Source organism: Bacillus cereus group sp. RP37 (genome assembly GCF_040459695.1).
Classification (GTDB): Bacteria; Bacillota; Bacilli; order Bacillales; family Bacillaceae_G; genus Bacillus_A.
Genome location: NZ_JARVHP010000001.1, coordinates 5,135,001 through 5,232,500, shown reverse-complemented (window position 1 = coordinate 5,232,500; position 97,500 = coordinate 5,135,001). Strand labels below are relative to the sequence as shown.

The window sequence follows — 97,500 nt, the reverse complement described above, 5'->3', positions numbered from 1 at the left end:
CCCAAGAGTCCACATCGACGGGGAGGTTTGGCACCTCGATGTCGGCTCATCGCATCCTGGGGCTGTAGTCGGTCCCAAGGGTTGGGCTGTTCGCCCATTAAAGCGGTACGCGAGCTGGGTTCAGAACGTCGTGAGACAGTTCGGTCCCTATCCGTCGTGGGCGTAGGAAATTTGAGAGGAGCTGTCCTTAGTACGAGAGGACCGGGATGGACGCACCGCTGGTGTACCAGTTGTTCTGCCAAGGGCATAGCTGGGTAGCTATGTGCGGAAGGGATAAGTGCTGAAAGCATCTAAGCATGAAGCCCCCCTCAAGATGAGATTTCCCATAGCGTAAGCTAGTAAGATCCCTGAAAGATGATCAGGTTGATAGGTTCGAGGTGGAAGCATGGTGACATGTGGAGCTGACGAATACTAATAGATCGAGGACTTAACCATATAATATGAAGCAAATGTTATCTAGTTTTGAAGGAATATATAATTTTCTTCTTGATATTTCGAAAGAAATGTTTATAATGATAAAAGTCTGGTAATGATGGCAGAGAGGTCACACCCGTTCCCATACCGAACACGGAAGTTAAGCTCTCTAGCGCCGATGGTAGTTGGGACCTTGTCCCTGTGAGAGTAGGACGTTGCCAGGCTATTATTATTCCGCAGTAGCTCAGTGGTAGAGCTATCGGCTGTTAACCGATCGGTCGTAGGTTCGAGTCCTACCTGCGGAGCCATTATGCTTCCATAGCTCAGCTGGTAGAGCACTTCCATGGTAAGGAAGAGGTCACCGGTTCAAGCCCGGTTGGAAGCTTGGGAAGAGTTTTAAAATTTTTGGCCCGTTGGTCAAGTGGTTAAGACACCGCCCTTTCACGGCGGTAACACGGGTTCGAATCCCGTACGGGTCACCACTTTTGGAGGATTAGCTCAGCTGGGAGAGCACCTGCCTTACAAGCAGGGGGTCGGCGGTTCGATCCCGTCATCCTCCACCATATATATTTTAAATGTCGGAGGGGTAGCGAAGTGGCTAAACGCGGCGGACTGTAAATCCGCTCCTTCGGGTTCGGCAGTTCGAATCTGCCCCCCTCCACCATTTTCTTTAAAATAACCTGAGAGGGTTTATTTTTTTGAAAAGATAACCATACTAGTAAATATTAATGGGCTATAGCCAAGCGGTAAGGCAACGGACTTTGACTCCGTCATGCGCTGGTTCGAATCCAGCTAGCCCAGCCATTTACGAGCCATTAGCTCAGTTGGTAGAGCATCTGACTTTTAATCAGAGGGTCGAAGGTTCGAATCCTTCATGGCTCACCATTTTCGCGGAAGTAGTTCAGTGGTAGAATACAACCTTGCCAAGGTTGGGGTCGCGGGTTCGAATCCCGTCTTCCGCTTAATTACTAAGGGGCCTTAGCTCAGCTGGGAGAGCGCCTGCCTTGCACGCAGGAGGTCAGCGGTTCGATCCCGCTAGGCTCCATCTAAATAAAAAGCTTACATCATATGATGTAAGCTTTTTTTGTATTTAAAAAGACAACTTTCATACTTGTCGTTTAAAATGAAGAAAATGTAAAAAGAAAGGATGGGGATAATTGTGAAAGTTGTTATTGCATCTGATTCATATAAAGAAAGCTTAAAAGCTATAGAAGTATGTGAAGCTATTGAAAGAGGTTTTGGAGCGATTTTCCCTAAAGCAGAGTATGTAAAAATACCAATTGGGGATGGGGGAGAAGGAACGGTTGATTCGCTTGTGGATGCTACAGGTGGAAGAATGATATCACTTCAAGTGACAGGGCCGCTTAGAGAACGTGTACAAGCCTTTTACGGTATGTCTAAAGATAAAAAGACAGCGTTTATTGAAATGGCAGCAGCATCAGGATTACAACATGTTCCGGTTAAAAAGCGAAACCCACTTATTACAACGACTAAAGGAACAGGAGAACTTATACTACATGCGCTAGACGAAGGAGCTGAGCACATTATTTTAGGACTTGGAGGAAGTGCTACAAATGATGGCGGAGCAGGTATGTTGTCAGCTTTAGGAGTCAGGTTTATAAATGAAGAAGGGGAAGTAATAGAGCCATCTGGAGGCACGTTACATTCGATTGTCGCTATTGATTTTTCGCGAATGGATTCACGCTTAACGCATATAAAGATAGAAGCAGCATGTGATGTAGATAATCCGTTAGTTGGGATAAGGGGAGCATCTTTCGTATTTGGCAGACAAAAGGGTGCGAACGCAGAGATGATGAAAGAGCTGGATGAGAATGTAAAGCATTATGCGAATATCCTTAACCAATCTTTATCTTGCGACGTATCTAAAATACCTGGTGCAGGAGCCGCAGGAGGAATGGGAGCAGCTGTTATTGCAGTGTTAAAGGGAAACTTGCGGAGAGGAATTGAAATTGTATTAGATTATACAAATTTTGATAAGCATATAGAAGGTGCAGATTTAATTATAACTGGCGAAGGGAGAATAGATGAACAAACAGCATATGGAAAGGCCCCTGTAGGTGTTGCGGAGCGTGCAAAGCCTTTTCGTATTCCGGTGATTGCTATTGGAGGATCTGTATCTCCGAATTATCCGGCTGTTCATGAAAAAGGAATTGATGCAGTATTTAGTATTACAGCGAGTCCGATGACATTAGAAGAGGCATATAAAGTAGCAGAAGAGAATATTGAAATGACAGCAAAGAATATTGCAGCATTGTGGAAAATAGCATCAGAAAAACACTTCTAAATGTAGGAGTGTTTTTTATTATTATTTAATAATAATGATGAAAATTGTTTCATTAGGTTAACTTTATACATAGAATAGTCTTAAAATTTGGATTTTAAAGCGAGTATAAGTGAATAATTTGTATATCCATACAGAAAAATGTCGAGTTGAGTCAGACTATATAAAAGATTTAAAATATTTAGTGAAGGCACAAAAGGGGGATACTATCTATGAAAAAAGAAATCTCAGTTATTGGAGTTCCAATGGACTTAGGGCAGATGCGTCGTGGAGTTGATATGGGGCCGAGCGCAATCCGTTATGCAGGTGTAATTGAAAGAATTGAAGAAATTGGATATGACGTTAAAGATATGGGAGATATATGTATAGAGAGAGAAAAAGAAGTAGATGTAAATACAAGTTTAAGAAACCTTACACAAGTTGCAACTGTATGTAACGAATTAGCAAGTAAGGTGGATCATATTATAGAAGAAGGACGTTTTCCACTTGTATTAGGTGGCGACCATAGTATTGCTATTGGTACATTAGCTGGTGTTGCGAAACATTATAAAAATTTAGGTGTTATTTGGTATGATGCACATGGCGACTTAAATACAGAAGAAACTTCACCATCTGGAAATATTCATGGCATGTCACTCGCAGCAAGTTTAGGGTATGGGCATCCTTCACTTGTAGATTTATACGGGGCATATCCAAAGGTGAAAAAAGAGAATGTTGTAATTATCGGTGCACGTGCATTAGATGAAGGCGAAAAAGACTTTATTCGCAATGAAGGTATTAAAGTATTCTCTATGCACGAGATTGATCGTATGGGTATGACGGCTGTTATGGAAGAAACAATCGCGTATTTATCTCATACTGATGGTGTGCATTTATCATTAGATTTAGATGGTCTTGACCCTCATGATGCACCAGGAGTTGGAACACCTGTAATTGGTGGCCTATCTTATCGTGAAAGCCATTTAGCAATGGAAATGTTGGCGGAAGCTGATATTGTTACATCTGCTGAGTTTGTAGAGGTAAATACGATTTTAGATGAGCGAAATAGAACGGCAACAACAGCGGTTGCTTTAATGGGTTCTTTATTCGGTGAAAAACTAAAATAAATGTAAGAAAAGCAACTGAGAAGTTGCTTTTTTTATTTGAAAATAAGCGTATAATAATGATTTATATTATACTGTACGATAAGAATGTTTGACATCTTACCAATTTAGGCTAAAGGGGGTTGTTTGTAATTGTTGTTTGTTTCAAGTATGGTATAATTAACTAGTTGTTGGAAATACATACAGATAGAGCATAAAACAATATTTCAATATATGGATAGAATTGCTCGTAAGTAGGAGGAAGGGTTAGCATGCCTTTTGAAGATACGACCATTTTGAAATATCTTAGTACGGTATTAGATATTGCCGTTGTATGGTTTATTATATATAAGCTAATTCTCATAATCCGTGGGACGAAAGCTGTTCAACTTTTAAAAGGGATTACAGTTATTATTGTCGTTCGGATGATCAGTATTTTCCTTGAATTGCATACGCTATATTGGCTAACGGAACAAGTATTAACGTGGGGATTTTTAGCCGTTATTATTATTTTCCAGCCAGAATTGCGGAGAGCACTTGAGCAGCTAGGACGCGGGAGTTTATTTTCGCGTGTTGGAACTCATGAGGATGATGAACCTGAAATCGTTGCAACAGCGATAGCGAAAGCAACGGAATATATGGGAAAACGTAGAATTGGTGCATTAATTACTTTGTCAAAAGAGACCGGTATGGGTGATTATGTGGAAACGGGTATTCCACTAAATGCAAACGTATCATCGGAATTACTTATTAATATTTTCATTCCTAATACACCTCTTCACGATGGGGCAGTAATTATGCAAGGAAGTACCATTAAAGCAGCAGCGTGTTATCTTCCGTTATCGGAAAGTCCATTTATCTCTAAGGAGTTAGGAACTAGGCATCGTGCTGCAATGGGAGTTAGTGAAGTCACTGATAGTATTACTGTAGTTGTGTCGGAAGAAACTGGCCAAATTTCTTTAACGAAAAATGGTAAGTTGCATCGTGATTTGAAGGCAGAACAACTGAAAGATATGTTGTTGGCTGAATTTAGTGGAAACGAAAAAACGACTTCTTCGTCTTTATGGAATTGGAGGAGAAAGCGTCATGGATAAGTTAATGGAGAATCATTGGTTTTTAAAAGGGATCTCATTACTATTGGCGTGTATGCTTTTTATGTCAGCGACTTTAACTGAAAAAAATACGACATCGGGGATACTACCTTTCGCAAATGATGCGAAAGAAACATTAACTAATTATGAAATTAATCTTAAGTATGATGAAGAGAAATATATTGTAAGTGGTATTCCGTCAGAGGGTGTTAAGGTGAAGTTAGAGGGCCCAAAAGCAGCAGTTGCTACGGCAAAAGCAAAAAAACAATTTGATATACCAGTTGATTTGAGAGATAGCGAAAAAGGAACGTATGAAGTTTCTTTGAAAACGAACGGGCTTCCAGATGATGTGAAAGGAACAGTTCAGCCATCAATAATTAAAATTACTCTTCATGAAAAAGCGAGAAAATATGTTCATGTAGACTTAAAATTATCAAATGAAGATCAGATGCCTGCGGGTGCTACTCTTGAAAAATCAAATATTAAACCGGATACTGTTGAGGTAGTTGGGACGAAAGAAGAAATTGAAAGTATTTCATCTGCTAAGGCGTATATTGATTTAAAGGGTGTTAATAAAACTGTTACAAAAACAGCCGAGGTTACATTATACAATAAAGAAGGAAAACGTTTAAATGTAAGAACGAGTCCATCTAAAATTAGTGTAACATTGAATGTGGCGACGCAAGCTACAGCCAATAATACTGAAAAAACTGTTCCTGTAACGTATACGAAAAAGGGGAGTTTACCAGAAGGATTGGCCGTTACAAATATTAGCGTTGAGCCGAGAGAAGTAACGATAGCAGGTCCAAAAGATATCTTGGATAATATACAATCGATAGAGGGGGTCGAAGTAGATCTTAGTCAATTGACAGAGTCTACAACATTCGATACCTCTGTTTTATTGCCAAAGGGTGTAACAAGTGCAAAACCGAATCAAGTGAAGGTTTCGGTAGGAGTGCAAAAAACAAAACAAACGAAAACAAGAACGATTGATGGTATATCGATTCAAAAAAATGGACTTTCTAAAGATGTTACGGCCCAGCTACTTTCGCCGCAAGATGGGAAGATAAGCGTTGATATTTCAGGAGAAACAAGTATAGTAGATAAAATAACAGCTGCTCAAATAACAGCAGCAATTAATTTGCAAAATGTGTCTCCGGGGACGAAGGATGTTTCTATTCAAGTGAGTGGTCCTGGTAATATTTCAATAGAGCCAAAACAAAAAAGTGCTAAAGTCACAATTGTGAAGAAAGAAAATCCAGATAAAGAAGTACAGGGTAACGGTGAAAAACCAGATTCAAATAATAACCAAGATAATCAAACTGAAAAACCAAAAAATCCTGAACCTAAACCTGATCCGGAAAAGGAACAGGAACAAAATAAAGAAAAAGAAACTAATCAAGAGCCAACAGTAGATAATCAAAAAGAGCCAGAAAAAGGAGCGAATCATAATGGGTAAATATTTTGGTACAGATGGAGTACGCGGGGTTGCGAACCAGGAGTTAACACCTGAATTAGCGTTCAAAATTGGACGTTTTGGTGGTTATGTATTAACAAAAGATACAGATCGTCCAAAAGTAATTATCGGCCGTGATACACGTATATCAGGACATATGTTAGAAGGAGCTTTAGTAGCAGGCCTATTATCAACTGGAGCAGAAGTAATGCGCCTTGGTGTTATTTCTACACCAGGTGTTGCTTATTTAACAAAAGCGTTAGATGCACAAGCAGGTGTTATGATTTCTGCATCTCATAATCCAGTACAAGATAACGGAATTAAATTCTTCGGTTCAGACGGTTTTAAATTAACTGATGAGCAAGAAGTAGAAATCGAAGCTTTATTAGACAAAGAAGTCGATGAATTACCACGTCCAACAGGTACTAACCTAGGACAAGTGAGTGATTATTTTGAAGGCGGACAAAAATATTTACAATACATTAAACAAACTGTAGAGGAAGATTTCTCTGGTTTACATATCGCTTTAGATTGTGCGCATGGTGCTACGTCTTCTTTAGCTCCGTACTTATTTGCTGATTTAGAAGCTGATATTTCAACAATGGGAACTTCACCAAACGGTATGAACATTAACGATGGAGTAGGTTCTACACATCCGGAAGTATTAGCTGAATTAGTAAAAGAAAAAGGTGCTGATATCGGTCTTGCCTTTGATGGTGATGGTGATCGTTTAATCGCTGTAGATGAAAAAGGAAACATCGTTGATGGCGATCAAATTATGTTTATTTGTGCGAAGTACATGAAAGAAACTGGTCAACTAAAGCATAATACAGTCGTTTCAACTGTTATGAGTAACTTAGGTTTCTACAAAGCACTAGAAGCTAACAATATCACAAGTGATAAAACAGCAGTTGGCGATCGCTATGTAATGGAAGAGATGAAGCGTGGTGGATATAACCTGGGTGGAGAACAATCAGGTCATATTATCTTACTTGATTACATTACAACTGGTGATGGAATGTTAAGTGCACTTCAACTTGTAAACATCATGAAAATGACGAAAAAACCACTATCTGAGCTTGCAGGTGAGATGATCAAATTCCCACAATTACTAGTAAACGTTCGTGTAACAGATAAAAAACTAGCATTAGAAAACGAAAAAATTAAAGAAATTATTCGTGTTGTAGAGGAAGAAATGAACGGTGATGGCCGCATTCTTGTTCGTCCATCTGGAACAGAGCCACTTATTCGTGTAATGGCAGAAGCACCAACACAAGAAGTTTGTGACGCATATGTACATCGCATTGTAGAAGTTGTGAAAGCTGAAGTTGGCGCTGAATAATTCGATAAATTTATTGAAAAGGAGCACAATAAGTGCTCCTTTTTCATATGTTTTATAGACGATGAAAAAAATTTCATTGACGGTTTATCCATGTTTGTTATAAGATGGTCTTGTTCTTTTTCTCAAAGGAAATATTGTAAATTATAGAAGCGCCAGAACTACAAGTAGTGTAGTTGACGAGGTGGAGTTTATCGAGATTTCGGCGGATGACTCTCGGTTGTTCATCACAACCGCAAGCTTTTACTTAAATCATTAAGGTGACTTAGTGGACAAAGGTGAAAGTGTGATGAGAGAAAAGGAACGGATGAAAACTAGCTGTATAAGTATATACGGACTTAAACCCAATCGAGAGGAAGGTGAAAGCCGTTACAAGCTTACAGGGCTAGCAATATGTAATCCGTTTTTTAGTATAAATAAAAATGGTATCGGACTATGTCGTTACATGTTCGCAGAGCAATGTAAGCATTTGTAACGGCGACTAAACATGTGTGGAATCGTAGGATTTATTGGAGAGCAAGATGCAAAGGAAATTTTATTAAAAGGTTTAGAAAAGCTAGAATATCGTGGATATGATTCAGCAGGTATTGCAGTACAAGCAGAGAACGGTGTTGTTGTATACAAAGAAAAAGGTCGTATTGCAAAACTCCGCGAAATCGTAGATGAGAACGTAGCAGCAAGCGTGGGAATCGGTCACACACGCTGGGCTACACATGGTGTTCCAAGCAAAGTAAACGCGCATCCGCATCAAAGTACATCAAAACGCTTTACGCTAGTTCATAATGGTGTAATTGAAAACTATGAGTTAGTGAAAAAGGAATATTTACAAGATGTAACGTTCGTAAGTGAAACAGATACAGAGGTTATCGTACAGCTTATGGAACAACAAGTGAGCACAGGACTAAGTGTAGAAGAAGCGTTCCGTAATACGCTATCTCTTTTACATGGCTCTTATGCAATCGGATTACTTGATGCTGAAAATCCAAACATGATTTATGTTGCTAAAAACAAAAGCCCGCTATTAGTAGGTGTTGGTGACAACTTTAATGTTGTGGCGAGCGACGCTATGGCGATGTTACAAGTTACAGATCAATTTATCGAATTAATGGATAAAGAAATCGTAATTGTAACGAAAGAAAGTATTACAATTAAAAACTTACAAGGTGAAACGATTGAACGTGCACCGTTTACAGCGGAATTAGACGCAAGTGATATTGAAAAAGGAACGTATCCTCATTTCATGCTTAAAGAAATCGACGAGCAACCACTTGTAATCCGTAATATTATTCAAAAGTACCAAGATGAAAATGGCGAGATTGAATTGAATGAAGATATCCGTAACGCAATTTTAGATAGTGATCGCATTTACATCATTGCATGTGGAACAAGTTATCATGCAGGTCTTGTTGGAAAACAATTTATCGAGAAGTTTGCAAAAATGCCAGTTGAAGTGCATGTAGCAAGTGAATTCTCTTATAACATGCCATTATTAACAGAAAGACCATTCTTCATTTACATTTCACAAAGTGGTGAAACAGCTGATAGCCGTGCAGTACTTGTACAAACAAATGAAATGGGTCATAAAGCATTAACAATTACAAACGTACCTGGTTCTACGCTTTCTCGTGAAGCTGATTATACACTTCCGTTATACGCGGGACCAGAAATTGCAGTGGCATCAACGAAAGCTTACACAGCACAGCTTGCAGTACTTTCAATTTTAGCAGCTGATATTGCTAAAGCAAAAGGTGAAGTTCTTGATTTTGACTTAACACACGAACTAGGACTTGTAGCAAACGCAATGGTAGTACTTTGTGATCAAAAAGAAGAAATGGACGCATTAGCAAAGAAATTTTTAGCAACAACTCGTAACTGTTTCTTCATCGGACGTAGCGTAGACTTCTACGTAGGATTAGAAGGTGCGTTAAAGCTAAAAGAAATCTCTTACATCCAAGCAGAAGGATTTGCTGGAGGAGAGTTAAAACACGGTACAATCGCCTTAATCGAAAATGGCACACCAGTTATCGCACTTGCTACACAAAAGCACGTAAACCTTGGAATTCGTGGTAACGTGAAAGAAGTAGTAGCACGCGGAGCTAATCCATGTATCATCTCAATGAAAGGCTTAGAAATGGAAGGTGACAGCTTCGTATTACCAGCTGTACACGAAACACTAGCACCACTAGTAGCAGTTATTCCATTACAACTTATCTCATACTACGCAGCACTTCATCGCGAGTGTGACGTTGATAAGCCACGTAACTTAGCTAAGTCTGTTACGGTTGAGTAGGAGATTGGTAGGTTAATAAATAAATGAATCGGTACCCCTTTAGATATTGTATCTAAAGGGGTATTTTTGTATTGAAAAAGAACATCTAAAATTGGTAAGTGGCTAGCACCCTACTAATGAAGGTTTTACTTTATTGGAGTTGGAATAGAACTACTTTGATTTATTTGAATTTTCAGCTATCATTTTAAGTATGTGTGAACAATTCTCTTTATTATAAAGAGAAGAGACGATAGATTCATGGTCATTACAAGGGGGGCTTATTAATGAAAGTGAAAGCAAAAACATATTTAAGTATAGAAGAGATTATTTCATCACCGGTCGTATCCAGTGCAAATATAAGTGATGATGGAAAAAACGTAGCATTTGTAAAAAAGACAGCTAACTGGGATGACAATACGTATAGAAATCATGTATGGATATATGAGAAAGATAAAGGGCAGGGTTATCCACTAACAAATGGGGATATAGATAGTACACATCCATTATGGTCTCCAGATTCTAAGACTATTGCATACCTTAGCCCAGGCAGTGACGGAGCTAATACAAATCAGATCTTTGTTAAATCAATAGATGGTTGTAGTGAGGTTCAAATGACTGATGAGGAAGAAGGTGTCAGTACATTTAAATGGAATCCCACGGGTAAAGGTTTTTATTATGTTGCACAGTCAAAAGAATGTGAGAAAATAAAGAAGCATAAGGAACGATATGGAGATTTCCACCATGTAGGTAAGGAACATCGGAATAATTGTTTATACTACGTTGAAATAGAAAAAGTGATACAAAATGATAAAGGGGAACGGAAGGTTAGCAGTGTTTATCAACTAACGGACGGTAAGGAGTTTTATATACATAACTTTGATATTTCAAATGATGGGAAAAAGGTTGTATGTATGGCTACACCAAGCCTAAACGATTATATGAATGGTGAGCTCTACATATTAGATGTTGAAGCTGGAGAACTACAAAAAATGAATATGGATAAGTTGTTAGGAGCAAGCGTCTGCTTTTCTCCCGAGGGCGATAAAATATGTTACGCAGCAAGCATAAGAGAGAAGGATTACTATAGGAATTATATACAAGATAGTACATTAGAGATATATGATATGAATACGGGAGAGGTAATTCAACCTCTAACAAATTTTGATAGTACGGTTATGCCATTACAGTGGACGGCTAAAGGGATTTTAATTAGGTGGCAGGATAAAACAAATTACCGTATTGGATTGCTATGTGAGGATGGAACTGTGGAAATGTTAAGCGAAACAGTAGAAGGATTTATAATGGATGCCTCTATAACAAGGGATGGAAATCATATAACATATACTAAGGCTATAACAAATGAAACCTTTGAAATCTATTTGGATGATAAAAAAATAACAAATGAAAATAGCTTTTTCAAAGGCAGGCTTAAAAGTAACAGGGAAATCATCTCATGGAGAAGTAGTGATGGTCTTGAAATAGAAGGTGTTTTATCAACCCCAGTAGAGTTTGAGGCAAATAAAAAACATCCCTTATTAGTAGTAATCCATGGTGGTCCGAATTGGGCGTCCTTTCCGATATTTTCAGACTGCTTCAATGAGAAATATCCGATTGAACAGTTTGTTGAAAAAGGCTTTATCGTTTTAGAACCAAACTATAGAGGAAGTTCTGGTTATGGTAATGAATTTTTAAAAGCAAACTATAGAAAACAAGGATTTGCTGATTATGATGATATTATATCTGGAGTGGATGAACTAGTTGAAAAAGGGATTGTAGATAAAGATAGAGTAGGAGTTATGGGATGGAGTAACGGAGGATATATATCAGCTTTCTGTTCTACATTTAGTAGTAGATTTAAAGCTATTTCAGTTGGAGGTGGAATTACTAACTTGAGTACCCATTATGTAAATACAGATATCCCTTACTTTATTAGAATGTATTTAGGAAATACTCCATGGAATGATCCAGAGATATATAAGAAGACATCACCAATGACATATATTAAATCAGCTTGTACGCCCACCTTAATTCAACATGGCGAAAAGGATGCAAGAATTCCAATTACAAATGCATATGAACTACATCAAGGATTAAAGGATATGGAAGTTGATACAGAATTAATTATATTTAAAGGAATGGCATATAGCTCGGATCAGCCAGGAATGAGAGTAGCTATTATGAGGCAGAACTTGATGTGGTTTTCACACTATATTCTTGGGGATAGTATGGAAGATTTTAGTACTATATAATAGATAAGCGCACAGGGATTTTTCATTTTGCAATCGGGTCAGATTGTTGAAAAAGAGACTTAATAAATTATATAATTTATTGTAAATATAAACGGTGTTCGAACAATTATTGAAACGATTTATTATAAAGCATATACTTAAACAATTGTAAGCAAATGCAATACGGAGGATTAATATGACAGAGAATAAAAATGAGTTATCTGCAGAACAACGCGAAGAACTATTAAAAGTATTACAAGCCCGTTTTGAGAAAAACATGAACCGCCATGAAGGTCTTGAATGGGCTAAAGTTGAAGCGAAGCTGGCTACTAATACTGAAAAACTATGGTCAATTAATGAAATGGAAGTAACTGGCGGTGAGCCGGATGTTGTTGGTTATGATGAGGAGAAGGACGAGTATACTTTCTATGATTGTTCAAAGGAGAGTCCTAAAGGTCGCAGAAGTCTTTGTTATGATCTTGAAGCATTAGAGTCAAGAAAAAAACATAAACCAGAAAATAATGTTATTGATGTGGCAACTGCTATGGGCATTGAATTATTAACGGAAGAACAATATCGAGAGTTGCACCAGCTCGGGAATTTCGACATGAAATCATCAAGCTGGGTACAAACACCTTCAGATATTCGAGAACTCGGCGGTGCTCTATTTTGCGATTATCGCTTCGGACACGTTTTCGTGTATCACAATGGAGCAGATTCATACTATGCTGCTAGAGGATTTCGTGGTTCGCTAAAGGTCTAAATTTGGAAAAAGTAAGAGTATGTTTTAATTAATCTTTTTGAAACATGCTCTTTTTTATAATTGTTATTTAGAGTTATTCATATTGGTTTGATTAACCTAGTTAAGAACTGTAATACTATGTAAAATTAATTAATATCTAGCATATTAGTAAAATCATACCTAGAGGTGTAGCAAAAAAGGATTTCTAAAAATAGGAATTCTTTTTTATTTGTTGTCAGGATTTTTAAAGAATTTAGAGATTTCATAGAAAACAAACGGGATATCGAGTAAAATGTTAAGTATTGTTTTCGACATTCAAAAGGGTATTTTAAAGGTTTTTTTCGCTAATTTTTATAAGTCTATTAAAGGAGGAAGATATATCTAAAATAGCGAGATATATCAAATTAAACATGAGTATTACATTTCATAAAAAGGTAGTAGCATTAACAGCAGGATTAACGGTATTATCTTCATCTGTGGTATCGTTCGCAGAGGAACAACAATCAGTAAATAACTATCAATCTATAAGTGCCCTGGAACAAGGTGAAACAGGTCAACTTCAGGTATCAGACGAACAAGCTTTAAAAAGCATTGAAGAAAGTTTTCAAGGAGTAGATGGACGTGGTGGAGGTACTGTCGATAATAAGAAAGTGGACAGTCTTCAAGGTTCAGAAGGTATGTATGAAGAAACAGGTACATTAACGGTTCCTAACAATTCAAATAGAACAAAACGTAGTCTTTCTTTTTCAGCACCTAAAGTTTCTAGTACTATAAATGGCGTTCCATTTACTGAATGGATTGTTCCGACTGGTAATGAGAATATTCGTCCTCAAAACCACATGATTCCAAAGTATATTACAATTCACGAGACTGACAATAAAAGTGTAGGAGCAGGAGCTAAAAACCACGCTCAATACTTATATAACCAAGCAGTAGGACAAACAGATCGAGCTGCATCATGGCACTTTACAGTAGATGATAAAGAGATTTATCAACACTTACCATTAAACGAAAACGGATGGCACGCAGGAGACGGTGATGGACCAGGTAATAGAGAATCTATTGCCATTGAAATTGCAGTTAACAGTGATGGTGACTATAATAAGGCAGTAGATAACGCTAAGAAACTTGCAGCTTATTTAATGAAAGAAACAGGTGTACCATTAAATAATGTCGTAAAACATCAAAAATGGAGTGGTAAAAACTGTCCTGCTATTATGATTAACAGTGGACAATGGGTTCCATTCGTAAATGGTGTTGAAGGGTATTATAATAAATTTTATCAACCAACAGACGATATAACAGGAGGTTGGTATGAGCCAGCTATTCGTGATTTGAATAGAAGAGGTATTATGGTCGGAGAAGGAAACGGTATTTTTGCGCCTAATAGATCTGTAACAAGAGCTGAGTTTGCTCAATTAATCTCTAATTCTCTAAGTCTTCCAGCTGGAGATGCAACGTTTAAAGATTTAAATGATGTACATCCAACTTTACGAGATGGTATTAAACGTACTGCAAGTGCAGGCATCATTTCTGGTAGAGGAGACGGTAATTTTGACCCTAACACACCTATTACAAGAGAAGAAGCTGCAGTTATTGTAAATAAAGCTTTACAGTATAAAAAAATAAATGGACCATTGGCAAACTTACCATTTGCAGATAAAGATCAAATTATCTATAAAGAAGCAGTACAAAGATTATACGGTTTGGGTATTGTAAAAGGTATGGGAGATAATCTGTATGTGCCTAAAGGAACGACGACTCGTGGTGAAACAGCAGCATTCATTTTAAACATGCTTCAAGTAATTGAAACTGGTAGTGTTCAAAAAGGAATTGGTACAGTTGAAATTAATGGAATTGGGGTAAATGTTCGCAGCGGAGCAGGTGCTAGCTACTCTGTTGTTAGAAAAGCAAGCAAAGGTGAAAAAGCTACAGTATACGAAGAAAAGAATGGCTGGCTAAGAATTGGTACAGATGAGTGGGTTTATAATGAGCCTAGTTACATGGTATATAAGAAGGATAAAAATTAAACCGTTAAGACGAAAGTTATATATTAGGTATTCCAATTAAAAACAGGCGATGGGCAGTATTTTTCCCATTGCCTGTTTTTCTGTTGTATTTTCTTTTATATTATTTAAAATGTTTTGTCATATTGCTATAATAAAAATAGAGATATATGAAAAGGAGACAAGGATTCAATATGTGTACGAACTTGTAATGATTAGAAATTAGATAGATGAATTTTTCTCTCATAAGTGAGGGGTTATTTAGCTATCTGTAAATCATTCAAGGACTGCATATTTGGCTTGTACATCCCCTTTGTAAGGATAGATACCTATGTGGGGAAATTTATATCTCTTATATAAAATATGCGTCCTTTAAAATTGGAGGAGTATATGATGAATCAATTAAAACATAAAGTAGCAATTGTTACAGGTGTAAGTCGTTTAGATGGTATAGGCGCAGCGATTTGTAAAGAGTTAGCTGAAGCAGGATACGATATATTTTTTACGTATTGGACAGCTTACGATAAAGAGATGCCTTGGGGCGTCGATCAAAGTGAACAAATACAATTAAAAAAAGAGTTACTAAAAAACGGTGTGAAAGTATCGAGCATGGAGTTAGATTTAACTCGGAATGATGCACCGAAAGAGCTTATAAATAAAGTTACTGAACAACTAGGATACCCTCATATATTAATTAATAATGCAGCGTATTCTACAAATAATGATTTCTCTAATTTGACTGCTGAAGAATTGGATAAGCATTACATGGTAAATATTCGTGCGGCTACATTGTTAAGTAGCCAATTTGCCCGAGGATTTGATAAGAAATCTGGTGGTAGAATTGTGAATATGACTTCAGGTCAATTTCAAGGGCCTATGGCTGGAGAACTGGCGTATGCAACAACGAAGGGAGCTATTGACGCTCTTACTAGTACGTTGTCAGCGGAAGTAGCCCATTTAGGAATAACAGTGAATGCAATTAATCCAGGTCCAACTAGTACAGGGTGGATGACTGAAGAGATAAAGCAAGGATTAAAACCAATGTTTCCTTTCGGCAGAATTGGTGAGCCAAAGGATGCAGCGAGGCTTATTAAGTTTTTAGTAAGTGAAGAAGCAAAATGGATTACAGGACAAGTTATTCATTCAGAAGGCGGATTTAAAAGATAAAGTGAAACTTTAATTAGTGGGGGGTTTTTTCATCCCCCACTGATTATTAGCCTTCACCAATCGGACTTTTAAGGGCAGTTGATCCCCCACCTAACTTCTTTGCTCCCGCTGAATTTTGAGGCGAGGGTCTTACCGCCCGTTAATGCGGGATAAAAAGAAGGTATCTCATTTTGGTGAGATACCTTCTTTTTTAATCTTTCTTCAATCTTCGTGCAACACCATTCCCTAAAGACTGTAACCCTTGAACGAGGATAATTAAAATAAAGACGGTTGCATACATTACTTCAGGTTCGTAGCGTAAGTGTCCGAATCGATATGCTAAGTCCCCTAGCCCGCCAGCCCCTACAAGTCCAGCCATTGCTGTTGCACCGATTAAGCCGATTGTTGCAATTGTTAAGCCAAGTACAAGGGAGGGACGAGCTTCTTTCACCATAACGTGCCAAATAATTTTTATAGTAGAAATGCCCATTGCTTGGTAAGCTTCAATAACACCACGGTCCACCTCTAATAAAGCTGTCTCCATTAATCGTGCAATGTAAGGTGCTGTGAATACGACAAGTGGTACAATGACACCTTGCACGCCAATGGATGTTCCCATTAGAAACTTTGTAAAAGGTAAAATGAAGAATAATAGAATGATAAATGGAAGAGAGCGAATGATATTAATAATTGTATTAAGAATCGGATAAATGATTTTATTTTCGTGCTGCCCACCAGGTCTCGTTAAAACAAGTGTGACGCCAAGTGGTAATGCAATAAGGATAGAGATGAATAGTGAAATAGATGTCATTTGAAATGTTTGAATGGTTGCTTCCCATATGACTTTACCCCATTCATCCAAAAAGGACTTGTTTCCCATAATCTGTTCTACCTCCTTCTACGACGATCCCTTGTTCTTGTAAAAATGATAAAGCGCGGTCTACTTCATTTTTTTCACCCTGCATATGAATGACCAGTTTCCCATATGCTTCATGTTTTAACTGTGTAATGTTACCGGATAAAATATTTGGATACACTTGAAAACGTTTTGTAGCAATAGCTAACGCTGGTTCGCCAGAAGAAGTTCCTATAAATGAAAGTGTTACGATTTCTCCGGTTCTTTGTAGTTCTTTTTGTACCTCTTCTGGAATTCTAGCTGCAAATGCACTATTTACGAATTTCTTCGTTGTTATATGTTGTGGGTTGGTGAAAATATCTTTCACAGTTCCACTTTCGATTACTGCTCCATGTTCCATAACAGCAACTCGGTCACATATACGCTGGATGACATTCATTTCATGTGTAATTAATAAAATTGTGATCCCGATTTCTTCATTGATTTTTAATAATAAGTCAAGGATAGAATCAGTTGTTTCCGGATCTAAAGCGCTTGTTGCTTCGTCGCTTAATAACACTTCAGGTTCGTGTGATAGTGCGCGTGCAATGGCAACACGCTGCTTTTGGCCACCAGAAAGTTCACTCGGATAGGCATCTTTTCGATTGAAAAGATCGACAATACGTAAGTATTTTTCTACCCTTTTTTCAATTTCTACTTTGGGAATGCCAGCAAGGCGTAAAGGTAATGCGATATTTTCATAAACTGTCACGGTTTTAAGTAAATTGAATCCTTGAAAGATCATTCCGATTTTTTGTCGCGCTTTTGCGAGTTCTTTTGCTGATAAAGTTGTTAAGTCTTGGTTGTTTACAATGATATTTCCTGTCGTTGGCTTTTCTAATAAATTTACACATCGAATTAATGTACTTTTACCAGCACCACTATATCCAATGATTCCAAATACTTCGCCCTTTTTTACTTGAAGGGAGGTAGGTTTAAGAGCTTCCACATTCCCTTTTTTTGTTGTGAATACTTTGGATACATTTTTTAATTCAATCATTATCGTCAGCTCCTACCAAGACGGTAAAACAGAACCATCAAATTTTTTCTTGATAAATTCTTTCACTTCTTTAGATTGATAAGCTTTCTTTAATTTATTTACAACAGCATCATCTTTATTTTCAGTACGAACAACGACCCAGTTCACATATGGTGAATCTTTTCCTTCACGGAAGATAGAATCTTTCGCAGGGCTTAATTTTGCACCTAATGCAAAGTTTGTATTAATCGCAGCTGCTTTTACTTCACTTAGTTGTGTCGGTAATTGAGATGCCTCTAATTCAACAATCTTTAAGTTTTTTGGATTTTCAATTACATCTTTCGCAGTCGCTTTTTCTGTAGCCTTTGGATCTACTTTTAAAACACCGGCTTTTTCAAATAGCTTTAAAGCTCGAAGTTCATTTGTTGGATCATTTGGTACAGCAATTGCGTCGCCCTCTTTTAAATCCTTTACATCTTTTAAGCTTTTCGAATATACACCCATAGGGAATGTTACTGTTGAAAATACTTCAGTTAATTTCATATTACGTTCAGCTTTAAATACGTCTAAATATGATTTCGTTTGATAGCTATTTACATCGAGGCTTTTTTCATCTAGGGATACGTTTGGTGCTACATAATCATTAAATACTTTTACATCAATTTCGAGACCGTCTTTTGCGGCAACTTCTTTTACCTTTTCAAAAATTTGTTCATGCGGACCGCCTGTTACACCGACAGTAATCTTTTTCTCATCTAACGCTTTTACTTCTTTATCTGAACCCCCACTACATGCGCCTAATAATAATACCGCTCCACTTACAATGCTCAATAATACTTTTTTCATCTATAGTTCCCCCTTCATATACGTTCCAAAATAAAAGGCACCTCTCAAAAATAAGAGAGGTGCCGAATAGACAAAATAGGTTCCTCTCTTATCTTCCAAAACGAAAACTCGTTTTGCAGGAATTAGCACCTTAGCTTATACGTCATAAGCTCGGTTGCCGGGCATCATCGGGCCAGTCCCTCCGCCACTCTTGATAAGAGTATGTGTATGTAGTTTTTTTAATATGGTACTAATAGTAAATCTTACAAAAAGAATTGTCAATGTTATTTTCTGAATATATTTTATTTTAAGGTAATCGAAACATTTCCTTTTTTATGCCCTTTTTCTACATATATATGAGCTTCAGCAATTTCTTCTAATCGGTAAGTTCTATCAATAACAGGCTTTAAATGTTCTGCTTCAGTTAGTTTTTTTAGTAGAATCATATCTTCTTTACTTACTTTTGCCATCATTCCATTCACAGATACATATTTCCCATTAGGTGTTAATGCCTTTTCACAAAGGGATTTTTTATGTTTTCCAACTGCATCAAATATAATATTGTAGCGTTCACCCCGCTTAGTAAAATCTTCTTTTGTATAATCAATTATTTTATCAGCTCCTAAAGATTGCACGAGTTCAAAATTTGAATGACTACAAACAGCCGTAACGGTCGCACCAAAATATTTAGCAAGTTGTACGGCAGCTGTTCCTACTGATCCAGAGGCACCATATATGAGCACTTGTTGCCCTTTTTTTATACGGCCCTTTCTCAGGAAATGTAATGCTGAAGTTCCGCCAAAAGAAATAACTGCCGCTTCTTCATACGTCACATTGGTAGGTTTTAATGCTATTAATCCACTTTCATGTACACATGTGTATTCGGCATAACCACCAAGGTTTAGTTCTGTTAATGCAAAAATTGGATCTCCTTTTTTAAATTGGGTTACATCTGTTCCAATTTCCTCAATTTCTCCAGCTAATTCTACGCCGAGTATAGGTTTTCTCGGTTTTCTGAAACCTAATATGATCCGCATAGGAATCCAAAATAAGAGGGGACTATTAAAGCCGCGTATTCTACAATCTCCAGTCGATACACTTGTTGCATGAATTTTAATTAATACTTCGTTCTTTTTAGGTGTAGGTTTCTCTATATTTTGAAGCTGGAGAACGTTAGGTGGTCCATATTTTGTGCAAATCATTGCTTTCATAATAACCTCCCGAATTTCGTTGTTTTTATTTACATCATATTTAAACCTTTCATCAAACATGTTGTTATTTAGAGTTGAATTTAAATAAGGACATTGGAAATCATATAGATTTAAAAGATAAAAAAGTGGTATTATTTGGTAAAGGGGGATTTTTATGAAGAAAATTATAGTAGCTTCTAGTTTATTACTTACAATTGGTTTAGGGGTAGGGTGTAGTAGTGATAAAGTATCGAAGACGGGTGAACCCAAAACGGCATCAGTAAAGAAAGAGAAGGATTTAGCCGCAAAAGATGTTTTTAATAAGGCGTATGAGAACTTAAAAAATGAAGAGTATGTAACGGTGATGCAGGATATGGACATAAAGGCTGATGGACAAGAACTGAGTATAATGAAGGCTAAAATACAAATAGAGCTGAAAACAAAGAGTTCTCGTGCTGAAATGAATGTTTCGGGTACGGATATTATCATTTATGGTGTAAATGATAAAATTGTTGGTCAAGTGAAGAATCCTAATACAGGTGAAGTTATATCTATACCAGAAGAGAAATTAAATATTAGTGGGATGAATGCAGCCAAGAGTGTGAAAGAGAATGTAGAAATCCCACCAGAAATTGTACAAAAAATGAAGATGGAAAAAAGTGGAGACAAATATAAATTAAAGGTCAGGTTAAAAGGAAAAGATGCAGAGAGTATTTTAGGTAGTATAGGTGAAACGCAGAAGAAAGCATTAGAAGCACAAAATGCAAAGGTAGAAGAGATAGATGCAGAATATATGATCACAAAAGATTTTAAATATGAATCATTAAAATTGGATATAGTTGTGAGTAGAAATAGTAAGGAGAAAGCAAAAATTATGACGGATATAAAATATACATCATATGAAAAATTTGATCCCATACAGTTGCCAGTAACGAATTAATTGATTTGAAGAGAGATGCCTAAAAGAGCAAGGGTATCTCTCTTTTTTCGTTACTAACATATTTTCTTCTTAGAAAAATATGTACAATATGTAGTGAAAGAAATTCAAACAAGGAGAGTGTCATTTGAAAAAAAGAAAGATAGTAGTTGTCATTGTAGCGTATACCGTTTTGTTAGCGGCGTCTGTACATACGTATAAAAAACAACTCGATCATCCTATGATGAGTGATGTCGGTAAATTGCTCCCGACAAAGATTAAACGTGTTGAAAGTGCTACGGATGAGCACTCGTTAATAAAATTAGTGCAAGATGCAAAAGTTTCAGGAGAGAAAATTTCGATTGCGGGTATGCAGCATAGTCAAGGCGGTCAGACGTATTATCCGAACGGTACGATGCTTGATATGAAAGGGTATAATAAAATATTAGAATTCGATGCGGAGAAGAAGAGGATTAGGGTGCAAGGCGGTGTCACCTGGAATGACATTCAAAAGAAAATCAATCCATATGGTCTTGCGGTTCAAGTGATGCAATCTCAAAATATTTTTACTGTTGGTGGTTCATTAAGTGTAAATGTACATGGGCGTGATATTCGTCATGAAGCATTGATTGATACGGTCGAATCCTTTCGACTATTAATGGCAGATGGTACTGTACGCAATGTAAGCAGAAAAGAGAATACGGAGTTATTTCCATATGTCATTGGTGGTTACGGGTTATTTGGTGTTATTTTAGATGTGACGTTAAAGTTAACGGATGATGAATTATATGAAACGCACACAAGAATGCTAGATTATAAAGAATACGCATCTTATTTCAAAGAAAAAGTGAAAAAAGATGAAAATGTTCGTATGCACTTAGCGCGTATTTCTGTTGCTCCAAACTCATTTTTAAAAGAGATGTATGTGACAGATTATACAGTGGCACAAAATCAAAATATGAGGGAAGAGTACAGTGAATTAAAGGAAGAAAATATTATAGCTGCACCGAAATTTTTGCTTGGGTTATCGCGTTATAGCGACTGGGGAAAGAATACGTTTTGGGATATACAAAGAAATTATTTTGAACGTACAGATGGAAAGTATGAGACGCGAAATAATGTTATGAGGTCAGATAGTGCTTTTATGGAATATGAAAATCCGAATAGGACAGAAGTGTTACAAGAATACTTTGTGCCCGTAGATTCTTTCACAAAATACATAGATGATTTACGTAACACATTAACTAAAGAAGAGCTGAATTTGCTCAACATTACGATTCGTTACGTGGAAAAGAATGAAAATGCAGTTTTATCCTATGCGAAAGATGATATGTTTGCACTAGTTCTTTTAATTAATCAGGGACGCTCTGAGAGAGAGATAAAGAAAACAGAAGGTGTCATTCGGAAGATGATCGATGTTACTTTAAAGCATAATGGTAGTTATTATTTACCGTATTATTCTTACCCAACGAAAGAACAGCTAAAGAAAGCATATCCTCGTATAGAAGAATTTCTTCAGAAGAAGAAGGAAGTAGATCCAGAAGAGAGATTTGTGAATTTATTTTATAGGGAGTATACGAAATGACATATAGAAGATTTGTAGCCTCACAAAGTATCATTATGATGGCGGGAAGTATGGTATTTCCCTTTTATATATTATTGCTTCGGAATGTTGGAAATAGTTTCTCACAGTTTGGTTGGGCGTATGGCTTATTTGCTTTAACTTCAGCACTTGTATATCCGTTAGTAGGAAAGATGTCTGATCGAGTAGGCGATCAAAAATTATTAATTATATATGCTTGGTCTATGGCGATATTAATGCTTTGTTTTCCGATCGCCACGGAAGTCTGGCATGTATACATTCTTCAAATTCTAATGGGTATTTTAGGGGCTGTGCAGCGTAATACGGAGAAGACATCGTTAGCACGAAAGGTTGTGCAAGAAAATGCTGGTTATGAGATTGGAAAATATCATGTGTGGACATCGATTGGAGGAGCAGTAGCAATTATTGCAACGGGATATTTAGTAGATTTCTTTACGATTGGTACCATTTTTTATATTGCATCTATCTTATATGTAGTGAGCGGAGTTGTATTAAGTAGTAAAAAAATATAAACATTCCCATTTTTACCTGTATACCCTTTATTTGTTATACTAAAGGGGAAAACAAAAGAAAAGGGGACATTGCCTTTGATGAAATTTTTAATTTTAGCTATTCTCACTTTGTTTTTAATTCCATGGACAAGAAGCGGTAGTAAACTGCGAGCAGTGGATAAGAAAGAGGCTGGGAAGGTTGTAAGGGGTAAGAAATCATCTATTTTAGTTATTCCTATTTTATTTTGGATAGGTATTGCAATCTATGAATATCTTTGGCTAATTGATGATCGAGCAGATTCGATTCTTACTCATTATTCTGTTGCAGTAGCAATTTTAATTGGGCTTGTTTTATTTTCACAAGAGAAGATAGGGAAATTAGAAGGGACATTAAAAGGACTTCTAATGTTTGTTTTACTCGCAAGTTACGGTTATTTTGGTTATTTACACGATATAGTAATCACGCAAACGAAGTATGATTCTGTTGTTAAAGTAGAGAAAGATATTTCAGAGCCATTTACTGAAAATGATCAGCCGTTTACAGTGCCGCCAAAGACAGCGGAGAATAAGATGAAAAAAGTATTTGGGGATATTCCGAAAGTAGCTTATTTTGAGCTGGGAGAATTAACACCACAAATGGTAAATGGTGAGGCTTTATATGTAGCACCGATTGAAGTTTCAGGATTTTTTAAAGCACGTAAGGCTGAGACAATTCCAGGGTATGTAACGATGTCAGGTACGAATCCTGATGCGGAAGCGAAGCTGCACCTCGGTTATAAAATGAAATATGTGCCGAGCATGTTTTTTGGTAATAAATTAGAACGTGTCGTTCGAAAAGCAGAACCGGATTTAATTTTTAAAGGGAAGCCTAAATTCGAAGTTGATGATCAAGGGAAACCGTATTATACAATGACGTATGGTGAATTTATTTCAGGAAGATCTGGATTTGAGGTAGAGGGTGTTGTAGTAGTAGATGCACAAACAGGTGAAGTGAAAAGATACGATAAAGGAAAAGCGCCTAAATTTGTTGATGGTGTGTTAAATCACGAGACCGCATCTACATTAAATACGTATTTTGGTAAATATATTCATGGATTTTGGAATACAAAATTCTCGCAAACGGATATGAAGATTCCGACTGAGTGGGGAACGAAAGAAGGAGTTACACCAATCTTCGGTAAGGATGGAACGCTATATTACTTTACTGATTTCACCTCTCCGAAAGAAGGAGTAGATTCTGCGTTAGGTTACTCGCTTATCGATGCGCGTACAGGTAAGTTGTATTACTATAACGGAAAAGAAGTAAAGGGAATTATGGATGGTTCAGCTGCTTCGGAAGTAGTGGATAATTCTTTTAAGAGAGAGAAATGGCACGGAACGATGCCGGTTATTTATAACGTGTATGGTAAACCTTCTTGGATTGTACCTGTTATTGATGACGGAGGATTAGTACGTGCTCACACGGTTATCTATGCTTCTAATGCGAAAATATTTGCAACAGGTTCGACACAAAAAGAAGCGCTTGAGAATTATAAAAATGCGTTGAGTGGAAGTGGAGATTCATTTAGACCGACTTCAAGTGGTAAAGAAGCACAAAAAGAAGGTACTGTACAACGTGTATATAAAGAAAAATCAGGTGAAAATACGATTGTGTACGTACTATTAGAAAATGAGCAAAAAGTATTTATGGTACCAGCGAAGAAATTCCCATATGCAATGTTTACAGAAGTAGGGGATCCAATCCAAATCACATATTTAGACACAGGAGAAACAATGGCATCTGTATCTAAATTTGCAAATAGTAATTTGAAAAAGTAAAGCGATAGAAATTCTATCGCTTTTTTTTACAGTATAAAACAGGAAAATGCACTATACTTGACGTATGTTTATGTTGTAACTATAATTGTTACGATTTAGTATGTATCGGAAAGGGTGAATTGAAAAAGTGAATGAAGTTAATCACGAAATATATAAACCTGTAAAGATGAACAGGTTATGGATGATTCTTGTACTAGGGACACTTACGGCGATCGGGCCATTATCTATTGATATGTATTTGCCTTCGTTACCGAAATTAACAGATGATTTACAAACGGGTGCATCCCTTGCGCAGCTTACATTGACAGCTTGTTTGCTTGGGCTATCAGTAGGACAGTTGTTTGTCGGTTCAATTAGTGATATTTACGGAAGGCGCAAACCTCTTATTATTGCTCTTATTATTTATGTTGCTTCTTCGTTACTTTGTGCTATTGCGCCATCTATTTGGAGTTTAGTGTTATTACGCTTCTTACAAGGAGCTTCAGGGTCAGCTGGGATTGTTATATCACGTGCAATGGTACGTGACATGTATTCAGGTTCTGAAATGACGAAGTTTTTCTCACTGCTCATGTTAGTAAACGGAGCGGCGCCTATTTTGGCACCGATTATTGGAGGACAATTGCTACAATTTACAACATGGCGCGGTGTCTTCATCGTTCTTGGAGCAATTAGTGTATTTATGTTAATATCAGCTACTTTCGTATTACGTGAAACATTACCTCCTGAAGAAAGAGAAACAGGTGGTTTGTCAGGGACATTGGCGACGTACGGAAAACTGTTAAAGGATCGTCTGTTTATGGGATATGCATTGTCACAAGGGTTAGTAACGGCGGCAATGTTTGCGTACATTTCGGGATCACCATTTGTGTTGCAGAACATATACGGAGCATCACCACAGCAATTTAGCTTATTCTTTGCGATTAATGGTATCGGTATTATTATTGCTAGTCAGGTTACGGGCCGTTTAGCGGGGAAAGTGAATGAGAAGACATTATTTGTTTCCGGTATTATTATTGCAGCTGTTGGTGGTTTATCTTTACTATTAACAATCGTACTAGGAATAGGTTTAATTGGTGTTTTATGTTCCTTATTCCTTGTCGTGTCAAGCGTGGGGGTTGTATCAACAACTGGGTTCTCATTAGCGATGAGAAATCAGAAACAAGCTGCAGGAACAGCATCAGCTTTATTAGGCTTATTACAGTTTATTTCAGGAGCACTTGTTGCACCGCTAGTAGGTATTGGTGGAAGCAACACCGCATTACCGATGGGAGTTGTTATAGCGCTTTGTGAAATTGGTGCTGTATTATGTTATCTATTTATGGCCAGAAGAAGTGAGAAGCAGTTTGAACTGCAACAAAGACAAAATTTAGAGGCTTAATAAAAAAGAGCTGATTCAAATATTTTTTGAATCAGCTCTTTTTTCATTTTTTGAAATAACGCATACAGTTTCGTAAGGTGATGCAAAAGTTATTTGCTTGAACTACTCACCACTTAACGTCCTTACGGACTGTTTGAAGTGGGAGATTCCTAAGTACAGAAGCCTAGTGGCTTCTAATTCATTAGGCTATCCCCGTAGTTCCTACGGTTAGAAGCCTTAAAGCTTCATTTTTAAGATTGATACTTGCGTTAATATCTCTGTCGTGATGACTATTGCACTCAGGACAATCCCATTCACGAAGATTTAGATTCTTAACGTCTTTATTTTGATACCCACAACAAGAACATAATTGGCTTGAAGCAAATGTTTTGGATACCGGAATGACTTGTTTTCCATACCATTTTGCCTTGTATTCTAGCAACGTTCTAAATTGTGACCAAGATACTTCACTAATCGCTTTTGCTAACTTATGATTTTTTAACATATTCGATACTTGTAAATCTTCTATACCGATAACATCGTGGTTTTTGATGATTTCAGTTGAGATTTTGTCCAAGTAATCTTTTCTAGCATTAGCTATGTATTCATGAATTCTAGCTACCCTTACTCGTTGTTTATTCCAGCGAGAAGATCCTTTCATTCTTCTAGAAAGAACACGCTGTGCTTTTGCCAACTTCTCTTCCAATGAGCGAAAAAATTTAGGGTTTTTATAGGTTGTTCCATCTGACAAAATGGCGAAATCTTTTAACCCTACATCCATTCCAATATAAGAATGTGTTTTCGGAAGTTCTTGCACTTCTGTTTTAACTAACAAGGACACAAAGTATTTACCAGAAGGGTTCCGTCTAACCGTAGCATTTAAAATACGTCCCTTTACTTCACGACTTTTGGCAAATCGAACAAGACCTAGTTTCGGCAATTTCATTTTGTTTCCCACAACAACAATGTTTTCATTTGTTTGTTTTGTGGTATAAGATTGTACGTTGTTCTTTTTAGATTTGAAACGCGGGGCACTGTTTTGTTTTTTAAAAAAGCGTGTGTAAGCATCCGCAAGGTTGCGAACAGACGATTGAATAGCAATACTATCCACTTCTTTTAGCCAAACAAACTCTTTCTTCATGGCAGGAAGTTTGGCAGAGCATGTACCATATGTCAAACCCTTTCCTGTTTCTTTGTATGCATTATCCCATAGAGATAGGAAGTGATTGAATACAAAACGAGAACAACCAATCGTTTTATTAATCAGGATCGCTTGTGCTTTATTTGGATAGATACGAAATTTATACGCTTTATTAATCATCCTTCGTTTCACCTCCATTTCGATATATGTCTATTATATACCAAACATACATTCGATTGATAGTGAAGTGATTATTACAAATTTCCTGGTAATACTTTACATATGTCGAACGATTAAGATGACTTCCTGTCATCTCTTGTTCGAAGCCAATTCATCTCCCACCTACTCGCTGGGCTACGTCCTTCACGATCCTTGAGGAAGGAGTCTTCTTGGCTAAATTGATAAAGTGACGATACTGTGACAAAAATGTTGGTGTGTATATTAAGATATCGTCTTAAGTGTAAAAAGTAGGGTGTTCTCGGTATAATAACAAGTGGAGATAAAATAAACTATAATGAGTAATAGCTGTAGATAAAAGGAGAAGAAGAGATGAAGAAGGTTTTGGGTATTGCTGTAATGGGAAGTATGCTCCTTCTAGCAGGGTGTAATGGAAATAAAGATACGAAAGAACCGAAAGAAAAGGTAGAGCAATCTACTGAACAAAAAGAAGAGATAAAAGAATACCTTGCAGTACATGAAAAATACGATATAAAAATAAATAAAGAAATTAATAAAGCACTGCAGTTATTTGAAGTGGCAAAAGAAAAGGGCGGTAAGGAAATAACGAATGCTACATATAAAGAAGACGTGCAAAAGGTAACGACGAGCATGTTAGAAGATATTGATCATATACGTAAAGAAATTCGTGTTCCAAAGTCGAAAGAGAAAGAACATGAGGTATATGTTGGTTTCTTGAATGAATCAGAACAAGCGATGAAAAAATTACAGAAGTTAGCTAAAGAAGAAGATTCATCGTTGATTCGTGATATAGAAATTAATTTTGCAACAGCATCGACATACTATAAACGTTTTCAAGCAGAAACGAAAAAATAACCTTGCGCATGCAAGGTTATTTTTTCTTCTTACCATCTCCGTCTTCATCCTCGGATACTAATACCTTCTGTTCTTCGTGAAATTCAGAAATTGTTTGTCCGGTAATATTATCGAATGGAGTTATAAAAAGAAGTGATACGTTTCTTTTGAATAAAGAGTTTATAGAAGCCGATGATGACAAGTATAACGATGGTTAATGGTAATCCTATAGTAGCAAGAAGTAAGGAATCCATTTTATAACTCCTTTAATACAATTTCTTTTTATTATAAGCGAAAGATTGTAATTTCAATAACTAGCATCGCAGAAAACTGATTTTTCTAAATATATCTAATTTGATTGACTTTTCATTTTTTCAGAATTATAATTCGAAATATACAATTTGAACCAAATAATAATATAGCAATTTACTTATCCAGAGAGGTAGAGGGACTGGCCCTATGACACCTCAGCAGCGGGTTCTATAACAGGAACACCGTGCTAATTCCAGCAAGCAAGTCTTGAAAGATAAGTGATGGGCCTTTGTTTATTAAGCCTTGATCTTATTTTTTTAAGATCAAGGCTTTTTGTATTCTAAAAAGAGAAAAGGGAGTAATGGGGAAAATACGTTAATAAAACTAAGTAAATTTATGTGTTTAGGGGGTTATTGAAGTGTATGTAATTAAAAAATTATCGGTTATGGTATTCACACTATGGGTTATTACGACAGTGACATTTCTAATTATGCATATTATTCCAGGCGATCCATTTTCATCGGATGCGAAAATCTTTCCTGAAGAAGTGATACAAAATATGAGAGCAAAGTATCATCTTGATGAACCGTTATGGAATCAATATGTTGCGTATCTAGACGGCGTAGTTCATTTTGATTTTGGTGAATCCGTTCAATCGACGGGGCAAGGCGTATCAGAAATTATAACGACAGGATTTGGTCCATCAGCGATTATTGGTTTACAAGCACTTGTTATTTCATTATTAGTCGGAATTGCAGCAGGTACATTTGCTGCTCTCTATCACGGGAGAGTAATTGATTATGGTGTGAGTTTACTTGCGATTCTCGGCATATCTATTCCAAGTTTTATTTTAGCACCACTATTTATACAAGTATTCGCTATTCAATTTGAGCTCTTACCAGTAGCGTCTTGGGGCACATTCGAGCATACGGTGTTGCCATCCTTTGCATTAGCGTTAGGGCCAATCGCGGTTATTACAAGGTTTGTTCGTTCTAATATGATCGAAGTTTTGCAGAGTGATTATATTAAGCTAGCAAGAGCGAAAGGTATACCAATTAAGAAGATTATTATAAGACACGCTCTTCGGAATGCAATTGTTCCAGTACTTACATTTGTTGGACCGTTAATGGCTGGGCTTTTAACAGGGACTTTCGTTATTGAAAAAATATTTTCCATTCCTGGTTTAGGAAAATATTTCGTAGATAGTATTTTTAATCGAGATTATCCGGTAATTATGGGAACAACCATTTTCTATAGTGCGCTATTGATTGTATGTATTTTTATTACAGATATCATTCATCGTATTGTTGATCCGCGCATTCGTTCTATTACGTAAGGAGGGGGGATATTTAAATGGGAGCTTATGAAATTAATAAACAGTTATTAACGAATGAAGAGAAAAAAGAATTAACGATAAATAAAGAGCAGCAAACGATTAGCCGAAAAAAGGAAGTACTTCGTAAGTTTGTATCGAATCCAATCGCAGTTTTAGGGTCAGTGACGTTATTACTAATTATTGTATTCTCTCTTATTGGTGAAAGTTTAACGCCATTTACTGCGAGTGAGCAAGTAAAAGAGGCAACAAACTTACCGCCTAGTAGTGAACATTGGTTCGGAACAGATGATTTAGGTAGAGACATATGGGCACGTACATGGGCTGGCGGGAAAATTTCGCTAACAGTTGGATTGGTAGCAGCAGCTCTTGATATAGGGCTAGGTGTACTGATCGGTGGATTTAGTGGATATGTGAGAGGGCGCAATCGCCTTGGAACGTTAATTGATGAGTGGATTATAAGAGGGATTGAAGTATTATATGGTATCCCATATTTATTAATTGTTATTTTACTATTAATCGTTATGAAACCAGGTCTTTTTACCATCATTATCGCCCTTGCATTAACAGGGTGGATTGGAATGGCTCGTCTCATTCGAGCTCAAGTCTTGTCTTTAAAACAAAGAGAGTTTGTTATTGCAGCAGAGCGATTAGGTACATCGCATATGAAAATTATATATGGACATTTAATTCCAAACTTAACAGGCATTATTATCGTGAATTTGTCATTTACAATTCCAGCAGCTATTTTCTCAGAATCATTTTTAAGCTTTATTGGCCTTGGAGTGCAATCGCCAGCAGCGAGTTGGGGAACGATGACGAACGATGCACTTGGGACATTACTAAGCGGAGAGTGGTGGCAGCTATTCTTCCCGGCAATCATGATTGCACTCATCATGTTCGCATTTAATGCTATTGGTGATGGTTTGCAAGATGCAATTGATCCGAAAATCGTAAAACGGAATCGAAAGGAGAAAAAACATGGGACAGCTCTTATCTTTAGAAAACGTAACGTTAGCCGTTGAAAAAGAGAATAGTAAGCAAGCGATTGTGAAACATGTTTCCTTTTCTATTAACAAAGGTGAAATAGTGGCATTGGTAGGGGAGAGTGGTTCAGGAAAAAGCGTTACAGGGCAATCTATTATCGGCTTAAATCAAGAATCCATTCGTATCGATGGTGGAAATGTATCTTTCCAATCAAAGGAATTAACGAATTTACAAGAATCAGAATGGAATCAAATTCGCGGGAAAGATATTTCCTTTATCTTTCAAGATCCGCTTTCATCTTTAAATCCGACGATGAAGGTGGGAAGGCAAATTACAGAAGTGATTTTGCAACACGAAAAGAAATCGAAAAAAGAGGCAAAAAAAATTGCAATTAACCTATTAAATGATTTAGGAATACATGAAGCAGAGAAACGTTTTGAACAGTACCCACATCAATTAAGTGGCGGTATGAGGCAACGTATTTGTTTAGCAATTGCGTTTGCTTGTCATCCAAAGCTTGTTATTGCAGACGAGCCAACAACAGCGTTAGATGTAACGATTCAAAAACAAATTATGGGATTATTAAAAGAGCGGAAAGAAAAACAAAATACGAGCATTTTATTAATCACACACGACTTGGCGCTTGTACGTGAAGTAGCTGACCGGGTGGTAGTTATGTACGGTGGACGTGTTGTTGAAAAAGGGACGATACAGGAAGTAATAGGTTCTCCTAAACATCCATATACGAAAAGCTTATTACAAGCAATTCCGAATATGGATGATTCAGAAAAAGTATTACGTGCAATAGAAGGAACGACACCTTCCATTGAAACATTAAATAGCTTTGGTTGTCCCTTTGTTAATCGTTGCCCAGTAGCAATAAAAGAATGCATTCATCGCTTCCCAGAGAGAACAACATATTCTGAGGAGCATAGTTCTCATTGTTGGCAGCATGTTCTAGAGCATAACCAAGCGAAATCAAAAGAGAAGGTGAATGCTTCATGACGACAGATTTAATTACGGTAAAGCAAGTAAAGAAAACGTATGGAAGTAAAAACAAAGAAATCACAGCTTTAAAAGATATATCTCTTTCTATCCCGAAAGGAACAACGCTTGGCATTATTGGAGAAAGCGGTTCTGGAAAAACAACACTCGGTAAGCTTATAGCTGGGATCGAGAAACCAACGTCTGGTGAAATTGATTATAACGGTCAAGTTGTTCACAAGTTGAAGGCAGCTCATAAGCGTGATTTCTTACAGAAAGTGCAGTTCATTTTTCAAGATTCCACAGCGGCATTAAATCCGCGCTGGAAAGTACGCGATAGCGTAACAGAAGGCTATATTTCATTTGGTTTAGGCGATAAAGGATTGAAAGATAAAGTCGCGGGTGATGCGCTAGAGCGTGTTGGGTTAGATAGACGATATATTGATCGTTACCCGCATGAATTTAGCGGAGGGCAACGTCAACGTATTGCTATTGCAAGAGCTTTATTATGTGAGCCAGAAGTATTGATTCTGGATGAACCAATTTCAGCATTAGATGTTTCACTTCAAATCCAAATTGTGCACTTGCTGCAAAAGATTCAAAAGAAACAAGGCTATACATATTTATTTATCGCGCATGATTTACCGATGGTTCACTATTTATGTGAAAAAGTGGCTGTCTTATATAAAGGAGAACTTGTTGAATTTGGAGATACGGATGAAGTATTTCGTAATCCACAACATTCTTATACAAAAACATTATTAGCATCAACACCAAAAATTTCAGGGTAAAGGGGAATGTAAGATGAAGAAGTTTTTACTGTTTGTCATTATGACCGTTTTAGCAATTACTTCTGTCGCTTGCGGTAAGAAAGAGACGCAAAAGGCAAGTGCTGGTAAGGGAGGAGGAGATCGATTAGTAACGAATATTGGTAGCGATCCATATACACTTGATTCCGCTATTGCAACAGATAGCACGTCAGGTTATGTAATTGGACATTTATTCTCAAGTTTATATACGCAAGATAGTGATGGGAAATATCAAAATGAATTAGCAGAGAAAGAAGAAGTCAATACTGATGGAACTGAATATACAATTCATTTAAAGAAAGATATTAAATGGTCAGATGGTTCTGCTATTACAGCAAATGACTTTGAATTTGCATGGAAGCGATTATTAAATCCAAAAACAGGTTCTATGAATGCGACAGAAATGTATTTTATTAAAGGTGCAGAGGCATATAATACTGGAAAAGGTGAAGAAGGCCAAGTGGGTATTCAAGTTGTTGATCCTCAAACATTAAAGGTAACACTAGAGCACCCAGTGTCTTCTATTAAACAAAAATTAGCAAGTTCATTATTTATTCCATTATCTAAAAAATCAATTGATGATAATAATAAATTAAAAACAGATCCAAAAGAGTTAATTACGAACGGACCATTCACGTTAAAAGAATGGAAGCATAACCAAGCAATTACAGTACAAAAAAATAAAGAATACTATGATAAAAAGGTAACATTAAAAGAAATTGAGTTTCGTATTATTCCAGACTCTAAAACAGCGTACCAATTATACAAATCAAAAGAATTAGATTTACTAAGTGGTTTACCACAAGAGATGATTGAGAAAGAAAAAGGAAATAAAGAATATAAGCGTGTTGCAGGATTTTCATCTTATATTTATTCGTTTAACGTAGAAAAAGAGCCATTCACAAATGCGAAAGTACGTAAAGCATTCTCATTAGCAGTTGATCGCAAGTTTATCGTGGAAAAACTCTATAAAAACAATGCACAAGAAGCAAATGCATTCGTTCCAGAAGGAGCAAAAACACAAAGTGGCCGTGATTTCCGTAAAGAAAAAGGTGGTTACGTTAAATTTGATCCAGCAGAAGCGAAAAAATTACTAGAAGAAGGTATGAAAGAACAAGGCTGGTCTACATTACCTGAAGTAACATTAAAATTCACTACAGATACACAACATAAAAAAGTAGCAGAAGCAATGCAAGAAATGTTTAAGAAAAATCTAGGCGTAGATATTAAATTAGAAAATAAAGAGTGGAAGAGTTACATCGACACATATAAGCAAAGTGATTTCCAATTAGCTTATATGGGATGGGGCGGCTCTCTATTAGATCCAATTACTAAACTAGATCTATATGCAGGTGATGGTCCGAATAACTATGCAAAATGGCATAATAAAGAATTTGATGCTTTAGTAAAAGAAGCAGAAGTTGAACAAGATGAAGATAAGCGCTTTGACTTACTGCATAAAGCAGAAGATATTATGTTTACAGATTCACCATTAATTCCGGTTATATTCCCTTCTGATTCCTATTTACAAAAAGAATCAGTATCTGGACTGCAATATTATGTTGGATCTAAGCCAGATTTAAGATATGCAAAAATAAAGAAGTAGGCAACCGCCTACTTCTTTATTTTATTTCTCTTTTATATTCTTTTTTCGTTCCATCAGAGAAGACAACTTCTAAATCGAATTTTTGGTAGTCTTTATCAAGTTTGAACACGTTCACTATTTGATCGATTACTTCTTGGTCAGGAGTATCTTTATCAAATTTTAATTCTTTTAGAAGTGGGCTTAATTTTGTGATAGCCTCGTCTCCTGTTAATTTTACATCTGCTTTATGATCTTCAATTTTTGCTTCCATTTTTTTATCAGCTGCTACGTTTTTATAGTCTGCTTCGTAGTCTTTCTTTGTATCTTGGTAGTCTGCCTTTAAATCGAATTCATTGAAGTTTAGTTTTAAATCAGCAGGAGCTTCATTCTTCGCCTCTTCTGTAGTCTTTTTATTAGAAGTTGTGTCTTCTTTTGCAGGAGCTTTACATCCTGTTAATGCAGGTACTAGCATAAGAGCTAATAAAACTGATAGTAAAATTCTCATTATAAATTCCTCCTTATGTAAATTCGTTCTATACAAGTTTTTCCCAAAAACATGTAATTATGTATGTGCTAAAAATAAATTATTATTCTGTAGCTACAAGGGCTAATCCGCAATTTAAATCAAAAATAATTTGTATGTATATGGTAAATTGAAGTTGTGAGGGGGTACTAAAATGCATGAAGAATATAAAGAGATGATGAAAAAAGCAATTGAATATATAGAGGAGCATTTACATGAGGAGCTTACAACAGAAAAAGTGGCATCTCACATTGCAGTATCGATGTACCATTTTCATCGTATTTTTCAAAGTTATATTGGGATGAGTGTCACGGATTATATTCGAAAGAGAAGGTTAACTCATGCTGCGCAGGTTTTAGTGTCAACTGAGAGAGCAGTTATTGATATTGCAGTGCAATACGGTTTTTCCTCACAAGAGGCATTTACGAGAGCTTTTAAAAGAATGTTCCAATTGCCACCAAAGAAATATCGAAAGTATTTCCAATCATTTTATATAGAAAGAGAGGGTGTTTCAATGCAAAAAGGTATACCGAAAGGATGGATCTTAAGTGGAAGTCATCCTGCTGAATATGAGATGGGTTTAGATTATGAAGTTGTCCATCAAGGGAAAGTATCTGCATACATAAAAGCAAAAGAGAATGTTACGCACGGAGGATTTTCAACATTAATGCAAATGTTCCGAGCGGATAAATATGTAGGAAAGAGATTACGTTTTACAGCATTTGTTAAGAGTGAAAACGTAAGAGATTGGGCAGGATTGTGGATGCGAGTAGACGGAAAAGATACAGAACCGCTCGCTATGGATAACATGCAAAATCGTCCAATTAAAAATACGAATAACTGGCAATCGTACTCGGTTGTATTAGATATAAAAGAAGAAGCACTTGGTATTGCATTTGGTGTTTTATTATCAGGAGAAGGTTGTGTGTGGCTAGATAGTATTCGATTTGATGAAGTGGATGGAAAAATTCCTTCAACAGATTTGGCTGAAAACTTTTATGAAACACTCCTAGAAGAGCCGGTAAATCTGCAATTTGAAGAGATAGAAAAGTAAGGAGAAAAGGTATGTTCAAATATGTAAAACTAATAAGCATTAGTTTAGTAGTATCTTCTTGTATTATGGGGATTAACTATTTGATTAGCTATCTTTGGTCAGGGCATATACCTTCTTTGACGTGGAAAATATATTTGATGTTTTTATTTATATTTATGATGAGTTTTAGTTCAATGCAAAAAGAAGGGGAAGAGGATTATTGACAATAGTCTTCTTCGCTTTTCTTTCATTAACACAAATGTTCATAACTGTTTTCGGAAATGCAGGTATGATCTTTAATATAATTTCACTATCGTTACAACTTGTAAGTTCGGGTGTAATCGTACCACATGAGATGCTTTCTAAAACATATCAAACAATCGACGAATTATTTCCCGCAACATATGCAGCAAATGGCTATTATACAATAATATTCGGAGGAGTTAGTTTAGAGAGAAATATTATTTCATTATTAGTTATTGTATTGGTTACACAATCAGTAGCAGTGATGACTTTAGCGATAAAAGGAATGGTAAAGGGAAGAAGAAGCTCTGTAGTTAAAGAAGCATAAAATAAAAAGGTATCCTTCTTGGGATACCTTTTTTACTTTATTATTTTGCAACTTCTGTCCACTTGTAGTTAAACTCACCGCCGAAGTCAGTTGTTACAAGTCCTTTAATAAATCCGCGTTGTAAGTAAGAACGACCTTGTTGGTATAAAGGAGCGACAGCACCGTCTTGTAATAGGATTTTTTCAGCTTGCTTCATTGCTTCCCAGCGTGCTTTTTCATCACCGGCTAAATCTGTTTTTACTTTATGAATTAGCTCATCATACTCTTTATTAGAGTATTTATCGAAGTTGTAAGCACTATCTGTTGTAAATAAATCTAAGAATGTAATTGGATCAGCGAAGTCAGGGCCCCAGCCATCGATTCCGATTTCATAATCACCACTTAATAGTAGTTTTAACTGTTGTTTACGTGGTTGTGGTTTTAAATTCACTGTTAAGCCATCTAAGTTCTTTTCTAGTTCACCTTTTAAATATTCACCAGTCTTTTTAGCTAAAGCATTATCACTAGTTAATAGTTCGATTGTTACTTTGTCAGTACCAAGTTCTTGCTTCGCTTTTTTCCAGTTTTCTTTCGCTGTTTTCACATCATCTTTGACTAGATTTCCATTTTCTTTACGGAAGTCATTGCCTTCTGGACTCTTTGCGAATTTCGCAGGAACCATTCCTTCAGCTGGAACAGCGCCGTTATTTAAAATTGTTTCTACGTATGCCTTTTTATTCATTGCGCCGTTAATAGCAAGGCGTGCATGTTGATTTTTTAATGTTTCATTTTTTTGATTGAGTCGTAAAAATTGAATGCCAACTTCAGCTCGTTCTTTGAAGTTTGGATCGCTCTTATATTTATCAACAAACTCCGCATTCAAAGCAACACGATCAATTTGTCCTGAATCATATAAGTTAACTTCTGTAGATTTATCCTTAACGACATTGAAGTTGATTTCTTCTAATTTTACCGTTTTAGCATCCCAATAGTTAGGATTCTTTTTCAATTGGAAGCTTTGTTCATGTTTCCAGTTATCTAATGTGAAAGCACCGTTGTAAATTAAATGATTTGTTTCTAAACCGTATTTATCACCTTGAGATTTTAAGTACTCTTCATTAATTGGTAAGAATGTTGAGAATGTCGTTAAGTTTAAGAAGTAGGGAACAGGACGATCTAGTTGTACTTCTAAAGTTTTGTCATCAAGAGCTTTAATACCTAATTGATCAACCGGTAATTGTTTTTGGTTTATTTGTTTCGCATTCTTTATATCGAAGAATAAGAATGCATATTCAGCTGCGGTATCAGGATTTACGGCACGTTGCCAAGCGAAGACGAAATCTTTTGCTGTAACAGGAGTACCGTTTGACCATTTTGAATCACGCAGGTGGAATGTATATTTTGTTTTATCGGGACTAACGTCAACCGACTCAGCAACACCCGGAATCGGTTTATTATCTTCTCCCATTGCATATAAACCTTCAAAAACATTTCGCATTACGTTCATGGATTCACCATCCGTTGCTTTTGCAACATCCATTGTTGGAATTTCTGAAGCGAATGATAAGTTAATGGCCTGTTTATCAGGTGCTTTATCATTTGCTTTCGCTCCGCTTGCATTATCTTTATTTCCCCCGCAAGCAGTTAGTAATAGACTTGCCCCTAAAACAGATGCAACAACAGGTACAACTTTTTTCTTCATTGTTCGTTCCTCCCTAAATGTGTTGTTTGTAACGTCATAATGTCCATGTCTTGAAGTGTAACTATAGAAGAAGAGAAAACCTATTATAAAAATGTGCATGTAGGTCATCAGGTGTTCTATATGTATATACATGTTGAACTATAATCTATCGTTATATGTTTCAACGTAGAAGACATTATATTTTGATGGTTAAATATTTAGTTTCTTTGATTATTTAGAATATTAACACTGGAAAGAACTATATGTCAATAATAAAAAATGGAGTATTATTTTTTAAAAATAATATATTGAAAAAGCGGATTTTCTCCTAATGAGAAATCCGCTTTTGATACATTTTTCCAATAAAACAATTGGTATGGGTAGAAAAACTTCAATTCAGGTTGCCTTTTATTTTTCAATTTGTGCCCATTTGAAGTTTAATTGACCTGCAAAGTCTACTTGCACAATTCCTTTCACATAAGAACGTTCTAAATAAGATTCACCTTTTTGGTAAAGAGGAGCGATAACAGAGTCTTTAAATAATATTTTCTCGGATGCCAGTAATGCTTCCCAGCGAGCTTTTTCATCACCAGCTAAAGTTGTTTTCACTTTTGCTATTGTTTCATCGAACTCCTTATTAGAGTAATGATCTAAGTTGTAAGGGTTATTCGTTGTAAATAGTTCAAGGAATGTAATTGGATCCGCAAAATCAGGGCTCCAGCCGTCAATTCCGATTTCGTAGTCACCTTTTAATAAAAGTGAAACTTGTTGTTTACGCGGTTGTGGTTTTACATTTACTGTTAATCCGTCTAAATTCTTTTCTAGTTGCCCTTTTAAGAACTCGCCAGTTTTCTTCTCAAGGTCACCATCACTTGTTAATAATTCTAATGTGATCTTTTCAGAACCAAGCTCTTGTTTTGCCTTCTTCCACAATTCTTGTGCAGATTTTGTATTGATTTTTGTTAAATCCCCGTTTGCAGTACGGAAGTCTGTTCCGTCAGGCCCCTTTGTAAAGTTTTTCGGCACGAGACTAAAGGTTGGTGTAGAGCCATCATTTAATAACGTATTTACAAAGGATTTTCGATCAATTGTTTGATCGATTGCTTGGCGTGCAGAAACATTTTGAAGTACTTTGTTTTGTTGATTCATACGTAAAAACTGGACCCCTACGTTCGGGCGTTCTTTAAAGTTGGCATCTTTTTTATATTTATCAACGAAGTCAGATGTTAGTTTTATACGGTCTAATTGTTTAGATTCGAATAAATTTACTTCTGTAGATTTTTCTTTTACGACGTTAAAATTGATTTCTTCTAGTTTGACAGTATCTTTATCCCAATAGCTAGGGTTTTTCTTGAATTTAAAGCTTTGTTCATGCTTCCAATCGCTTAGTGTAAAAGCTCCATTGTACAAGATTGCATTATCTTCTAAAGCGTACTTATCACCTTGTGCTTTAAAGAATTCCTCGTTAATTGGTAGAAATGTTGGGAACGCTGTTAAGCTAATAAAATACGGAACAGGACGCTCTAATTCTACCTCAAACGTATGGTCATCAATTGCTTTTACACCAAGTTGGTCGGCTGGAAGTTCTTTGTTGTTAATTTTTGTTGCGTTTTTAATATCAAAGAATAAAAATGCATATTCAGAGGCTGTTGCTGGATCGACAGCTCTTTGCCAAGCGAAGACGAAATCTTTCGCGGTAACAGGCGTACCGTTTGACCATTTTGAATCTCGTAAATGGAATGTGTATTTCGTTTTATCGCCACTTACTTCATGAGATTTTGCAACACCAGGGACAGGTTTGTTACCTTCACCAAGATTATACAAGCCTTCAAATACGTTTCTCATCACTTGACCAGAATCAGTATCTGTAGCACGAGCTGTATCCATTGTTCGTATTTCAGTAGGTGAAGATAAGTTTAAAACCTGTTTACTAGGTGCCTCGCCTTTTGCATTTGCTCCGCTTGCTTCGTTTTTATAACTACCGCAACCAGTTAATAAAATACTTACTCCTACAACTGATGCGATACCGGGTACAAACTTCTTTTTCATTTGATTTTCCTCCTAAATAATTAAGTTTGGATGATGATGAGGGAAATGAAAAATAAAAAATCCCTCTTTTCGTATTGAGAAAGAGGGATTTTTACGTACAAGTTATGCACCCGTATATAAACGAAGTCCCTCATTCTATCTTTCAAGCACAAAGCTTGCAGGAAGTGGCACAGTATTCAAAATGAACCTGCTGCCGAGGTTTCAAAGGGCCAGTCCCTCCACCTCTCTTGATACAATGAGTAAACGAATAAATTTTATTAATTTTTGTGTTTCTTTGATAATTCAAAATCTTACACCTTGGATAATGAAGTGTCAACCGGATGGAATATAGTTTAAATTTTCAGTTTTATTTAACGTAAAAACCACTGCATATGGCAGTGGTTTTTCTACTAGAAGTTAAAGTTATCTGGATCTGGACCAACGCGACGATCTTCATTTAGAGCTTGAATTGCTTTCATGTCATCAGCACTTAATTCAAAATCGAATATATTTGCATTTTCAATAATGCGATGTTCTTTAATAGATTTAGGGATTGTTACAACTTCGTTTTGTAGATCCCAGCGTAAAATAATTTGTGCAGTTGATTTATTATATTTTGTAGCAATGTCTTGTAATGTTGGGTTATCCAGTAGCTGTCCTTGCATTAATGGCGACCAAGCTTCAAGCTGAATGTTATGTTCTTTACAGAAAGCATGTAATTCTTCTTGTGCTAAACGTGGGTGGTATTCCACTTGGTTGACCATTGGCTTAATTTCAGCAATTTCAAATACGTCTTGTAAGTGGTGAATGTGGAAATTACTCACACCGATAGCGCGAACACGGCCATCTTTATAAAGCTTTTCTAATGCTTTCCATGATTCAGTATATTTCCCTTTTACAGGCCAATGTACTAAATATAAATCTAAATATTCTAGACCTAATTTTTCTAATGTAGTTTCAAATGCTTGGAGTGTTGTTTCATATCCTTGATCGCTATTCCATACTTTTGATGTAATAAATAATTCTTCACGTGAAACACCTGATTCACGAATCGCTTGTCCAACGCCTTCTTCATTTTGATAGATTGCTGCAGTGTCGATGCTGCGGTAGCCATTTTTAATTGCTGCTTTTACAGAATCAATTACTTCTGAACCATCTTCTACTTTAAAAACACCTAAACCGAACCAAGGCATTTTTACACCGTTATGTAATGTTGTATAGTCTTTTAAACTTGTTAAACTCATATTATTTCCCCCTAGCTTTTTTGTTTGTTGCTTCTACTGCTTTTTGAATTGCCTCTGAAAAATTATACTCATATAAAGTTTTGAGACCTTCAGCTGTGGAACCACCTGGCGTTGTTACTTGTTCGCGGAGGTTAGCCGGATTTTGCGTTTGTTCAAGCATAGAAGCAGAGCCAGAAATCATTTGAATGACAAGGTGTTTTGCGGTTGCTTCATCGACTCCATAACTTTTTGTTGCTTCAATCAAGCTTTCAGCAAAGTAATAAAGGAAAGCTGGTGCACTTCCAGTAACTGCAGTAAGCTGATGAACTTCCTCTTCAGTGCAAAGTTGCGAAGTACCAATGCCTCTTAAAAGCAGTTGCAGGGTTTCTTGATGCATCTCGGTTACTGATTGTCCCATTGTATATAAGGAGATTGACTTCCCAATTTCAGCAGCTGTATTTGGCATAATCCAAGCAACAGGCGTGTCCTTAGGTAGTCTAGCTTCTAAATAAGATGGGCCAATGCCAGCAGCTACCGTTACGACAAGTTGATTTGATAGTAACGGAGATAACTCTGCTAATAATTCTTCATGTGCAGAAGGCGGCATTGCTAAAACAATCGTATTAACAGATGTAACATGCTGCTTCCAATCTGTTGTAATAGACACATTATAGCACCCTTTTAATTGTTCTAGCTTTTCTACGTTGCTACGGTTAGAAACGATAATTTCTTCGATGTATTCTTTGCTTGTTTTAAGTAATCCGGAAAATATAGCTTCTGCCATACGACCAGCACCAATAAATAAAATTCGATGTTTAGTTAGCATATCCTTTATTCCTTTCTAGTGGAGATATGTTATAAAAAACGATACCATTTTTAAGAGAATTTTGTAAAAAGAAAAGACTTATCGTGAAAAGGATGAAAATGGAGGGAGGAGGGTTAATGCAAATAAGGTTATAAATATTATTATATTTAAAAAATAGTTGTAATAAAAAATCCCTGAAGCATAATTGCTTCAGGGATTAATAGACTATAAGTTTATGCTTTTGTCATACCAAGTAATACAGCGCCGCCGATAATTAAAACACTACCTAGTGCAATAAAGATCAATTGACGTTTTGTTTTCTTTTCACCTAAGAAGACAATCGCACCGAATGTTGAGATAACGATTCCAGTTTGAGATAATGGGAAGCTTGTTGCCACTCCAACACGTGGTAATGAAAGAAGTAAGAATAAGTTTCCTGTTCCCCATAGTAAACCAGATAAAGCATTACGGATTGCATATTTGTTAAATGGCTTATGTTTAGATGTCAGTACAACCGCACCAACAAACATACCAACTGCTTGTGGTAAAATAGCAGACCAACCATCGATATTATACCAACGAATGATAATTACATATACAAGGTAGCCGAAAGTAGAAACAATTAAAGTAAGAAGTCCTTTTTTCAATTGTCCTGGTGGCTGAGCATTTTCTTTGTCATCTAGTGATGTGAATACAACACCAACTACGATTAATAGGATTGCAATCGTTCCCATAATGATTGTAGTAGTAGTAGTCCACTCACGGAAAGCGATAACCCCAAAGATAGAAGTTGCAACAAGTTGCATACCAGTAGAAATCGTTACAGTAGTAGAAACACCTAACTTTTCAACTGTTTTTAATTGGTTTACTTGTCCTAAAGCCCAGAATAAACCTGAAATAAAACCAACAATCAAGATTGTCATTGTTAAAGCCGGTTGAGTAAATACATACATAATTGTTGCGAAGAATAGAGCGCCGATTGTCATACCTACCGTTTGGCTATATGCACCACCGCCCATTTTTACGCTTACTAATAAGATGTTTCCCCATGCAATTGCAGGAAGAAGCGCTAATAAAATGTCCATTACAAGACTCCCTTCGGTTTTCTATACCAATATAATTACATATCGTTCTAACGATCGGTAATGCCCCACTAATAGAGTAGAAGATTACCGATCGCTAAAACAGGATGAAGAACTTACGATATAAATGCGTTTTCATTTCTTCATTTTTTGAAACACCTCCATATAATAACAGGAAATTGCCTATTTTAGAAAGTGAATTCAAATAAAATGTATATTTAAATAAAAGGTAAAATTCAGTTATTTCCCGATGGTATATTTTATTTCCTAAGAAATAAAAAAAGCAGCTTCAAAAAAAGCTGCTTTAAGAGTTAGTGATTCTTTTATTAATAAGCTGAATACATAGCAAAAATAGGAGGGACATACTAATAGTGATAACTACTAGTGTCCAGGCGAGCTGCATATTACTTGCATCAATTGCCATGTAAATTGCAGTTGGGATCGTCTGTGTTTTACCAGGAATGTTCCCAGCAAACATGAGTGTAGCACCAAACTCACCGAGCGCACGAACAAAGCTCAAAATCATTCCGCTTAGTAAGGCAGGAAATGCAAGCGGAAGTGTGACGTGTAGAAAAACTTGATATTCACTTGCACCAAGGTCACGAGCACTTTCTTCAATTTGTACATTCGCGATAGAAAATCCTGTTTTTGCTGATTGGTACATAAGCGGAAATGCAACAACTGTAGAAGCAATGATAGCAGCAGTAGATGTGAACATAATAGACTGCTGAAATATTGATTCTATCCACGTTCCAATGGGACTGTTATTTCCAAAAATGATAATGAGAAAAAAGCCGATTACAGTTGGCGGAAGTACCATTGGTAATAAGAAAATAGTTTCTAATATTACTTTATATCTCCATGAGGAGCGTGCTAGTGCTCGTCCGATAATCGTTCCTAAAATTGTAACGATAATGGTGGCACATGCAGCTACTCGTAAAGATAGAAAGATTGGTGACAAAATAACATCAAAGCTCATGGCAATTATGATAGGACTGTAAATCCATATTTCTTAAAGATAGATTGTGCATCTTTTGACTGCAAATACTCATAAAATGAAGTCGCCTCTTTCTTATGCTTAGATTCCTTTATAATACCTAAAGGATAGTGGATTGGTTCATGAGAAGTCGCTGCTGCTGTTTCACCAATCTTTACTTTGTCTGAAATGAGAGCATCTGTTTTATATACAATACCAGCATCGACATTACCTGTTTCTACATATGTTAACACTTGGCGAACATCTTTTGTAAATACGATTTTATTTTGAATGTCATTCCATAGATTTTCATGGGTGAGAGAAGCCTTTGCGTATTTTCCCGCAGGTACAGATTCAGGTGTACCAAGTGCGATTTTCTTAATTTTTTCATCTTTTAAATCTTGAATTTTTGTAAGAGAACTATCTTTTGGGACGACTAGAACGAGCTCATTTCCAAGAAGATTTTTCCCTTCTTTTTCATTAATGAATCCTTTTTTAACAAGAGTTTGGAATTTATCTTCAGCTGCTGAGAAGAATAAATCAGCAGGTGCACCTTGTTCAATTTGTTGTTGAAGTGCACCAGAAGCGCCGAAGTTAAAAGAAAGTTTAATAGTAGGTTCTTTTTCTTTATATTTTGTTTCAATTTCTTTTAATGCATCTTGTAAGCTTGCAGCTGCTGATATAGTAAGTTCGACTGTTTTTCCTTCTTTGGCAGTTGATTTCTCTTTCTTCTCTCCGCTTGTACATGCAACACTAAATATAAGAAGAAAAGAAAGTATAAGTGCCCCGATGGATCGTAATGTAAACTTATTCATAAAAAAATCCCCTTTCGTTTTGACATATTCAATTATAACTAAATATAACTAAATATAACTAGTTATAATTGAATATAATTTGAACGATGTAGTTGTTTTTAAAATATAGGAGAAATATTCTTTTCTTTGTTACAATGAAGAAAGAAAGTGAGGAATCGTCTATGGATCATCATTCCTACACAACGGAAGAAGTAGCAAAGCGATTAAAAGTATCGAAATTAACTGTATACGACTTAATTAAAAAAGGAGAACTTCCTTCTTATAGAGTTGGTAGACAGATGCGCATTGATGCAGAAGATTTAGAACAATATATTAAGCAAATGAAAACGGGGAAAATACAAGGTACTCCTGTAAAGAGCGAAGATAGTAGAGGCTTGGGTACATGTATTATTAGCGGGCAAGAACTAACATTAGATATGCTGGCAAAACGTATAGAAAATCGCCTGCCAAGTTCAAATATATTACGGGCATATCAAGGTAGTTTAACGAGTTTAGTAAAGATGTATCAAGGAGAAGGAAGTATCGTTAGCTTGCATTTGTTTGATGGAGAAACGGATACATATAATGTTCCGTATGTAAAACGTATTTTAGTTGGACAACCATGTATTATGATTAATTTATTAGCAAGGAACGTTGGGTTTTATGTGCAAAAGGGGAATCCAAAAAATATAAAAACATGGGCTGATTTATCTCAATCGTCTATACGATTTGTAAATCGAGAAAAAGGTTCTGGCATTAGGGTGTTAGTCGATGAACAATTGCGAATTCAAAAGTTAAATAAAGAACGTATTAGTGGATATGAATGGGAAGAATCAAATCATCTTGGTGTTGCCACGCAAGTCGCGAATGGAAAAGCTGATGTGGGAGTAGGTTCAGAAAAATTTTCGCAAATTGTAAATGTAGATTTTATTCCAATCATGAAAGAACAGTATGATTTAGTGATTTTGAAGAATAAAGAAAATGAAGAGCTGATTGAAGTCGTGAAAGACATTCTACAATCGGAAGAATTTCATAATGAATTAAAAGCAATTGGCGGATACGATATGACGAAAACAGGTCAAATTATATATGAAATAAAGTGAAACTTTAATCAGTGGGGGTTTTCTTCATCCCCCACTGATTATTAGTTGAACCAATCGGACTTTTATGGGCAGTTGATCCCCCACCAAACTTCTTTGCTTTCGCTGAATTTTGAGGTGGGGGTCTTACTGCCCATTAAAGCGGGATAAACTAAAAAGCTGCTTGTCTATAAGACGAGCAGCTTTTTCTATATATAAAGGGGTTTGGGGAAACAAAGTGTTAAACAAGACCTTGAGCAAGTGTGTAAATGAAAGCTGTAAGAAGAGTCGCTCCACTTGCAAGTCCTAAAAAGTCTGATTTGTTGAAAGTAATGTTGTTCATTATAATCTCTCCTTATTTGTTTAATGTAGTTGCAATAGCTTTTGCATCGACAAGTGCGGATAGCACCATGCCCATTGTATTTAAAAATTTGTTTGATTTCATTTTGTTCATCATGCGTATCCGCTCCTTTTCGAATTGTTGTTGCCCTGCTTTATGTCTTAATTATAGGAAATATGATCGGTTACAACTATCGAATTAGCTTACGGAAGGCTTACACTTTTGTAAGAAAAAAAGACATTCGCGTAAGAATGTCCTTTAAAGCATGTTGATATGATGATGCTCTTCAATTGTTTTTAAAAAGCTGCGCATTGAATTCGTCATATAGCTATCTTTACGACGTATGAAAACCGTTGAAATACTACCATATTTTTCAGGGATTGCATGACAATGCACTTTACCTGCTTTAGAAAGATGATGGACAGCAGACTGGGGTACGAGTGTAATCCCAAGGCCGAGTGCAACACTGTTTAATATTGTCTCTAATATATTAAATTCCATAATTCTTTTTGGTAGCAAACCTTCGTCTTTCAGCCATCGTTCTAGTTTGGAACGGTATCCACATCCTTGGTTAAAAACGAGTAGGGGTGTTGTTGTAAATTCTTCTATATGAAAAGCTTTATTCTGTGTTATAAGCATTAATTTTTCTGTACTAACATCGTATTGTTCGATTAGTGGATGTTTAATAGGACCTGATATAAAGGCACCATCTAATTGATGATCAAGTACTTGTCTAATTAATTCTTCTGTTAGACCCGCTTGTAATGATAAATCGACGTTCGGATAGCTTTTATAGTAAGAAGATAAAATGGTAGGTAATGTACTTACTGTTTCGACAGTACCGATTTTTAATATGCCAGAGGGTGTTTCACTATCTAAAAATACTTGTTTTAGCTCATCAACATCTTGCAAAATTTTATTAACATAAACGAGCATTTTTCTTCCTTCAGCTGTTAAAGTCATGCCTCTTTTATGACGATAAAAGAGCGGTGTTTTCAGCTCGTTTTCCAGTTGTTTAATACGTGCAGTTACATTTGATTGTACGTAGTTTAATTCCTTTGCTGCACCGGTTACACTACCGCGGTCGGCAACGCTTTGGAAGATTTGTAAGTCTCTTAATTCCATAGTATGATCCTCCTTGATGTTAACTATCATTATAAGTGATAGTTAACATCATTTTGAATCATTTTACGTGATATATTTTTTCTTTTACAATTCTCTTTGTGCAAATAGAAAGAAGCGGGGGAATTGTGTTGAGAAAAGGTCAAATGATAATAGGGGCTTTAGCATGTTTAATTGCAAGTATGTCATGGGGGGCAATGTTTCCGGTTGCTGATCATGCGCTAGAATACATAGATCCATTTTATTTTTCGCTCATTCGCTATGGAGCGGTGGCGATCGTACTTATTGTATTGTTGTTAATGAAAGAAGGAAAACAGGCATTTCGTTTAGAGGGAAGAGGAAAGTTACTCGTCTTTTTCGGAACGATGGCGTTTACTGTATATAATGTACTTATATTTTTAGGTCAAATGTTAATGGGGAAATCAGGCGTGATGGTAGCTTCTATTATGGAAGCACTTATGCCGATGATTTCTATTTGTATTCTATGGGGATATAAGCATGTAAAACCGAAAAAGTATATGATAACGAGCATGATTATCGCTTTTGTAGGAGCTGTATTCGTTATTACGAAAGGTGATGTGAGTTTCTTTTTAACATTGAAAGATAACATGTTTTCACTGGCCTTTATATTTGTTGGTGTTGTAGGTTGGGTTATTTATACGATGGGTGGTCAAACGTGTAGCGATTGGTCAACATTACGTTATTCTACGTTGACGTGTGTATTCGGTACGACTGTCACAGGGATTATAACTGTAATTATTACATCGCTTGGATACGTATCGGTTCCGAGTGTGGGAACGATTTCTATTGTGAAATATGATTTATTGTTTATGATGACATTACCAGGTATCGTAGCGTTACTCGCTTGGAACTATGGTGTGAAAATTTTATCATCTATTAATGGGATTTTATTTATTAACTTTGTACCGATTACGACTTTAATGATTATGATGATGCAAGGATATCAAATAACGATGTTTGATATTGTAGGAACTTTACTTGTTATTGCGGCACTTATTCGCAATAACGTTTGTCAGAGAAAAGAAGAAAATATAAATAAGAAGATTTTACAAGAAGAGCAATTACGCCAAGCTGTTTAATAGGCAATTGGAGGATTTCACATGTTAGAAAGTTTATTGTTTTTCTTCGCCGTCGGAGTTGCCTGCGAGCTTGCAGCAATTAACCGAAATGGTCGTAAAAAGATAAAACAACAAGCTGAGATGATACAGCTTTTAAAAGAATTGAAAGAAAGAAAAATGTAAAAAGACGACCGGGCATAGACGGTCGTCTTTTTCTATATAAAGGGGAAAGGGGACACAAAGTTATACAAGCGTAGCAGCGTAAATAAAAGCAGTAAGAAGAAGAGAGCCGCTAGCTAATCCTAAAAAATCTAATTTGTTAAAAGTGATGTTATTCATGATACATTCTCCTTACTTGTTTAATGTAGAAGCAACAGCTTTTGCATCGATTAGAGCGGAAAATACCATGCCCATTGTATTTAAAAAATTATTCGTTTTCATCGTGTTCATCATATTGATCCGCTCCTTTTCGAATAGTTGTTGTTTCTTTCTGACTTAATTGTATGAAATATTTTGGGAAGTAACTATCGAATTAGCTTACAAGAAAATTACACTTTTGTAAGAATTGAAATGTAACAATTAATACTTAAAATTATTACCAACTCCTAAAACTTAGTGTTATAATCGTTGTAAGAGAATGATTATAATTCGGATATTCAGAAAGGAACGAAACAAATGTATAAACCAATTACATTTTTGTTGAAATATATATTTAAAACAGCTGGGAAAGTAGAAGTGCAAGGAAGAGAAAAGTTACCAGAAGGTGGCCCATATGTTGTTGCATGTACACATACAAGTTTTATGGATGTATTAATGTTAGCTACAGGGATGTACCCGACCCAAATTCATTACATGGCAAAAAAAGAGTTATTTGAAGGGAAGTTCAAAAATTGGTTCTTTAAAAATGTGAATGCATTCCCTGTAGATCGTGCGAATCCAGGACCGAGTACACTTAAAATTCCATCACGCCTATTAAAAGAAGGAAAAGTAGTAGGGATTTTTCCGAGTGGGACGAGATCAACAGAAGACGTTTCATTAAAAGCTGGAGCTGTTACGATTGCGCTGCGTTCTAACGTTCCGTTAGTACCGGCAGCTTATATTGGTCCATCAAGTGTAAAAGAATTGATAAAAGGGAAAAAAGCGCAATTAGTTTTTGGTGATCCAATTCAAATTGATGCCGGAGAACAAATAGATCGAAAAACAGCTATGAAAATGATGACAGATCAATTAAATGAGAAGTTTGAGGAGCTAAAGGAAACTTTGCAATCACATCAAAAGTAAGAAAAGACGACCGGGCATAGACGGTCGTCTTTTCTATTACTATTTATAATAAAGGGGAAAGGGGACACAAAATTTATACAAGCGTAGCGGCGTAAATAAAAGCAGTAAGAAGAATCGAGCCACTAGCTAATCCTACAAAATCTAATTTGTTAAAAGTGATGTTATTCATCATGCATTCTCCTTACTTGTTTAATGTAGAAGCAACAGCTTTTGCATCGATAAGAGCGGAAAATACCATGCCCATTGTATTGAAGAAATTGTTTATTTTCATTGTGTTCATCATATGAATCCGCTCCTTTTCGAGTAATTGTTGCCCTGTTTCTGACTTAATTGTATGAAATATTGCGGAGAGTCACTATCGAATTAGCTTACAGGAAAATTACACTTTTGTAAGAAAAACGAATGAAGTTGTAATGATAAGAAGATTTGACATATGTTGATGGGATTCATTAAGTTAAAAGTAGAGGTGAGTGTATGGCTAATATTAAAGATATCGCAAAGATGGCGGGAGTTTCAGTTACGACTGTTTCGAGAGTATTGAATGATCATCCGTACGTAAGTGAAGAGAAAAGGAAAGCGGTTATAGAGATAGTTGAGAAGTTGAATTACTCACAAAACGCAAATGCTGTTCATTTATCAAAAGGGAAAACGAATATCGTTGGTGTGATTTTACCGTATATTAATCATCCATGTTTTGATGCGATGGTGGGCGGGATGATGGAGGTGGCGTTAGCTCATAATTACAGAGTGCTACTTTGCCAAACGAATTATAATGAAAAAGAAGAAATGAAAAGTTTACATATGTTAAAAACAAAACAATTGGATGGTCTGATTATTTGTTCTCGTGCGAATGAATGGGAAACGATAGAGCCGTATGCTTCCTATGGGACGATTGTTGCTTGTGAAGATAATGATATTTCAAATATCTCAAGTGTATATACGAACCATTCGGCAGCTTTTCAATTAGGAATGGATTATTTAATTGGGAAAGGTTATAAAAAAATTGGTTATTGTACGGGAAGGAAATTAGGACCGAGTAGTCAAAAGCGTTTTGATGTTTATAAACAACGATTGCAATCTATAGATGAAGAAGTGAATGAAGAGTGGATTTTCACAGAATGTTTTACATTAGAAGATGGTGTGAAAGTGGCTCATAAATTAAAGGGGATGCAGGATCTTCCCGAAGCATTAATAGTAGCAGGAGATGAAGTTGCGATTGGAGTTATGACAGAAGCTGAAAAATTAGGTATTCAAGTTCCTGAGGATTTAGCGATTATTGGCTTTGATAATCAACCTATTTCGCAAGTGTTGCAACTTACAACCATTGATCAAAATTTAAAGGAGATAGGTAAAAAGGCTTTTGAAATGTTTTATAGGAAAATAAGTGATGAAAGTTCTAAACAAGAAAAGTTGGAAATTCCATACGAACTTGTGGAACGCTCTACAGTTTAATTTTAATCCGTTATGTGTACATCACATAACGGATTATTTTTTTGAAATATCTTTGACAGGAAACGCGTTTCATACTTTATAAAGAAGTTAAACCGGTTTGTAACAATCCATGGATTCTTTTCAAGAATAATATTTGGAGGGATATGCATGAATGAACTTTTATTAAGTATGAAAAAGTATATAGAGGATGACGAAAAGATTTTAGCCTTTGTAGTAGGGGTCTTTGAGAAGGATAATTTTATGTTATGTTATCAACATGGAATTTTTGTTGCCACTACTAGACGTCTCCTGTTTTACGGGAAATTTCCGTACTATCCTTCAACATTTAAAGAGTACTCATATTTGCATATAGATAGCATAGATTTTCATCCGTACTTTGAGTTTACTTGTAATCATGAAACGGTTAGAGCTAAGCATATTCAGAAAGGGAATGTGGAGCGATTTGTCCGTACAGTGAGAATGAATATGAATAATTAACCACCCCTTTGTTTAAACATAATATCTCGATTTTTAAGAGGTAAAATGCGGAATAAAAACCACTTCTAAACCTCTAGGAGATAGTGATACAATGTCAAATGGGGGGAGGGTATGAACTATGGTTAATCAACGTATAAAGGAAATAACACTAATTACAATTGGTTCATTATTATTCGCAATTGGTATTAATTACTTTGCAATTCCAAACCGTTTATCGGAAGGTGGAATTATTGGTTTAACGGTTGTTACGTACTACTTATTTGATTGGTCACCAGGGATTGTGAACTTTGCTATAAATGCAATTTTACTAGCTATTGGTTATAAGTTTTTTGATAAAAAAACGATGGTTTATACAATTTTAGGGATTGTAGAAACATCCTTGTTTTTATATGTTACAGAACATATTGAGTATCATGTAAATAGTGATACGCTATTAGCAGCTTTATTTGCTGGTTTGTTTGTAGGTATCGGATTAGGCTGTATGTTCAAAGCTGGAGGTACATCAGGAGGATCGGCAATTTTAGCACGGTTAGCAAATCAATATTTAGGGTGGAGCGTTGGTAAAGGTGTACTTATTATTGATATCGTTGTAATTGCTGGTTCTGTATTTATAATAGGACAAGAAAAAGCGATGTACACACTTGTTGCAGTATTCATCGGAGCCAAAGTGATTGATTTCATTGTAGAAGGAATGGATACAAAAACGGCTGTCACAATCATTTCAAATCAACCAGACTTAATACGTGAGGCTATTACGAAAAACATGACACGCGGTGTCACTGTATTAGAAGGACGCGGCGGATATACTGGTAAAAATAAAGAAGTTTTATATGTTGTTATTAATAAACAAGAGCTTGTTAAGTTAAAGCAAGTTATTAGCCGAGTAGATGAAGATGCTTTCGTTGTTATTCACGATGTACGTGATGTGCTTGGTGGTGGTTTTAAAGCGAGCTAAAAGGTGAACGAGTAAATTCGTTCACCTTTTTTTATTCTTACAAAAATGTAAGTGTAATGTAATGAGATTCAATAGTAGATTTTATTCCTTCTTTTTAAAATGGATGTATATATATCCTGCAGAGGAGGAATGTTTAGTATGAAGAAAAAAATGATCACTACTATAATAGCGATGCTAGTGATAGTAGTAATGTTACTGCCTACGAAACTTGGACCATTTATCGATAAATATAATCCGCTTTATAAGACGAAAGAATACTATACGGTTGTGAATACAATTGGTCAGCATGTTGGTGATGAGTGGTATGAATATGAATTTATTGCGTTTGACGAACGTGGAAGAGAACAAAAAATAAAGAAGACTGTTAAGCATATGTTAAAGAGAGATGAAGCATTAAAGGTGTACGCAAAAGGACGCTACGGTGAGTCAATTGAAGAAATTGAAGCTGTAAATATTCCTATTAATGCGAAGAGTAAACTTTTAGCGATGAGATAGCGAAATATACCCCTACCTATTTTTTGTCGAAAACAAAAATACAAGGTAGGGGTATTTTGAGATGCGTAAAAAAACCTTAATCCATATGGACTAAGGCTTTTTTTATTATATAAAGGGGAAGGGGGTACATTGTAGTAGCATGAGTGAAAGGTATAAGAAGAGTAGCTACTAGCAATGTAATTTGGTTATGTGAGTGTTCTTCTTATTTGGCTTACTTTCTAACTTTATTGTACGAGATGTAGGCAAGGGAAACTATCGAATTACATTACACATAGCTTACAAACATGTAAGTCTTCTGTAATGTAATTCGATAGTTAAAAGATAGTGAATTTCATATAGTGTAATTAGAAAGTCGCACTGTATTACTTTCTGTTTGTAATGTTAATGAAGAATGAAAAACCAACTACTTTTTAATAGCCCTCATCTGTATGTAGATGGGGCTCTTTTTATAAACCTTACAACATTGTAAGGTTTACGTAAGTTAATTCGATAGTAAATTTGTCATATTTTTTGCATAATAGATACAAATAGATAAAATAATTAGGGATATAGTAAGAAGGGAGAAAACTGGGATGCGTAAAGAAGAAGTAGTGAAGTTTCCAATTAAAGATTTCTGTAGCTACTTTACTGTTGCCGTAGTATGTATTGGATTATTTGATATCATAACAAACTTAATTGTTAAATAATATAGATGACAAAACAAGAAGGGAGATCCTTTCTTGTTTTTTTTATGGGGGAATAAAAATGAAATGGATTGATAGTCATATACATGTTGATCAATATAAGGATGAAGAAAAAAGTAGATTACTTAAAGATGTGGAAAATAGTAAAGAGATAAAGGGGCTTATTGCGGTATCTATGAATTATCAATCATGTAAAGAAACTTTATCTTTAGCAAAGCGATATCCTTTTGTGCATCCAGCAATAGGTTTTCATCCGGAGCAACCGATTCATAAAGAAGACTGTGAGCAAATGTATAAATTAATTGAAGATCATGTAGAGGACATAGTTGCGATTGGTGAAGTGGGATTACCATATTATTTAAGGCAAGAAGAGAAAGATATTACTCTAGAGCCATATATAGCGGTATTGAAAAGGTTTATAGAGTTAGCGAGGAAGTACGATTTGCCGATTGTTTTGCACGCTGTTTATGAAGATGCTGATATCGTATGTGATTTACTAGAGGAACATAAAGTTTCGCGTGCACACTTTCATTGGTTTAAGGGAAGTGAAACAACAATGAAACGGATGATGAGGAACGGTTATTATATTTCTATCACACCAGATGTTTTACATAAGGAGAAGATTAGAAAAATTGTTTCGTATTATCCACTTGAATATATGATGGTAGAAACAGATGGACCGTGGGAATTTCAAGAGGATGTTATGACGCATCCGAGGATGATTCGAGAGGTATTAAAGGAAATTAGTGTTATAAAAAACATATCTGTTGATAGGGTTACGAAAACGATATATGAAAATACGATTCAATTTTACTTAAAAGGATAGGAGAGTTACTCTTATTCTTTTTATTATGGATATTTTTTCTAATATTTTCTATAATTTATGATGTGTTTAATTTGATGAAGGAAGTAGGGGGAAAAATGGGGAAAGCATATAAAAAAATAGCTATTACAATGATGGTCGGTGCACTTTCACTTGCAGCATTTGGGTGTGAAGCAGAAACAAAGGCTATAAATCCAAACGCAAAACAAGAAAATAAGGAAGAAAAAATTGATCCAGTAGTTGAAAAACAGATGAAAGAAAATGAGAAGAATGGGAATACGGTTGGAAACAGTTCTAATGAAGGGAAAATGGCAGAAAGTAACGGCTGGATTTACTATGCGGTGAATGGTGATAAAAATACAGGAGGCATTTATCGTACGAAAGATCAATTTCAAACAGCAGAGCCTGTAGTAAAAGGCGTAAATGCTTCTTACATAAATATAAAAGATAAATCTTTATATTTTATTCATACGGATAAAGATAAGAATGCAGGATTATCTTATTTAATGAAGTATGATATATCTAGCAAAAAGCTAGACACGTTAAAAGATGATACAAATTATGTTTATATAAAAGACCAAACTTTATTTTATCCGAAAAAATATTCTGAGCATGGTGGCTTTGATATTGTAGGGATTGTAAAAATGGATTTGAAAACGGGACAGGAAGAAGAAGCGGCATTTAAAAACTCTGGTTGGTCTCGAACGATAGACGATAGTATTCTACATTGGAATAAAAATCGTGGAACGCAAGTGACAAAGGATAATAAAACTTGGTCAAAAGAAAATTATGCAACAATATCTAGTGCTACGTATAATAATGAAAAATTATATGCTGTTGTCGACTTCTCGTTACCTTTTGAAACAAATGAAGCTGAGCATGGCATATATGAAATAGACATTCAACAAAATAATGAAAAGCTATTGGTAAAGGATGCCTTGCAGATGAATGTGAAAGGGGATACTTTTTATTATTTAAAAAAGGACGGAGTATATAAGAAGAAAATGAATGGTGGAAATGAAAAAGTGATTTATAATAAAGCGGTTGAACCAACGAAATCCTATTTATATTTTGTAGCAGGAGATATGTATCTCTATACGGATAACGGGACTATTTTGAATCTAGATACAAAGAAATCAAATGAAGCACAAGATAAGAAGTTAGCAGATGACGGTATGTTACAGAAAGTATGGAATGCACAGAAGGAACTTACTAATATTCAAATGGCTGCACTAACAGGAAACCCAAAACGAGTAGGGGATTTTTCGTACGGGGAATTAGTGAATCCTATTTATAATACGAGGGATACTTTAGAGACTACGCTATCTACGTACTTCTCAAAATCATTTATAGCAGAGTATATGAAGAGTAAGTATATTAAAGAGTTAAATGGAAAAATGCACTATGCTATTGGAGATCCAGGGTCAAAAGCAGCGACTAAATTTACAAAAATTATTTCTACCGATTTGAAGGATGGGAAAATAAAAGCGCAGGTAGAAACGTATAATGACTATGATAATGTAACGGAAAAAGTAGAAGTTGAATTTGTTTATGAAAATAATCAATGGGTTATTAATAACATGCCACGTTTTGGTTTAAGTTAAAAAAACCACCAAGCATTCTACTTGGTGGTTTTGTATTATGACTCTAATTTTTTCGCGCGTCTTAATAGGAAAAGAAAGACAATGACGAAGAAACCAAGTATAAGGAAGAACCCATATTGTTTTATATAATCCATTACGTCATCTGCGCTTGTTGGTTTTTCAACATGAATGCCATCTTTGTTAGTGGTAATATGAATATTTTTCATTTTCACTTCATTTGTTTCTTTTTGTAAATCAATCCATTCTATATTTGGAATACTTTCTAGATCCTTTAATACTTCTTTTAATGGTTTCACACCTAAGTAAGGATGATAGAATGCACCAATAACGCCATCGGATAATTTAGCAACAGATACAGCACGTTCCTTCATCTTTGCAATAGCATGTGGCTTATCTTCTTCGATAAAGCCGACTGTTTCAGGCATTAATTTCATTCCGTGTAAAAATGATGGGGTACTTGTATAAAATGGTGAGTGCATGGATTTCCAAGTTGTATCACTTAACTGTAGTTGTCCTACATAAGTTGAAAAGTACCTTGATAATATTTCGTATCCTTTTTGAGACATCGTGTAATGAGGTGCTTCAAATGCGACAGGATATAGTTTGGCATCTACAAGTTCTTGAATGCCTTTTTCAATATGATCAGTCGTATATTTTTCTTCAAACTCTTCTCCTTTTTTTACGTATGCATTATATGCCTCTATATTAGGAAAGTCATCTTTTGTTTTTGATTTTTCATGCTTCGGTTGACGAATTGGTTGATCTGTTTTTACGTCCCAAAATTCAAAACCTTCACCAGTTTCACTATCATAAAATTGGTGAGTATAACCATGCATAATAATTGCTGCACCATCATCTTGCATAGAGCGTAAAAGATCGACTAGCTCAGGTTTATCTTTTAAATGTATGGTCTTTCCTGTATCCGGATCTTTATATACCGGTATGACTGTAATCATATAAGGGATCTTTTTCTCTTTTAGTAATTCAGCAATTTCTTTTAATTGATTTGTATCTGCGGCTGGATGAACGTCCTCAAGACGTAAATAAGCTTCTACTTTATTTGTCGTCGATTTTTGTCCAAAGTAAGAAAATAACATTTCACCGACGTAATGAGACATCCAGTCAAAGAGATTTGGCGTTGCAACGTAATAAGATGTTTCATGGTGAACGATAAGTGGGTTCTTGCTATTTGAGCTTACAGCGTTAGCAAGAACAGTTCCGTTTGTATCAAAGGATTGAATCAACCGTTCCTCTTCTAAAGTGTTTTTTAGTTTATGGCTTGGATATTCGATTTTATTAACTCGTATCTCATTATCCTTTAGAGTAATGAAAGAAAAGCGATTAGATAATTGTTCAACATTTTGTCCTAGAACTAATACTGGGCCTGAGAAATTTTCTATCAGTTGTTTTGCTTCAGCAGGAAACTCTTCCTTTTGTTCACCGATATAGACAATATGTGTATAAGAAGATGAATTAGTAATTTCATTAGCTTGTTTTAAACTTTTCGTAGTTATATCGTTTGTAAAATGGCCTAATTGAGTATTAAGTATTTGAATATTATTTGTAATTTTATCGTCTTTTGTACTATATAAAACAAGTACTTTTGGTTTTGGTGACGTTTGTGCAGAGGTGTGGATAGGCATAAGAAGTAAAATGCTGAACAAGAGTATTATGCACTTTTTCATTTGGTTTGCTCCTATTCTATATGTAGAGTTCAATTTACAATTATATACAAAAAATACGTTGTGGTCTATGAAAGTTACATTTTTGCACGTATTTACCAGCTGTTTTTTCACAAAATCGGTCTAAAGCATGATGATAATATGTATAGTTATTTGCTATGATAAAAGGGTAAGAGAATGATAGAATGTTGGTAATTGTAAAGGGAAGAAGGCTGAAAGGGGACAAATTTCAGCGGAGAAAGAGGTAGAGGTAGTGAAGAAATTCTTTGTAGGATTTTTAGTTGTTCTTGGGGTGTACTTATATTTCCAAGGAAAGTCTGAAGGAATGGGCAAGTTAATGAATGAGACAAGCTATGTTGACTCAGAAGAAGCAAAACAGATGAAACAAATTATTATAGAGGAAGCAAAGAAAGTCAATCTTCCAGAATGGATACCTCTTACAATTGCCGAACATGAAAGCCGGTTAAATCCAAGAAGTGTTGGAGATAATGGAACTTCATTCGGATTGTTTCAATTGCATCGCGGGGGTGGACTTGCACCAGAGCATTTAACTGATGAAGAGTTGAAAGATCCACGTACAAATGCGCAAATTGCAATGCCGCATTTAATGAAAGGATATAAGCGCGGGGTGCAAAAAGGTTTGACTGATTTTGCATTACTAAAATATATAGCAAATACATCTGGATGGCCGGGAAATTTAGGACCAGAGTGGACGGATAATAACATGAAGTATAACGTCGGGTTAGAGGACGTGTACTATCGAAATAAAGGTGTAATCAAAGAGTAGGTTTTCTATACCTACTCTGTTTTTTTGTGAATAATTGTATCTTTTTCGCTCGTGAAGTACTGCGCGAGTTGTATTTTCACGTCTTCTAGTTTTGTGGAAACTTGCGGTATTTTATATCCTACATACAATGGTGAAACGACAAACCTAGGAACAACTTTACAAATGATTTTTCCGTCTAAGTAATAGAAGAATAAGTTATAACTACTACATCCTTTATGGAAATCTGTCAGTATGTAACGTACAGTTTGTTGAATATAATTTGCTAGTTCATCTATGCATTCAACATCTTCAATGATGATATTAAATTCAGTAAAACCGATAATAGGACGATCTGAAATATTGAGTTCAATGTGTTCGTTTTTTTGCACAATTACTCCTTGGAAGTTTTCCTGTTCTACGTTATCGAGGTAGTCTACATATTTCATTCCAATAATCTGCATGTGTGCATGATGCAAACTTCCGCCTGAGAATGGACCATGATTTTTGTATAAAATCACAGATGTGAATTCTTCATTCTTCTGTAAGTCTAACCAATGTTGAATGGAGAAACGGATTAGCGATCTCATATGTTCTTCTGTATATGTCGCAATATGGTCTTCACAATTATCTGTTTCGATTAGCACCGTTTGAAATGTATCTTTTAATGTAGGAAATTTGTTTTTTAGCCAAATAATTGAGTCTTCAGTAGCTAAAATATCCGTTAAATTTTCTCTGTCACAAAAAGGACATGCAGCGCTTCTATTCCGGATGCTTTCTGGTTTTTGTTTGCCGATATCGTTTAAAAAGTATAGTTGTTGTGTATCCATTTGTATATGTGCCCCTTTAAAATATGTGTAAAAAATCCCGCTTAATACATTCGGGAAAAGGAGAAGGAAATCCTTTAAAGGGGATAGGAAAAATAAAAGACAAGATATCCTCATTAAGATAGGGTACCTTGTCTTTTATTTTTTCTTTAATAATGTGTATGGATAATATAGATCGTTTTTATTGTGCTTCTTTTTTCTATTTTTTATTGTGTATAAGGCAATTGCTGTACTTGCGATTACAATAATGGCTTTCTTCATATTCATTTACCCCTTTTTTATTGTTCGTTTAATTCTTGGCTAACTGCTTTTGCATCAACTAGAGCGTGTAAAATCATTTTTACCATGTTCATCATATTCCTTCACTCCTTTTTATAGTTCGTTTAGTTCTTTTACAACTGCTTGTCCGTTCACTAATACCTCAAAGATTGCTTTTACGATTTCTTTCATCATGATTGTTTTCCTCCTTTTGTTGTCTCTCTTGTTTACATCTTTATTGTATAGGGAGGCGCTTTTTCGTACTATCGCTTTCCATTACGTGAACATAACAGTGTTGTAAGATTTGATGTCACTTATTGAAATGTTTAGTCTATCTTCATTATTTTCAGAAAAATGACTATTCAAACATGAAATGGGGAAGTATAATAAAGAAGTAAGTATTAAATTCCGTACGAAAGAGGTGAATGAGATGAAACGTTCTTTAGCTGCACGTGCCAAATTTTTAGATTATATCTATTTTTGTCGTGCGATTTTTCATGATGTAGTTGTTAACGGGATACGTCTGTCCTTTTTTAACAATTGCATAGTAGCTATTGAACGATAGAAATCTCTTCACCCATTTTTAATAAACGTGTGAAAAGGGAGCTATTTGGCTTCCTTTTTCTATGCCGAAAACCATGGGGAATGTTTCTTTCCCATGGTTTTTTATATTGAAAGGAGTACGGAAAATGACAATTTGTAGTGTAAATAATGTAACGAAATCTTTTGGTGGAAACATCATATTTGAAAATATATCGCTTGAAATAAAGAATGGTGAACGTGTTGGATTAGTTGGTCGTAACGGTAGTGGGAAGACAACAATCTTTCAGCTTCTAACTGGAATGGAAAGTTTGGATGCAGGGGCCATTCATATGAAGAAAGGTACATGTATTGGTCATGTGGCACAAATTCCGAAATTTGATGAGGGTATGACTATATATGATGTATTGAGTTCCGCCTTTAAAACAGAAAAGGAATTAGAAAGAGAAATGCGTGCTTTAGAAAAACATATGGCAGAAGAACGGGAACCGTCTGCTTTACAAAGATTAATGGAGAGATACGGAGTAATCCAAGAAAAGTTTGCGTTTCTTGGTGGTTATGAAATAGAAGCGAATATGATGAAGGTAGCAAACGGTCTACAGGTGACAGAACTATTTCTCCGATCATTTTCCGAGTTAAGTGGTGGGGAACAAACAAAAGTAAGCCTTGCATACATGTTGTTGCAGAAACCAGATTTACTTCTATTAGATGAACCAACCAATCATTTAGATTTATTCGCCGTAGAATGGCTAGAGCAATTTTTAAAAGAATACAATGGAACGGTTATGGTCATTTCACATGATCGCTATTTCCTTGATGAAGTTGTAACGAAGATTTTTGATTTAGAAGATGGAGAGATTCACGTGTATCATACAAACTATTCTCAGTTTGTTGAGGAAAAGGAAGAACGGTTACTTCAGGAGTTTCAGGCTTATCAAGAACAGCAAAAGAAAATAAAGAAAATGAAAGAAGCAATTAAACGACTACGTGAATGGGCAAATCAGGCGAATCCTCCGAATGAAGGATTGCATAAGAGAGCGAGAAGTATGGAACGTGCACTGGAACGTATAGAGAAACTAAAGAAACCTATTTTAGAACGAAAACAAATGGGACTTCAGTTTGAAGGGAAAGAGAGAAGTGGGAAAGATGTTGTTGTAATGAAAGAAGTGAGTAAAGGATTTGCTGACCACCCTTTATTTAACGAAGCGAATTTACATGTTCGTTTTCAAGAGCGTACGGCGATCGTTGGTCGTAATGGTACAGGAAAGACAACGCTACTAAAGTTATTATTAGAAGAAATAGAACCAGACGTTGGAGAGATCCGTATTGGTAGTAGTGTGAAAATCGGTTATTTATCACAACATGCGTACGGAAATATGAAGAGTAATGTATTAGAGGCTTTCAGGGAATATGTAGCTGTAACAGAGGGAGAAGCGAGACATATATTAGCTAAGTTTTTATTTTATGGTCCAGCGGTGTTTAAGAAAGTAACGCAACTGAGCGGTGGAGAAAAAATGAGGTTAAGACTTGCGCAACTTATGTATCAAGATATCAATTTTTTAATTTTAGATGAGCCGACAAACCATCTCGACATTGAATCAAGGGAAGTTTTAGAGGAAGCTCTTGAGCAATATAATGGAACGATTTTAGCTGTTTCACATGATCGTTATTTTTTGAATAAGTTATTTGAAAAGACGTATTGGATTGATGAGCATAAATTATTTGAGTTTGCAGGGAACTACGCATGGGCTCGTCAAAAGTGGGAAGAAAAGCTCGAGAAACAAGTAATAAAGCAGCAACGCCAAGGAAGAAAAAATATTGAAACAGCTCCTGTAAAAAAGAAAGAAGTTAGGAATGTTGAGGATATTGAAACGGAGTTAATGCATGTAGAAGAGGATATATATGCGCTTGAGTGTAAGATGGAGCATGTAGTTGATGTTGAAATGCTTGAACAATTGTATGAAGAAAAAACGAAGAAAGAGTTGTTGCGAGCGGAGTTATATAATGAGTTAGAGAATATTGTGGAGTAAAGAAATTAGAATGAAAGAGCAAGTTGTTTTCTCATATTTTGAGGGAGGCTTGCTCTTTTTGTGTACGGAAAGATAAAAATTGGTATAATTTTCTTGTTGTTGCAATAAAGAGAAGAACTTTAAGTTATTAAAACGTGAGGAGAATGTTATGTTAGGATACGCACGGATTGCTACAATCGTTATGATTTGTTTTGTTTATGCAAACCATGTTTCACGTGAAACAGCACATTTGCAACTTTTTGTAGGTACAGCACTTTTTATTTATATTGTGAATCATATTTTGCTAGTAAAAGTAAGTGGAGGTAAAAAGCTTGTTTTTTATACACTATTAGCAAATGGGATAGTCACAGCTTTATTAGGTTTTTTATTTCCTGAGACATGTTTATATTTAATTATATTTGGAATTGATGCAGTAGGACTATTTATTCATGAATTTCGTAGAAGCATGACGTACTTTTTTATTACTTTTTTCTTTCTTTGTTGGCTTATTAATATACTACATGCATATCAACATACAGGTAGTTTAGAATTGGAGAGTAATGCCATTAATTTTATGTTCATCGTTTTTAGTGCTTTAGCTGGAAGCTTAATAAAAAAACTTACAGCTGCTCGGAAAATGGTAGATGAGCAATATGGAGAATTAGCATTATCTCATACAGCTTTAAAAGAAGCGCATGAACAATTACGTCTATATGCCAAAGAGGTAGAAGAATTGACAGCTGTTCGGGAGCGAAATGATATTGCCCGAGAAATTCATGATACTGTCGGTCATAATATGACAGCCTTACTTGTTCAATTACAACTGGCAGAGGCTTTGTGGAAACAAAAATCGGACGCTACGGAAGAGGTTTTACATACATGTCATGGGCTAGCCAGAAAATCACTTCAAGAGGTTAGAGCTTCTGTACATGCTTTAAAAGAAGAAGGTAAACTAGGGAACATAATAGAGAATATGCGTGAAATGTTACATGGATATTCTAAAGCGACGAAAGTACAAGTATCTTTTCAATTAGAAGGGGATCCGGTTGTGATTCCGTTGTCACTACAACCTACACTGCTCCGAGTTATGCAAGAGTCTTTAACAAATGCAAAGCGGCATGGGAAAGCGAGTTTATGTGAAGTGAGTTTAATTTGTTCGGCGAAACAAGTTAAACTATGTATTTTGGATAATGGCGTGGGAGTTAACGAGGTAAGCCCGGGTTTTGGTTTACTTAATATGAAAGAACGAGTAGAGGAACATGGTGGAACTATTCAATTTGAGAGTGAGATAGAAAAAGGCTTTCGGTTACAGATTGAATTTCCACTTCAGGAGAAAACGTGGATAATAGGGGGAACTGTATGATTCGGATTATGATTGTTGATGATCAATCGCTCATTCGTGATGGTTTAGCGATGTTATTAAATTTAAGTCCGGAACTCGATGTAGTGGGAACGGCTACGGATGGAGACGAAGTGATACAAAAGGTGAAAGAGCTACATCCTGAAATTATTTTGATGGATATTAGGATGCCTCGTATGAATGGTGTTGAAGGAACACGTTTAGTTAGAGAACAGTTCCCTCATATAAAGGTACTTATGCTGACGACTTTTAGTGATAGTGAGCTTATTTTTGAAGCATTGGAGCAAGGAGCGAGTGGTTATTTATTGAAAGATATGGAGGCAGATGCAATTGCTCAAGCAATTTTAACGGTGCATAGTGGAGGGGCTGTGCTTCCTCAGGATATAACAGCGCAAATCATAAAAGAATTAAAAAAGACAAAAGTAGCAGTAGAGTGCACCACACCAGAACAATTAGCGCAATTAACTGAGCGAGAAGTAGATGTTTTAAGAGAAATTGGACTTGGTTTAAATAATAAAGAGATTGCGGAAAAGCTATTTATTACAGAAGGGACTGTTAAGAATCATGTTTCTAATTTAATTAGTAAGTTAGAACTGAGAGATCGAACGCAAGCTGCCATATATGCAGTAAGGTATGGCATCACGATGTACACATGACTTTTGGCATATATAATTGTGAAAAAGCAGCAGAATTTGCTGCTTTTTTATTTTGTATTTCTATCTCAAGGGTGATGGAGAGAAGAAAAAAATTTTCTACAATGAAAGTGTAGATGAATGCAAAGGGGCTGAATCAGTATGTTAGTCATAGATCATATTACGAAATCATTTGGCAAGAAGGAAATCATAAAGAATGTGTCTTTTGAAGTGAAAAAAGGTGAAACATTTGGATTGCTTGGTCCAAATGGAGCGGGAAAATCAACGACAATATCAATGATTTGTGGATTAATTCCGTACGATAGTGGAGATATAAAAGTTGGTGGGAAATCTGTAAAAGAATATCCATTAGAAGCGAAAAAGAAAATTGGTATTGTTCCGCAAGACATTGCTTTGTATCCGACACTTTCAGCAAAGGAAAATTTGATTTTTTGGGGAAAGATGTACGGTTTAAATGGAAAAGTTGCAAAAGAGAGGGCAGAGGAAGTATTAGCCTACGTCGGTTTACAGGACCGCGGAAAAGATAAAATTGAAACATTTTCAGGTGGCATGAAAAGGCGTATTAATATTGGTGCAGCACTTATGCACGAACCAGAGTTATTAATTATGGATGAACCGACAGTCGGGATTGATCCACAATCGAGAAATCATATCTTAGAAACTGTTAAGAAATTAAATGAAAAAGGTATGACGGTTATTTATACGAGTCATTACATGGAAGAAGTAGAGTATTTATGTGAACGAATTGCAATTGTTGATCACGGAAAGGTAATTGCATTAGGAACGAAAAGGGAGCTATGTAATCGCCTGGCAGATGGGTTTATAGTGAGATTGCAATTAAATCGTTATAGTACGGAATTGCTACAAAAGTTGAAATCACTATCTGTTGTTGAACGGATTATTTTTGATGAAGATAATAGCACGATTGATATTGGACTAAATGGTGGCGAGTCTATTGGTACAGTTGTGTCAGTAGTTGTTGAGAACAACGCTCAAATTTTAAAGCTTGAAGTACAAGAACCAAATTTAGAGGCACTCTTTTTACAATTAACAGGACGTTCACTTCGTGATTAAGGAGGTTAGTGTGGGATGAAAAGTTTTATTATTGCATGGAAGGATTTAAAAATACGTTTAATTGATCGGCGCGGATTTATGATGATGTTAATTATGCCGCTTTTATTAACAGCGATTTTAGGTTCAGCGTTAAGTAATATATTTGATAATGGTGGACTACCGAAAACAGTGATTGGCTATTATCAAGTGGGAACTGATGAATTGGCAGATGTCTTTCAAAAAGACGTATTGCAATCTAAAGAAATAAAAGATGATGTGAAAGTAAAGATAGTTCATTCTCAGGAAGAGCTTGAAGATATGTTAAAGGAAAAGAAAATCGATGTGGGAATCGTCATCCCAAATAAATGGAGCGAACAAGTACAAGATGGAAAATTAAAAGAACCAAAGGTGCTTATAGACCCATCAAAAAATATACAAGCGAAAATTGCTGAATCAATGATCCGATCCTTTTCAGAACGTGTTCAAACAGTCGCAGTATCTACTAAAAGTGTTGTAACAGAATTAGTGAAATCTCAGCAGGGTGATGTAGCACAAGTTGCAAAAGAGGTAAGTGGAAGTTTACAGGCGATAGCAACTACAAATGCGGATAACATTAAAAGAGGGACGATAGGTAAAAAAACAGTTGCAGCGATGCAATATTATGCAGCAGCGATGTTAGTCATGTTTTTACTATATAACATAACAGTAGGTGCAAAGTCAGTTGTAACAGAGCAACGAACTGAAACGTTGGCGCGTTTGTTCAGTACACCGACGAGCTCATTTTCAATTTTATTTGGAAAGTTTTTAGGTACATTACTATTTGCTTGTATACAATTTGGAATATTTATAGCTGCTACGCACTTTATGTTTCATGTGGAATGGGGAGAAGATGTGTCTCAAATAGTAGTATTGGGAATTTCGTATGCAATTTGTGTTTCTGGTTTATCTATGTTAATTGCGGCTTTTATCCATGAGGAAAAAACGGCAGATGTAATGGGAGGAATCGGTATTCAAATACTCGCTATATTAGGGGGATCAATGTTACCGATTTACGTATTCCCTGATACACTTCAAACCATTGCAAATGTTACTCCGAATAAATGGGCACTTACAAGCTTCTTAAATATTATGTCGGGAACATCTTGGGATGTGCTACTCCCTGTTATTTTTAGTTTATGTAGTGCAGGAATTGTCTCCGTTATGGTTGGAACATTACGTTTACGTACGAGATAGGAGGGGAAATGATGAAGAAGGTTTGGGCGCTTTGTTGGTTAGAGCTAAAACAAATTTTAATAAAGCCACAAAGTTATATACTCATGTTTGGAATGCCTATTATTTTTACACTCATTTTTGGAGGACTTTTAGGTGGAAGTGGGAATGAGAAAGTAAATGTTAGCTTAGTAGATGAAGATGGTTCTGTACTATCTAGCAAATATTATGAGGAAATAAAGAAAAGTGACTTAATTTCTATAGAGAAGGTAACGTATCAGGAAGGAAAACAGAAGGTTGAAAATAAAAAATCATCGGGTATAGTTATCATTCCGAAAGACTTTCAAAAGAGTATGCTAGATAGGAAGATAGAAAATATTCAGTTTCAGGCCAGTGCTGATTTTACTGGTGGAACTTCTGTAGAGCAAGTATTGACAAGCACATTAAAAAAAATGGAGATAGAAGTTAGTGCGGCAAGAGATTTTGAGAAGAAAAGTAACACTTCGTGGGAAACGATGTATAAAGAAACCTATACAAAAGTAGAACCTGTTTCGATTCAAAAAGAGTCAATTTCACATGATGATCAAAAGTTAAATAACGTTACAGGACGAGCGGCAGGCTTTTCCATTCTATTCGTTATGATTGTTATGTTAAGTGCGACGGGGACTATTTTAAAAGCTAGGCAACTTGGTGTTTGGTCTCGTTTATTAGAAGCGCCAGTTTCAAAAGTTCAAATACTGGCGGGATATATCCTTTCCTTCTTTTTAATAGGCTGGATTCAATTTGGTGTTTTAATGATATTAACGCATTCCTTATTTGATGTGCAGTGGGGAAATTTATTAGGAGTTATTACCCTCACCTCGGCGTTATTACTAGCTGTCATTGGTCTAGCCTTATTATTAGCAAGCATCGTAAAAACAACAGAACAGCAGTCAGCGCTAGGGAATATCGTTGTGATTTCAACATGCATGATTGGTGGTCTTTATTGGCCAATTGAAATTGAACCAGCATGGATGCAAACAGTAGCAAACTTTGTTCCGCAAACTTGGGCAATGCGTGGATTTACGGAGTTGATTGTAAGAGGAGGTGCATTAGCAGATATAGGAAGCTATATTGGTATACTCATTTTATTTGCAGGAGTATTTTTCGTGATTGGTTTAACAAGAATACGTTACGATTGAAAAAAGCAGAGTTACAGCTTTACACGCTGAACTCTGCTTTCTTTTTGTGTGGTATCTTCCTTTGTTGAAATGATAATAGCGATCCCGAGCATAATAAAAAAAGCTAAAAAGAGGACGAACTTTGGGAAGAATGGGAATAGTAATAGCGCCCCAACTATCATAATTGTTAATAATACGTAGTGCAGGACGTATTGGAATAGGTTGTCCATGTTTTCGCCCCCTTTTTGGTAATTGGTTATTAGTATTCTATGTTTCATGCTGAACGAATAGAAGTGGATTTTCAATTTTTTAATACGAAATAAAAGAGAACGATTGACATGTTTAAAGGAAAGGAATAATCTTGAAATTAATTCATACTATTTTTATAGGAAAAATAAAGATAGTTACAGGAAGGGGGCCTATGTTCCTACATCGTTAAAAATTAGGAAGGTAAAGGTGAGAGTGCAATGAAAAATGCTTTTAAAGGAGCACTTGTTACATTTCTTAGTGTATCAGTATTACTAGCCGGATGTGGTCAAGAGGAAGCAAGTACAAATGAAGCCGGGAACGTACCAAAAGTAAAAGATGAATTTATTAAGGCAAGCGACAAAGCAAAAAGTCCTACAAAAGTAAAAGAAAGAAAAGATACCTTTGTAGTTGGAATGCCGAGTCCTGGGGGGATATTCCTTCCGCACTTTATGGAGAATGGATGGGATGGTAATATAACGCAAGCTATATTTGCGCCTCTTGTTGGACTGGATAAGGAAGGGAAACCAATTCCTATTTTGGCGAAGAAGTGGGATATTTCGGAGGATCAGCTTACATATACATTCCATTTGAAAGATGATTTAAAGTTTAGTGATGGTACACCGTTAACTGCAGATGATGTAGCATTTACATTAACTTTATTACACGACCCAACTTATAGTGGGGCGACTGATATAAGTCAAACAGCAATAAAAGGTGGGCAAGCATATAAAGAAGGAAAAGCAAATTCTATTGAGGGAATTCAGGTCATTGATCCGAAAACAATTACGATTACAACCGAAAAGGTAAATGCCCAAACATTATCGTTAATTGGCGGAGAAGTTATATCTAAAGCTTATTACGGGAAAGAGTATAAACAAGGACACTTGGAGTACTTAAAAGAGTTGTATGGGAAGCCAGTGGGAGCAGGAGCTTATAAGTTAGATCAATATATTCCTGGTCAAGAAGTTCGATTTGTAGCAAATGAAAATTATTTTGAAGGAAAGCCGAAGATTGAGCACTTTATTTATAAAATTTCAAAAGGCGATACGAAGTTGCAGCAATTCCAAGCTGGAGAAGTGGATTACGACGGATTTTCTACAAATGCAGAAACAATTGAACAATTAAAAGATTTAGGTTTTGCTAATATTAATGTGTATACAGGAAGCTCTTACGGCTACATTAAAATGAATTATAAGAAGCCATACTTTAAAGATAAACGTGTTCGCCAAGCATTTATTTATGGATTAGAGCGTCAAAAGGTTATTGATACGTATTTCCAAGGTTATGCGTCACTTGTTAATGTACCGATTACGCCAGTTTCTTGGGCGTATACAGAAGAGGGCATTAATAAATATGAGTATAATTTAGAGAAGGCAAAGAAATTATTGGATGAGGCTGGATGGAAAGCAGGTTCGGATGGAATTCGTGAAAAGGACGGACAAAAACTGAAAGTAAGTTATTTTGCCTCATCAGCAAGTAAAATAAATGATGTAATGATTCCTGTGATGAAAGAAGATTATAAAAAGCTTGGTGTAGAGTTCAACCCGGAATATATGGACTTTAATACGATGATTTCAAAAGTGATAAAAGGTGATTATGATTTGGCGATGGTATCTACGCCAATGATTGATGATCCAAGTGGAACAATTGAGGAGTTTGTTTCGACAAGTAAACGAAACTATGATGGATACTATAATCCAAAAGTAGATGAATTAGCTAAGCAGGCACTAGAAACATTAGATATTGAAAAACGAAAAGAAATTTATAAAAAGTTGTACCAGGAGTTGAGCGAAGATCCGCCTGTTATTTTCCTAAATAATAGTAAAGTTGTGTCTGCACATAATGCACGCATTCAAGGATTGCAAGAAGATAACTATAACGGTATCTTGTTAAGTTTACCTAAATTAAAGATAGAACAATAATTTTGGAAAAATTCTAAAAATATTTATTTAGAAAGAATTGACAAAATATAACGGACGATATAAGCTAATAACCATAAAGTCTACCGGAAAGGTCGGAATAGGATTGTTACCCCTCAAAAACATCTATTTTTTTACGATTAAAACCGACTTTTCCGATTGGCTATAAATGTGCTGTGGGAGGCATACATAAGCTAATAAGTTCAAAGGGTATCACTATTAAACAGTTAGGGTGGGGACAATGAAGAAAAAGACAAAAAAATGGGCTGGTGTATTTTCGGTATTACTGAGTAGTTCACTTGTGTTATCTGCTTGTGGGGGACAGGAGGATACGGCTTCTACAGAACCGGTAAAACAGCAGGATTTAAAAAATGTAAAAGTTGAAAAAATTGCGGCTACAGATAAAACGAAAGTACCTGATAAGGCAAAAAATAGAAAAGATACGTTTATTTCTGGTATCTCAAAGCCTGGGGGAGTTTTCTTACCTTACTTTCAAGAGAACGGTTGGGATGGGAATGTGACATCGGTTATTTTTGCTTCCCTTGTTACAACAGATAAACAAGGAAAACCTATACCAGATCTTGCTGAGAAGTGGGATGTTTCTTCAGACCAATTAACATATACATTTCATTTACGCAAAGACTTGAAATTTAGTGATGGATCGCCATTAACCGCTGACGATGTAGCATTTACATTATCACTTCTACATGATAAAGCGTATGAAGGCGGCGATGATATTTCACAATATGCAATTAAAGGTGGAAAGGAATATAAAGAAGGAAAAGCGACGTCTATTGAAGGAATTCAAGTTGTTGATCCACAAACAATTAAAATTACAACTGAAAAAGTTAACTCACAAGCGCTAATTGCTTTAGGTGGTCCAGTATTATCGAAAGCTTATTATGGAAAAGAGTATAAACAAAATACTAGTTTAGATTATTTAAAAGAGTTATATGGAAAACCGATAGCTGCGGGGCCATATAAGTTTGAAAAGTATATCCCAGGACAAGAAGTTCGTTTTATAGCAAATGAAAATTATTATGCAGGCAAACCAAAAATCCCAAACTTTATTTATAAGATTACTTCACCGGATACAAAATTCCAATTATTCCAAACAGGTGAGATAGATTATACAGGAGTAGGCTACGGGGATGAAATTCTAGAACAAGTGAAGAGTTTACAGTTTGCAAATGTTGAAATAGAGACGGCTGCTTCATTTAGTTATATAAGAATGAATAGTAAAAAACCGTATTTAAAAGATAAGAAAGTTCGTCAAGCTCTTATTTATGGATTGGATCGTAAAAAATATGTAGATACAGCTTTGAAAGGATACGGTACAGTAGCAAATGTTCCAATTCATCCAACATCTTGGGCTTATACAGAAGAGGGTATTAATAAGTACGAATATAACTTAGATAAGGCGAAGAAATTATTAGATGAAGCTGGATGGAAAGCTGGTTCAGACGGAATTCGTGAAAAAGATGGTCAAAAACTTAAATTAACGTATTATGGTGCAAGCTCAGCAAAAGAAGGTGATTTATTTATTCCGATCGCAAAAGAGAACTATAAAGAATTAGGTGTTGAGTTCAATCCTGAATTTATGGATTTTAATACGATGCTATCAAAAGTGAAAAAAGGCGATTATGATTTAGCTTCTGTTGCAACACCAATTACAACAGATCCAAGTGAAACTGTAAGTGGTTACTCTTCAGAAGGTGATGATAATACCCTAGGTTATAAAAATGAAAAAGTAGATGCATTAATTAAAAAAGGAATTGAAACCGTAGATATTGAGAAACGTAAACCAATTTACAAAGAACTGTACAAAGAACTAAGTGATGATCCGCCAGTAATTTTATTAAACTATCGTAGAATCATCACAGCTTACAATGGAAACATTAAAGGAATTGATCCTGAGAAGTATGACAGTATTAGTTCGAACTCGCCAGTATTATCTATTGAAAAATAACGAGAAGAATGTATAAGTAGAAGACATTTTTTCATTCGGCTAGTAATATGCTGATTCGAAAAAATGTTCTTCTATTTTAAGCATAAGATTGGAGAGAAAAAGGGTGAAAACGTATATCGTTCGTAGGTTGTTACAAATGATTCCTACACTTTTGGGAACGTCAATTGTTATTTTCTTCCTGTTTGCACTTCTTCCAGGGGATTATATTGATTCGAATCCTAAGATTACACCGCAAAGGGCGGCAGAGCTTCGGGAATTGTATGGATTAAATAAGCCAATTGTTGAGCGCTATTTTCATTGGTTAGGTAATGCGTTACAAGGCGACTTTGGTTTTTCGTTGCAGTATCAAGAACCTGTAACATCATTATTAAATAAATTTATTTGGAACTCTTTTAGTGTAGCAATTATTGCATTGTTTTTTATTTGGCTAATTGCACTTATTATCGGTGTATTTTCAGCGACAAAACAACATTCTTTATTCGATAAGCTTGTAACAATTGGTATCTTTGCAGCAATGTCATTTCCTTCATTTTTTATAGGTCTGTTTTTAATTAAGGTGTTCGCAGTTGATCTTAAGTTATTGCCAATAGGTGGAATGATTGATGTTGGTAGTAATTCAACCGGATTCGCTTATGTGATAGAAGTTGCAAAGCATATGGTTTTACCGGTATTTATTTTGACTCTTCTTGGTGTGGGCTCATTAACTCGCTACTTTAGAACAAGTATGTTAGAGGTTGTAAGACAAGATTACATACGAACAGCACGAGCAAAAGGGTTAAAAGAGAAGACTGTTATTTATAAGCATGCATTAAAAAATGCCATTTTACCGGCTATTACATTGCTTGCGTTTGAGTTACCTGGATTGTTTTCTGGGGCAATTATTATTGAACAAATTTTTAACTGGCCAGGGATTGGCGGTATTCAATTGGAAGCACTAAATTTCCGTGATTATACAGTATTGATGGCATTTACGATGTTTCTTTCTTGTTTAACAATCGTTTCAAATTTTTTCGCAGATATCGTATATGCAGTTGTTGATCCACGAATTCGGTTGAAGTAAGGGGGGAAAGAAATGGAGACTGTTACAGTAATTACAGAGAAGAAAGAAAAAAAGAGAAGAAAAAATGAATCATCGCCATGGCGACAAGCTCTTAAACGGATAAAGAGAAATAAGATGGCGCTCGTAGGGTTGTATGCACTAATTTTTATGTTTTTATTTTGTTTTATCGGTCCGTTCTTTTCACCATATGCATCAGGGAAAATACAAGTTGCGTTAATTAACAAACCACCTAGTTTTTCTCATTGGCTCGGTACAGATCAATTAGGAAGAGATATTTTAACAAGACTTATGCAAGCGGGACGAATTTCATTAACGATTGGCCTAGCATCAATGGTTTTATCAGTGATACTAGGAGCTGTATTAGGAGCTATCGCAGGTTTTTATCGTGGTATCGTTGATAATATTATTATGCGTCTTGCTGATATATTAATGTCGATGCCAGGATTACCATTACTTATTATAATGGGAGCGATTTTATCAGAGTGGAAAGTACCGTCTGATTATCGTCTGTATGTCATTATGATTATTTTAAGTTTAGTAGGTTGGCCGGGGCTTGCACGTCTTGTAAGAGGTCAAATTTTATCACTTAGAGAGCAAGCATTTATGCAAGCTGCTGATGTGCTAGGAATAAAAGATTACCGAAAAATTATATACCACTTAATTCCTAATGTTTTACCGATATTAATTGTTGTATCCACATTAGGTGTTGCGGGTTCAATTTTAGGGGAGTCCGCACTAAGCTACTTAGGTCTCGGCGTCGTCCCACCTACACCATCATGGGGGAATATGATTAGTGCAGCTAACTCATTAATTGATTTCCAAAAGCGTCCGTGGTTATGGATTCCGCCTGGTTTTGCAATCTTTATAACAGTTGTATCAATTAACTTACTTGGTGATGCACTTCGTGATGCGTTAGATCCAAAGATGAGACGGTAGGTGAGAAGGTATGAATAAAGCGGTAGTAGAGCTGAAAGACTTACAAACACACTTTCAGACAGAAGAAGGGACAGTAAAGGCTGTAAATCACGTTAGCTTTGCAGTTCGAGAAGGTGAAACGGTTTGTGTTGTAGGTGAATCAGGGTGCGGGAAAAGTGTAACGGCTTTATCTATTATGGGACTTATTGCTGAATCAGGCAGTGTAGTAGGTGGAGATATTTTATATGAAGGAAAAAGTCTTTTAGGAATGAAAGAGAAAGAACTTCGTAGTTTACGAGGAAATGATATTGCAATGATTTTTCAAGAACCGATGACATCGCTAAATCCCGTCTTCACTGTAGGTGAACAAATTGTAGAAACGTTAAGAGAGCATGAATTACTTAGTAAAAATGAAGCGTATAAGAAAGCAATTGAGTTAATTCGTAAAGTCGGCATAGCTCGTGCGGATGAAATCGTCCATTCTTATCCGCACGAACTAAGTGGTGGCATGTTACAACGTATTATGATTGCTGTTGCACTTAGTTGTAATCCAAAGTTATTAATTGCTGATGAACCGACAACGGCTCTTGATGTTACGATTCAAGCTCAAATATTAGACTTATTAAGACAAATAAAAGAGGAATTTAAAACATCCATTTTATTAATTACACATGATTTAGGCGTTGTAGCAGAAATGGCTGATTACGTTGTCGTTATGTATGGCGGGAAAGTTATTGAAGAAGCACCAGTGCTGGAGATATTCCAAAATCCGAAACACCCGTACACGAAAGGATTGTTGAAATCAAAACCAGTGATGGGAAAACGAATAGATAAACTATATTCTATTCCAGGGCAAGTTCCTAATTTAGTCGGTTTGGATGAATTTTGCTACTTTAGCGGTCGTTGTGAGCATTGTATGGAAATATGTAAAGAAGAAGCACCGAATCTAAATGTACATGATGAAAATCATAAAGTAGCTTGCTGGTTATATGAGGAGCGTGCGGAACAATGAGCGAACCATTATTAGAAGTAAAAAACTTAAAGACATATTTCCCCATTAAAGGTGGCGTATTTAGTCGAACAATTGGACATGTAAAAGCAGTTGATGGAGTAAGCTTTACTATTAATAAAGGCGAAGTGTTCGGTCTCGTTGGTGAATCAGGAAGCGGAAAAACGACGATAGGAAAAACAATTTTACGTCTCGTCCAAAAAACGGAGGGGGAAGTGAAGTTTAAAGGACACGATGTTCATTCTCTATCAAAAGAGGAATTGAGAAAACATCGTCCTAATATGCAGCTCGTCTTCCAAGATCCATTTAGCTCATTAAATCCAAGAATGAGAATTGGAGAAGCGCTTGGCGAGCCGATGTTGGCTCACGGACTAGCGACGAAAGAAAACGTTCGTGAAAAAGTGACAGAAGTATTAGAGTTATGCGGTCTAGCTCCATATCATATTGACCGTTATCCTCACGAGTTTTCTGGTGGGCAACGTCAGCGTATCGTTATCGCGAGAGCTATGGTATTAAATCCAGAATTTATTGTAGCTGACGAACCTGTGGCAGCACTAGATGTATCTATTCAAGCACAGATCATTAATTTGTTTAGTGAGTTACAGGAGAAAAAGGGACTATCTTATTTGTTCATTTCACATGATTTAAGCGTAGTGGAGCACTTATGTACGAAAATTGGGATTATGTATTTAGGAACGATTGTGGAAACAGCGCCGCGTGATGAGTTATTTACGAACCCACTTCATCCGTATACAAAAGCATTGTTATCGGCTGTGCCAATACCAGATCCAACAGTGAAGCGAGAGCGAATTATACTAGAGGGTGACATTCCAAGTCCAGCAAATCCACCTTCGGGTTGTCGCTTTCATACACGTTGCCCGTTTGCGACGGATATTTGTAAACAAACAGTACCAGAATTCCGTAATGTTGGTGAAGAGCACTTTGTTGCTTGTCATCATGTATAAAAGAGAGGGACTCTTTCAGAAGTTGAAAGAGTCCCTTTTTTACCCCGCATTAACTGCCCGTAAAAGCCCGATTGGTTCAACTAATAATCAGAGGGACACCCCTCTCTAATTAAAGCTTCACTTTATTTACTAGATGAAGTTTGTTTCAATACAAATTGCTCGATTGCATGAGCAACACCGTGTTCATTGTTTGTTAATGTCACAACATCACATAGTTTTTTTACATCTTCTTCAGCATTTCCCATTGCAACTGATAAACCAGCTACTTCTAACATGGGTACATCGTTAAAATTGTCACCGATAGCAACTGTATCTTCAATTGGTATGTTAAAGTGGGCTGCCATTTGTTTCAGCCCATTCCCTTTATGCCCATTCTTATCCATAATTTCTAAGTTAGTAGGAGCAGATGCTGTAACCATAATATCAGTGTCTTCTTGTAACATACTTAATAGCTGTGCGCGATGCTCTGCATTAAATGTCAAAATAAAGAATTTAGATATTTCTAGTTCTGGATTATTTACAACATCTTCGATTTTTTGGAAATCAGTAATTAAGTTTGATTTCTTTTGTTTTTCTGTAATTCTTTCGAGTTCCTCAAGTGTAACATCTAGTGCATGCTTGTTTTCTTCGAACGCTTGCATGACTTGATTTTGCCATGTATATGGAGAATAAACTCCTTTATTCGTATATAGCTTATAAGGAAAACCTTCAGATTCTAGTAATTTTGCAAGCTTGTATACTTTATCATTTTGTAAACAACGCGAGTTAATTACTTTTCCATCCACATAAACAATTGCCCCATTGCTCGCTCCAACTGGAAGAGATAGTTTATATTCTTCCAATAATTTCAAAGCATCCTCTTTTGCACGGCCAGAACAAATCATTACGATATGACCGGCTTCTTTTGCAGTTTGGATTGCTTGTAAGTTCTCTTTGGAGATTTCGAGATTAGATGATAGTAGCGTACCATCCATATCTAATGCGATTAATTTCAAAATGACCACCTCTTTGTTTTTATTATACATAGTTATATAGAGGAAACATATAAACTTATCTTGGAAAGATGGTGTTTTATCCCGTATTAACTGTCAGTAAAGTTTTAATAGGTTCACTGTCATTTATTAGAGTTTTACTTTGATTTGTAACAAAAGTAGGGAGAGAAATGATTATATTTCGTTTTATGACTGTAATGTTACACGAATGTTACAAACGTGAACTTAGTAGAAAGTGCATTAAAACAAGGTTTTTGAGGGTGTTTATAAAAAAACGTAAAAAAAGTGTAATAAAATTTACGTAATTATATTGCAACGTAATAATAGTTATGTTACATTAATGTTACAAACGTTACGTTATTAAATTTAATGTAACGCTAACATAAAAACTATGAAATAAACATTTCTTAGAAATTACATATAGATAACTTATTAAAAAGGAGGATACATAAAATGAAAGAGCAAGTATTACAAGTAACAAAAGGTGACTTCGTAGGATCAGCAAGTGGAGCAGTAGTATTAACAGCATTAATCGTATTTCTATCAAGCGTATTAGTATAATAAAAGTTTTGTGACAAAAGAAAATAGAAGGGAGAATGAAAGATATGAAAGAGCAAGTATTACAAGTAACAAAAGGTGACTTCGTAGGATCAGCAAGTGGAGCAGTAGTATTAACAGCGTTAATCGTATTTCTATCAAGCGTATTAGTATAATAAAAGTTTTGTAATAAAAGAAAAAGAGAGGAGAATGCAAAATGAAAGAGCAAGTATTACAAGTAACAAAAGGTGACTTCGTAGGATCAGCAAGTGGAGCAGTAGTATTAACAGCATTAATCGTATTTCTATCAAGCGTATTAGTATAATAAAAGTTTTGTGACAAAAGAAAATAGAAGGGAGAATGAAAGATATGAAAGAGCAAGTATTACAAGTAACAAAAGGTGACTTCGTAGGATCAGCAAGTGGAGCAGTAGTATTAACAGCGTTAATCGTATTTCTATCAAGCGTATTAGTATAATAAAAATTTTAAATCTCACAAAATGAAAGGAGAATGAGGAATATGAACAGTGAACAAGTGTTACAAGTAACAAAAACAGATTTATTAGGATCATTAGGTGGAGCGGTAGTATTAACATCATTTATTCTATTCCTTGCAAATGTATTAGTATGAGACATATAAATACAATCATTCAAAAAAAATAAAGACTCTAGCATATTAGTAAGTAGTTAATATGTTGGGGTCTTTTTTGTTTTTCTTCTATATATTCCTTCAAGTATTAACAGTCTCCCTTTATCTTGTAAAACTTCATTGATTAAAGTTTCACTTTATTTTAAAGAGAAAAAAGTCGAATTTTATATGTAAGAAAAAAAGAGGAATTTGACAGAAAAGATAGAAAATTTTAAAGGTCAGAATTTGTTAGCTTGCTAACTAATTTCTATTAATCGATGTTGGAAGCGTTTTCGGTTGGTTTTAAGTATGGACCATTTAATCTATTTACAGGGGGATGAGGATTTTATGAAACAAAAATCTATGGATACGCTAGCTGCACAAATGGAGGACTTTTTTCCAGTACGTGATGTAGATCATTTGGAATTTTACGTAGGGAATGCAAAGCAATCAAGTTATTATCTTGCGAGAGCATTCGGATTCAAAATTGTGGCTTACTCTGGATTAGAAACTGGTAACCGTGAAAAGGTATCTTATGTTCTTGTGCAAAAAAATATGCGTTTTGTTGTGTCTGGAGCTTTAAGTAGCGACAATCGTATCGCAGAGTTTGTAAAGACTCATGGTGATGGTGTGAAAGACGTGGCATTACTTGTTGATGATGTTGATAAAGCATACTCGGAAGCAGTAAAACGTGGTGCCGTCGCAATTGCTCCGCCTGTAGAGTTAACGGACGAGGACGGTACATTGAAAAAAGCAGTTATTGGTACGTATGGTGATACAATTCACACGCTTGTAGAGCGTAAAAATTATAAAGGAACATTTATGCCAGGATTCCAAAAGGTCGAGTTTAATATTCCATTTGAAGAGTCAGGGTTAATTGCTGTAGACCATGTAGTTGGTAATGTTGAAAAAATGGAAGAGTGGGTTAGTTATTATGAGAACGTTATGGGCTTTAAACAAATGATCCATTTTGATGATGACGACATTAGTACAGAGTACTCGGCGTTAATGTCAAAAGTAATGACGAATGGAAGTCGTATTAAGTTCCCTATTAACGAACCGGCAGATGGAAAGCGAAAATCACAAATTCAAGAATATCTAGAATTCTATAATGGAGCAGGTGTACAACATCTTGCTTTACTAACAAGCGATATCGTTAAAACAGTGGAAGCGCTTCGTGCAAATGGCGTGGAGTTTTTAGATACACCCGATACTTATTATGATGAGTTAAGTGCACGAGTTGGAAAAATTGATGAGGAAATTGATAGGTTAAAAGAATTAAAGATTTTAGTAGATCGTGATGAGGAAGGCTACTTACTACAAATCTTTACGAAACCAATTGTAGATCGTCCAACTTTATTTATTGAGATCATTCAACGTAAAGGTTCTCGCGGATTTGGAGAAGGGAACTTTAAAGCATTATTCGAATCAATTGAAAGAGAACAAGAGCGTCGCGGAAATTTATAAAATTTATATCCACCAGCAAAAATTATTTTGTTGGTGGAAATTTCATTTTCATAGGGAGGAATCATGATGAAATTTGTTACATTTCGTCTTCCTTCAAAAGAAATGCGAGCTGGATGGCTTGAAGGTGACAAAGTAATTGATATGAATCTTGCTAGTGATGGGAAATTACCTTCTTCTATGTTCGCCTTTTTAGAGAAAGCGGATGAGTATGTAGAAGTATTGCGTAAGATTAAGAATCCGGAAAAGGGTGTATATTCCTTAGAGGAAGTACAATTAGCGGCGGCAATTCCTAATCCGAGTAGTATTCGGGATTTTTACGCGTTTGAACAGCACGTAAAAACGGCTCGTGGCCGAAGAGGGCTAGATGTTGTACCTGAATGGTACGATTTCCCGGTTTTTTATTTTACGAACCATCGTGCTGTAATTGGTCCTGATGATTTTGTAATCGGTCCGAAGAAATCTAAAAAACTTGATTATGAGTTAGAGATTGCTTGCGTAATCGGGAAAGAAGGAAGAAATATTTCTCGTGAGCAAGCAGAAGAATACATTTTTGGTTATTGTATTATGAATGACTGGAGTGCAAGGGACTTACAAGCAACAGAAATGAAGGTAGGACTCGGTCCGGCAAAAGGAAAAGATTTTGCAACTTCATTAGGAGCGCACCTTGTTACGAAAGAGGAACTAGCTGTGTATCGTAACGGTGACCGCTATGAGTTAGAAATGACTGCTCATGTAAATGGAAAGCTATTATCAAAGGGGAACTTCCAAGATATTTACTATACATTTGCTGAAATGATTGAACGTGCTTCAGAAGACGTTACTTTATATCCAGGCGATGTGATTGGTTCTGGGACAGTAGGAACAGGTTGTATTTTAGAACTGGGTACGGAAGAGTGGCTGCAAGATGGAGATGTTGTAGAACTTACGATTACTGGTTTAGGTACGTTACGTAATACGGTCAAAAAAGAAATGGAAGCAGGTGATGGGCATGTTTTATCGTCACATGGGGGAGCTACCTCATAAACGACATGTACAATTCCGTAAAAAGGATGGATCGCTTTATCGTGAACAGGTAATGGGAACGAAAGGCTTTTCTGGTACGCAGTCTATTTTGTATCATCATTATATGCCAACGGAAGTATCGCATTCGGCAGTATCACATTCCTGTCAGTTGCAGTATGAAGAAGATGTAGCTCTTGCTCACCGTCATTTTCGCACGAAAGAAAATAAAAAAACTGGTGATGCAGTAAGTGGAAGAAACTTTATGCTTGGGAATGAGGATTTATTAATTGGAGTAGTGACTCCAACAGAAAAAATGGACTATTTCTACCGTAATGGCGATGGAGATGAAATGTTATTTGTTCATTACGGAACAGGGAAAATTGAAACGATGTTTGGAACGATTCACTATCGAAAAGGTGATTATGTAACGATTCCAATTGGCACAATCTATCGTGTTATTCCAGATGAAGGAGAGACTAAGTTTCTTGTTGTAGAGGCAAATAGTCAAATTACAACGCCGCGTCGCTACCGCAATGAATACGGACAATTGTTAGAGCATAGTCCGTTTTGTGAGAGGGATATTCGTGGTCCTGAAAAATTAGAGACGTATGATGAAAAAGGTGAGTTTGTCGTAATGACAAAGTCGCGAGGGTATATGCATAAACATGTTTTAGGGCACCATCCGTTAGATGTTGTTGGATGGGATGGCTATTTATATCCGTGGGTCTTTAATGTAGAGGACTTTGAACCGATCACAGGCCGTATTCATCAGCCACCTCCAGTACATCAAACGTTTGAAGGTCACAATTTCGTTATTTGCTCTTTCGTACCACGTTTATACGACTATCATCCAGAATCTATTCCGGCACCATATTATCATAGTAACGTGAATAGTGATGAAGTACTGTACTATGTAGAAGGAAACTTTATGAGCCGGAAAGGTGTGGAAGAAGGTTCTATTACACTTCATCCGAGCGGAATTCCTCATGGGCCGCACCCTGGGAAAACAGAGGCGAGTATAGGGAAGAAAGAAACGCTTGAATTAGCTGTTATGATAGATACATTCCGTCCGCTTCGTATTGTAAAACAAGCACATGAGACGGAAGATGAAAAATATATGTATAGCTGGATTGAAGAAGGTTCACATACTGTGAAATAAGTAAAAAGAGGCATGCTCACTTAGTGAGCATGCCTCTTTTATGGAATCGACATGTATAATAATACCAAAAAAAGTTATAGAAAGATATATAGAAAGAAGGATAAGGATAGGACATATTCAGAAGAATTTCTACTTATTTCGACAAAAGTATTGACTAGGAAAAGTGCTATGAGTAAAATAAAAAAGCGAATTAAAAATTTTCAGAAAATTTAAAACTTGGAGGAGCATGCTATGAAGCAAATTTTTCAAAAGAAGCCTATTGCAAAGTTAATGCAAGAGAGTAAGCAAAAGACATTAGCAAGAACATTGGGCGCATTGGATTTAACTATGCTTGGAATCGGGGCAATTGTTGGAACAGGTATTTTTGTTCTAACGGGCGTGGTGGCAGCAAAACACTCTGGACCAGCTATTATATTATCATTTGCGATAGCCGCGTTAGCCTGTGCCTTTGCTGCATTTTGTTATGCTGAATTCGCTTCTTCAGTTCCCGTCTCAGGCAGTGTGTATACGTACACATATGCGACGATGGGAGAGGTATTCGCATTTTTAATTGGATGGGACTTAATGCTTGAATATTTACTCGCTACATCTGCTGTAGCAAACGGTTGGTCCGCTTATTTTCAATCTTTATTAAAGGGATTTGGGATTCATATTCCGACTATTCTCTCCTCAGCACCTGGTACAGGGAAGGGTGGAATAATTGATTTACCTGCAGTTTTAATTATTTTAATTATGACAGTTCTTTTATCTAGAGGTGTTCGTGAAAGTGCACGAATAAATAACATTATGGTGTTTATTAAATTAGCGGTTGTTCTTATTTTTATCTTTGCTGGTTTTAATTATGTAAAACCTGAAAATTGGACACCTTTTATGCCGTTTGGCTTAGATGGTGTAATGGCTGGAGCTGCTACGGTGTTCTTTGCATTCATAGGATTTGATGCAGTTTCAACAGCTGCAGAGGAAGTGAAACGTCCACAACGTGATTTACCAATTGGCATTATTGCATCTTTATTAATTTGTACGGTTCTTTATATTGTCGTTTCACTTATTTTGACAGGAATTGTTCCATACGGACAGTTGAATATATCAGATCCAGTTGCTTTTGCACTTCAATTTATTGGACAAGATAGTTTAGCTGGAGTAATTTCAGTAGGGGCAATTACGGGAATCACAACAGTAATGTTAGTTATGATGTATGGGCAAGTACGTGTTTCGTATGCAATGAGTAGAGATGGATTATTGCCGAAGCGCCTTGCTAAAGTCCATCCGAAATTTAAAACACCATTTTTAAATACATGGACAACAGGAATTATTGCAGCACTTATTTCAGGATTAATAGATTTAAATGTGTTAGCGCATCTTGTAAATATGGGGACTTTGTCAGCCTTTGCACTTGTAGCTGTTGCTGTTATTGTAATGAGAAGAACTCATCCTGATTTACCAAGGGCATTTAAGGCGCCGCTTGTACCATTTTTACCAGCATTAACGGTGATTTTTTGTTTATACTTAATGCTTCAGTTATCCGGGACTGCTTGGATTAGTTTTGGGGTATGGATGGTTATCGGTATTGCGGTTTACTTCTTATATAGCCGAAAACATAGTGCGTTAAATAATAGTAAAGACGAAGAAGATGCAGCAAATTTATAAGTCGAAAAATCCATTCTAATTCTGTTAGGATGGATTTTTTATTTTGAAAATTTACATTTTTCTGAATTAGTTATAAGATAATTGTTGGCGAACGAAAGGGGTGAAATGATGAAAAATACGTGGCGTGAGTTAAGGGAGATGGACCGTAACGTATGGATTCGATTTATTGGAGAGACGTTAAATGGAATTGCGATGATGATGTTGATGCCTTTTTTTGCATTATATTTAAAAGATAAGGTAGATTCGTTATTGCAGGTCGGAGTGATTATGGCGCTTTCTCCAATTGCAGCAAGCTTTGGATCAATTATAGGGGGAAGAATTGCTGATATATATGGAAGAAAGCCGATTATGATATTTTCGATGACGAGTAATGCGGTGTTAATGCTCGGTTTTTTATTTATAGAAGGATTTATTCCGTATGCGATTTTATCTATTTTTTTAGGGTTAAGTAATTCGCTATTTCATCCAGCTGCATCAGCGATGGTTGCGGATGTAACAACGCCAGAAAAAAGAACAGAAGCATACGGTTTATTACGAATGGGGCACAATATAGGTGCTGCAATTGGCCCGATAATGGGCGCTTCAGTAGTTATGTTGTCGAAGAACCTTGTGTTTATTATTGCCTCGTCTACGATGTTATTTTATGCATTACTTGTATTCATTCTTATTCAAGAGACAATGCCAAAGAGCGCGAATAAAGAAGAGAATAAAGAAAAGGAATCAGGGGCGGTTTGGAAAATTGTAATGAGAGATAAGGCACTAATGATTTATTTGTTAGCAGGTATCATTATTTCGATGGGATTTTCTCAAACAGAAGGCATGTTGCCGCTGCACTTTGATAATGAAATGAAAGGCATTTTTGGGATTAACAATCCATACCCATATTTAATGGCTTTAAATGGACTATTAGTTGTGTTGTTCCAATTTCAAATTTCAAAATGGGCCACAGATAAACCTGTCGGAAAGACGATGTTATATGGCGCATGTTTGTTCGGGATTGGTTTGTTCTTTATAGGATGGTTACCGAAGTGGTTTGGAGAATTCGATGCAAATGCTACGATTATTTTAATAACGTTGTTGTTCGTTTATGCCATATATACGTTAGGTGAGATGATTATGTCGCCTGTACAGATGACGTTTGTAGCGAATTTGGCCCCTGAGCACTTGAGAGGGACTTATATGGGAGCTGCAAGTTTGCAGTGGATTACAGGAGGTGCATTCGGTCCGCTTCTTGGAGGTTTTTTATTGGATCGATTACTTGGCCACTTTCTATTTACAATTTTAGCTGTAGGATGTGTAGTTGCAGGTATTGTATATGTTTCTTTAGATCATCTCGTTGAAGAAAGGCAAAAAGGCACAATGACCAAACAATCTTCTTAATGAGTAGATGACATACACAAAAAGGGGATTTCTACATATTCTAGGTACATAACTAGAGTGGGGTGCAATTTTATATATTTATGAAGAAAGTTAAGTGGAAAAAGTATAGAAAACCAATAAGTGGAGTCATTTATTTATTTGTGGAAGTTACATTTTATTTCAAATAGGAACTACCTATTTTTATAAAAAGTGCTAAAATAGAAAAATGAAAACAATTGGTTAGGGTGATTTCAGTGACAAAAATTAAATTAGGTTTATTATATGGTGGAAAATCAGCTGAGCATCAAGTTTCGCTACAAACGGCTCTTGCTGCTATTAAAGCATTAAATCAAGATAAATTCGAGATTCATCCAATTTATATTACAGAACAAGGTCAATGGGTGCGCGGTGAGCGTATCGAAGGTGAAGTAACAGATGTTGAAGTTCTAAAAATGAGCGGTGCAGAAAATGCGATTTCTCCGTTATCATTAAGCACAGAAATCATTCCATCTGCAGCTTCTGAGGAAAATGCTATCGACGTTATTTTTCCATTATTACATGGACCAAATGGTGAAGATGGAACGGTTCAAGGATTATTAGAATTAATGAACATTCCTTATGTAGGAAATGGTGTTCTAGCATCTGCTGCTGGTATGGATAAAGTTGTTATGAAAAACATCTTTGCAGAAGCTGGATTAAAACAAGCAAAATATGCATCATTTATTCGTAGCGTATGGGAAAAAAATCGTGAAACAGCATATGAAAAAGTAGAAGAAGTATTAGGATATCCTTGCTTCGTAAAACCAGCAAACCTTGGTTCAAGTGTTGGTATTAATAAGTGTAAAAATCGTGAAGAACTTGAGAATGCATTTGAAGAGGCGTTCCAATTTGACCGTAAAATTATTGTAGAAGAAAATATTGTTGGACGTGAAGTAGAAGTTGGTGTACTAGGTAATGATGAACCGAAATGTTCAGTTGTAGGTGAAATCGTACCGAAAAAAGACTTCTATGATTATAAGTCGAAATATATCGATGGCGATACAGCGTTAATTATTCCAGCTGAAATGACAGAAGAAGAGTCTAATGTCATTAAGCGAGATGCGATTATTGCATTCCAATCTTTAGATAGTGCTGGCTTAACAAGAGCTGATTTCTTCTTAACAAAAGACGGAGAAGTATATATTAACGAAGTGAATACGATGCCAGGATTTACGCCGTTTAGTATGTTCCCTCTACTATGGCAACATACTGGATTACCGTATCCGGAATTAATTGAAGAGCTAATTCGTTTAGCGATTGAGCGTCACGAAGAAAAACAAAAAATTAAATATACAATCTAACAAAAAAGGAGGAGGCACTATTCGCAGGAATAGTGCTTCCTCTATGTAAGGAGTGTTTTCATGATAAATCGAACGTTAAAACAAGTAGAACAGATGATAAATGGTACGGGATTAGCAGCGCAATATGAGGGAATTACTATACAAGGAGTGTCTATCGATACGAGAAAAATCGAAAAAGGAAACCTATATGTTCCGATTCAAGGTGAACGTTTCGATGGACATGCTTTTGTAGATAAAGCTGTTGCAAATGGAGCTGTGGCGACATTATGGATGAAAAATGTAGCAAATCCACCTGAGAATCTTCCAGTTATTTTTGTAGAAGACACGCTATCAGCATTACAAATGTTAGCGAAAAACTATCGCGATCAATTGGATGTTAAAGTTATTGGTGTGACAGGTAGTAACGGTAAAACATCTACAAAAGATATTGTAACAAGTCTTCTTGCGACTAGATTCAAAGTTCAAAAAACAGAAGGAAACTTCAATAACCATATCGGATTACCTCTTACTATTTTAAACTTAGAAGAAAATACAGAAGTAGCTGTATTAGAAATGGGTATGTCAAGCCGAGGGGAAATTGAATTCTTATCTAAGTTAGCTCGTCCAAATGCAGCTATCATTACAAACATTGGTGAGGCACATTTAATGGACTTAGGTTCTCGTGAGGCAATTGCTGAAGCGAAATTAGAAATTGTGACAGGATTACAAGAAGGTGGAGTATTCGTATATAACGGAGATGAGCCATTATTAACAAATCGTGTTCCCGAAATGAATTTAATAGCTGAAACAGTTACGTTTGGTGATGCTAGAGCAAATGATTATTATCCAACGACTGTAGCATTACAGGCGACTGGGACACATTTTAAAATGAATAGAGATGAAAATATTTCATTCTACTTACCAGTATTGGGAAAACATAATGTGTATAATACACTTGCTTCAATGGCAATTGCGAAACATTTTGGTGTAACATGGGAAGAAATGAAACAAGGTTTAGTAACACTTCAAATGACGGGCATGCGTATGGAAATTGTAAAAACGGATAGTGGATTAACAATTATCAATGATGCTTATAATGCAAGTCCGACAGCTATGGAAGCAGCATTCCATTTAATGAATGGTTTAGATGGATTTGCTAAAAAAATTGTTGTGCTCGGCGATATGTTAGAGCTTGGAGATCAAGAAGTACAGTTTCATTATGAAGTAGGTAAATTAATCGATCCAGCAAAAATCTCATATGTGTTCACATATGGTAAATTAGGAGCTCAAATTGCTGAAGGAGCGAAAATTAATTTCCCAAATGAACGTGTAAAGGCGTATGATAATAAAGAAGAGTTAGTAAAAGAGTTGCAAGCAGTAGTCGATGTGAAAGATGTTGTATTAATAAAAGCATCTCGCGGTATGAAATTGGAAGAAGTAATTACTATGTTGAAATAATTGGTGTATATAAATAGGGATGATAGCCACGAAAATAGAAGAAACTTATAATAAGCGCTTACAGTAAATATAAAAAAATAAAAGTGAAGAAAAAAACTCTGAATATGAAAATAAGGTAACAGTTGGGTTTGCTTTTTACACATACAAAACTTATAATTGATAAAGTGTAATAACGTTTAGAAGTATTTTCGCGAAGAATATACGCCCGTTTATATACGTGAGCATTCAGGAAAAGGGCTTTTCCGCAAATTCGGAAAACGCCTTTTTTTAAATGATAAGTATAGGATAGAAAAGGAGAAGTAACATTGACAACATTTCGAGAATTAGGATTAAGTGAGTCTTTACTACAATCTGTTGAAAGTATGGGCTTTGAAGAGGCTACGCCGATTCAAGCTGAAACAATTCCACATGCATTGCAGGGTAAAGATATTATTGGGCAAGCACAAACAGGTACAGGGAAAACAGCAGCATTCGGATTACCACTATTAGATAAAGTGGATACAAATAAAGAAGCAGTTCAAGGTATTGTTATCGCGCCAACGCGTGAATTAGCAATTCAAGTTGGAGAAGAGTTATACAAAATTGGTAAACATAAGCGCGTTCGTATTCTACCAATTTATGGTGGTCAAGATATTAACCGCCAAATTCGTGCTCTAAAAAAACACCCACACATTATTGTTGGTACGCCGGGTCGTATTTTAGATCATATTAACCGTAAAACACTTCGCTTACAAAACGTAGAGACTGTTGTTCTTGACGAAGCAGATGAAATGTTAAACATGGGCTTCATTGAAGATATTGAAGCGATTTTAACAGATGTGCCAGAAACACATCAAACATTATTATTCTCAGCGACAATGCCAGATCCAATCCGTCGTATTGCTGAGCGTTTCATGACTGAGCCTCAACACATTAAAGTAAAAGCAAAAGAAGTAACAATGCCAAACATTCAGCAGTTCTATTTAGAAGTGCAAGAAAAGAAAAAGTTTGACGTGTTAACACGCTTGCTAGATATTCAATCTCCAGAGCTTGCAATCGTATTCGGTCGTACAAAGCGTCGTGTTGATGAATTATCAGAAGCATTAAACTTACGTGGTTATGCAGCAGAAGGTATTCATGGTGACTTAACACAGGCGAAACGTATGTCTGTATTACGTAAATTTAAAGAAGGTGCTATTGAAGTTCTTGTTGCAACAGACGTTGCTGCACGTGGTCTTGATATTTCAGGTGTAACACACGTATACAACTTCGATATCCCACAAGATCCAGAATCATACGTTCACCGTATCGGTCGTACTGGCCGTGCGGGTAAAAAAGGTATTGCAATGTTATTTGTAACACCACGTGAATCAGGACAATTAAAAAATATCGAGCGCACAACAAAACGTAAAGTTGACCGTATGGAAGCACCGACACTTGACGAGGCATTAGAAGGTCAACAACGTTTAATCGCTGAAAAGCTTCAAAGCACAATCCAAAATGAGAACTTATCATACTACAAGCGTATTGCAGAAGAAATGTTAGAAGAGAATGATTCTGTAACAGTAGTAGCTGCTGCTTTAAAAATGATGACAAAAGAGCCAGATACAACTCCAATCGCTTTAACATCAGAACCACCAGTTGTTTCAAGAGGTGGCGGTTCTAAAAAACGCGGCGGTAACGGAGGCGGATACCGTGATGGTAACCGTAATCGTAGTCGTGACGGACGCGGCGGTGGCGATGGTCGTAACCGTGATCGCAATCGTGATGGACGCGGTGGTGGCGATGGCCGTAACCGTGATCGTAATCGTGATGGTGGTAGCCGTGGTCGTAAAGGTGAAGGTCAAGGTCGCCCTGGATCTTCAAATGGACGTGGCGAAAGAAAACATCATAGCCGTCCACAAGCTTAATAAAAAAGAGAATGCCCTTTGCGGGTATTCTCTTTTTTTATTTCTGTAATTGTACATACTACATAATAACTTGTGTAGAAAAGAGGTGCTACATGCTTGTAAGACTTGGGTATGTTGCGATGAGTGTACATTTAAAGAATGCATCTCCATCTCAAACGATGACATATGCGCAGTTTCAACGAATTGATGATCGGGAGGCTGCAATTCGTAAACTCGAAAGAATTGCCAATTCGAATTTAGAAAATTGTTTACGGTTGTTAAAGCATAATAAAGGGCATGATATATCTTTCTTTCGGCTTAGTTCCAAGCTTGTTCCTTTAGCGAATCATGAGGAGTTGCTAGAGTGGAACTACATTCGTCCGTTGAAAGAAAATTTAAAAGTGCTAGGTGAATACGCAATTCGTATGAACATGCGAATTGATTTCCATCCAGATCATTTTGTTGTACTGAATTCACCTGAAGAGAGTATTTTTAAACAATCCGTAAAGACATTGCAGATGCATAAAAAATTATTAAAAGGTATGGGGATTGAACATAAACAGAGGTGTGTATTGCATGTGGGTGGAGGTTATAACGATAAGGAACTTGCATTAGAACGTTTTATAGAAAATTGGTCGAATGTCCCAAGAGGTATTCAAGAGATGGTCATATTAGAAAATGATGATACGACCTTTTCTTTAGAAGAAACATTGTATTTGGGTGAGAAGTTAGATATTCCAGTCGTGTTTGATTTGCATCACCATATGATGAATCATGATCGAGAAGATTGGCATGAAGATTGGGCTCGTGTTGTACATACGTGGGAATCGTCTTTGTTACCAGTGAAAATGCACATTTCTAGTCCTAGAGAGGGAAAAGACCCGAGAGCACACGCGGACTTTATTGATGTAGATACTTTTTTATCTTTTTTAAAAAAGATAAAGGGAAGTGTTTCGCAAATTGATTGTATGATTGAGGCGAAGAAGAAGGATGAGTCTTTATTTCAACTAATGAGAGATTTAAGTAAACAAACAGATGTAGAAATTGTCGATGGTGCAAGCTTTTATATTAAATAAGCTCTGCACCATCGAGTTTTTTTATCCCGCTATTTGTGGGTTGATTAAAGTTTCACTTTATTAAAAAAGGGGTGCAAATACCGCCAATGATCAATCCTGTTAAATGGCTTATGGGGTTAGCGGAGGGATTGAAGAAAGTGAATAGGAGTAATATACATATCATAATTGAAAAAATAGCAATGTCTCTTGGATTGAAAGAACGATATCGACTATATAATAGAAATAATTGTGCCCCTAGCAATCCAAAAATACCACCAGATGCCCCGGCATGAATATATTCAAGAGGCATAATAAGATAAGAAGAAATATTTCCAAGAATGCCAGAAAGGAAAAAAATAATGATGAAAGAAAAGTGCCCTAGTTGCTTTTCAATAGAAGAGCCAAACACGAATAAACAAATACTATTAGAAAGGAAATGTTGTAAGTCTACATGTACAAGTAGAGAAGTTATGAGACGCCACCATTCTCCTTTAGCGATATATTCATTATAGGCTGCCATGGGAAAGAGAAAAAAGTCGCCTAACATAATCATGACTAATTGTATGAGAAGTAAAGCGATGACGATTGGTTGTAAGGAAATGCGGAAAGATGGTATTAGCATGTTGTTAGTATCACTCCTTTTGCATCAGAAAGATTCTCTGTTATTCTTACAATATGAAAGAAGAAAGCTAAATAGAAGAAGGGGATTTTGAAATGATTGTAGGGATTGGAATCGATATTATTGAATTGAATCGAATTGAAAAAATGCTAGATGGAAAACTTAAATTTATGGAACGTATTTTAAATGAAAATGAACGTAATGTTGCTAAGGAGTTGAAAGGAAGTCGCCTTATAGAGTTTGTGGCTGGAAGATTTGCAGCAAAAGAGGCGTATTCAAAAGCGGTAGGGACTGGTATCGGGAAAGAAGTAAGTTTTTTAGATATTGAAGTAAGAAATGATGATAGAGGTAAGCCAATTCTTGTTACAAGTACAGAGCATATTGTTCATTTATCAATTAGTCATAGTAAGGAATTTGCTGTTGCTCAAGTTGTTTTAGAAAGCTCGTCACGCTAGTCTGCATATTTTATATCTTTGTCTCATATATTTGATGTAGCGATAAGGAAGGTACATCTTCCATTCATTTATAGGGGCAAAGGGGCTGAAGTGATGAAAAGGCGTCTGTTTTTAGTTCTTGTCGGTTTATTAACCGTTTTTGTGTTGGCGGGTTGTATGGAAAAGAAACAAGATGATGTTGTGAGAGATTTAGAGGCGAAAGTAAAAGGGATGAAAAGTTATCAAGCTGAAGCAAAATTATCTATTAAAACAGGGAATGAGCCTCAGGAGTACAAGGTAGAAATATGGCATAAGGAACCTTCTTTTTATCGTGTGAATTTGCAGAATGCGAAAAAAGATCAAAGCCAAATTATTTTAAGAAATGAAGAAGGGGTATTTGTATTAACGCCAGCGCTTAATAAGAGTTTCCGTTTCCAAAGTGATTGGCCGCAAAATAGTAGCCAGGCTTATTTATATGAATCACTTGTGAGAGACATTTTACAGGATAAGAAAAACCTTACTTTTGAAAAAACAGATAAGTATTATATTTTTAAAACAAAAACAAACTATCAACATCAAAACATGTTGCCAAAACAAGAGATTACATTGAAGAAAAGTGATTTAACACCAGTTTCGGTGAAGTTAATGGATAATGATCAAAATGTTCTTGTGAAAGTAGATTTCTCAAAAGTGAAATTTGATGCGAAATTTGATAAAGGTGCATTTGATACGAAACAAAATATGTCTAGAGCGCAAGTAGATGTTCAAACGACAGCGAAAGAAGACAAACCATTTGCTGTTTTGTATCCGCGTGATACGCCGCAAGGTATGGTTTTGAAAGACGAAAAAGAGTTGAAGACAGACAGTGGCAAGCGTGCGATACTCACATACACTGGAAGTAAGAAATCCTTTACTTTAATACAAGAAAAGGCAAAAGTTGCAGAGGCTTCGTCAGCGATAAGTGTGAGTGGAGAATTGGTTGATCTTGGCTTTACGATTGGTGCATTGACGAAAGACTCTTTAACGTGGTCGCATAACGGAGTAGAATATATGCTCGTGTCTAAAGGTTTAGAGCCGAAGGAGCTGTTAATGGTTGCTCGTTCAGTTACAGAGAAGCAAGTGAAGTAAACTTCTTAGACGTGGTGATATATGTGCACCACGTCTTTTCTTAGTTTGAAGGTGGATTTCATAAAAGAAGCATATAAAAGAATAAGCTTCGCATATCGTGTATAAGGAAGTGTATTTATGGAAGAAGCACCATTTTACCGTGATACTTGGGTGGAAGTGGATTTAGATGCGATCTATAACAATATTACACACATTAAAGATCTCATTCCAAGTGATGTAGAGATTTTTGCTGTAGTTAAAGCGAATGCATATGGACACGATTATGTACCGGTGGCTAAAACGGCATTAGAAGCAGGGGCGACAAGGTTAGCGGTTGCCTTTTTAGATGAAGCTCTAGTGCTCCGAAGGGCTGGTATTACTGTGCCAATTTTAGTGTTAGGTCCTTCCCCGCCTCGTGATGTCAATGTAGCTGCTGAAAATGATGTAGCGTTAACTGTCTTTCAAAAAGAATGGGTGGATGAAGCGATCAAACTTTGGGATGGTTCATCTACAATGAAATACCATATTAATTTCGATAGTGGTATGGGGAGAATTGGAATACGCGAACGCAAAGAATTAAAAGGGTTTTTAAAAAGTTTAGAAGGTGCACCATTTTTAGAATTAGAAGGAGTTTATACACATTTTTCAACAGCGGATGAGGTGGAGACTTCTTACTTTGATAAGCAATATAACACATTTTTGCAGCAGTTAAGTTGGTTGAAAGAGTTCGGAGTGGATCCTAAGTTTGTCCATACAGCTAATAGTGCTGCAACGCTACGTTTTCAAGGGATTACATTTAATGCAGTACGAATTGGCATTGCGATGTATGGGTTATCCCCGTCTGTAGAAATACGCCCTTTTTTACCGTTTAAATTAGAACCAGCGCTATCATTGCATACGAAAGTTGCTCATATTAAACAGGTGATTAAAGGGGATGGGATTAGTTATAACGTCACTTACCGAACGAAGACGGAGGAATGGATTGCAACTGTTGCAATTGGATATGCAGATGGATGGCTTAGAAGATTACAAGGGTTCGAAGTGCTTATAAATGGTAAAAGGGTACCGATTGTAGGTCGAGTAACAATGGATCAATTCATGATACACCTTCCTTGTGAAGTGCCGCTTGGTACGAAAGTTACACTCATTGGAAAACAAGGTGATGAGTATATTAGTGCTACTGAGGTTGCTGAATATTCTGGGACTATTAATTATGAAATTATTGCAACGATAAGCTTCCGTGTGCCGAGAATATTCATACGGCACGGCAAGGTTGTAGAAGTAATCAATTATTTGAACAATATATAGAAGGTAGTATGATTTGCTTCTTGTCATTTGAGAGGACTGTTCATTGGTTAAGAATAAGCTCATTTTTGATGAGAAGCTTTTTACTTATCATTACTTTTAACATAATTTAAAGTGAATTTTGCTGGGAAACTCTTTCGTTTCTTGTTTGTAATAAGATAAAAATAAAAGAATATGAATGTTTTGTTTGTGAATTGGAAAACATAAGCAAGGAATAAGGAAGTCTTTGCAACAGGCTCCATACAATGGTATTATTACAATAGGTGTCATATATATATTTGGGTGTGTAGTTGACGGTGGAGGTGTATTTTTGTGTCCGAATCAAGTGTAACTACTGAAATCGTGGTTCGGTTGCCAAAGCAAATGGTAACGGAATTGGACGGAATTGGAAAACAAGAGAATAAGAATCGCCATGAACTAATTTGCCAGGCAACACAACTGTTATTGCGTCAACATAAGACGAAGAAACGCTACCAACATGAATCAATGCGACGTGGGTACATTGAAATGGGAAAAATTAATCTTGGTATTGCATCGGAAGCTTTCTTAGCAGAGTATGAAGCAGCTCATACAGTAGAACGCTTAGTTAGCGGGGGGTAATATTTTGATTGTAAAACGCGGCGACGTGTATTTTGCAGACCTTTCCCCAGTTGTTGGTTCTGAGCAAGGAGGCGTTCGTCCGGTTCTTGTCATTCAAAATGACATCGGAAATCGTTTTAGTCCAACGGTGATTGTAGCGGCTATTACTGCACAGATTCAAAAAGCTAAATTACCCACTCATGTGGAAATTGATGCGAAAAAGTACGGTTTTGAGAGAGATTCTGTTATTTTACTTGAGCAGATTCGAACAATCGATAAGCAGCGCTTAACGGACAAAATCACTCACTTAGATGAAGTGATGATGATTCGTGTAGATGAAGCGCTACAAATTAGTTTAGGACTAATAGATTTTTAAATCGGCAGTTTAAGTTGCTCTCTTTACAGGGCAACTTTTTTTTATTATAGAGGAGGTTACGGTTGTATATGGAAATGGTAGATAATCGACAAGCGTTAATGAAAATGTTAGTGAAGGAATTAGGCTTTACCGAAAAGCAAGTTCGTCATGTTATTCAATTAACAGAAGAAGGTAACACAGTTCCATTTATTGCTCGTTACCGAAAAGAATGGACAGGCTCTTTAGATGAGGTGCAAATTCGTACAATTTTAGAGAGATGGCAATATATGATGCAGCTTGAAGATAGGAAAGAAGAGGTTCTTCGTCTTATTGATGAGAAGGGGAAACTGACAGAAGAGTTACGTCAGCAAATTGTTAAAGCTGTAAAGTTGCAAGAAGTAGAAGACTTATATCGTCCATATAAAGAGAAAAGAAGAACGAAAGCAACGATTGCAAAAGAAAAAGGACTAGAGCCGTTAGCTGAATGGTTATTGTTATATAAGAAAGAAGATCCAAATCAGAAGGCAGTGGAGTTTATTGACGCAGAGAAAGAAGTGCAATCTGCAGAAGAAGCATTACAAGGTGCCCAAGACATTATTGCAGAAATCGTTTCAGATGAAGCAGCTTATCGAAGTTGGATTCGGAATGTTACTTTTAGAAAAGGTGTTATGTCTTCGTCCGTGAAAGATGAAGAGAAAGATGAAAAGAATATATATGAAATGTATTACAGTTATGAAGAACCGTTGCAGAAAGTAGTACCGCATCGTGTATTAGCGATGAATCGCGGTGAGAAAGAAGATATATTGAGAGTTTCTGTTGTTCCACCAGTAGATGAGATAGTAACTTTCTTATATAAGAGAGTAATTCGTGATAACGATTCGAAAAGTGCACATTATGTAAAGTTAGCAATTGAGGATGGTTATAAACGATTAATTCAATCCTCCATTGAAAGAGAGATTCGAAAAGAATTAACAGAAACAGCTGAGGAACAAGCGATACATATTTTCTCTGAGAACTTACGTAATTTATTATTACAACCTCCAATGAAAGGAAAGGTTGTGTTAGCTGTAGATCCTGCATATAGAACGGGTTGTAAATTAGCTGTTGTAGATGATACGGGGAAGGTTCTATATATTGATGTTATTTATCCGCATCCACCTGTTCGTAAATATGAAGATGCAAAAACGAAAGTTCTTTCTATTATAGATAAATATCAAGTTGAAATGATTGCGATTGGGAATGGTACAGCTTCTAGAGAATCGGAAGAATTTATAGTTGATGTATTACAAAATGTGAAACAAGAAGTCTTCTATATTATTGTGAACGAAGCTGGTGCGAGTGTGTATTCGGCCTCTGATTTAGCTCGTGAGGAATTTCCGAATTTGCAGGTTGAAGAAAGAAGTGCTGTTTCTATTGGGAGACGTCTGCAAGATCCACTTGCTGAACTTGTGAAGATTGATCCTAAATCAGTTGGGGTTGGACAATACCAACATGATGTATCTCAAAAGAGGTTGAATGAATCATTAACATTTGTAGTAGAGACGGCAGTTAACCAAGTTGGTGTGAATGTAAATACAGCTTCAGTTGCGTTATTGCAATATGTTTCGGGTTTATCGAAAACCGTTGCGAAAAATATTGTGGCAAAGCGTGAAGAAGAAGGGAAATTTACAAAACGAACAGACTTAAAGAAAATACCGCGTCTAGGTGCGAAGACATATGAACAATGCATAGGTTTCTTACGTATATTAGAAGGGGCAAATCCGTTAGATCGAACGGGTATTCATCCAGAACAATATAAAAATGTTGAATTGTTATTGAAGAGTCTAGGGTTATCAAAAGATGACGTAGGGCAATTGCAATTACAAAAGAGCTTGGAAGAAGTGGAGATTTCTAAGTTGTCGCAAGAAACGGGAGTTGGGGAGCCGACATTAGTAGATATTATAGATGCGCTCATTAGTCCGGAGCGAGACATGAGGGATGAGTTGCCTAAACCGCTTCTGAAAAAAGGGATTTTGAAATTAGAAGATTTAAAACGTGGTATGGAACTGGAAGGAACAGTTCGTAACGTTGTTGATTTTGGTGCTTTTGTTGATGTAGGTGTAAAACAAGATGGTTTAGTACATATTTCTAAACTAAGCAAACAGTATGTGAAGCATCCGTTAGATATTGTATCTGTCGGACAAATCGTCAAGGTATGGGTAGATGATATTGATACGAAAAAAGGTCGCGTTGCACTATCCATGTTGCCGATAGAATAGTAAGAGGAGAGAGCGGATGAAACTGCTCTCTTTTTTTATGGGATAAAACGTGTAATGGATTATGAGCTTTGGTGTATTTTGCTATAATAAAACCAGCATTCATTTAGTAATTTAATTTGATACCGGTTTTTTTCAAAATATGCGCGTTGCATTTGTTTTTTTAGCCACGTAGGCATAGGAATCCCTCCTTGTTTAATCCTACTCTCAACAATCTAAGGTACTATTGATGAGAGGTTGGTGAGTGGATTTCTATTCATGCTATATTTTTAGAAACCACGCTTCTTGAATGAGGATGGGTATATGTACTATTTAATATATGTATAAGGGAGGAGAAAAGTGTAAAAATATTTTTTAGTTTAGGAGGAATGAGAGTGGATGAGCAAGAAATACAGCGTC

94 protein-coding genes, 9 tRNA genes, 2 rRNA genes, 1 pseudogene and 3 riboswitches (2 of these 109 running past the window's edge) are annotated in these 97,500 nt (G+C 36.0%); of the genes and pseudogenes, 81 read left to right on the top strand and 25 right to left on the bottom strand.

Annotated elements, in window-relative coordinates; all coding sequences use genetic code 11:
- From QCI44_RS27465 to QCI44_RS27360, 22 genes are all read left to right on the top strand, one after another.
- Positions 1-435 (top strand): 23S ribosomal RNA (locus QCI44_RS27465) (it extends 2,487 nt beyond the left edge of the window).
- An 87-nt stretch (positions 436-522) separates the two neighbouring features.
- Positions 523-638: ribosomal RNA gene (gene rrf / locus QCI44_RS27460) — 5S ribosomal RNA — on the top strand.
- 9 nt (positions 639-647) lie between these two features.
- Positions 648-722 (top strand) — tRNA-Asn (locus QCI44_RS27455).
- 4 nt (positions 723-726) lie between these two features.
- Positions 727-799, top strand: a tRNA-Thr gene (locus tag QCI44_RS27450).
- 22 nt (positions 800-821) lie between these two features.
- A tRNA-Glu gene (locus QCI44_RS27445) sits at positions 822-896 on the top strand.
- Between the two features lie 5 nt (positions 897-901).
- Positions 902-977, top strand: a tRNA-Val gene (locus tag QCI44_RS27440).
- 17 nt (positions 978-994) lie between these two features.
- Positions 995-1,078: transfer RNA gene (locus QCI44_RS27435), tRNA-Tyr, on the top strand.
- A 65-nt stretch (positions 1,079-1,143) separates the two neighbouring features.
- A tRNA-Gln gene (locus tag QCI44_RS27430) sits at positions 1,144-1,218 on the top strand.
- Positions 1,219-1,223: 5 nt separating this feature from the next.
- A tRNA-Lys gene (locus QCI44_RS27425) sits at positions 1,224-1,299 on the top strand.
- Between the two features lie 5 nt (positions 1,300-1,304).
- Positions 1,305-1,376, top strand: a tRNA-Gly gene (locus tag QCI44_RS27420).
- A 10-nt stretch (positions 1,377-1,386) separates the two neighbouring features.
- Positions 1,387-1,459, top strand: a tRNA-Ala gene (locus QCI44_RS27415).
- Between the two features lie 114 nt (positions 1,460-1,573).
- Positions 1,574-2,719 (top strand): glycerate kinase, encoded by a 1,146-nt coding sequence (locus QCI44_RS27410; protein ID WP_016089661.1) that lies wholly within the window; start codon positions 1,574-1,576, stop codon positions 2,717-2,719.
- A 209-nt stretch (positions 2,720-2,928) separates the two neighbouring features.
- The gene (rocF, locus tag QCI44_RS27405) at positions 2,929-3,822 is read left to right on the top strand and encodes an arginase (RefSeq protein ID WP_016089660.1); all 894 of its coding nucleotides are present in this window, start codon (positions 2,929-2,931) and stop codon (positions 3,820-3,822) included.
- Between the two features lie 248 nt (positions 3,823-4,070).
- Positions 4,071-4,892: a diadenylate cyclase CdaA gene (cdaA, locus tag QCI44_RS27400; protein WP_016089659.1), complete on the top strand. Its 822-nt coding sequence runs from the start codon at positions 4,071-4,073 to the stop codon at positions 4,890-4,892.
- Positions 4,885-6,348, top strand: a complete 1,464-nt coding sequence (locus QCI44_RS27395) for a CdaR family protein (protein ID WP_016089658.1) — start codon at positions 4,885-4,887, stop codon at positions 6,346-6,348. The genes cdaA and QCI44_RS27395 overlap by 8 nt, the downstream gene beginning before the upstream one ends.
- Positions 6,341-7,687, top strand: a complete 1,347-nt coding sequence (gene glmM / locus QCI44_RS27390) for a phosphoglucosamine mutase (RefSeq protein ID WP_088083153.1) — start codon at positions 6,341-6,343, stop codon at positions 7,685-7,687. Before QCI44_RS27395 ends, glmM begins: the two co-directional genes overlap by 8 nt.
- 286 nt (positions 7,688-7,973) lie before the next feature.
- Positions 7,974-8,159 (top strand): hypothetical protein, encoded by a 186-nt coding sequence (locus QCI44_RS27385; RefSeq protein ID WP_033659100.1) that lies wholly within the window; start codon positions 7,974-7,976, stop codon positions 8,157-8,159.
- A 12-nt stretch (positions 8,160-8,171) separates the two neighbouring features.
- Positions 8,172-9,974: a glutamine--fructose-6-phosphate transaminase (isomerizing) gene (gene glmS / locus QCI44_RS27380; protein ID WP_016089656.1), complete on the top strand. Its 1,803-nt coding sequence runs from the start codon at positions 8,172-8,174 to the stop codon at positions 9,972-9,974.
- Between the two features lie 263 nt (positions 9,975-10,237).
- Complete coding sequence (locus tag QCI44_RS27375) at positions 10,238-12,202, top strand: S9 family peptidase (protein WP_088083154.1); 1,965 nt, start codon at positions 10,238-10,240, stop codon at positions 12,200-12,202.
- A gap of 175 nt (positions 12,203-12,377) precedes the next feature.
- Positions 12,378-12,944 carry a DUF4256 domain-containing protein gene (locus QCI44_RS27370; RefSeq protein ID WP_016089654.1) on the top strand — a complete coding sequence of 189 codons (567 nt, stop codon included), beginning with the start codon at positions 12,378-12,380 and terminating at the stop codon, positions 12,942-12,944.
- Between the two features lie 389 nt (positions 12,945-13,333).
- Positions 13,334-14,953 carry an S-layer homology domain-containing protein gene (locus tag QCI44_RS27365; protein ID WP_088083155.1) on the top strand — a complete coding sequence of 540 codons (1,620 nt, stop codon included), beginning with the start codon at positions 13,334-13,336 and terminating at the stop codon, positions 14,951-14,953.
- Between the two features lie 366 nt (positions 14,954-15,319).
- On the top strand, positions 15,320-16,096 hold the full coding sequence (locus QCI44_RS27360; protein WP_016089652.1) for an SDR family oxidoreductase: 777 nt from the start codon (positions 15,320-15,322) through the stop codon (positions 16,094-16,096).
- Between the two features lie 190 nt (positions 16,097-16,286).
- Here QCI44_RS27360 and QCI44_RS27355 read toward each other — a convergent pair whose 3' ends face one another.
- The 4 genes from QCI44_RS27355 to QCI44_RS27340 form a co-directional block, all read right to left on the bottom strand.
- Complete coding sequence (locus tag QCI44_RS27355; RefSeq protein WP_016089651.1) at positions 16,287-16,955, bottom strand: methionine ABC transporter permease; 669 nt, start codon at positions 16,953-16,955, stop codon at positions 16,287-16,289.
- Positions 16,930-17,970, bottom strand: coding sequence for a methionine ABC transporter ATP-binding protein (locus QCI44_RS27350; RefSeq protein WP_088083156.1), 1,041 nt, complete (start codon positions 17,968-17,970; stop codon positions 16,930-16,932). The genes QCI44_RS27355 and QCI44_RS27350 overlap by 26 nt, the downstream gene beginning before the upstream one ends.
- 12 nt (positions 17,971-17,982) lie before the next feature.
- Positions 17,983-18,795, bottom strand: a complete 813-nt coding sequence (locus QCI44_RS27345; protein ID WP_116363776.1) for a MetQ/NlpA family ABC transporter substrate-binding protein — start codon at positions 18,793-18,795, stop codon at positions 17,983-17,985.
- Positions 18,796-18,880: 85 nt separating this feature from the next.
- A riboswitch (SAM riboswitch) is annotated at positions 18,881-18,995 on the bottom strand.
- A gap of 81 nt (positions 18,996-19,076) precedes the next feature.
- On the bottom strand, positions 19,077-19,985 hold the full coding sequence (locus QCI44_RS27340; RefSeq protein ID WP_088083158.1) for an NAD(P)-dependent alcohol dehydrogenase: 909 nt from the start codon (positions 19,983-19,985) through the stop codon (positions 19,077-19,079).
- A 154-nt stretch (positions 19,986-20,139) separates the two neighbouring features.
- Here QCI44_RS27340 and QCI44_RS27335 point away from each other — a divergent pair, with 154 nt between their 5' ends.
- The 5 genes from QCI44_RS27335 to QCI44_RS27315 all read left to right on the top strand — a co-directional run bounded on the left by QCI44_RS27335 (position 20,140) and on the right by QCI44_RS27315 (position 26,170).
- Complete coding sequence (locus tag QCI44_RS27335) at positions 20,140-20,904, top strand: hypothetical protein (protein ID WP_016089647.1); 765 nt, start codon at positions 20,140-20,142, stop codon at positions 20,902-20,904.
- Between the two features lie 124 nt (positions 20,905-21,028).
- A complete protein-coding gene (locus tag QCI44_RS27330; RefSeq protein WP_088083159.1) occupies positions 21,029-22,465 on the top strand; it encodes an FAD-binding oxidoreductase in 1,437 nt (478 codons plus the stop codon).
- Complete coding sequence (locus QCI44_RS27325; protein ID WP_016089645.1) at positions 22,462-22,995, top strand: MFS transporter; 534 nt, start codon at positions 22,462-22,464, stop codon at positions 22,993-22,995. Before QCI44_RS27330 ends, QCI44_RS27325 begins: the two co-directional genes overlap by 4 nt.
- 78 nt (positions 22,996-23,073) lie before the next feature.
- Positions 23,074-24,792 (top strand): DUF3981 domain-containing protein, encoded by a 1,719-nt coding sequence (locus tag QCI44_RS27320; RefSeq protein WP_088083160.1) that lies wholly within the window; start codon positions 23,074-23,076, stop codon positions 24,790-24,792.
- A gap of 118 nt (positions 24,793-24,910) precedes the next feature.
- Entirely contained in the window at positions 24,911-26,170 is a 1,260-nt protein-coding gene (locus tag QCI44_RS27315; RefSeq protein ID WP_116329624.1) for a multidrug effflux MFS transporter, read from the top strand.
- 181 nt (positions 26,171-26,351) lie between these two features.
- On the opposite strand, the gene tnpB is transcribed toward QCI44_RS27315, so the two are convergent.
- Positions 26,352-27,470 (bottom strand): IS200/IS605 family element RNA-guided endonuclease TnpB, encoded by a 1,119-nt coding sequence (tnpB, locus tag QCI44_RS27310; protein WP_353811513.1) that lies wholly within the window; start codon positions 27,468-27,470, stop codon positions 26,352-26,354.
- Between the two features lie 369 nt (positions 27,471-27,839).
- Here tnpB and QCI44_RS27305 point away from each other — a divergent pair, with 369 nt between their 5' ends.
- Complete coding sequence (locus QCI44_RS27305) at positions 27,840-28,343, top strand: lipoprotein (RefSeq protein WP_016089642.1); 504 nt, start codon at positions 27,840-27,842, stop codon at positions 28,341-28,343.
- 16 nt (positions 28,344-28,359) lie between these two features.
- On the opposite strand, the pseudogene QCI44_RS27300 reads toward QCI44_RS27305, so the two are convergent.
- Positions 28,360-28,576 (bottom strand): annotated as a pseudogene (locus tag QCI44_RS27300) (DUF3951 domain-containing protein).
- Positions 28,577-28,749: 173 nt separating this feature from the next.
- Positions 28,750-28,855, top strand: a riboswitch (SAM riboswitch).
- 137 nt (positions 28,856-28,992) lie between these two features.
- On the opposite strand from QCI44_RS27300, the gene QCI44_RS27295 reads away from it, so the two are divergent.
- From QCI44_RS27295 to QCI44_RS27275, 5 genes are read left to right on the top strand one after another with little or no spacing between them, the layout of a single operon-like run.
- On the top strand, positions 28,993-29,910 hold the full coding sequence (locus tag QCI44_RS27295) for an ABC transporter permease (protein ID WP_016089641.1): 918 nt from the start codon (positions 28,993-28,995) through the stop codon (positions 29,908-29,910).
- 17 nt (positions 29,911-29,927) lie between these two features.
- Complete coding sequence (locus QCI44_RS27290) at positions 29,928-30,932, top strand: ABC transporter permease (protein WP_016089640.1); 1,005 nt, start codon at positions 29,928-29,930, stop codon at positions 30,930-30,932.
- Positions 30,889-31,899: an ABC transporter ATP-binding protein gene (locus QCI44_RS27285; RefSeq protein ID WP_353811512.1), complete on the top strand. Its 1,011-nt coding sequence runs from the start codon at positions 30,889-30,891 to the stop codon at positions 31,897-31,899. The genes QCI44_RS27290 and QCI44_RS27285 overlap by 44 nt, the downstream gene beginning before the upstream one ends.
- Positions 31,896-32,669 (top strand): ABC transporter ATP-binding protein, encoded by a 774-nt coding sequence (locus QCI44_RS27280; RefSeq protein ID WP_088083162.1) that lies wholly within the window; start codon positions 31,896-31,898, stop codon positions 32,667-32,669. Before QCI44_RS27285 ends, QCI44_RS27280 begins: the two co-directional genes overlap by 4 nt.
- A gap of 13 nt (positions 32,670-32,682) precedes the next feature.
- Positions 32,683-34,293 carry a peptide ABC transporter substrate-binding protein gene (locus QCI44_RS27275; protein ID WP_016089637.1) on the top strand — a complete coding sequence of 537 codons (1,611 nt, stop codon included), beginning with the start codon at positions 32,683-32,685 and terminating at the stop codon, positions 34,291-34,293.
- A gap of 16 nt (positions 34,294-34,309) precedes the next feature.
- Here the strand turns inward: QCI44_RS27275 and QCI44_RS27270 are convergent, their stop codons facing one another.
- A complete protein-coding gene (locus tag QCI44_RS27270) occupies positions 34,310-34,777 on the bottom strand; it encodes a YusW family protein (RefSeq protein WP_016133452.1) in 468 nt (155 codons plus the stop codon).
- A gap of 172 nt (positions 34,778-34,949) precedes the next feature.
- Between QCI44_RS27270 and QCI44_RS27265 the strand changes: the two genes are divergently transcribed.
- The 3 genes from QCI44_RS27265 to QCI44_RS27255 are packed head-to-tail and all read left to right on the top strand — an operon-like array spanning position 34,950 to position 36,399.
- Positions 34,950-35,849, top strand: coding sequence for a helix-turn-helix transcriptional regulator (locus tag QCI44_RS27265; RefSeq protein ID WP_016089635.1), 900 nt, complete (start codon positions 34,950-34,952; stop codon positions 35,847-35,849).
- Positions 35,850-35,860: 11 nt separating this feature from the next.
- Positions 35,861-36,052, top strand: coding sequence for a hypothetical protein (locus tag QCI44_RS27260; protein WP_016089634.1), 192 nt, complete (start codon positions 35,861-35,863; stop codon positions 36,050-36,052).
- Positions 36,049-36,399: an ABC-2 transporter permease gene (locus QCI44_RS27255; protein ID WP_016089633.1), complete on the top strand. Its 351-nt coding sequence runs from the start codon at positions 36,049-36,051 to the stop codon at positions 36,397-36,399. The genes QCI44_RS27260 and QCI44_RS27255 overlap by 4 nt, the downstream gene beginning before the upstream one ends.
- 40 nt (positions 36,400-36,439) lie before the next feature.
- Here the strand turns inward: QCI44_RS27255 and QCI44_RS27250 are convergent, their stop codons facing one another.
- The 7 genes from QCI44_RS27250 to modA form a co-directional block, all read right to left on the bottom strand.
- Positions 36,440-38,080, bottom strand: a complete 1,641-nt coding sequence (locus tag QCI44_RS27250; RefSeq protein WP_016133453.1) for a peptide ABC transporter substrate-binding protein — start codon at positions 38,078-38,080, stop codon at positions 36,440-36,442.
- A gap of 387 nt (positions 38,081-38,467) precedes the next feature.
- Positions 38,468-40,108, bottom strand: coding sequence for a peptide ABC transporter substrate-binding protein (locus tag QCI44_RS27245; protein WP_016089631.1), 1,641 nt, complete (start codon positions 40,106-40,108; stop codon positions 38,468-38,470).
- Between the two features lie 132 nt (positions 40,109-40,240).
- Positions 40,241-40,345: riboswitch (SAM riboswitch) on the bottom strand.
- Between the two features lie 152 nt (positions 40,346-40,497).
- Positions 40,498-41,331, bottom strand: a complete 834-nt coding sequence (locus QCI44_RS27240; RefSeq protein WP_016089630.1) for an aldo/keto reductase — start codon at positions 41,329-41,331, stop codon at positions 40,498-40,500.
- A gap of 1 nt (position 41,332) precedes the next feature.
- Positions 41,333-42,136, bottom strand: a complete 804-nt coding sequence (proC, locus tag QCI44_RS27235) for a pyrroline-5-carboxylate reductase (protein ID WP_016089629.1) — start codon at positions 42,134-42,136, stop codon at positions 41,333-41,335.
- A 212-nt stretch (positions 42,137-42,348) separates the two neighbouring features.
- Positions 42,349-43,200: a GRP family sugar transporter gene (locus tag QCI44_RS27230; protein ID WP_016089628.1), complete on the bottom strand. Its 852-nt coding sequence runs from the start codon at positions 43,198-43,200 to the stop codon at positions 42,349-42,351.
- A gap of 301 nt (positions 43,201-43,501) precedes the next feature.
- A complete protein-coding gene (gene modB / locus QCI44_RS27225; protein WP_016089627.1) occupies positions 43,502-44,176 on the bottom strand; it encodes a molybdate ABC transporter permease subunit in 675 nt (224 codons plus the stop codon).
- Positions 44,177-44,181: 5 nt separating this feature from the next.
- Positions 44,182-44,988: a molybdate ABC transporter substrate-binding protein gene (gene modA, locus QCI44_RS27220; RefSeq protein WP_016089626.1), complete on the bottom strand. Its 807-nt coding sequence runs from the start codon at positions 44,986-44,988 to the stop codon at positions 44,182-44,184.
- A gap of 134 nt (positions 44,989-45,122) precedes the next feature.
- Here modA and QCI44_RS27215 point away from each other — a divergent pair, with 134 nt between their 5' ends.
- On the top strand, positions 45,123-46,070 hold the full coding sequence (locus QCI44_RS27215) for a helix-turn-helix transcriptional regulator (RefSeq protein ID WP_080118132.1): 948 nt from the start codon (positions 45,123-45,125) through the stop codon (positions 46,068-46,070).
- 217 nt (positions 46,071-46,287) lie between these two features.
- Here QCI44_RS27215 and QCI44_RS27210 read toward each other — a convergent pair whose 3' ends face one another.
- Positions 46,288-46,389, bottom strand: a complete 102-nt coding sequence (locus tag QCI44_RS27210) for a DUF3948 family protein (protein ID WP_016089624.1) — start codon at positions 46,387-46,389, stop codon at positions 46,288-46,290.
- Positions 46,390-46,644: 255 nt separating this feature from the next.
- Positions 46,645-47,511 carry a LysR family transcriptional regulator gene (locus tag QCI44_RS27205; RefSeq protein ID WP_016089622.1) on the bottom strand — a complete coding sequence of 289 codons (867 nt, stop codon included), beginning with the start codon at positions 47,509-47,511 and terminating at the stop codon, positions 46,645-46,647.
- A 128-nt stretch (positions 47,512-47,639) separates the two neighbouring features.
- Here QCI44_RS27205 and QCI44_RS27200 point away from each other — a divergent pair, with 128 nt between their 5' ends.
- A complete protein-coding gene (locus QCI44_RS27200; RefSeq protein WP_033659609.1) occupies positions 47,640-48,608 on the top strand; it encodes a DMT family transporter in 969 nt (322 codons plus the stop codon).
- A gap of 21 nt (positions 48,609-48,629) precedes the next feature.
- On the top strand, positions 48,630-48,770 hold the full coding sequence (locus QCI44_RS27195; RefSeq protein ID WP_000894068.1) for a YrzO family protein: 141 nt from the start codon (positions 48,630-48,632) through the stop codon (positions 48,768-48,770).
- 60 nt (positions 48,771-48,830) lie between these two features.
- Here QCI44_RS27195 and QCI44_RS27190 read toward each other — a convergent pair whose 3' ends face one another.
- Complete coding sequence (locus QCI44_RS27190) at positions 48,831-48,926, bottom strand: DUF3948 family protein (protein WP_001060007.1); 96 nt, start codon at positions 48,924-48,926, stop codon at positions 48,831-48,833.
- A gap of 336 nt (positions 48,927-49,262) precedes the next feature.
- On the opposite strand from QCI44_RS27190, the gene QCI44_RS27185 reads away from it, so the two are divergent.
- Positions 49,263-49,868 (top strand): lysophospholipid acyltransferase family protein, encoded by a 606-nt coding sequence (locus QCI44_RS27185; RefSeq protein ID WP_016089620.1) that lies wholly within the window; start codon positions 49,263-49,265, stop codon positions 49,866-49,868.
- Positions 49,869-49,941: 73 nt separating this feature from the next.
- Here the strand turns inward: QCI44_RS27185 and QCI44_RS27180 are convergent, their stop codons facing one another.
- Positions 49,942-50,037 carry a DUF3948 family protein gene (locus tag QCI44_RS27180; RefSeq protein WP_080118129.1) on the bottom strand — a complete coding sequence of 32 codons (96 nt, stop codon included), beginning with the start codon at positions 50,035-50,037 and terminating at the stop codon, positions 49,942-49,944.
- A 305-nt stretch (positions 50,038-50,342) separates the two neighbouring features.
- On the opposite strand from QCI44_RS27180, the gene QCI44_RS27175 reads away from it, so the two are divergent.
- The 6 genes from QCI44_RS27175 (at position 50,343) to QCI44_RS27150 (ending at position 56,357) form a co-directional block, all read left to right on the top strand.
- Positions 50,343-51,320 carry a LacI family DNA-binding transcriptional regulator gene (locus QCI44_RS27175; RefSeq protein ID WP_016089618.1) on the top strand — a complete coding sequence of 326 codons (978 nt, stop codon included), beginning with the start codon at positions 50,343-50,345 and terminating at the stop codon, positions 51,318-51,320.
- Between the two features lie 147 nt (positions 51,321-51,467).
- Entirely contained in the window at positions 51,468-51,797 is a 330-nt protein-coding gene (locus tag QCI44_RS27170; protein ID WP_016089617.1) for a PH domain-containing protein, read from the top strand.
- 118 nt (positions 51,798-51,915) lie between these two features.
- Positions 51,916-52,752 carry a YitT family protein gene (locus tag QCI44_RS27165; protein WP_016089616.1) on the top strand — a complete coding sequence of 279 codons (837 nt, stop codon included), beginning with the start codon at positions 51,916-51,918 and terminating at the stop codon, positions 52,750-52,752.
- A gap of 138 nt (positions 52,753-52,890) precedes the next feature.
- Entirely contained in the window at positions 52,891-53,247 is a 357-nt protein-coding gene (locus QCI44_RS27160) for a YxeA family protein (RefSeq protein WP_016133457.1), read from the top strand.
- Between the two features lie 744 nt (positions 53,248-53,991).
- Positions 53,992-54,756, top strand: a complete 765-nt coding sequence (locus QCI44_RS27155; protein WP_016089614.1) for a TatD family hydrolase — start codon at positions 53,992-53,994, stop codon at positions 54,754-54,756.
- A 95-nt stretch (positions 54,757-54,851) separates the two neighbouring features.
- Complete coding sequence (locus tag QCI44_RS27150; RefSeq protein ID WP_016089613.1) at positions 54,852-56,357, top strand: DL-endopeptidase inhibitor IseA family protein; 1,506 nt, start codon at positions 54,852-54,854, stop codon at positions 56,355-56,357.
- Between the two features lie 35 nt (positions 56,358-56,392).
- Here the strand turns inward: QCI44_RS27150 and QCI44_RS27145 are convergent, their stop codons facing one another.
- Positions 56,393-58,042 carry a DUF2334 domain-containing protein gene (locus QCI44_RS27145; RefSeq protein WP_016089612.1) on the bottom strand — a complete coding sequence of 550 codons (1,650 nt, stop codon included), beginning with the start codon at positions 58,040-58,042 and terminating at the stop codon, positions 56,393-56,395.
- A gap of 250 nt (positions 58,043-58,292) precedes the next feature.
- On the opposite strand from QCI44_RS27145, the gene QCI44_RS27140 reads away from it, so the two are divergent.
- Entirely contained in the window at positions 58,293-58,826 is a 534-nt protein-coding gene (locus QCI44_RS27140; protein WP_000713257.1) for a transglycosylase SLT domain-containing protein, read from the top strand.
- 11 nt (positions 58,827-58,837) lie between these two features.
- On the opposite strand, the gene QCI44_RS27135 is transcribed toward QCI44_RS27140, so the two are convergent.
- Both QCI44_RS27135 and QCI44_RS27130 read right to left on the bottom strand, forming a co-directional pair.
- Entirely contained in the window at positions 58,838-59,632 is a 795-nt protein-coding gene (locus QCI44_RS27135; protein WP_033659610.1) for a DUF4931 domain-containing protein, read from the bottom strand.
- A 135-nt stretch (positions 59,633-59,767) separates the two neighbouring features.
- Positions 59,768-59,896 carry a hypothetical protein gene (locus QCI44_RS27130; RefSeq protein WP_002006681.1) on the bottom strand — a complete coding sequence of 43 codons (129 nt, stop codon included), beginning with the start codon at positions 59,894-59,896 and terminating at the stop codon, positions 59,768-59,770.
- Between the two features lie 421 nt (positions 59,897-60,317).
- Here QCI44_RS27130 and QCI44_RS27125 point away from each other — a divergent pair, with 421 nt between their 5' ends.
- The 7 genes from QCI44_RS27125 to QCI44_RS27095 all read left to right on the top strand — a co-directional run bounded on the left by QCI44_RS27125 (position 60,318) and on the right by QCI44_RS27095 (position 67,892).
- Positions 60,318-60,452: an RAxF-45 family protein gene (locus tag QCI44_RS27125; protein WP_046956655.1), complete on the top strand. Its 135-nt coding sequence runs from the start codon at positions 60,318-60,320 to the stop codon at positions 60,450-60,452.
- A 124-nt stretch (positions 60,453-60,576) separates the two neighbouring features.
- Complete coding sequence (abc-f, locus tag QCI44_RS27120) at positions 60,577-62,457, top strand: ribosomal protection-like ABC-F family protein (RefSeq protein ID WP_353811510.1); 1,881 nt, start codon at positions 60,577-60,579, stop codon at positions 62,455-62,457.
- A gap of 148 nt (positions 62,458-62,605) precedes the next feature.
- A complete protein-coding gene (locus QCI44_RS27115) occupies positions 62,606-63,799 on the top strand; it encodes a sensor histidine kinase (protein ID WP_016089609.1) in 1,194 nt (397 codons plus the stop codon).
- Positions 63,796-64,452, top strand: coding sequence for a response regulator (locus QCI44_RS27110; protein WP_016089608.1), 657 nt, complete (start codon positions 63,796-63,798; stop codon positions 64,450-64,452). Before QCI44_RS27115 ends, QCI44_RS27110 begins: the two co-directional genes overlap by 4 nt.
- Before the next feature lie 138 nt (positions 64,453-64,590).
- The gene (locus tag QCI44_RS27105; RefSeq protein ID WP_016089607.1) at positions 64,591-65,523 is read left to right on the top strand and encodes an ABC transporter ATP-binding protein; all 933 of its coding nucleotides are present in this window, start codon (positions 64,591-64,593) and stop codon (positions 65,521-65,523) included.
- Between the two features lie 15 nt (positions 65,524-65,538).
- Positions 65,539-66,735 (top strand): ABC transporter permease, encoded by a 1,197-nt coding sequence (locus QCI44_RS27100; protein WP_016089606.1) that lies wholly within the window; start codon positions 65,539-65,541, stop codon positions 66,733-66,735.
- 11 nt (positions 66,736-66,746) lie between these two features.
- Positions 66,747-67,892 carry an ABC transporter permease gene (locus QCI44_RS27095; protein WP_016089605.1) on the top strand — a complete coding sequence of 382 codons (1,146 nt, stop codon included), beginning with the start codon at positions 66,747-66,749 and terminating at the stop codon, positions 67,890-67,892.
- A gap of 11 nt (positions 67,893-67,903) precedes the next feature.
- On the opposite strand, the gene QCI44_RS27090 is transcribed toward QCI44_RS27095, so the two are convergent.
- Complete coding sequence (locus QCI44_RS27090) at positions 67,904-68,101, bottom strand: hypothetical protein (RefSeq protein ID WP_000369250.1); 198 nt, start codon at positions 68,099-68,101, stop codon at positions 67,904-67,906.
- 237 nt (positions 68,102-68,338) lie between these two features.
- On the opposite strand from QCI44_RS27090, the gene QCI44_RS27085 reads away from it, so the two are divergent.
- The 6 genes from QCI44_RS27085 to QCI44_RS27060 all read left to right on the top strand — a co-directional run bounded on the left by QCI44_RS27085 (position 68,339) and on the right by QCI44_RS27060 (position 75,957).
- Entirely contained in the window at positions 68,339-70,042 is a 1,704-nt protein-coding gene (locus tag QCI44_RS27085) for an ABC transporter substrate-binding protein (RefSeq protein WP_016089604.1), read from the top strand.
- 238 nt (positions 70,043-70,280) lie between these two features.
- Complete coding sequence (locus QCI44_RS27080; protein WP_016133461.1) at positions 70,281-72,008, top strand: ABC transporter substrate-binding protein; 1,728 nt, start codon at positions 70,281-70,283, stop codon at positions 72,006-72,008.
- A 103-nt stretch (positions 72,009-72,111) separates the two neighbouring features.
- Positions 72,112-73,068 (top strand): ABC transporter permease, encoded by a 957-nt coding sequence (locus QCI44_RS27075; RefSeq protein WP_016089602.1) that lies wholly within the window; start codon positions 72,112-72,114, stop codon positions 73,066-73,068.
- Between the two features lie 12 nt (positions 73,069-73,080).
- Positions 73,081-74,004 carry an oligopeptide ABC transporter permease gene (gene opp4C / locus QCI44_RS27070; protein ID WP_016089601.1) on the top strand — a complete coding sequence of 308 codons (924 nt, stop codon included), beginning with the start codon at positions 73,081-73,083 and terminating at the stop codon, positions 74,002-74,004.
- A 10-nt stretch (positions 74,005-74,014) separates the two neighbouring features.
- On the top strand, positions 74,015-74,995 hold the full coding sequence (locus QCI44_RS27065; RefSeq protein WP_016089600.1) for an ABC transporter ATP-binding protein: 981 nt from the start codon (positions 74,015-74,017) through the stop codon (positions 74,993-74,995).
- Positions 74,992-75,957 (top strand): ABC transporter ATP-binding protein, encoded by a 966-nt coding sequence (locus QCI44_RS27060; RefSeq protein WP_016089599.1) that lies wholly within the window; start codon positions 74,992-74,994, stop codon positions 75,955-75,957. The genes QCI44_RS27065 and QCI44_RS27060 overlap by 4 nt, the downstream gene beginning before the upstream one ends.
- 122 nt (positions 75,958-76,079) lie before the next feature.
- On the opposite strand, the gene QCI44_RS27055 is transcribed toward QCI44_RS27060, so the two are convergent.
- A complete protein-coding gene (locus QCI44_RS27055) occupies positions 76,080-76,952 on the bottom strand; it encodes a Cof-type HAD-IIB family hydrolase (RefSeq protein WP_016089598.1) in 873 nt (290 codons plus the stop codon).
- A 450-nt stretch (positions 76,953-77,402) separates the two neighbouring features.
- Here QCI44_RS27055 and QCI44_RS27050 point away from each other — a divergent pair, with 450 nt between their 5' ends.
- From QCI44_RS27050 to uvsE, 14 genes are all read left to right on the top strand, one after another.
- Positions 77,403-77,510, top strand: coding sequence for a DUF3948 family protein (locus QCI44_RS27050; protein WP_000664237.1), 108 nt, complete (start codon positions 77,403-77,405; stop codon positions 77,508-77,510).
- 35 nt (positions 77,511-77,545) lie between these two features.
- On the top strand, positions 77,546-77,662 hold the full coding sequence (locus QCI44_RS27045; protein WP_000654250.1) for a DUF3948 family protein: 117 nt from the start codon (positions 77,546-77,548) through the stop codon (positions 77,660-77,662).
- Between the two features lie 41 nt (positions 77,663-77,703).
- Positions 77,704-77,811, top strand: coding sequence for a DUF3948 family protein (locus QCI44_RS27040; RefSeq protein WP_000664237.1), 108 nt, complete (start codon positions 77,704-77,706; stop codon positions 77,809-77,811).
- Between the two features lie 35 nt (positions 77,812-77,846).
- Positions 77,847-77,963, top strand: a complete 117-nt coding sequence (locus QCI44_RS27035; protein WP_000654250.1) for a DUF3948 family protein — start codon at positions 77,847-77,849, stop codon at positions 77,961-77,963.
- A 42-nt stretch (positions 77,964-78,005) separates the two neighbouring features.
- Positions 78,006-78,116, top strand: coding sequence for a DUF3948 family protein (locus tag QCI44_RS27030; protein WP_001083700.1), 111 nt, complete (start codon positions 78,006-78,008; stop codon positions 78,114-78,116).
- A 345-nt stretch (positions 78,117-78,461) separates the two neighbouring features.
- Positions 78,462-79,580 (top strand): 4-hydroxyphenylpyruvate dioxygenase, encoded by a 1,119-nt coding sequence (hppD, locus tag QCI44_RS27025; RefSeq protein ID WP_016089597.1) that lies wholly within the window; start codon positions 78,462-78,464, stop codon positions 79,578-79,580.
- 66 nt (positions 79,581-79,646) lie between these two features.
- The gene (locus QCI44_RS27020) at positions 79,647-80,603 is read left to right on the top strand and encodes a fumarylacetoacetate hydrolase family protein (RefSeq protein WP_016089596.1); all 957 of its coding nucleotides are present in this window, start codon (positions 79,647-79,649) and stop codon (positions 80,601-80,603) included.
- Positions 80,569-81,741: a homogentisate 1,2-dioxygenase gene (locus QCI44_RS27015; RefSeq protein ID WP_000499922.1), complete on the top strand. Its 1,173-nt coding sequence runs from the start codon at positions 80,569-80,571 to the stop codon at positions 81,739-81,741. Before QCI44_RS27020 ends, QCI44_RS27015 begins: the two co-directional genes overlap by 35 nt.
- Positions 81,742-81,972: 231 nt before the next feature.
- Positions 81,973-83,388, top strand: coding sequence for a branched-chain amino acid transporter BcaP (bcaP, locus tag QCI44_RS27010; RefSeq protein WP_016089595.1), 1,416 nt, complete (start codon positions 81,973-81,975; stop codon positions 83,386-83,388).
- 108 nt (positions 83,389-83,496) lie between these two features.
- The gene (locus QCI44_RS27005) at positions 83,497-84,768 is read left to right on the top strand and encodes an MDR family MFS transporter (protein ID WP_033659611.1); all 1,272 of its coding nucleotides are present in this window, start codon (positions 83,497-83,499) and stop codon (positions 84,766-84,768) included.
- A gap of 233 nt (positions 84,769-85,001) precedes the next feature.
- Positions 85,002-86,087: a D-alanine--D-alanine ligase gene (locus tag QCI44_RS27000; protein ID WP_016089593.1), complete on the top strand. Its 1,086-nt coding sequence runs from the start codon at positions 85,002-85,004 to the stop codon at positions 86,085-86,087.
- Between the two features lie 60 nt (positions 86,088-86,147).
- Positions 86,148-87,524 (top strand): UDP-N-acetylmuramoyl-tripeptide--D-alanyl-D-alanine ligase, encoded by a 1,377-nt coding sequence (gene murF, locus QCI44_RS26995; protein ID WP_016089592.1) that lies wholly within the window; start codon positions 86,148-86,150, stop codon positions 87,522-87,524.
- Between the two features lie 305 nt (positions 87,525-87,829).
- The gene (gene cshA, locus QCI44_RS26990) at positions 87,830-89,413 is read left to right on the top strand and encodes a degradosome RNA helicase CshA (protein ID WP_000206603.1); all 1,584 of its coding nucleotides are present in this window, start codon (positions 87,830-87,832) and stop codon (positions 89,411-89,413) included.
- Positions 89,414-89,505: 92 nt separating this feature from the next.
- Entirely contained in the window at positions 89,506-90,468 is a 963-nt protein-coding gene (gene uvsE, locus QCI44_RS26985; RefSeq protein ID WP_016089591.1) for a UV DNA damage repair endonuclease UvsE, read from the top strand.
- A 52-nt stretch (positions 90,469-90,520) separates the two neighbouring features.
- Here the strand turns inward: uvsE and QCI44_RS26980 are convergent, their stop codons facing one another.
- Positions 90,521-91,069, bottom strand: coding sequence for a rhomboid family intramembrane serine protease (locus tag QCI44_RS26980; protein WP_016089590.1), 549 nt, complete (start codon positions 91,067-91,069; stop codon positions 90,521-90,523).
- 92 nt (positions 91,070-91,161) lie between these two features.
- Here QCI44_RS26980 and acpS point away from each other — a divergent pair, with 92 nt between their 5' ends.
- The 6 genes from acpS to QCI44_RS26950 all read left to right on the top strand — a co-directional run bounded on the left by acpS (position 91,162) and on the right by QCI44_RS26950 (position 97,104).
- On the top strand, positions 91,162-91,521 hold the full coding sequence (gene acpS, locus QCI44_RS26975; RefSeq protein WP_016089589.1) for a holo-ACP synthase: 360 nt from the start codon (positions 91,162-91,164) through the stop codon (positions 91,519-91,521).
- Between the two features lie 156 nt (positions 91,522-91,677).
- Positions 91,678-92,628, top strand: a complete 951-nt coding sequence (locus QCI44_RS26970) for a LolA family protein (RefSeq protein ID WP_016089588.1) — start codon at positions 91,678-91,680, stop codon at positions 92,626-92,628.
- 117 nt (positions 92,629-92,745) lie between these two features.
- Positions 92,746-93,915 carry an alanine racemase gene (gene alr / locus QCI44_RS26965; protein ID WP_353811509.1) on the top strand — a complete coding sequence of 390 codons (1,170 nt, stop codon included), beginning with the start codon at positions 92,746-92,748 and terminating at the stop codon, positions 93,913-93,915.
- Positions 93,916-94,224: 309 nt separating this feature from the next.
- Positions 94,225-94,512, top strand: a complete 288-nt coding sequence (locus tag QCI44_RS26960; protein ID WP_000004570.1) for an antitoxin EndoAI — start codon at positions 94,225-94,227, stop codon at positions 94,510-94,512.
- A gap of 4 nt (positions 94,513-94,516) precedes the next feature.
- Complete coding sequence (gene ndoA, locus QCI44_RS26955; protein WP_000635963.1) at positions 94,517-94,867, top strand: type II toxin-antitoxin system endoribonuclease NdoA; 351 nt, start codon at positions 94,517-94,519, stop codon at positions 94,865-94,867.
- Between the two features lie 68 nt (positions 94,868-94,935).
- A complete protein-coding gene (locus QCI44_RS26950) occupies positions 94,936-97,104 on the top strand; it encodes a Tex family protein (RefSeq protein ID WP_016089587.1) in 2,169 nt (722 codons plus the stop codon).
- A 59-nt stretch (positions 97,105-97,163) separates the two neighbouring features.
- Here QCI44_RS26950 and cmpA read toward each other — a convergent pair whose 3' ends face one another.
- Complete coding sequence (gene cmpA / locus QCI44_RS26945; protein WP_001143642.1) at positions 97,164-97,280, bottom strand: cortex morphogenetic protein CmpA; 117 nt, start codon at positions 97,278-97,280, stop codon at positions 97,164-97,166.
- A 189-nt stretch (positions 97,281-97,469) separates the two neighbouring features.
- Here cmpA and QCI44_RS26940 point away from each other — a divergent pair, with 189 nt between their 5' ends.
- Positions 97,470-97,500, top strand: the 5' end (the start) of a protein-coding gene (locus QCI44_RS26940; protein ID WP_116329675.1) for a SprT family protein. Its footprint extends 434 nt past the window's final position; only the first 31 of its 465 coding nucleotides appear in the window; it begins with the start codon at positions 97,470-97,472; the stop codon falls past the right edge of the window.

Coding starts and splice junctions, on each gene's coding strand:
- QCI44_RS27360 (WP_016089652.1), top strand. CDS start 15,320: ATGATGAATCAATTAAAACATAAAGTAGCAATTGTTACAGGTGTAAGT.
- glmS (WP_016089656.1), top strand. CDS start 8,172: ATGTGTGGAATCGTAGGATTTATTGGAGAGCAAGATGCAAAGGAAATT.
- QCI44_RS27230 (WP_016089628.1), bottom strand. CDS start 43,200: ATGGACATTTTATTAGCGCTTCTTCCTGCAATTGCATGGGGAAACATC.
- QCI44_RS27370 (WP_016089654.1), top strand. CDS start 12,378: ATGACAGAGAATAAAAATGAGTTATCTGCAGAACAACGCGAAGAACTA.
- QCI44_RS27205 (WP_016089622.1), bottom strand. CDS start 47,511: ATGGAATTAAGAGACTTACAAATCTTCCAAAGCGTTGCCGACCGCGGT.
- QCI44_RS27320 (WP_088083160.1), top strand. CDS start 23,074: ATGAAATTTTTAATTTTAGCTATTCTCACTTTGTTTTTAATTCCATGG.
- QCI44_RS27210 (WP_016089624.1), bottom strand. CDS start 46,389: ATGAACAACATTACTTTCAACAAATCAGACTTTTTAGGACTTGCAAGT.
- bcaP (WP_016089595.1), top strand. CDS start 81,973: ATGAAGCAAATTTTTCAAAAGAAGCCTATTGCAAAGTTAATGCAAGAG.
- QCI44_RS27195 (WP_000894068.1), top strand. CDS start 48,630: ATGTTAGAAAGTTTATTGTTTTTCTTCGCCGTCGGAGTTGCCTGCGAG.
- QCI44_RS27185 (WP_016089620.1), top strand. CDS start 49,263: ATGTATAAACCAATTACATTTTTGTTGAAATATATATTTAAAACAGCT.
- QCI44_RS27170 (WP_016089617.1), top strand. CDS start 51,468: ATGAATGAACTTTTATTAAGTATGAAAAAGTATATAGAGGATGACGAA.
- QCI44_RS27115 (WP_016089609.1), top strand. CDS start 62,606: ATGTTAGGATACGCACGGATTGCTACAATCGTTATGATTTGTTTTGTT.
- QCI44_RS26980 (WP_016089590.1), bottom strand. CDS start 91,069: ATGCTAATACCATCTTTCCGCATTTCCTTACAACCAATCGTCATCGCT.
- QCI44_RS27350 (WP_088083156.1), bottom strand. CDS start 17,970: ATGATTGAATTAAAAAATGTATCCAAAGTATTCACAACAAAAAAAGGG.
- QCI44_RS27175 (WP_016089618.1), top strand. CDS start 50,343: ATGGCTAATATTAAAGATATCGCAAAGATGGCGGGAGTTTCAGTTACG.
- hppD (WP_016089597.1), top strand. CDS start 78,462: ATGAAACAAAAATCTATGGATACGCTAGCTGCACAAATGGAGGACTTT.
- QCI44_RS27050 (WP_000664237.1), top strand. CDS start 77,403: ATGAAAGAGCAAGTATTACAAGTAACAAAAGGTGACTTCGTAGGATCA.
- QCI44_RS27110 (WP_016089608.1), top strand. CDS start 63,796: ATGATTCGGATTATGATTGTTGATGATCAATCGCTCATTCGTGATGGT.
- acpS (WP_016089589.1), top strand. CDS start 91,162: ATGATTGTAGGGATTGGAATCGATATTATTGAATTGAATCGAATTGAA.
- QCI44_RS27215 (WP_080118132.1), top strand. CDS start 45,123: ATGAAGAAAGAAAGTGAGGAATCGTCTATGGATCATCATTCCTACACA.
- QCI44_RS26970 (WP_016089588.1), top strand. CDS start 91,678: ATGGAAAAGAAACAAGATGATGTTGTGAGAGATTTAGAGGCGAAAGTA.
- QCI44_RS27180 (WP_080118129.1), bottom strand. CDS start 50,037: ATGAATAACATCACTTTTAACAAATTAGATTTTGTAGGATTAGCTAGT.
- rocF (WP_016089660.1), top strand. CDS start 2,929: ATGAAAAAAGAAATCTCAGTTATTGGAGTTCCAATGGACTTAGGGCAG.
- QCI44_RS27325 (WP_016089645.1), top strand. CDS start 22,462: ATGACATATAGAAGATTTGTAGCCTCACAAAGTATCATTATGATGGCG.
- QCI44_RS27365 (WP_088083155.1), top strand. CDS start 13,334: ATGAGTATTACATTTCATAAAAAGGTAGTAGCATTAACAGCAGGATTA.
- QCI44_RS27065 (WP_016089600.1), top strand. CDS start 74,015: ATGAATAAAGCGGTAGTAGAGCTGAAAGACTTACAAACACACTTTCAG.
- modB (WP_016089627.1), bottom strand. CDS start 44,176: ATGAGCTTTGATGTTATTTTGTCACCAATCTTTCTATCTTTACGAGTA.
- QCI44_RS27095 (WP_016089605.1), top strand. CDS start 66,747: ATGAAGAAGGTTTGGGCGCTTTGTTGGTTAGAGCTAAAACAAATTTTA.
- QCI44_RS27130 (WP_002006681.1), bottom strand. CDS start 59,896: ATGAATATGAAGAAAGCCATTATTGTAATCGCAAGTACAGCAATTGCC.
- QCI44_RS27270 (WP_016133452.1), bottom strand. CDS start 34,777: ATGAGAATTTTACTATCAGTTTTATTAGCTCTTATGCTAGTACCTGCA.
- QCI44_RS27125 (WP_046956655.1), top strand. CDS start 60,318: ATGAAACGTTCTTTAGCTGCACGTGCCAAATTTTTAGATTATATCTAT.
- QCI44_RS27105 (WP_016089607.1), top strand. CDS start 64,591: ATGTTAGTCATAGATCATATTACGAAATCATTTGGCAAGAAGGAAATC.
- QCI44_RS27260 (WP_016089634.1), top strand. CDS start 35,861: ATGTTCAAATATGTAAAACTAATAAGCATTAGTTTAGTAGTATCTTCT.
- glmM (WP_088083153.1), top strand. CDS start 6,341: ATGGGTAAATATTTTGGTACAGATGGAGTACGCGGGGTTGCGAACCAG.
- QCI44_RS27165 (WP_016089616.1), top strand. CDS start 51,916: ATGGTTAATCAACGTATAAAGGAAATAACACTAATTACAATTGGTTCA.
- alr (WP_353811509.1), top strand. CDS start 92,746: ATGGAAGAAGCACCATTTTACCGTGATACTTGGGTGGAAGTGGATTTA.
- QCI44_RS27150 (WP_016089613.1), top strand. CDS start 54,852: ATGGGGAAAGCATATAAAAAAATAGCTATTACAATGATGGTCGGTGCA.
- QCI44_RS27305 (WP_016089642.1), top strand. CDS start 27,840: ATGAAGAAGGTTTTGGGTATTGCTGTAATGGGAAGTATGCTCCTTCTA.
- tnpB (WP_353811513.1), bottom strand. CDS start 27,470: ATGATTAATAAAGCGTATAAATTTCGTATCTATCCAAATAAAGCACAA.
- QCI44_RS27265 (WP_016089635.1), top strand. CDS start 34,950: ATGCATGAAGAATATAAAGAGATGATGAAAAAAGCAATTGAATATATA.
- QCI44_RS27015 (WP_000499922.1), top strand. CDS start 80,569: ATGTTTTATCGTCACATGGGGGAGCTACCTCATAAACGACATGTACAA.
- QCI44_RS27275 (WP_016089637.1), top strand. CDS start 32,683: ATGAAGAAGTTTTTACTGTTTGTCATTATGACCGTTTTAGCAATTACT.
- cmpA (WP_001143642.1), bottom strand. CDS start 97,280: ATGCCTACGTGGCTAAAAAAACAAATGCAACGCGCATATTTTGAAAAA.
- QCI44_RS27190 (WP_001060007.1), bottom strand. CDS start 48,926: ATGAATAACATCACTTTTAACAAATTAGATTTTTTAGGATTAGCTAGC.
- QCI44_RS27045 (WP_000654250.1), top strand. CDS start 77,546: ATGAAAGATATGAAAGAGCAAGTATTACAAGTAACAAAAGGTGACTTC.
- QCI44_RS27085 (WP_016089604.1), top strand. CDS start 68,339: ATGAAAAATGCTTTTAAAGGAGCACTTGTTACATTTCTTAGTGTATCA.
- QCI44_RS27375 (WP_088083154.1), top strand. CDS start 10,238: ATGAAAGTGAAAGCAAAAACATATTTAAGTATAGAAGAGATTATTTCA.
- QCI44_RS27090 (WP_000369250.1), bottom strand. CDS start 68,101: ATGGACAACCTATTCCAATACGTCCTGCACTACGTATTATTAACAATT.
- QCI44_RS27245 (WP_016089631.1), bottom strand. CDS start 40,108: ATGAAAAAGAAGTTTGTACCCGGTATCGCATCAGTTGTAGGAGTAAGT.
- QCI44_RS27340 (WP_088083158.1), bottom strand. CDS start 19,985: ATGAAAGCAATGATTTGCACAAAATATGGACCACCTAACGTTCTCCAG.
- QCI44_RS27290 (WP_016089640.1), top strand. CDS start 29,928: ATGGGAGCTTATGAAATTAATAAACAGTTATTAACGAATGAAGAGAAA.
- QCI44_RS27040 (WP_000664237.1), top strand. CDS start 77,704: ATGAAAGAGCAAGTATTACAAGTAACAAAAGGTGACTTCGTAGGATCA.
- QCI44_RS27395 (WP_016089658.1), top strand. CDS start 4,885: ATGGATAAGTTAATGGAGAATCATTGGTTTTTAAAAGGGATCTCATTA.
- murF (WP_016089592.1), top strand. CDS start 86,148: ATGATAAATCGAACGTTAAAACAAGTAGAACAGATGATAAATGGTACG.
- QCI44_RS27030 (WP_001083700.1), top strand. CDS start 78,006: ATGAACAGTGAACAAGTGTTACAAGTAACAAAAACAGATTTATTAGGA.
- QCI44_RS27250 (WP_016133453.1), bottom strand. CDS start 38,080: ATGAAGAAAAAAGTTGTACCTGTTGTTGCATCTGTTTTAGGGGCAAGT.
- QCI44_RS26950 (WP_016089587.1), top strand. CDS start 94,936: ATGGAAATGGTAGATAATCGACAAGCGTTAATGAAAATGTTAGTGAAG.
- QCI44_RS27335 (WP_016089647.1), top strand. CDS start 20,140: ATGAAGAAAATTATAGTAGCTTCTAGTTTATTACTTACAATTGGTTTA.
- QCI44_RS27155 (WP_016089614.1), top strand. CDS start 53,992: ATGAAATGGATTGATAGTCATATACATGTTGATCAATATAAGGATGAA.
- QCI44_RS27005 (WP_033659611.1), top strand. CDS start 83,497: ATGAAAAATACGTGGCGTGAGTTAAGGGAGATGGACCGTAACGTATGG.
- QCI44_RS27035 (WP_000654250.1), top strand. CDS start 77,847: ATGAAAGATATGAAAGAGCAAGTATTACAAGTAACAAAAGGTGACTTC.
- abc-f (WP_353811510.1), top strand. CDS start 60,577: ATGACAATTTGTAGTGTAAATAATGTAACGAAATCTTTTGGTGGAAAC.
- QCI44_RS27160 (WP_016133457.1), top strand. CDS start 52,891: ATGAAGAAAAAAATGATCACTACTATAATAGCGATGCTAGTGATAGTA.
- QCI44_RS27345 (WP_116363776.1), bottom strand. CDS start 18,795: ATGAAAAAAGTATTATTGAGCATTGTAAGTGGAGCGGTATTATTATTA.
- QCI44_RS27145 (WP_016089612.1), bottom strand. CDS start 58,042: ATGAAAAAGTGCATAATACTCTTGTTCAGCATTTTACTTCTTATGCCT.
- QCI44_RS27240 (WP_016089630.1), bottom strand. CDS start 41,331: ATGAGTTTAACAAGTTTAAAAGACTATACAACATTACATAACGGTGTA.
- QCI44_RS27080 (WP_016133461.1), top strand. CDS start 70,281: ATGAAGAAAAAGACAAAAAAATGGGCTGGTGTATTTTCGGTATTACTG.
- QCI44_RS27020 (WP_016089596.1), top strand. CDS start 79,647: ATGAAATTTGTTACATTTCGTCTTCCTTCAAAAGAAATGCGAGCTGGA.
- QCI44_RS27355 (WP_016089651.1), bottom strand. CDS start 16,955: ATGGGAAACAAGTCCTTTTTGGATGAATGGGGTAAAGTCATATGGGAA.
- QCI44_RS27100 (WP_016089606.1), top strand. CDS start 65,539: ATGAAAAGTTTTATTATTGCATGGAAGGATTTAAAAATACGTTTAATT.
- QCI44_RS27135 (WP_033659610.1), bottom strand. CDS start 59,632: ATGGATACACAACAACTATACTTTTTAAACGATATCGGCAAACAAAAA.
- opp4C (WP_016089601.1), top strand. CDS start 73,081: ATGGAGACTGTTACAGTAATTACAGAGAAGAAAGAAAAAAAGAGAAGA.
- QCI44_RS27385 (WP_033659100.1), top strand. CDS start 7,974: ATGAGAGAAAAGGAACGGATGAAAACTAGCTGTATAAGTATATACGGA.
- cdaA (WP_016089659.1), top strand. CDS start 4,071: ATGCCTTTTGAAGATACGACCATTTTGAAATATCTTAGTACGGTATTA.
- modA (WP_016089626.1), bottom strand. CDS start 44,988: ATGAATAAGTTTACATTACGATCCATCGGGGCACTTATACTTTCTTTT.
- QCI44_RS27285 (WP_353811512.1), top strand. CDS start 30,889: ATGGGACAGCTCTTATCTTTAGAAAACGTAACGTTAGCCGTTGAAAAA.
- QCI44_RS27060 (WP_016089599.1), top strand. CDS start 74,992: ATGAGCGAACCATTATTAGAAGTAAAAAACTTAAAGACATATTTCCCC.
- proC (WP_016089629.1), bottom strand. CDS start 42,136: ATGCTAACTAAACATCGAATTTTATTTATTGGTGCTGGTCGTATGGCA.
- uvsE (WP_016089591.1), top strand. CDS start 89,506: ATGCTTGTAAGACTTGGGTATGTTGCGATGAGTGTACATTTAAAGAAT.
- QCI44_RS27280 (WP_088083162.1), top strand. CDS start 31,896: ATGACGACAGATTTAATTACGGTAAAGCAAGTAAAGAAAACGTATGGA.